The following is a 96,170-nucleotide window of genomic DNA, read 5'->3' as shown; positions in this document are numbered from 1 at the left end:
GGTTGGTGTGTGTTTTGTTGTCGGCCTGCTGCTCTGCCTCGGGCTGTTCGGCCCGCCCCTGCCGCGCCGCCCGTGGGCGCCGGTGGGGGCGCGGGGCCCGCCCCGCACGCCCGGCAGCGGGGTGAGGTCGTCGTCCAGGAGGCGGGGGTTTCGGTACAGGAACTCCGAGCCGCCCAGCGTCACCGAGAGCAGCCGGCCGCCCAGCCCGGGCGCGGCGGTCACCGTCAGGGCGCCGGCGTCCAGCGTGATCAGCTCTCCGTGCGCGGTCGGTGTGCGGCGTACCCACACCGCGTCGTTCGCGGCGGTCACCGCTCAGCCGTCCAGACCGGGTTCGAGCACGACCTTGCCCCGGGCAGCGCCCGCGGCGAGCCCGAACGCCTCGTCCGCCCCCGCGAGGCCGAAGCGGTCGCTGACGATGCGCTCCGGCCTGACGCCCCAGCGCACCAGGTTGTGTGCCAGCTCCGCCATGACCGGCACCGAGGTGACCCAGGAGGCGTAGAGCGTGACCTGCTTGTGCAGGAGGGCGTCGGAGACCTCGGTCTCCAGCGTCCCGCCCTCGCCGACCAGTGAGATCCGTCCCCATTCGGCGATGTGCCCGATGGCGGTGGACCTGCCGGGGCGGGTGCCCGAGCAGTCGATCGCGGTCGAGGCCCCCCGCCCGCCGGTGAGCGCCGCCACGGTGTCGGCCGCCTCTTCCGGGGTGACCGTCGCGTCGAAGACGTCCAGACCGTCGGCCCATGCGCGGCGCTCGGGCGAGACCTCCACCCCGATGACCCGCCGCGCGCCACGCCCCCGGCCGGTCATCGCCGCGGCCAGGCCCACCGGGCCGAGGCCGACGACGAGCAGGTCGTCGTCGCCGTTCACGCCGATGCGCCGGATGCCCTCGTAGGCCGTGCCGAAGCCGCAGGCGATGAGTGCCCCGTCGACGAAGCTCAGCTCGTCGGGCAGCGGCACCAGGGTGTGCTCGTCGGCGAGCAGGTAGTCGGCCGCTCCGCCGTCCCGCTGCCAGCCGTAGGCCGCGCGGGAGGGATCGGCGCAGCTGATCTGGTAGCCGCGTGCGCAGTTGTCGCAGAGTCCGCACCCGGCGATGTGGTAGACCACCACCCGGTCGCCCGCCCGGTACCGCCGTACGCCGGGGCCCGTCGACACGATGGTGCCGCTGGGTTCGTGACCGGCGACGACGCCCCGGTAGGCGGGACCGTCCACCCCGCGGTGGCTCTTGTGCTCACGGTAGATGTAGCCGATGTCGCTGCCGCAGATACCGGCCGCGCCCATCCGCAGCAGTACCTGTCCCGGGCCGGGCACGGGCACGGGCAGCTCCCGCACCTCGGCGGTGCTGTTTCCCGGCAGGTACACGCCGCGCATCGTGGCGGGCAGCGGGGCGGTGGTGTCGCTCATGGGGTGTCCTTCGCGTGGGTCGAGCGGGTCATGGCGGACGGGTCACGTGGTGCGCGTCGTGAGGCTCTTGCGGGAGATGACGACGTTGATGAGGACGGCACCGACGATGATCAGGCCGCGCACGACGTCCTGGAGGAAGGAGTTGACTCCCAGCAGGACCAGCCCGTTGGCGATCACCGAGATGAACACGACGCCCAGCATCGTCCCGACCAGGCTTCCCCGGCCCCCGGCGAGAGCGGTGCCGCCGATGACGACGGCGGCGATCACGTCGAATTCCAGGCCCGCTGCCGCGCCTCCGTTGCCCGACCCGAGCCGGGCCGCCATCAGGATGCCGGTGAGAGCGGCGAGCACTCCCGTCGTGGCGAAGAGCACCACCCGCACCCGGCTGATCCGGATGCCCGCCAGCTGGGCGGCGGCTGCGTTGCCGCCCACCGCGTAGACCGACCGCCCGTAGGCCGTCCGGCGGGCGACGTACCAGAACGCCAGGAACAGCAGCACCAGAACGATCGCCGGGGTCGGGACGCCCAGGATCTTGCCGCCGAGCGCCTCCATGAATCCGCCACCGGGGGTGGCGACGGGGAGCGCGTTGGTGGTGTAGAGGGCCAAGCCGCCCAGCGCGCTCCAGAGTCCGAGCGTCGCGATGAAGGACGGCACCCCGAACCGGGCGCGCAGCCAGCCGGCCGCCGACCCCCAGAGCGCACCGGCGATCAGGGTGAGCAGCAGTGCGATCGGCAGCCCGAAGTCCCATTCGGAGGCGGCCTTGGCGAAGAGCACCGAGGCGAAGGCCACGGCCGGGCCGATACTGATGTCGATCTCCCCGGCGATGATCACCAGGGTGACGCCGAGGGCGGGTATGCCGACGGTCGCGGCGTCCCGCAGAATGCCGAGCTGGTTGTCGGCGCTGAGGAATCCGCCTGCGATGACGCCGAGCACGATGTACAGCACCACGACGGCGGCCAGCAGGCCGAGTTCGTTGAGGTGGCGCAGCCTGCGGAAGCGGACGGCGCCTGCCGGTGATGACGGGGGGCCGGACGGCTTGTCTGCCACGAGGGTCGAGGACATGGTTGTCTGCCTCACACTTCCACGGCCATGGTGGCGGCCATGATGTCGTCGAGAGTGATGTCGGGTGCGAGGAACTCGCGGGTGAACCGGCCGTTCTGCAGCGTCAGGACCCGGTCGCAGACGAGCGGCAGTTCCTCCAGCTCGCCGGAGACGAAGACCACGGCGGCGCCTTCGCCGGCCAGGGACCGGATCAGCCGGTAGATCTGCTGCTTGGCCTCGACGTCCACACCTCGGGTGGGTTCGTCCAGGAGCAGCACCCGGCTGCGGGCGTGCAGCCAGCGGCCGATGACGGCCTTCTGCTGGTTGCCGCCGCTGAGGTTGACGATGGGGGTGTCCAGGCCCGGGGTCTTGACCGCGAGCCTGGACACCAGCTCGTCACCGGCCTCAGCGGCCCGGCGGGGAGAGAGACCGGTCCGGCCGCTGATCCCGGCGAACCAGGACATCGTCATGTTCTCGCCGACGCCCAGCAGCGGGACGATGCCCTCGCGCTTGCGGTCCTCGGGGGTCATGCCCACTCCGAGCCGCTTCATCTCCGCCGCGGAGGGACGCGCGACCGGCCGCCCCTCGAAGGCGACCGTGCGCTCGGCCCCGGGCTCGAACCCGGCGACCGAGCGCAGCAGTTCGCTGCGTCCGGATCCCAGCAGCCCGCCGATGCCGAGCACTTCACCGGCGTACAGATCGAAGCCGATGTCCTCCAGCTTCGGCGCCAGCGTCAGGCCCCGCACGGACAGCAGCGGGGCGCCGGAGCGGTCCACCGTGCGCGGCTGGAACGGTTCCTGCTCACGGGCGGCCTGGCCGAGCATGAGCGCGACGATCTGTGTGGTGGTCGCCTCCTGGACGTCCACGGTGTCCACCACACTGCCGTCCCGGACGACGGTCACGCTCCGCGCCACCTGCCGGATCTCGTCCAGCCGGTGGCTCACGTAGATCACCGCGACACCGGATGCGGAGATACGCCCGACCGCTTCCAGGACGGTGCGTGCCTCACCGGCGGCCAGCGCGCTGGTCGGCTCGTCGAGGATCAGCAGCCGAGGTCGGCGGCGTACCGCGCGGGCGATCTCGACGAGCTGCTGTTCGGCCAGCGAGAGGGAGCCGACCGTGACCTCGGGACTGACCCGTACGTCCAGTTCAGCCAGCACCTCGGCGGCCTCGCGGCGCATACGGGGGAAGTCCACCCCGGACAGGCCGCTGCGGGGCCACTCGCCGAGGAACAGGTTCTCGGCGACCGTCATCTCCGGGACCAGGCTCAGTTCCTGGTGGACGGTGGCCGCACCCAGCTCGGCCGCCCGGCGCACCCCGCCGTGTCCCAGGGTCTCACCGCCGATGCGTACCTCACCGCTGTCGGGGATCTCGACACCGGACAGCATCCGGATGAGCGTGGACTTGCCCGCCCCGTTACGTCCGAGGAGGGCACGGACCTCACCGGGTTCGATCCGGAAGTCGACGTCGGACAGCGCGCGGACACCCGGGTACTGCTTGTTCAGGCCGCTCGCCTCGGCGGCCGGCACGGGTGCGGGCCGGCCGGGCGGCGGTGAGGGGGTCGTCATACTCGCTCCATAGGAACCGGAGGGACGGGGAAGGGCCCGGAAGGGTCCGGAAGGGGTCCTGACGGCGTCGGCCGCGGACCCGGCGGCCGTCACGGCAGGCCGTCCGGATGGGTGGTCAGCCACTCGCGGGCGTCCTCGGGGGTGGAGTAGAGCCTCACCGGGGCCGGCACGATGGGGCTGTCCAGCTCCTCGCCGTCGATGACCCGCGCGGTGGTACGCGCGGCCAGCTCGCCGACCTCGATCCCGGAGATGTCCACATCGGCCTTGAGTACCCGGTGATCGGCCAGCTCCCGGGCCAGGTCGGCCGTCATGTCGCTGCCGAAGACCACCGTCCGGCCGACGGAGCCGCGCTGGTGCACAGCGCGCACAGCGCCCATCGTGCTGCCGCCCGACTCTCCGTAGAAGGCATCGACCCGAGGCTGCGCACTCAGGATGCGGTCGGCGACCTCGACAGCCTGATCGATCGTGGTGCCCTGCTGGTTGGCGACGATCCGCGCCTCGGGCAGCTCGGCGAACAGCGCCTTCTCGAAGCCCAGCCGACGCTGGATGCACACCTCGACAGTCTCGCAGTTGAGTACGGCGATGTGGGGATCATCGATACCTTCGGACTTGAAGTACTTCGCGGCCTCCGCCCCGGCCAGCCCCCCGAACTTCAGGGGATCACCCAGCACCCAGGCGCTCACGTACTTCCGCGTCGCCTCCTCGGTCAGGCAGGTGTTGTAGCAGACGACCTTGACACCGCTCTCGTGCGCCAGACGCACGGTGGGGATGGACGCCGTGGTGGAAACGGGCGAGAGCACCAGGGCCTCCACCCCCGCGGCGCTCACGGTGTCGACGAAGGTGCTCTCCCTGGAGGCGTCACCCTGGGCGTTCAGCTCCAGCAGCTGCACCTCGTCCCCGAGGCTGCCGACCGAGTCCTGCATGCCTTTACGGACACCGGCGTAGAAGCCCTGCGCGTCCATGTAGACCAGCCCGACCCGGCCCCCGTCCCCGGCCCGCGGTATGCACCCGGTCAGCGCGACCATCGTCAGCGCAAGACCGAGGCACACGACGACCGCGGCGCGACGCCGCTCCCTGCCGTTCCTCATGACATCACTCCGAATCACGTGCAAAAGCTACGTAGGACCACATTCGGCGCGGATCGGCGCCACGGCGTGCTCCGAGTATGAAAGAGACACCCGAGCAAGGTCAAGATTAATTGCTAATTAATGAATTGATCGTGATCGGTGCTGCAGTGCTCTCCGGGCAGCGACGCCCCCGGAGAGCCCTACGGGCACCGCGAAGTAACGTGCCGGCGGGACGAGACGGCCACCCCGGAGACCAGGAGGCCGACGAACACCGGCCGGGACCCACACACACGCCACCCCGGCCCAGCAGCCAGAGCAGCGCAGTAGCCGAGCAGCCAGAACGGCGGAGCGGCCCAACAGTGCGCGGGTGCAGCGGTCAGAGCAGCGGAGCGGAAGGCCGAACCGTCCTCCGGAAACCGGCATCACCCGCCGCAGACCCGCCGCAGACCCGCCGCAGAGGCACGATCGCCCGCACCCACCCCGTGCACCGGCACCTCACCCACAGCCATCAGGACCACCCCGATGAACGCGGCTACCACCCCAGCCCCGCAGGGGCGCTTGGCAAGACGGCGAAGTCGAGCATGTCGCGGTCGCTCGAGAGGGCGGCACGTGGGATTCACCGCACGTATGGAGAACACCTTGTGGGACCGGCTGTCCGCGGCCCGAGAGGGCAGGAGCCCGCGACGGCACCGAGCCTGCCCGGCATTCTCGTCAGGCGTGGTGCGCCGCCGTGCAGGCAGTGCATCACCTACGCCGACACCAACAGCCCCGGCCCCGATCCCGGCCCGGCCGTCATCGCCTGTCACGACCAACGCGTCGACTCCGTACGCTCAGCCTCGCTGAGTACCAGTTCCGACTTGCGGCGGCCCGGCCGCGGCTCGTCCGCCAGTCCCACCATCCGCCGCTCAGCGAACCGTGAGCGTACTCGCGTACCGTCTCCGCGGATCCCCTGAAGTTCGCCGGCACACGCGTGTTCGATGCGCCTTCCGCGCAGGCCGCAACGATCCGGGCCCGCTCCGCCACCCGAGCCGGGACGCCCCGCACAAGGCCGCCTCACCTCATGCGTGATGAACTGTGGCCCGGCTTCGAGACGTTGATCTCGTCTCGAACAAGAGAATGGGAGGGACCGTGAACCTTGGTGGGGGGACGTGGCAGCGGCTGACCGCCGTGGTGCTCGTCATGGCGGTGGCGGCCGGGTGTACGGGGCAGGGCGAAGGCGCGGGCGGCGGAAACGACGAAGACCTGCTGCGGAACCACGACTGGACACAGATGCCGGGCACCACCAGGCACAACGACATCCTGCGGGTCAGCGCACCGGATCGGCACATCGTGGAGCAGGACTCCTCCGGCGGCCAGCCCAACCCCCCGCTGAACCTGGCCGGCCCGCACCTCAGATCCGAGGGCGACTTCACCGTCACCGCGCGCATGTCCGGTGTGGGTGACGATGACGGCGGCTCCTGGCTGCGGCTGTACGGACGGGTACCGGTCATCTACGACGAGTGGCGGCAGGAGCGGCCCTCACTGCGCGTCGGCGTGACCGCCGACGGACAGGTGAAGATACAGATATGGGACGGCGAAGGCGATGAGCCGGCCACCTCCGAGGACTTCGACTGCGGCTGCTCCGGGACGGTGACGCTCGCCGTGTCGAGCATCGGTGACACATTCCGCGTACAAGCCGACGGGCGTCGGCTGGGAACCGTGCAGGACCCGGGGGTGTTCGCCGAGGGCACTGTCTGGTTCGGTCTGGAGGCGGACACGGGCGAGGACGAGCGCCGCGAGAGATGGCGTCTGACACAGCTGACCGCGCGGGCAGAGAGCGGTGACTCGCTCCGCGTGATCAAGGCGCCGCAGCTACGCCAGGAACAGTCCGACGACTCGCTGCGTGCCCGGGCCGCAGACGTGGGGCGGCCGTTCGACGTCGGCGCCGCCCTGGCCGAGAACCCGCTGCTCACCGACGCACGCTACCGGGCGCTCGCGGGAAGCCAGTTCTCCATGCTCACTCCGGAGAACGCGTTCAAGCCACAGTTCCTCCACCCACGCCGGGGCGTCTACGACTTCCGCGACGCGGACCTGCTCGTACGCTTCGCCCGCGCAAACGACATGAAAGTGCACGCGCACACCCTCGTCTGGCACGAGGCCCTGCCCAACTGGATGCGGGAGAACGACGACCCCGAGGAAGTACGCCGGACCATGCTCCGGCACATCGCCATGGTCGCCGGGTACTTCAAGGGAAAAGTCGCGGAATGGGATGTGGTCAACGAGCCCATGTCCGACGACGAGAAGAGCTACACCAACGGAGATCTCGGTCTGCGCTCCGAGCAGAGCCCATGGTTCGAGGCCATGGGCGAGGAGTACATCGACGAGGCGTTCAGAGCCGCCCACCGGGCCGATCCGAAGGCACGGCTGTTCCTCAACGAGTACGGGGCCGAGGAGGAAGGCGAGCGGTGGGACGCCCTTTACGATCTGGTCAAACGGCTCAAGGAACGCGGCGTACCGATCGACGGCGTGGGCTTCCAGAACCACGAATACGCACCCGGCGACCGCACCGACCCGGAGACCTTCCGCAGCCATGTACGGGATCTGGCGGAGCTCGGGATTCAGGCACGGGTGTCGGAGATGGACGTCCCCATAAACCAGGACGAGGAGGACGGGCGGCAGACCCAGGCCGATGAGATGGCGGGCAAGCTGCGGATCTGCCTGGAAGAGCCGAACTGCACATCGTTCTCCACATGGGGATTCACCGACCGGTACGGCTCCACCGCCGACACCAAAACCTATCCTCCACGCACAGCCGATTCCCTGCCGTGGGACGCAGCCCTGCGACCGAAACCGGCATACGAGCGCCTGCACGAAACCTTTGACGAGGCGTGAGAAAACAAGATGCGATCCCCCCGGCCTGGTGCCGATGGAAGCGAAAACCAAGAACGTTTCACACCGCCAGAAACGCTTGACAAGACGACGAAGTCGAGCAGGCCACCATCACTCGAAAAGGGCAGCACATGGGACTCAACGCAGATACGGCAAACGCCTTGCGGGGGCCGACTGTCCGCAGAGGTCCACGGGGAGGAGGACAGCCCCGTCCCGGCCGGGCCAAACGTGCGGGACATCACCCTGAAGCCTGAACATGCCGACCCACCCGACACCACATCTGCATGATTACGCCGATGCAGCGGGCCAGCAATTCAGCAAATGACGAACACAGGCCGACAAACTCGTAACAGTGCCACACCATGGTCACGCATAGCGCCAGTCCAGGAACGACTCGCGAGCGAACCCACGGCCCACGAGATCAATCGCAGCGAGGCCCCAGGGGAGTCCCCATCGCCGCCACCAGGGTGTCGGCGCCTACACGGCCGGGGTGTACCGACCCCTTCACTCAGCACCCGACAGCTAGTTCTAGCCCTCGACCACCGCCTGGCAGCGCTCCGTACAACCACCAGCGATTCCACGGCAAGACGGACTCCCGCCCGGCACGGACCCCACGACACGGCAGCCGCCGGCCACCTCCGCGCCCGGCGACGGCAGCGAGGAGGACGCGCCCCGGACATCAGCCACGGCCGAACCGGCGTCACCGCAACTCCGTCTGCTGGTGGTATCCCTCGGCTGACCCTCACGTCCCTGCCGTGGGCTGGTGGCGGCACCGGCCCCGCACAGTCATGCGGCATCCGTTTCACGAACAGCGGTCGCAGCGTAGTCGGTCGGGGTCCGGCCGTAGTACTTGCGGAAGGCGCGGGCGAAGTGGCCGCTGTCGGCGAACTGCCAGCGGGCGGCTATCTCCGAGACGGTCATGCGCCGGTGCGATGCGACGAGCTCGCGGCACGCCTCCTCGAGGCGGCGGCGCCGGATGTAAGTGCTCAACGGTCGGCCTTCCCTGGCGAAGGCCCGTTGAAGGGTACGCAGGGAGACGTTCAACTCCCGGGCGAGAACCGAAGGGGACAGAGCGGAGTCGGTGAGCCGGCGGTCGGCCAGGTCCCGCGCGGCTTGAGCCAGGGCCGGCGACAACAGGGGCTCCACGTCGTCCAGTCCGCCCCCGGCAACGGCCCGGGCCAACTCAGCCAGGGTGCCGCGGGCGGCGTCGACCCCGGCTGGCCCGAGACGGTCCAGCATCCGGCCCACCATGGCGGCGTGCGCTGTCAGCAGCCGCACCTCGGCGGTGCCGGCCGGGCCGGAGGCCGGCCCGCCCCTCCCGGGCCGCACCTCTGCGGCAGGCAGGACGAGTACCTGCACGACGGTGTGCGGCTCCGCGGAGAAGCGGGACAGCCTTCCCGTCTGCCAGGAGACGGCCGGCCGGTGCCGTGTGCTCGGCTCCTCCCGGTTCCTCGAACCGCCAGCTCCCCCGGTGGACGATCCACAGGCGTACGTGATCGTCGGCCCCGACCCCTCGGCCCCCCGTCCGCAGGGCAGCCGCGGTCTCGAAACGGTTGAACATCATGTCCCGCACCCAAAACCCACGGGACCGCGCCGAGAAGCCGGACACAGTCGTCCGGCGGAAGGGCGCCAGCGCGAAAGTCTCGCCCATCCGGCTCCGCCACTCGTGTGCGAAGTCGCTGAAGGCGTTCGCGCCGCGCACGTCTGCCGAGAAAGTGCCGCTCATCGTTGTCGCGAATCTCCTGTTCGGGCTGACGCGCCGGTCCGAGACGCCGGGACCACACGCTTCCTATCGTTGTTCCGGCATGCATCGAAAGTCCGACATCCGCAGGCCGGAATGTCGATCCAAGGGTAACGAGGTGGCGAATTTGAGCACGGTCGCGATCGTGGGCGCAGGCCCGCAGCTGGGACGCGCGATCGGTCGGCGGTTCGCCGCCGAGGGGTTCGACGTGGCGCTGATCGCCCGCAACCGTACGACGCTCCAGGCGGTGGCCGACGAACTGTCCGACACGGGCGCCCGGGTCAAAGTGTTCCCCGTCGACGTCACCGATCGCCCCGCTCTGCACGCCGCGCTGACCGCCACCGAGGAGCAGCTGGGGCCGATCGACGTACTCGAGTACTCGCCCGCACCCTCCCCGGCAGACCTGCGCCGCGCGCCGCTCGTCGAGGCCACGAAGGTCACCGTCGACTCGGTTCTGGCCCAGCTGGATCTCTACCTGCTCGGCGGTGTCGCGGCGGTGCAGCACGTCCTGCCCGGCATGCTGGAGCGCGGCACGGGGACCGTCCTGGTCAGCAGTGGCGCGGGGTCGGGCCCGGTGATCGCCCCGCACGTGGCAAACGTCCAGATCGCCACCGGTGGAATGCGCAACTGGATCCTCAACCTGCATGCGGCACTTTCTGGTACCGGCGTCTACGCCGCGCACGTGGCGATCGCCGCCTTCATCGGCCAGGGAGGCCACGACTCCCAGCCTCAGACGATGGCCGACGCCTACTGGCGCCTGCACACCGAACGAACCGAAGCCGAACTGGTCATCCAGGACCTGCCGGACGACTACCTGGAACGGGGCCTGGCGGACAAGTTCGTCGAGTCCTGAGCCACTGACGGCTTCACGGGTCTGTACCAGGCGCATGGGTTCGGAACCCGCCGCCACGGCCACCGGCCTGCCGCTCAGCCAAATCGCGGTTCACCGCCCCACAGCCCGGGAGACCGAAAGCCCCGCCACCCGCAGCGCCGCCCGAGCGACAGCCCGGGTTCCGCCCTCACCGGGGCGACCAGGGACAGCACGCCCAGCACATGACCACGACGGCCCAGGAACAGAGCGGCAACGGTTGGACATGCTACTGAGCCCGAAACGCAAGGAGTTGGGCACCGCCATAACGCAGACACCCTCCGTCCGGACCGCAGCCGCGGAAGCGCGAGAGCCGGGTGCCGGGTGCCGCCGGCCTTCTACTCGGGCACAGCCTGGCCCTACTCCTGATGTGGGTGTTCGTCGAGCCAGGCCTGCTGGAGGTCGGTGACGTACCGCCGTCGCAGTCCCCGCACAGGGTCGGGCGGGGTTCTTGGACGGTGCCCCAGCCGGTTCGCTCCACCGCCTGCCACCGCTCGTCGGTGAACGCCGCTCCGCACTCTGCACACAGGGGACGACGGGTGTAGCGCAGGAAGTGCCGCTTCTGCGCCCGCCCAGCGGGGAAGCGGCTCCCGGTGCTCGCGCCTGCCGGTGGTCTGGACGCCGGCGGTGGCGGTGACGGTCGTGTGCTTGCAGGCGTCGCACAGGTGCGGGTGGGAGTCCTTCAAGGTGCCCCACTCCCTCGCCTGCCCCTGTGCCGCCTCCCAGCGTTCGTCGGTGAACGTTGCCCCGCAGCCGGTGCAGACGGGACGGCGGGCTTCGCGCTCGGCTGCCTTCTTCGCCGCCTGCTCCTGAGCCGCCCGCCGCACCTTCGCCTGGTACTCCTCCTGCCGGAACATGGCGTGTTGTACGGCGCCTGTTCGGCGCCGCCGCGGAGGCGTCCCGGTCTGCCGGGTGGACGGCGTACGACAGCGGACAGATCGCCGCCACCGAACGCCACTACGTCACCGCCATGCGGGCCGCCGCGAGCGCCGGCGACCCGGTCGTCAGCGCCAACACGCTCGCGTTCTGGGCCATCCAGCAGTACTCCACCAGCAACCCGCGCGGCGCGATCGACCTCATCGACGCAGTCCTGGCACAGGCTCCTCGGATCGGCTCCGCCCGCAGAAACGCGGACGCCGCCGCGGCGTACCCGCCGTCGCCGAATTCCTCGACTACACCGCCGAGTAGACCCTGCACGGGCGGTGGACCTTCAGAGAACGAAGACGCTCTGCGCTGTTTCCGTGTAGTACGTCTGGCCCGGGTAGACCAGCCACTCGACCTGGCCGGTGCAGTTCGGACCGGAGTGGACCTCGGCGATGGCGTCGGTGTGGTTGGTCACCGAGGACGGATACCGCTCGATGGCGTAGCAGCCGCTCGGGTCTTTGTGCGCTTCACCGTTGACGGTGAGGACGCCTTCCGCCGCGTACGCCGATCCCGGCACCGCACCCACCAAGGTCACGGCGGCCGCCAGCGCTCCAAGGGTCACGGCCATGCGTCGTCGCATCATGCTGAGCTCCTCCGGTCAAGCGGACCGCTCATGACGCGGCCCACCGAAGTCACTCAATGTATTCGGTGACGTGCTTCACGTATCCGGCGCACAGAGGCGATCCCTCCATCACTGGAATGCGCCGCCTGGCCTCAGTTGTGACCGTCGCCAGGTTTATGCCGTTGCAGCAGCTCTCTGGATCAGCGGTCTCCTGCAAGCTGTTGATCACGACAGAGGGTGGCCTTCACGGCATGAAGGGAACTACCGAAGGTTCATTCCTACCCCGACAGCATGCCTGAGCGAGCGGCGTAGCTGACCGGCGGCACTCAGCGGTGATCTGCCCGTGCTATCAGGGCCTCTCACCGTCGAGTGCCGTTCCAGTGGCCGGGACCCCACCCAGCGGCTCCCCCGGCAAAGAGCGTCTGCTGCACCTACAGCACCGACCCCGCCATCAACTTACGACGGAAGCTCACCACCGGTAAGACCGGGAAGAGCGCGCTGATCCACCGGGAATTGCGGGACAGCCCTTCGACAACGGCAAAGCCTGCACGGACACCTTCGTTGCGTTCGAAGAGACCGCCGCGAAGAGCAGCCGACTTCCAGGGACGCGTCCAGCCGGTGCATCTCGCCGACGGCGATTGCTCTGCGAGTGGGGATCGCGCCCTGGCTGATGCTCAGGACGCTGGGGGTGGGTCGACCGGCATGGCGTCCTTGAAGCCAGTGAACGTGATCGTCGCTTCGATGTCAGGGTCGGACGCGAAGTGAATCGTCTGGCGTACGCGTACGACTCGGCCCTCACTGTCGACCCACGCATCCGCGTCGATTGTGCTGGCGGATCGCAGGTTGCTCCCGACAGCCTTGTCTACCGACTCGACATCTTTCGGGGTGAGGCGGGCCGACACGCGCAGAGGTTCGCTGTCCTGGTGCACGGAGGCGCTGCGCGCGAGCATGAGCCGCACGTACTGCGGGAGCCGGTCCGTGGGTATACCCCCCTTTGCCGCCGATGCAGGGAACTCCTGCCATGGCCCTTGAGTTCCGGTGGCGCGCCGGTACACCCTCTCTCGGGTGATCACGACGTCTTCGGTGTACTGCTCGGTTGTGTCTGTGGCGTGCCCAGTGAATGGCGCGTTGAGGTTGACCCGACCCTCCATGAGCTGGAGGCGTCTGGGCCCCGACTGCGTGAGGGCTCTCAGCTCGGCCGAGTACGGGGCGTCGCCAGCTGCGGCCAGCCGATCGCGGACTACCTGCGGACCGCTTTTCGATGGGGTGGGCTGGATCGAGGAGCATGCGGGGAGCATCAGTCCCAAGAGCACCAGAGTCAGGGGCGCTGCCCGGCAGTGAAACACAGGTGAATCCTCTGAGTGTCGAGCCCGGGCAGGAAGCCCCCCGGGCCGCAGGTGGATGATGAACTGATTCTGTCTGGCCGCGGCGTTCAGGCGAAGCCCAGGGGGAGATGACGTGACCAAGAGAGCGTCAGACCGTTACAGGATTCCCTTCTCCGCCGTACCACTTGCCCAGTTCGCCCGGCCGACTCACGCCGCCAACAAGCAGCGCCCGGCCCGGTCAAGGTCCTGTGGGCGCGCATCAGGCGGATGCCTAACGATCTCGCGCACGATAAGCATCACCGCAGGTCAGCGGCTTACGTCGTCGCGACGCCCGAGCCGTTGACCTGCACAGACGTGGAGGCGGCCTCTATCGTGCACGAGGCCGTAAGGGCTCCCAAAGAATCAACATGTTGGTTTGATCGTTTGTGGGGCTGCTGTTGGCGAGGAACGCGGTGACGTCAGCGGATGTCCGGAACCTGGCTGTCGAGGGCGGGATGGTGCAGCCGTGCTCGGCCAGGAGGGGCTGGACTTGGTGAACGGCCCTGGTGACGGTGCTGGTGTTGGCTCCGAAGAGCTGGGCGAGGAGATCGCGGGGGCCGAGTTTGCTGAGGTAGTGCACGGTGGCCACGACTCTGTCGGCGGTGGTCAGCTTGTCCTTGGCCCCAGCGCCCCGGGCACGGATGCGTTCGCTTCCTCGCTGCCGGAGCCGTCCTTGCTCGGTCGACTACCGGCGAGACCCGTGTTGGTGCCTGTGCGAGGAGGAGCGGTCCTCGCGCGACGATCCGCCCTCTTCGGTTTCTAGGCGGCGACGAGCCTCGGAGGCCACCTCTTCTCGCAGCAAGCTGTAACGGAATTCGTAACTGTGGGTGTGGCCGGAACTCACCTGACGCTCGTAGTAGGCGTCGAAGTCGCCTTCGGCGGCGAACAGATCGGCGCCCGATCCCGCTCCACCCGCGCCGGCCACGATCTGCCGGTGTCTCATTCCGTTCTGCCACTCGATGCGTTCCACCTCCATCGCGAAGAACCGATGGGGCAGCCATCCCACCCGCTGGGCCTCGATGTCCAGCCTGCCGCTGCGCACGTCGCCCTCCAGGGCCGCCACGCGACGCGTTGCTGCGGCGTTGAGGATCTCGAACACGGCAGTTCCGGCGAGATGAGCAATACTCGTACGCCTGGGGTCCAACGTGATGGAACGGCTGGCAGCCCGCCATTCGCCGGGAGTTCCGCCCTGTGTGCGGCCGAACTGCACCGTGATGGAGCCGGCAGCCGAGAGTTCCTGGCTGAAGTGGGGGGCTGCGGCGGCCACGAAGTCAAAGACCTCACGCATCCCCGCGCCGTTGCTCTCGCTCGCGAAACGGACTCCGCTCACCGAGCCGCGGAACGGGGTGTTGACAGGCGGCGGAGTCTCGTGGTCCGAGCCGTAGGCCAGGCCCGAGTCAACGCTGTCGCTTCTGCGCGGCTCCCTTCGGCGGGAAGAACCCCCGGAACCTCCCGGCAGGGATCCGTAGGCCAGGTCGTCGTCGTAACCGCGGTCGTGCCGTCCGCGTTCGGACGCACGCTGCACCGCGACGGCCTCGGCCGTCGCGGCGTTGCCGGCCAGGCGCTGCAGCGACAGGATGTCAGCGAAGTTCGACCGCGTCGCGGACTCCTGCGCACGGGAACGACCGGCGAGAGAGCTACCGGACGCCGTCCATGGGACGTCGCCCGATCTCTCACCACGTCCGGACAGCGCGCGCATATGACACTCCTTGGCATCGCCCCTGATGGCACGGCGGCGTTCGAGATTCACCGAACGACGCGAGACGCCTCCGAGCTTAACCAACACATGCCACTGGAGCCTCAGTTCGACATGCCACCCGGAGGAGAACGTCCTGTCCGCGAAGGGTACTCACTGTCGCACACACGCCGCGACGCCCAGTCAGTCAGCCGTCTCCTGTCCAGGCAACGGCGGCCAGTCGCCCAAGGCATGGCGCAGGGCCGGCCGTCTCCCCCGGCCAAGGCACCGGCCTGTGGCCCTTCACCGGTTCTCCGCCGTCGTCCCGAGCCGAGATCGAGGCCTTCCGGTGGCGGCCCCACGCGACGAAGGGGAGCGAGCGCAGCGAGTACGAAGTTGAACCCGGCGTCCGCTCCCTCACCCCCCGCGAGAAGTAAGGACGATCGCAGAACCCATGAGCGCGACCACGTCGAGCGCCGCCAGGACGGCCGGGCGGGGCGGACCAGAAAAACGGATCCCGCTGGATGCGGCAGGACAAGGCTGCGCCCGGCACCGTGCGCGCGCTGGACGCCGCACCGGCCTCTGCCCTCATTCCGGCTGACGTCCACGAGACAGTGGTGGCCGTCGCCGAGCAGCACACCAGCACGGTGACGCTGAACCGGCACCACGAGGTCGGTGCGTTCGAGGACCCCGAGGACGGCTTCCGGTGCGGCTGCGACATCACGCTCCACACCGCCGAGGATGCGGACCTGTCCGGTCCTTTCCGGGTGAGCTCTTCAGTGTCGGGGGGTGTACCAGGGCACGAGGCGTAGCAGCAGGTCCATGGTGCGGTCGGCGGCTGCTCGGCGGTGGGCGGTGCGGGCGATGCGCTTGCGGTTCACTCGCCGCCCCAGACGCCGCAGCTCGGCGTGGATGCGCGGGACGCCGTAGGTCTTGCGGGAAGCGATATGCAGCACGGTGATCTCGTGCGCGAGCGCGTCGGCGGCCGCCTGGCGGGCCTGGCGGGCCTGGCGGGCGGCCTCGCCCTCGCGCCAGGCGTAGTAGGAGGAGCGGGTCACGAGCAGCACCCGGCACAGCATCGTGACCGGATAGTTCGCCTTCTCCGCGTGGATCAACCGGTACAACGCGGTCACCGGTCGCTCTCCTTCACGAAGAAGGCCGTCGCTTTTTTCAGGATCTCGATCGTCTGCTGCTGCTCGCGGTTCTCCTTGCGCAGCCGGCGCAGTTCGTCGCGCTCAGCGCTGGTCAGCTCGCCCGGGGCACCCTCACCCCGGTCGGCTTTGGCCCGGCGGTACCAGCCGCGCAAGGACTCGGAGCCGATGCCCCCCGGGCGACGGCAGTAACTGTCTTGCCCGAGAAGTCGACGAGCGCGATCGCGTCCCGCTTGAACTCCTCGGTGTACCGCTTCGTGTATTTACTTCCCACCTGGTGCTACTTCCTCTGGAACCTCAAGATCCCAGTCTCCAGGTGTCCACGATCAAGGGAAAGCTTCATCCACCACACACCAACTACGCTGGCACAAGCGGCATAACCGTGTTCAGATCTCGGGGTCAGGGCCCCACAACTCCTACCCCTTCGTGTAGTTGTAACTGGAACGGAAAAGCGCGTAGAAGTTGGGGTACCTACTGGGGTTGCCGTACTTCGGTGCGAACTTGTGGGCGACCCACTCTCCGTCTGGGCCGACATCGGTCGGGTCGAGCAACCAGAAGTCCTCCCTCTGGGCAATCTCGACAGACCGGCGAAACAGCTGGACTTCTTCTTCGTTGCCGGGGATCGAGTCGTAGATCTCGTTACACTTCTTCCGGCCTCGCTGTCCCGCATCCACACGACACGGTCGCACGGGCGGACACCCCCCACCCAGGAGGCGGCCAGGGGCGTCCACCCGTCGCTCGCCAGGAAGAATCCCCGCACGCCTGGCGGGAACCGCACCCCCAGCCGCTCTGCCGCCGCCAGAGCTTCCTCCCGAGCAGGGGCTTCACCCAGCCACGGGGCATATCCCGCTCCGCCGGTCGAAAGCCTCCAGCTCCTCTTCCTCCAGCAGATCGACCAACTCGTCGCCGTCTGAATAAGCGTGCACGTCCAGCTCGCCGTATCGCTCCAGGAAGACACGCCACTCCTGCGGCGTGGTCACGACATCAGCAACTTCACACTCTTCCGGCTTACTTACCTCACGCACACCGATCACGATTACAGGTGGCTATGACAACGCCGATGGCTGCCGACCGCACTACGTACGGGACCGAGCTCGTACTGGTCCGCGCGCCGACACAGACGAGGTGTTTGACGACACTGCCCAGGGGTCCTTCAGCGCGAAACCCACGGAGTCCATCGGTGTGCGTCAGGTCGATGCCTCCGTGGGTTCGGGTGAAACACTTGGATGCTGAGGGATCCCAAGGGTCTCGACGGTGATGACGGCCTGAATGTCGTCGGTCATCACGACCGCCTGCCGGACTGCCGGTTGTGCACCCAAGGTCGGCGTATCGGCCCGGGCTCGGAATGGCGCATGCCGGGTCCAGGTCCGGCCTCCGGACCAACGCCGCCGTCCCCAGCAGGATGGCGCCGTTGTCGGACAGCCGCGGCTCGTAGGCGATCAGCTCGTCCCGGTCGAGCGGCACCGCGAGGTCGGCGGCCTGTCCCGTGGCGAGGCCGTGTGCCAGGTCAGGTCTGATCCGCGGCGCGCAGGGCCCGCGCCAGCCATTCCAGTTCCTTGGTCGCGTCGGGAGACGAGGCCTGCCCGCGCACACGGGCGACGAGCCTGCGGTAGTGATCCGCTCTTGCCTCTATCCCGGCCTCCAGGCTGCGCAGCACGGCGGTCCGGTCGGCGTCTCCGAACAGTTCGGACAGCACCTCGGCCGCTGCCGGCCCCTCGGGGGCGATCCCGCCTTTTCTGACCTCCGCGACGGTCTGCGCGATCTTTCTGGCCCACCAGATGGACGCCCCGGGAGGACGGCCCTGCCCCGGTACGGGCGCGTTGAGCTCCATCCATGTGCGCAACCGGGCGCGGAAGCCGGGGTCCCGCACCAGTTCGGCCAATTCGATCCAGGCGTCGACCTGCTCAGGTGTGGGATCGTCGGGCAATTCGATGCTGTAGGTGCGTATGCGGTCGCGCAGGCGCGGGTCGTCGAGGTCGCCGAACACCTCCTCTTTGAACTCGTCGATGATCTGCTTGCGCTCGGCGGCGGAAAGCCGCGCCAACCGGTTCATCAGTGCTGTCTCCTCAAGGGTCGAGTCCCGTTTCGCCACGGTGGACAGGACGGCCCGGCTCACCTTGAGTGCGCGGATCTGCGCGTCGAGCGCGGCCACATGCACCTCGGCGGCCTCGGCGACCGTGGTGCGGCCGCTCAGGACGCGGCATACGTGGTCGAGCCCGAGGCCCAGCTCCCGCAGGGTACGGACCAGCTCGACACGGGCCACGGACCCGGCGTCGTACAACCGGTAGCCGCCCGCGGAGCGGGCCACAGGCGGCACAGCCCCCTCGTCGGACCAGAAGCGCAGGGTACGCACCGGAAGTCCGGTGCGGCGCGCGAGCCAGCCGATGGTGAGCATGTCGGGGCGTTCATCGTCCATGAGCCACATCCTCAGCCCTCCGGCGGCTGGAGAGTCAAGCGCCTCAGTCCCGGATACGGCCGATCGACGCCCGCGTCTCGGCGTCTACAGCGAGACCGCCTTCGTGGTGCGAGATACCCGAAGCGGCGTGAGCCCGGGACGTCGGAGGCGTGGCGGGCAGTTCAGGCGGTGGAACAGCGGGCACCACTGGTGAGCACGATCGCGGTGATGACCCAAGCCAGCCCTGGCATGGATCGACCCGACGAGGAGAGCACCCGGAAGAGGCCCAGCTCCGTCTAACCTCGCGCTTTCACGAGTTGGGGCGCCGAGGCTTGATCAGATAAGCAGAGAGCACCCCTGAACTGCAGCGATTGGACCTTCCTAGGGTCCTGTTGGCTGCACGGAAAGAGGCGCTCTCTAGGTGAAGCAGCCAATCGGGTTGTACCCACGTGGTCCTTGTGAAGGAGGGGGTTCCGTCACCGGGTCGGTGTTGTTCGCGAGTGGCTGCTCGGAACCGGTGTCTGGCTCAGACGGTTGGAACTGTGCCGCCGTCGATGACATACTCCGCGCCCACAATGGCTGAGGCTCGGTCCGACACGAGGAAGCCGACCAGGTCCGCGATCTCTTCCGTCGTTGCGAACCTTCCGATGGGAACCCCTCCGAGGGAATCCATCAGGCTCTGCTCCGCCTCTTCGCGGGTCAGTCCGTTGCCCTTGGCGAGCTGGTCGATGAAGCCGGCATACGCTCCGGTCTGAATCCCCCCGGGGCTGACGGCGTTTACTCGCACGCCTCGTGGGGCCAGTTCGTTCGCGAGACCCTTGCTGTACGTACGCAGGGCACCCTTCGCTGACGCGTACGGCAACGTCGCGTCGTGCAGCGGCATCTGACGCTGGATCGACGTGACGTGGACAACCACTCCTGATCCCGTCTCCACCATGGCCGGCAGCAGTGCTCGATCCAGGCGGACAGCCCCCAGGAAGTTCAGGTTGAGCTCCGCCAGCCAGTGCTCCTCGGTCGCGGCAGCGAACCCGCCGGCCGGGGTTGACGATCCTCCGACAACGTGCACCAGGATGTCCAGCGCGCCTCCCTCAGAGATCTTCGACACCACAGCCTCTACACCGCCCACCGTGGAGGTGTCCGCCTCGATGAACCGGTCGGGGCGCTCGTAGCCGTCGGGCATCGTGCGTGCCGTGGTCCATACGTCGGCACCCATCTCTCGCAGTCTCTCTACGACGGCCTTGCCCGAGCCCTTCGAACCGCCTGTGACCAGTGCCCGGCGTCCGTTGAGACGATCGCGGTCTGAATTAGACATTTTTCTCTCCACTGAAGATTGAGGTGGTGCGGGTTGAGTCAGGCCGGGTGGTTGGCGATGACGAGTTCGGCGATGAGGTCGTCCCGCAGCGCGAACCGGTAGACGAGCTCGGCGACGCCTCCCGGGAAGGTGCCTTCGAGCCGCACGGTTACCACCCAGTGGGTGTCATCGACGCGGTGAGCGCCGACCTGCTCGGTCGTGTATTTGAACTCGGACCCGGCGTCCCGCAGGAACGCGTGGGTCTCCTCCCGGCCGTGGAAGGTCTCGTCCTGGTCGACGATCACCGCGTCCTCGGTGAGAAACGACGAGGCAGTGTCGGCGTCGTGGACGATGTGGGCGGCCAAGAACTGGCGCACGGTGGTCGGGAGCAGATCGGACGGAAGATCGGTGTGCTGTGTCATGAGCCCACCGTGTGACCTCGCGGCGCGGGAGAGTCAAGCCATGGACTCTCCCCCTGGGGGAGAGTCCAGAATGAGGGGATGCTGACCATTGGCGAGTTCTCGCGGCTGACCCACCTAAGCGTGCGGACCCTGCGCCGGTATCACGAGGCGGCCCTGCTGGAACCCGCCGTGGTGGACGAGACCACCGGTTACCGCTACTACGGCGTCGGCCAAATCCCGACCGCGCAGGTCATTCACCGGCTCCGCGAGCTCGACGTCCCCCTGAACGATGTGCAGCAGATCCTCCGCACCCCCGACCCCGGTGTCCGGGCGGCGCTGGTCGCAGACCACCTGCAACGCCTCGAGGATGCGCTCGACCGCACCCGGGCCGCAGTCGTCTCGCTGCGCCGCCTGCTGCGGCCCGACCCCGCGCCCATCGACGTCGAGCTACGTGCAGAGACTGCCCGGACGGTCGCGGCGGTGGAAGCCGTAGTCGGGCATCGCGACATCGAGACCTGGTACGCAGGCGCGATGGCCGAACTGGAGGCGGCCGTCGGCACCGCCGTGACCGGACCGCCAGGCGGCATGTACGACAACGCCCTCTTCGAGCACCAGCACGGGCACGCGCTCGTCTACCTGCCGTCCGCTGTGCCACCTCGCACCGGACGCGTGCACCCCGTGAGTCTGCCGGCCGCGGAACTTGCGGTCACCACCCATGTCGGCGAGCACGACGGCATCGAGGTCACGTACGGCGAACTCGGGACCTGGGTGGTGGAGAACGCGATGTCGGTGGCCGGGCCGGTGCGGGAGGTCTACGTTGTCGGCCCCCGCGACACCAGCGATCCCGCTGCGTGGCGTACCGAGATCGGCTGGCCGGTCTTCCGTGTCACCTGAGGCGGTCAGTGCGGTGCGGAGTCTTGGAACGACGTGGCGCACACGTTGAGCCTCGCGCTCTCACGAGTTGGAGCACCGAGGCTTGATCAAATAAGCAGAGAGCACTCCTGAACTGCAACCATTGGACTCTTCTAGGGTCCTGTTGGCTGGACGAAATGAGGTACTCCCGGTGGAGAAGCGTATCGGGTCGTACCCGCGTGTCCGCGTCGAGAGCGGCGGTCGGACGGTGGTCTCGCAGGCCGGGGGCGTGCTGCTGGTCGAGACCGTACGCAAGGCCGGCTTGGACACCGCGATATCAGCGGCGCTGATGCCGTGGCGGAAGCCGAGGGCCGTCCACGATCCGGGCAAGGTCCGCCTGGACGTCGCCCTGGCGGTCGCCTTGGGCGGTGACTGCCTCGCGGATGCCAGCATGCTGCGGGCGGAGCCGGCTGTGTTCGGGCCCGTGGCCTCCGACCCGACGGTCTCCCGCCTCATCGACACCCTCGCCGCCTCCGAGGAGAAGGCTCTGGCGGCGGTCCGTGCTGCCCGGGCCGAAGCGCGCGCCCGCGTCTGGACGGTGGCCGGCGAGCGGGCGCCGAATGCGGACGGGGCGGTGACCGTGGACCTCGACGGGGTGCTGGTGATCGCACACTCGGACAAGGAGGACGCCGCACCCACCTGGAAGCGAACCTACGGCCACCACCCGCTGATGGGGTTCGTCGACCACGGGCCGGGCGGTACCGGTGAGCCGGTCGCGGCTCTACTCAGACCGGGTAACGCGGGCTCGAACACCGCGGACGACCACGTCACCGCCACCCAACTGGCCCTGGCTCAGCTGCCGAAGGAGTACCGGCGCGGGCGCCGGACCCTGATCCGCACCGACTCCGCCGGCGGCACCCACACCTTCGTCACCTGGCTCGCCCAGCGGGGACGGTGGCTGTCCTACTCCGTCGGCATGACCGTCACCGAGCAGATCCACAGCCACGTGCTGAAGGTTCCGGCATCCGCCTGGACGCCGGCGGTCGAGACCGGCGGCGGGATCCGCGACGGCGCCTGGGTCGCCGAACTCACCGGCGACGTCCTGACCGGCTGGCCGAAGGGGATGCGGCTGATCGTCCGCAAGGAACGACCGCACCCCGGCGCCCAGTTGCGGATCACCGATGCGGACGGCCTGCGGCTGACGTGCTTTGCCACCAACACCGCCAATCTCCCGATCGCCGAGCTCGAACTGCGTCACCGGCTGCGGGCTCGCGCCGAGGACCGCATCCGAAACGCCCGCGCCACCGGCCTGCGCAACCTGCCTCTGCACCGCACCGCCCAAAACCGCATCTGGCTGGAGATCGTGCAGGTCGCCCTCGACCTGCTGGCCTGGATGCCAATGCTCGCCCTCACCGGCACCGCCCGGCTCTGGGAACCCCGCCGCCTGCGACTCCGCCTGTTCACCGCAGCCGGACAACTCGTCACCACCGGTCGCAGGCGGGTCCTCCGCCTCGCCCGGCACTGGCCCTGGACCGACGTGATCACCGACGCCCTCAACCAGCTCGCACTCCTGCCGAACCCCGACTGACCAGCAACCTTCACACCCCTACGACAGCAGCCCGCCACCGGAGCAGTGGAACCCGGCGTCACCCCGAGACGAGACTCGGGCCCCCCGCCTGTCCACTCGCAATCCACGGCACGAAACGGCCCACCGACTCCGTCGGCGGACCGTCATGAAACTTCGAGGCTAAGGGCCTTGAGTACCTCGGCAACCATTTCGTCCCAGGGTGAGTCCTCCGTTCCAAGGCCTCTCTTCGAGGGCCTCGTCGTTCACGAAGACGGAGGAGTGCCGTGGGGGCCCGCAGAATGGCGAAGGGAATCGGCGAGTTCCTGATGGAATTGGTGGGCGAGGCCGTTGCCGAGGTGATCCTCGGTCTGCTGGCATGCGCCCTGCTTCTCTCTCTGGGTCTGATCGCCTACCTGAGCTGGTCCTTCAGCCCACGCCTGACCGTCGCGGGCGCCGGCGGGCTCAGCCTGTTCCTCGCATACGGCGCTTGGGGTGCCTTCCGTAATCCTTCGAAGGACCGCCGCCGTCGGGGCGTGGCCGCTGTGGCCACAGGCGGCTTCACCCTGGCCGCCGCGACGGCTGTCTTCCTGTTCTTCTACGGCTCGGACTGCGGCTGCTTGTGAAAAGAGTCCGGCGGCCGGCCGCCGCTTCGAAGCAGCCCCGGTCCTGCGGCGCCTTGTGACGGCCCACTCGGGCTACCACCAGCGCACAGGGCCCGCTGTCACCACTTCGCCACCCGCTGTGGACATGATGCGGCATCACTACCTGGGCCCCTGGAGTCCGTTGTGCACCGTAGCCGCGTCGCTGCGCTCGCCGCTGCTGTACCGGCGCCACCTGGTCGGCTGCAGCCCACAGCCGACGGACGGCAAACCGAAGGACAGCCCGCCCACCTCCACGGGGCCGCCGCGTCACCACTGGCTCCCCCGGCGAAGAACGCCTACTCGTCTACGGCACCGTCTCGACCGCCGCGGGACGGGAGTTCGGATCCGGGTACCCCTCGACGTGGCCCCGGTAATGCACTGTTCAATTCCGGTGGCGAATCATCTAGGGTTGTCGCCATGGCGAATCAGACTGCAGTCGGATCGAAGCTTCTGGAATACGTCAGGGAGTCCTCTCTCAGGGAGGACGACATTCTCCGTGATCTGCGACAGCTGACCGCGGAGTTACCCCATGGAGAATCGATGCAGGTCATGCCGGAAGAAGGGCAGTTCCTCGCGTTCCTGATCGCGTCGACGGGCGTCGCCGACGTGCTGGAAATCGGAACCTTCACCGGCTACAGCACCCTGTGCATGGCTCGCGCCCTCCCACCGCACGGGCGGTTGATCACCTGTGACATCACCGAGCGATGGCCGGAGATCGGCGCCGATTACTGGCGGCGCGCGGGCGTTTCCGAGCGTATCGAGCTTCGTATCGGCGCGGCTACCGAGACTCTCGGACAGATGCTCGCCGACGGTTTTTCCGACAGCTTCGGTCTCGTTTTCATAGATGCCGACAAGGCGAATTATCCTCGTTATTACGAACTGGCTTTGCGACTTGTGCGGCCGGGCGGGCTGGTGGTGGTGGACAACACGCTTTTCTTCGGCCGGGTCATCGACCCCCTCGCCGACGACGCGGACACTGCCGGTGTCCGTGCGGTCAATGCCACCATCCGGGACGACCGGCGGGTCGACGTCTGCATGCTCCCGATGGCCGACGGCATCACTCTGGTCCGCCGCAGGTGATCACTGTCGGTGGGCCCGGGGTGGCGCCCGGTCGGCCAGGTCCGGAGCGATCAGCCGCACCGTCGTCGGGGGCTCCCGCCGCTCGGCGGTGAGGTGCAGCAACAGGACATCCTCACCGGAACTTCCCGAGACCTCGTCCCGGCAGTCGCACGACTGCTCGTCCAAGCCCGCGAACCGGTAGGCGATCTCCATCACCCTGTTGCGGTCGGTGGCGCGGAAGTCCGCCAGCAGATGGACACCGGCCAGGGCTGCCTGGTCGACCAGCCAGTTCAGGATGATCGTGCCGGCGCCGAACGCCACCACACGGCACGAGGTGGCGAGCAGCTTGAGGTGCCACGCCCGTTCGTGCTTCTCGAGCAGCACCACGCCCACGGCACCGTGCGGCCCGAAGCGGTCCGTGAGTGTCGTGACCAGAACCTCATGCCTCGGGCAGGCGAGGAGCGCGCGCAGCACCTCGTCCGGGTAATGCACCCCGGTGGCGTTCATCTGGCTGGTGCGCAGGGTCAGTTCCTCGACCCGCGAAAGTTCGTCGTCCGTGGCCCGTTCTATGCGCATCAGCATGTCCAGCGAGCGCAGGAAGTCCTCGGACGAACCGGCGAACCGCTCCCGCTCGTCCGCGCGTCGGAAGCCGGCCTGGTACATCCTCCGGCGCTGTCGCGAGTCGACGGTCACCGACCTCGGGCTGAACTCGGGCAGGGACAGCAGTGTCTCCGCGTCCTGTGCCGCGTAGCAGCGCACCTCGGGGAGGTGGAAGGCGACCTCGGCCCGCTCGGCCGGCTGGTCGTCGATGAACGCGATGGTGCCGGGAGCGAAGTCCAGCCGGTCGGCGATCCGGCGTACAGCGTCCGACTTGGGCCCCCAGCCGATCTCCGGGACGACGAAGTATTCGGCCACGCCGAGGGCCTTCAGCCGTGCCCAGGCGACGTCATGGTCGTTGCGGCTGCACACCGACTGCAGGATGCCCCGCGCGTCCAGACCGATGATCAACTCACGGTTGGCCTCGGACAGGACGACGTTCTCGTCCTCCAGCAGTGTGCCGTGCCAGAGTGTGTTGTCGAGGTCCCAGACCAGGCACTTCACGGTCCCGGGCGGGGCCTCCGGCGCGGTGTCGCTCATGTTCGGCTCCTTGTGATGACGTACTGGTGTTGAGGGCGGCCACGGGTGAGGTCACCGCCGGCTGAGCGCGTGGTCGGCCAGGATCAGCTGGCACATCTCGTCGCTGCCCTCGATGATCTCCATGAGCTTGGCGTCGCGGTACGCCCGCGCGACGAGGTGACCGTCCCGAGCCCCGGCCGACGCGAGCACCTGCACCGCGGTGGCCGCGCCCCTGGCCGCGTTCCCGGCACTGACGTACTTCGCCATCACGACGGCGGTGACCAGGTCGGGGGCGTTCTCGTCCCAGCGGCGGCTGGCGTACTCGCAGGCGCGGGTGGCGACCTGTTCGGCGGTCCACAGGTCGGCCAGGTGCCGGGCGACGAGCTGGTGCCGGCCCAGTGGGCGGCCGAACTGGTGGCGGGAGCGGGCGTGGTCGACGGCCGCGCTCACGCAGGCCCGTAGGATTCCGACACACCCCCACGCGACCGAGATCCGGCCATAGGCCAGGGCCGTCGTCACCAGTATGGACAGTGGCTGCCGTCCGCCACCCAGCAGGCTGCCGAGCGGCAACCGCACGTCGTCGAGCAGGACCTCCGCGTGCCCGGCCGCCCGGCAGCCCAGGGGATCGTCCACCGGCCGCACCTGGACGCCGGGGGCGTCGCGGGGCACCACCACCACGGCACCGTCGTCGCCCATCCGGGCTACGACGAGGAAGACGTCGGCGTACTCTGCGGCGGTCACCCACTTCTTGCGCCCGGTGAGCGACAGGGTGTCGCCGTCGACGGTGACGGTGGTCGCGATGGCCGACAGATCGCTGCCCGCCTGAGGTTCGCTGAAGGCCACGGCCGCCGTGTCGCCCGAGGCCAGCCGCGGCAGCAGATCCGACGCCTGCTCCGGGTCACCGAGCCGTTCGACGGTCCAGGCGGCCATGCCCTGCGAGGTCATGACGCTCCGGAGCGAGCTGCACAGACTGCCGACGTGGGCGGTGAACTCGCCGCTGTCCGCGCTGTTCCACCCAGGTCCGCCGTACCTCGCCGGGATCTGGGTGGTGAGCTGCCCGGCCGCACCGAGTCTCCGCACCACGTCCTCGGGCAGCCGGCCCGCCCGGTCCCAGTCGGACGCCCGGTCGCCGACCAGTTCGGTGACCGCCGAGGCCGCTGCGGCGACGGCGTCACGCACCGGAACTGCCGGGGGCCGGCTGCCGGAGCCGCTCGACCAGTGTGCCCATCCGCTGCACGGTGCGGAAGTTGTCCATTCGCAGGTCGGCGCCACGGATGGCGATGCCGTACGTCCTCTCCAGATGCACCACCAGTTCCATGGCGAAAATGGAGGACAGCCCACCGTTACCGAAGACGTCCGCGTCGGTCGCCCACTCCCTCCCCGTGTGCTTCGCCAGGAATCGCAGCAGGTCCGTCCGGACCGTGCCGGCGTCGCCGACGGGTTCCGGCACCGGGTGGTCGGGTGACGTGGTCATGTCTGTTCTCCCTCGTACTCGTAGAAGCCGCGCCCGCTCTTGCGGCCGAGGTGGCCGGCCCGCACCATCTCCAGCAGCAAGTCGCTGGGGCGGCAGCCTTCGTCTCCGGTCCGGCTGTGCAGCACCCACAGCGAGTCGACCAGGTTGTCCAGCCCGATGAGGTCGGCGGTGCGCAGCGGACCTGTCGGATGACCCAGACATCCCTGCATGAGCCGGTCGACCGACTCGACGTCGGCGGTACCCGCCGCCACCACCCGGACCGCGTCGTTGATCATGGGGTGCAGGATCCGGCTGGTGACGAAACCCGGCGCGTCCGCGACGACGATCGGCTCCCGGCGCAGCGCGGCGAGCAGCGCCCTCAGCGCGTCCAGGGTCGCCTCGCCGGTCCACGTACCCCGGATGACCTCGACCGTCCGGATCAGGTAGGGCGGATTCATGAAGTGGGTGCCGATGAGATCCTCCGGCCGGGCCGCCGCCCGGGCCAGCTCGTCGATGGGGATCGCCGATGTGTTCGAGATGATCGGGACGCCCGGCGCGACCAGGGTGGACAAGTCCGCGAGAACCTTCGCCTTCGCGTCGGCGTCCTCGGTGACCGCCTCGATCACCGCGGTGGGTGCCGCGTCGCCGGCCGTCACCAGATCGGCGAGCGACAGGCCGGTGACGAGGGCGCCGGGGGTCACCCCGTCCGGCAGCGCGCCCATCAGCTGCGCCATCCGCACCTGGTGGCCGATCCTCGCCGGTGCCTCGTCCAGCCGGCGCCGGTCCAGGTCGATCAGCGACACCGCGATCCCGTGTCCGACGGCCAGCGCGGCGATGCCCGACCCCATCACCCCCGCTCCGAGCACAGCCAGTCGCAGCCCGGCGCCGGGCGTACCGCTCTCCGCTGCCATGGTGTCCTTCTTTCGGTCCCGGCCCGGCCGGGAGGCTTCCGGGCTACGTCGAATCACGGTGATCGCCGAGGCGGCGGCCAAGGAAGGACCCCCGCGCCGCCGCCGCGGTCATTCCTCCGAGCGGCCCGCTTCGGCCCGGGAAGGCCACGGTGGTGCGTGACCGCCCGTGGGTTCCGTGTAGAACTGCTGCGCCCACTGCCGGTACCGGCCGATGGGACCGTCGCCCTTGGCGAGCTTCGGGTGTTCGACGTGCTCCTGGTGGTGCCACATCAGCAGGTCCGCGCCGGTGTCGACGCTCGCTACCCGCTGGAGGACAGCGCTGAGCAGCCGGGCGGCGGGCAGCGCCGCCGCGCGCCCGATCCGCTCGGGCACGCCGGGGATGCCGGCCAGCTCCAGCTTCGTACCGAACCGGAGATGTATGCGTCCCGCGCCGGTCGCGGTCGCGTGGAGCATCACGTACAGGTTGCCCGCGTCCTTGGGAAGGACCGTCCTCGCCGCGATGGTGCCCAGTCCGATCACGGTGAGCGTGTACGACTGGCGGGACCCGCGCATCATGGTGCCGCGGGCGGTGGCGGTGACGGTGCTGATCGGTTTCCCGGCCACCGGTGCGCCCCCGATCTCCAGGTCCTTGAGGCCGTGCAGCGCGGGCAGATGACCCCAGTCGAACGCGTTCTCGATGACGTCCTGCGGGTGGCCGGCGATGTCGAAGGTGTCGTGGCTGTACGGCTGCCGCTCATCCATGGGCAGGGCCGGGACGTCCCACTCCGGGGGCAGACCGAGGGCGTGCCACCACACGTAGACCGAGCCGTTGACCTCGCAGACCGGGTACTGCGACAGCGACGCCTTCGGCGGTGGCTTGTCGTACCCGGTACGTACGCAGGCGCCGGTCGGGTCGAACGCGAAGCGGTGGAAGGGGCAGACGATGTCCTCGCCCTCGACCGATCCGCCGACCCCGAGATGCGCCCCCAGGTGCGGGCACCGCGGCCGGACGGCCCGCAGCAGACCCCGGGTCGTCCGGTAGAGGACGACCTCCGCGCCCGCGAGCGGACGCGTCGTGACGGACCCGCGTCTGAGCTCGTCGCTGAAGGCCAGACAGAACCACCCGTTCGGGTAAGGACGGGAGGCAGCGTGCAGGGTGTCGGCCGGGGCCGCGCCGGGCCGGCCGACCTCGCGGGAGCTGAGAAGCTGCTTCACCAGCGGCTTCAGGTGAGGCTTCATGGCGTCACTCCTGGTGCTGCACCGGGCAGGCGGAGGCTCCCGCCCTGGGGGTGGACGGCTGGGCAGGCGCGGACCGCGGCGAGGCGGCGTGCAGCTCGGTGCTGCCGGCGCTGCCCGTCCGCCGCTCGCTGAGCCGAAGGGTCAGCCCTCGCGAACTCAGGCTGGTCTCCACCTTGGGCTTGAACGGCTGCTCGCCGGCCGGGGTCAGCTCCCAGCGGGAGACGATGGCGGTCAGGGCCAGGACGGCCTCGGTGAGGGCGAACTGGTCCCCGATGCACTTGCGGGGGCCCGCGCCGAAAGGGATGTAGGAGGCCCGGTCGGGCTGGACGCCCAGCCAGCGGTCCGGGTCGAACCGATCGGGATCGGTGAAGAGGTCGGACCGGCGGTGCAGAAGATACGCACTGAGCACCAGGGTGCTCCCGCTCTTGAGCCGTACTCCGCCGAGTTCGGCGTCCTTCCTGAGGGTGCGGGTCATCATCCAGGCGGGCGGGTACAGCCGCAGCGTCTCTGTCACGACCCGGGAGGCCAGGTCGAGCGACGGCAGGTGCGCGGCATCCAGCTTCCCGCCGGCCAGGACGCTGTCGGTCTCGGCCTGGAGGCGGCGCTGGATCTCCGGGTTCGTGGCGAGCAGGTGCAGCGCCCAGGCCAGGGTGATGGCCGTGGTCTCCATACCGCCGAGGAAGAACGTGAGTGCCTCGTCAGCCAGTTCGGCGTCGCTCAGCTGCTTCTGGCCGTCGTCGCTCTCCTCGTCGACCGCCCCGACCAGCGTCGACAGCAGATCGGCACGGTCCGTCGGATCGGCACGCCGCTCGGCGATGATCTCCGCGATGGTGTCCGACAGCCGGTGCCGTGCCTGGTCGTACCGCCGTTTCTGCCGAGTCGGCAGCTGGCGCAGCAGGGCCGGCGTCATCATCCGGCGGAAGAACGCGCTCACGATGGTGGCGGTGTCGGCCAGGGCACGCCGCATGGTCTCCTCGGGCAGCGCGCCGCTGAACATCGTCTCCATGGTGGCTCGCGTCGTCAGCGTCATCATTTCCTGGGTGACGTCCAGGACATCGCCGTCGTGCCAGGAACCGGCCTTGAGCTCCGCCGCCCGGGCGAACACCGCGCCGTACCCGGGGAGCCGGGTGGGGTGGAAAGAGGGCTGGCACAGCCGTCGCTGCCGTCGGTGCAGGGTGTACGAGCAGGTGGAGAGGCCGTCGCCGATGACCTCGCGGATCCGGTCGTAGATCGGGCCGCCCTTGTCGTAGACGCGGTCGTTCAGGAACACCTGCCGGGTAAGGGCCGGGTCACAGACCATGACGGCGGTACTCGGTCCCAGCCGGACGCGGACCATCTCGCGGTACCCGGACAGGGACATGATGAACGCCAGCGGATCGCGAAGTAGAGGCAGCGCGTGGCCCAGCAGCGGCAGGGCCCGGGGAGCGAGCGGAACCGACGCCGCGGTCGCGGTATTCGTGTCTGTCATGGACGACCTCATTCCTTGGGTGAACCACCGGCTGATGCCGCGCCGACGGCATCCCGGGTGATTTCGATCAGGGCGGTGGTCCAGCGGAAGCCGACCCCGAAACTCACGACGAGGACACGGTCCCCGGCCCGCAGGGTGCCGGAGCGGAACGTCCGGTCGAGGGCGAGCAGGACGTCGGACGGGCCGGCGTGGCCGAGGTGCCGGCCGTAGGTCCAGGTGGTGTCGTCGGCACGCAGGCCGAGCGGGGAGCCGCTCAGCAGCAGGTCGAGGACGACCGACCCGATCGCGATGGGCACCACGTGCGAGATGTCCGCCGGTTTCACGGCGGCCTCGTCGAGAACGGTCCCGATGCAGCGGTGGGTGGCACGTTGCAGCACCTCGATGTGGGGCATGAACCCGGTCTCCTCGACCGGGAACCGCCGGGCGGCACCGGTGTACCCCTCTCTGGCCCGGGTCTGCGCCTCCAGTTGTGGTTCGGTGACATGGGCGGTCGCCACCAGACGGGCGAAGCCCGTACCGCGTGTGAGGACGGCGGCGGCACCGGCGTCACCGGCGACGTAACCCAACTCCCTTGAGTATCCCCATCGTTCGTCCGGGAACCGGGCACCGGTCGTGACCAGCGCGGCTTGCGCGGCCGGTCGGGCGGTGAGGTGTTCGGCAGCGGTGACGAGTGCGGCGGCCCCACCGTCACTGGCCGCGCCCACCTCGATCCCGGTGGTGTCCTTCCCGCCCAGCACCCGCGTCAGATAGGCCACGGGCGTGTAGTGGTCTCCGTCCTGGAAGCCGGCGTGCACGAGCAGACTCAGGTCGGCACTGGGGACGTCCGCGTGGCGCAGCGCCCTGAGGCCCGCCCGGGCCGCCATCTGTGTCGCCGTGTTGTCCGTCGAGACGGCGGCCGAGGTGAATCCGTTGAGCGCCAGGGTCGAGGGCTGCCGGGTGCCCGGCCCGCCCTGCGGCTCCTGCTCTGCGGGCCTGATGGGGGGTACCCACGCTCCGGTCCCGGCGATCGTGATGTCCTGCCACAACACTGCTGTCTCCTCGGCTGTCACGAAAGGGGCGACTGCGGAACGCGCGCGCGGGGCCGGATCACCTCTCCGCTGTGGTCCAGGGGGTGTGCGGTGACCCCGGCGATCCGGGCCAGCACCCGGCCGTCACCGGTCGCCGCGGTCAGGTCCCCGGTGGCGTAGTCGCAGTGCAGCCGGATGGCCGGATGTTCCGCGCTGAGCCGGCAGTCGTTGCCGGGCCCGCCGAGATCGACTTCGTCGAGGCCGGCCATCGGGCCCACCGACGGCGGGCTGTCACCGTGCGGCGGCAGCAACAACAGGTGCACCATCGCGTCCAGCAGGATCGTCGGCACGGTCATCCCGGCCAGGGCCGGAGCCCAGGCGTCGTGGTCCAGACCGAACCTGGCGCTGTTCCCGTCCGGGCCCCGGGCGTAGTCGCTGGTGCCGGCGAACGGGCCGGTGAGCGAGATCGGCGGATCGGAGGTGTAGACCGGCATCGCGAAATCGGGTTCGGGCTCGTGGGACGAGCAGTCGGGAGGGCCGGCGAGCGCGGGGTAGCGATCCGCCAGCAGGACCTTCGTCTCGCACAGCAGGTCGTTGAAGCGCAGCACCTTGCTGTTCTTGCCGAGCCGGTGGGCCGTCATCCTGACGGACACCTCGGCGCGGTCGCGTTCGCGGCTGGTGACCCGGGCCTCCACCGCGACGGTGCGCAGCGGTCCGCCGAGCCTGACCGTGATCGACGTCCGGCAGGAGAGGCCTCGGAACCCGGTGACGACGAGACCGGGACACAGGGCCGCGGCCGCGCCGGCCGCCGCCTCCAGGGTGAACGTACCGGGCAGTGTGTACTCGCCGTTGACCCGGTGGTGGCGCATCCACCGGCCGTCCTGCTCGGCCAGCGTGAGCGGATCCCAGGTCTTGGTGAAGACGGCCCAGTGCTCGCCGCGGTACTGGACGCCGTCGAGCAGTGGCGTCGTCAGTTCGGGATCCGGCGGGGCGGCCGGTGGCGCGTCCGGGGCGGGGACACGCGGATCGGCGGCCGCCCCGTGGGTGCTGATCCCGCGCAGGGCCAGCAGGCGGCGTTCTTCCTCCCGGATGAAGAACGACACCCCGCCGGCCGGTGGCCGGGTCACGGCGGACAGGAACTGTGCCTGTCCCTGTGCGGTGCTGATGTAGGCGTCCATCTGGTTGCGCTTGAGGGTCTCGCGCATGCTGACGCTGCTGGCGACGCCGACCTCCCGCCACCCGCTCCACAGGACCGCGACCTCCCGGTGGCCGTCCGGGCCCTGCCTCTGGGCCTGGGCGCTGGCGTACGCGAGGTACTCGTTGACGGCGCAGTAGTCGATGTCACCGGGCGCGGGGGCGAGGGTGGCGAGGGTGCTGAAGTTGCACCAGATCCGGGGCGGACGGCCGGCCAGGGCCCGTTTGAGATTGCGGTAGCCGGTCGCCTTGGTGGTCCGGACCGCCCGGAAGTCGGTCAGGGTCTTGGCGTGCAGCGCACGCGACCGCAGGTCGAGGACGGTGTTGACGAGCAGGTCGATCTTTCCGTGCCGGGCGAGGACCTCGGTGAGGACGGCGGTGGTGCGCTCGGCGTCCAGGATGTCGCACGCCCGGTGGTGCACACGGTCCTGGCCGCACAGCTCCGCCAGCCGTTCCACCGTACGGTGCACTTCCAGGCGCGCCTCGGCCTTGTCGTACGAGGCTCGCAGCTCGCGTACCGACGCGTCGGGGCGCCTGCGGCGTTCGGCGGCCATGAACTCGGCCTGCGGGGGCAGCGCGTCGCCGGTCTCCGGCAGCGGGGTACGGCCTATGACGTACACGTGCGGCCGTTCGCTGGTGCGGGCGAGGGCGTGGAGAAGCTCAGGCGTGATGCCCCGGGCGCCACCGAAGGCGACCACGACCGCGCCGGGCGGCAGCGTGGCCTCTCCTGCGGGGAGCGGTGGCGCGTGGTCGTCCGCGACGGCCAGGGTCAGCCAGTTGCCCGCGCGGTGGACGAGGGTGTGCGTCGGTACCTGGGCCGTGCCCGCCCGCGCGAGCTGGTCCAGGGCGGTGGCGGCGTCCGGTGCGTCGCTGAGCAGGGTTACCCCGCCGCACTGCGGGACCTCGGCCCGGACGGATCGGATGAGGCCGGTGAACAAGCCGCTCAGCGGGGGTGGCAGTTCGTGCGGCACGTCCCCGAGCAGGACCGCGCTGAGCGAGCCCCCGGTACGCAGCGCGGGCAGTGCCGCCTGGAGGGTGGTGAACGTGAGGTCCTGGAGATCTTCCAGCCGGGTGGCCTCGGCCTCGTCGCCCGGATCGTCGTGGACGGGCAGCCGGGACATCACCCGGATGTGACGGGGGACGAACGGCAGGCGGGCCAGGGCGCCGGAGGCCTCCTCAGCCGGTACGTGGTCGGCGGCCCCGACGCCCGCTCGCGGCGACCAGACGGCGGTGTCGGGGCCGGTGACCGCAGCCGCGAGATCCGGGGCGTCGGTGAGGACGACGGTGCCCGGCGGGATCGGCGCCGTGCCCGGCTCCCCGGGCGGCGGGGGCGTCGGGACGAGCCGGAGGGTCTGGCGGCGGCCGGTGAACTCCTCCGTTCGTCCGGGCGCGGCGGGTACCGGTCCGGTCCTCGCGGGGTGACTCGTTTCCGTACGTACGGACTCCTCCGGCCCGGTACGTACGGCGGCCTTCGGGGAGTTGCGGGGCCGGTCGTCGGACGGCCGGGTGAACCGGATCGGCGGCGATCCGGCGGCGGCGGGCGTCACCACGGTGTCCGTCGCGGTGACGACCCCCTTGAGGACCGTCAGCAGGGCGTCCAGCGAAAGATAGGTGTGTCCGGCGTCGGCCAGCACGGACAGGTCGTGCGCGGGCGTGGCCGGGTGTCCGGGACCGGCACCGTCGACCGCGGTGGAGAGCGTGCCCAGGACGGGCAGGCGGTGCTCCAGTGCGGTCGAGCGCCGGGTGACCGCCAGCACGGCGGCACCTTCGGCGATGGACCGGCCTTGAGGCACCAGGCCGTCGAGGTAGCGGTCCCAGCCGCTGATCGGTCGCAGGCATACGGCTCCGACAAGGGCCAGATCGCAGGCCCGGTGCCGGAGCTGGCGCAGGGCCAGGTCGACAGCCGTGTGTGTGGAGTCCCGCTGGGAGTAGAGGCTTGCTCCCATGGCCTGGAAGTCGTAGTAGTTGGCAGCCCGGCCCGAAAGGATGCAGGAGACCGCGCCGGTGAAGTCGTCCTCGTTCAGGTCGCCGGGGATCACCCCCTTCGCCTCGGCCATCCCCTTCGCCAGGTACTCCCTCAGCGTCCGCGCCTGAACCGGGTCGGGCAGGATGTCGAACGTGGTGGCGGCCTCTCGGGCGTGCACCCGCAGGGCGGCCTGGGTGTTGTGCGTGGTCGGCAGCGTCGATCCCACCATCACCGCGGTGGTGGGCCGCAGGCTGGTGCCCGGCTCCCCGAGCTGGTCCAGCAGCGGGCCGAGGGCCTCGAGCATCATCAGGTGGGCGGCGTCCATGTGGCGCATCGTCAGCGGCGGGATGCGCACGTCCCGTGGGGACGGCAGGGGGTACGGCGTACCGAAGCCGGATTCCGGGAGCGGGCCGTCACCGGCCAGCCAGGCGGGCACCCGGGCGGCGTCGAGACCGGGCAGGTGGGTGTTCCAGCCCACGACGACCAGGTCCTCGGCGCCGGCGGCCGCGTCGTCTCCACGCCTGTGCGCGGGGGCGGCCCGCGGCACGCGGTCGGACAGGACGACGTGCGCGTCCGCCCCGCCGAGGCCGAACGACGACACCCCGACCACGCGCGGCCGTGCCTCCTCCGCCGGCCAGGGCGCGTCCTTGACCGGGACGGTCAGGTGGGTGCCGTCACCCAGCAGCGGATGCGGGTCGGTGACCACGGGCTGACCGGGAACCGCTCCGTGTTCCAGGGCGACCAGCGCGTGCGCTACGGACACCAGGCCCGCCAGCACGCCGGTGTGCCCGAAGACCTGCTTGTTCGACGTCAGGAGGCAGGCCCGCTCACGCGTCCCCAGACGGGAGAGCAGCGAGCGCAGTTCGATCTCGTCGCCCACCGGCGTGCCGGTGCCGTGCGCCACGACCCAGTCCACGTCGTCGGCCTCGACGCCCGCGTCCGCCCAGGCCCGGGCGATCGCCAGCTCCTGCCCGCGCGTGGCCGGAGCGTGAATGCCCTTGCCCCGGCCGTCGGCGGCGAGACCGGTGCCCCGGATGACACCGAGGACGGGGTCGCCGTCGGCCACGGCCCGCGCGTACGTCTTGAGGGTGAGCACGACGGCACCCTCACCGATCAGGGTGCCGTCGGCCGCCTGGTCGAAGGGGCGCACCCTGCCGCTCATCGAGATGCCCTGGGCGCGGCAGAAGAGCGTGAACCCGATCGGCTCGATCACCGAGGTCCCGCCGGCCAGCGCCACGTCGCAGGATCCTTCGCGCAGCGCCTTGACCGCGGCGTCCACGGCGAACAGCCCACTCGCACAGGCCGCGTCGAGGGTCAGATGTTGGGAGTCGGCGGGGATCAGCCCGCGCAGCGCGTTGCGGGAGACGGACGCGGGCAGGTACGCCTTCGGATCCCCGCCGTCGCCGCCGTAGTGCGCGCTGAGCGCGTGGTCGGCCAGCTCTGCCAGCCACTCACCGTCCGCATCGGCCGGGAGGGCGTCGCGCACCATCCGCCGGTACTCGTCCCCCAGGACGACGCCCTGGGGGCCGAGCCCGGTCTGGTCGTGGATACCGGTGGTCGCGGCGAGCCACCGGTCCGTCGCGCGTCGGTTCACGCCGGCCAGCGCCTGGACGGCGCAGTGGCGCAGCCAGCGGGTGGTCCGCGGCCAGCCGGGGTGGTCGGCGTTCCCGTCCGGTTCGGCGGTCGAGGCGGGGTCCGGGACGAAGTCGTGGAGGTACCCGGCCTCGCGGACGTAGAAGGCGTCGGTCTCCTCACGGGTGGGGGCCCAGAAGTGCTTCAGGTCGAAGGCGGACGGTTCGCTGGAGAGCAGCACGCCCTCCCGCAGGCGGTCCCAGAACTCTGCCGTGTTGTTCGCGCCGGGCAGGGCCAGGCCGAGACCGACCACCGCGACGGCGCCGGGATCCGTCTCCTGTGCTTCATCCGGCGTTCCGTCCGGCGCGGGGGCAGCCGCCGGTGGTGCAGGCGCCGGCGCGGACGCTGCGGGCGACGGTGGGGGTGTCGGCAGGGCAGCGGCCGGCGCGGCGGACGGCTCCGGTGTACGTACCGGAACGGGGGCCGCCGGCCGCTCGGGGGCGGGCCGGTGAGCCTCCGGCGGCGTCGTCACCGCCGAGGGGGCCGGTTGGCGCCGGGCGGGCCCACTCACCTGGTCCGCGAGCCTGCTGTGCAGCCGCATGCCCTGCATCCCGCCGATGCTGATCCCGCCGTCGGCGACGATGGTCTGCCCGGTGATGAAGGCGGTGTCCTCATGCAGGAGATGGCAGATCAACTTGGCGGCGTCCGGCGTCGAGAGGGTACGGCGCATCAACTCGCTGGTCCCCGCCGGGTCGGTGTGCACCGCCGACGGGTCGTCGAGATTGACGACGATCTCGCTGTCGACGGAGCCCAGCAGCACCGTGTTGACCCGGACGCCCTGGCCGGCCAGTTCGAGCGCCAGATAGCGGACCAGGGATTCCAGCGCCGCCTTGGTGACCCCGCCGGGACCGTAACCCGGAACCGGTTGGTGTGCCCCGACGCTGGACAGGCAGAGGATGCTCGCCCCCTCTCGGCCCTTCATCAGCTCGGCCGCTCGGCGCGAACAGTGGTAGGCGCCCATCACGTTGGTGGACCACGCCCGCTGCCAGTAGGTGTCGTCGATGTCGAACAGAGGCAGGAAGGCCCCGCCCGCGGCGTTGTTGATCAGGATGTCCAGGCCGCCGTGGCGCTCCTGGACCAGATCGAACATCCGGTCGATCTCGCTGGTCTTGGCCACCGAGGCACGGATGAACTCGCAGCTGTGACCAGCCCGCTCCAGCTCGGCCCGCAGCAGCTCCGCCTGCTCGACCGAGTGGAAGTAGTTGACGATCACATGGGCACCGCCCTGTGCCAGGCGGCGGACGATGTCCGCGCCGAGGCTCTTCGCGGCTCCGGTCACCAGTGCGACCCGGCCTCGCAGGCTGTCTGTGGAGGTCATCGCCCAGCAGCTCCCGCCCGCGCCTGTACGACGGTCTCCGCGATCCGGCGCAGGGTGCCGACGGTCAGCAAGGAGGAGTTCCCCCGCAGATCGGGCAGGTCGAACCGGTCGGACACCCGCCCCAGCAGGACGACCTGCTTGAGCGACTCCACACCGAGTTCGGACTCGAGACCGTCGTCCTCACCGAGGAGGTCCGGCGGATAGCCGAGGAAATCCCCGTACAGAGTCTGCAACTCGGCCAGCACCGACTCGTAGTCCAACCCGGCGGACGTGGGCGCGACGGCGGGGGCTGCGGCGGCCAGGGGCGGGGCGACGGCGACGGGTGCGACCGGCAGCGCGGGCGCGGGAGAGGGAGAGGCCACGGGGGCTACATAGGACACGGGGGCTGCCGGTACGGACGCACCGGGCAGCGGAACGGCTGCGGGGAGCACCGGAACCTGCTCGGCCGCCACGGGCACACTCACCTGCGCGGCAGGGCCGTGTCCGTTGCTCGACGGCGCCGGCACGCCGGAGCGGAACGGGCCGCCCGCGGGGGCCTCGGTGACCAGCGCCCGGACGGCTCCGACCGGATCGCTCTCGCTCAGCGGGACGACACACCGCACGCCCGGGACCGATGCCTCGACGAACTTGGTGACGACGGGCCACTCCCCGCACTCCACGAAGGCGTCGGCGCCCGCCGCGTGCAGGTCGCGGATCGTGTGCAGCATCCGGACGCGGGCGGTGAGCGCGCCGGCGACCAGGTCGACCGGGTCGTCGTCGCCGATGTCCCGCCCCAGCCAGGGGGAGCGCACCCGCCAGCGTCCGGCCCCGTACGGAACGCGGGGCGCGGTCGCCCGCAGGTCTCGCGCGGCCTGCGCCATGGCCGGGGAGTGGGTCGGATGTGGGACGCCCAGGGGGAAGCTCGGCCAGCCCAGTGCGTCGGCCACCTGTTCCACCTGTTCGATCAGCGCTTCGGGGCCACTGATGACGCTCTGCCGGGGGGCGTTCTCGCAGGCGAGTACCAGGTGGGGATGGTTGATCAGCCCGGCGAGCGACTCCGCCCTGTGGCCGTCCACCCCGACCGCCAGCATCTTTCCGTCCCAGCTCTGCCGGGTCAGTACCTGGGACCGGACCACGGCCAGGCGCGCGGCGTCCTCCACGGACAGGTGTCCCGCGGCGGCCAGGGCCCACAGCTCACCGATGCTCTGCCCGACGATGGCGACGGGCCGGGCCCCTTCGGCGATCAGCATGTGGTGCGTCGCGATGCTGACCGCGAAGATCTCCAGATACTGCACCTCCGGGCCGCGCCGGTCGCTCGTCCCGTTGTGTTCGATCAGCCGCGCACTGATATTGGGCAGCCCCATTTCCCCGGCCGCTTTGTCGATGCGGGACAGCGTTTCACGTACAGCGTCGTAGCGGTTATGTAAATCACCCAGTATTCCCCCACGTGGGGCGGCCACCGTACCGGGCATGACAAAGACAGTATTCACCACGTGCATCACCCTCATCTCTGTCCCGACCGCAGGCTAATTCGCATGGCCGACCGGGGCCGCGAAACGCACACGACGGTGCGACGAAAAATGTCCCTTGCATGACTGCACTTGGGCGGCGGGTGAGAACAGATGCACCCCTGGCCACCCCTCGTTGATTACGATTCCAGCGAATGTGTGCTTTACGAACCGAATCTCTCCTGCTGAACGGGGTTGCCATTGAAGGTAGCTGCGCGCCTCCCGGGGGGTCAACGATCCAGTTTCGGCCTAAAGCGATTGCGCCCACCATTTTCCAATCATGTAACAGTGGAAGGCGATTGCGCTCTTGCCGTCAGGCGGGACGCCGTGTTAGTAGCGGCCGGTCATTTGACACGTTAGCCGCCGCAGTGCCCCGCTTCGATCCGGCACGATCCAGGTCCTCAAACATCGTTCCGTCGGGAATTCGATCCAATTTTGACGAGCCGACATGGCCGAGATCGGACGCCTGGTCCAGGGCGTCAAGAACCCCGATCGGTTCACCGAAGCGGACACAATGTTTGTTTGGTATTTGTTTGCCGACTCTTCGACGCCCCTTTGACGTCCGATTCGAAAGCGGGGTTCTCGGAACCGGCCGCGGTGGAGCCGTGGTCAGGTTCGGGGCAACAGTTCCTTCGGGGCTCCACGCGTTCCACAGAGAGCGAACAGCCCGGCCGCGTGGTGACCTTCCGAGGCCGGCGGCAGCCGTTGCGGACCCCAGGCGTCGACCGCCCGGATCGGATGCCACCTCCGCGCGCAGACGGCGTCCGACCGGCCGGGCGCCGGAACCAGCTACGCGCCCCGAGTCAGCAGACCGGCGTCGATGACCTCAGCGATATGGGTGGCGCCGCGGCTGTTCTGGTGGATGCGGTCGGTCGTGAGCACAAGACCTCGGCGCCGTGAGATCGTGTCGAGGCTGCGGCGCAGCACTGCGTGCTGGACGAGGACGCCGACGGCCGCTGCGGGTGTCAACTCCCGGTATGGAATTGGTGGAGGGTCCGCTTGGCGCAGGTCCTCGATCTGTCGTTCGTGGAGCGGAAGGTAAGCCACCTCGTTGGTGGCGGCGGCCTCGGCGATCATCCGGCTGTTGCCACATCGGCCCACGGGAGCGGGTCCTGCGCCGTCGCCAGTTCGTGCGCGTGCTCGAAGCGCAGGACTCGGGCGAAGGCCTTCGGTGACAGGCCCACCTCACCGCGAAACCGCTCGGTGAGGTATCGACGGCTCCAGCCGAGTCGCGCGGCGACCGCACCGACCTGGACGCAACCCCGCGCGGCGACGAGGAGGCGCCACGCCTCGGCCACCTCGGGGCGCTCCTGGGGCACACGGTCGCCGCCGACGCCGCGGCCGATGGCTCGGAGGAGCAATTCGTCCAGCGCGGTGAACCGCGCTGTCCATGTCGTCGCCGCTCGGAGACGGTCGATCAGCTCGACGGCAAGCGCTCCGAGAATCTCGTCGAGTGGGACCAGTCGGTGGGCGAGCTCGGCGGCAGGCATGCCGTAGATGGCCCGGGCCCCGAGCGGTGTCAGCGATACCTGCACGCCTTGCTGGCGTCCGTCGTGGTGGATCGGCGACGGAGCGGCGCATCAGACCGCCGGCCACGCTGCAGAACCGGGTGACCGGCGACCCGTCGTCAACGCCCGCCGCCATCTCCAAACGGTCTGACAGACTGATCACCGCGGTGAGCGCACGGCTCGGCGGGCCGCAGTGCACCCCCGGGAGCCCGCGGAGGTCGAAACCGACATACGAGTCGACGTACTGCCGCAAGGCGGGCGCCGGACGTACAGCGATCCCGGTAGCCGTATGGTCCTCCACTTTCGCCAATGTACGAGCCGCCCAGCCCAGAAAGCTCACCGTCCAAGGACTGATGACCGCCGCTTGCGGCTGGTGACATGGTTCATACCGGCGCCCCGGGAGTCCGGTGGGTTCAGTCGAACTGACGCTTCTTCAGCGGGGCCTCGCGGCGAGCGCGCGTACAGCGGCTTCCTTGCCGGTATCACTGGCGACCGGATGGAAGGTGAGGCCGCGCTCTTCGAGAACCTGTGGGAGCAATTCGTGCACGCCGCAGTCCGCTTCAACACGTGTGCAGGCAAGCCAGGGTTCACAGCCCGGGGCTGTCGAGTCCGGCGACGAGCGCATCACAGGCTGCGCCGACGACGTCGCGTGCCCGTACGTCTCCCATGCTCCGGAGGGCGGCATGGTCCTGAAGGGCACTCGCTGCCGCTTCGGTCGACGTCACCCCCACCCCGCATGTGATGCAAATCACCCCTTAGGGAAAACCTGTCGGCCCGGCCTGGCGTCCAGCAGGTGTGAGAGCAGACAGAAATGCGCTGCACCAGGTGGACGAGGAGCGCCTCGTCCACCTGGTGGCCAAGGGCGACCGCGTCGCGTTCGAGGAGCTGTACCGGCGTACGTCGCCGTGGATGGCCGTACGGCTGCGCCGCCGCTGCTCCGACGAGCAGATCGTCGCCGAGGTGATGCAGGAGACGTATCTGGCGGTGTGGCGCGCCGCGGGTGCGTTCGCCGGCAGCGCGGTCGGTGGCACGACCGTCGGATGGCTGTGGACGATCGCGGCACGCCGCCTCGTGGACGCGTTCCGGCGCCGTGCCCATCATGCCGAACCGCCGCCGGCCGCCGTCGCGTGGGTCGCGGCCCCTGCGGCTGAGGAGGAGGCGCTCGCAGCAGGCGTCGGCGGTGACGTCGGCGACGCTCTGCGGCGCCTGGCACCGGAACTCAAAGAGGTACTGCAGGCCACGGTGCTCGACGGGTTGTCGGTCCGGGAGACCGCCGCCCTGCTCGGGCTGCCCGAGGGCACGGTCAAGACCCGTGCCCGCCGGGCCCGGATCGCGATGCGAAAGGCACTGGCATGAGCGGAGAGCACGTGTCGGTACGGCTCATCGGCGACTACGCGCGCGGCGACGCGAACATCGGCACCGACGAGTTGTGGGCGCTGGAAGCACACCTGGAGAACTGCGCGAATTGCCGCACCCGGCTCTCGGACGCCGTGGAAACCGGGGCGCCGGAAATCGCATCGCTCGTCACCACCGCCTGGTGCGGCTTGGAACGGAGCCTGGGCACAGCCACCACGATGCCGACACGGCGGCGGCGCCCCGTGTGGCTGTCGGCCTGGCTGACGCCGGTGATGGCCCCGTGGCTGGCGATGACCGTCGGTGTGGTCCTGATCGCGCTGGCGCTGGACCTGGCCGGTCCCGTGTTCGGCGAGGTGTCGCTGGTGCTGCTGCTGGCCCCGGTGCTGCCGCTGGGCGGGGTCGCGGCGTCCTGGTCGCGGGGGCTCGATCCGGCGTACGAACTGACGGCGGCAACCCCACGGGCGGGGCTGCACCTGGTGCTGCGACGCACCGCGTCCGTGCTGGCCGTGGTCGTCCCCGCGCTGTTGGCCGCGGGCTGGCCGGCGGGGGTGTCGGCCGCGCAGTGGCTGCTGCCCTGTCTGGCCCTGACCTCGGCGGCACTGGCGCTCGGCGGCGTCTTCGGGGTGGCCCGCGCCGCGCTCGGCCTGATGGCCGTATGGGCGGCCGGAGTTCTGGTGCCGTCCCTGCTCACTCGCAGCGAGTCCGCCTTCCTGGACACGGACAGCCTGCCCGTGTGGGGCCTGCTGCTCTCGCTCGGCGCCGGTGTCGTGGTGATCGGCCGGGGCGCCTACACCACTGCTCCCGGGGCTTCCCGATGACCGCTTCGACCATCTGACCATCTGAAAGGGACAACGCATGACACGCGCTGTGAGTACGGCGGAAATCGCGCCGAGGACCTACGCCCATGAGATCCGGGCCGCCGGGCTGAGGATCCGTGTCGGGCGGGCCCGGATGGCCGTCGACGGGCTCGACCTGTCCCTCGGCACGGGCGTACACGGCCTCCTCGGTCCGAACGGGGCCGGCAAGACCACCCTCATCCGGGCGCTGGCAACCGTGCTGCGGCCCGCCGAAGGAACCTTGGAGATGTTCGGCGAGTCCGTGGCCTCCACTGCGGGGCATCGCTCGATACGCCGCCGCATCGGCTACCTGCCGCAGGAGTTCGGCTACTACAAGCGGTTCACGGTGCGTGAATTCGTCGAGTACATGGCCTGGCTGAAGGAGGTCCCCAAGAAGGACATCGCGGCTGCCGTCCAGCGAGCCGTGGAGCGGGTCGGCCTCGCGGACCGGGCCGACGAGCGGATGAAGGCCCTGTCAGGCGGCATGGTGCGCCGGGCGGGCATCGCCCAGGCCATCGTCAACGACCCGGAGGTCCTGCTGCTGGACGAACCGACGGTCGGCCTGGACCCGACGCAGCGCCTGCGCTTTCGCGAGTTGCTGCAGGAGCTGGGCATGGACACCTGCGTGGTCGTCTCCACGCATCTGGTGGAGGACGTCGCGGCGGCCTGCACCGATGTGGTGCTCTTCGCCGATGGCCGGCTGGTCTTCCAGGGAACGCCGGACGCGATGGCCGCTACGGGCGGAGCCGATCACCCGGGGGACAGCCCGCTGGAGCGCGGCTACTCGGCGCTGCTCGCCGAGCCCGGGGCCGGCTCCGCGCAGGAGAGGGGCGCCTGGTGAACTCCCGCGTACTGCGTACCGAACTGAGGCGTTCCGTCGCCCCTTGGGCCGGCATCGCCGTCCTGGTGACCGGCCTGCTCTTCCTCCTCCTGATCCTCGGCCCGGGAGGGAGCACCGCGGACTGGACGGCCCAGTGGACGCCCATGGCCCTGACAGTCCGTGGCCTCCTGTACTACCTGTGGCCCGTCGCGATGGGGCTCGGAGCCCTGCAGGGGCTTCGGGATCACCGCTCCCGGGTGACCGAGCTGATGGCGACGGTGCCTCGGTCCACCTGGCAGCGCGCAGCGGTCCCGGCGGCGGCCTCGGTCATCACGCTGGCGTCGGCCTTGCTCGTCATCGTCGCCACGGGCGGAACCTGGGTGCTGCTGGGCGACACCGCGTACACGCCTCTCGGCTGGCTGCCGATCGTGCTGGTAGCGGCGTTGGCCCTGGTCGCGGCCGCGCTGCTCGGCATGGGCGTGGCACGCGCGCTGCCGTCCGTGCTCACCCCGCCGCTGATGGCGGTGGCCGCCCTCGTGATGACCATCCTGCTCCAGCAGCACGCTGATGAGGCACTGCCGGCGGGGAACACGCCGAACCTGCTGGCACAGCTGTCGCCCGGGGTGGCGCTGCCCCGCGAGGAACTGCTCACACTCGCCCCCTCCGTGCACCTCGGCCAGACGCTGTGGCTGCTCGGCATGCTCGCCACCGGCTTCGCCCTGCTGGCCGTCGCCTCGGGGCGCGCCCGGCTGCTCGCCCTCGCCCCGATCCTGGCGGGCGCGGCGCTCGCCCTGGTGATCCTGCCCGCCGAGCCGCGCGACACGTACGTGATCGACAAGGCCGCTGCGGAACTGGTGTGCGACGGCCCGGTATGCGTGACGGCGATGCACCGCGACCGGCTGGCCGTTCTCGCTCCCCACGGCAAGGAAGCGCTGCGCGTGTTGCGGGAGGTGCTGGGCGAGGACGCGCCGGAAACGGTACGGGAGGAGACGGCTCTGCGTGGGCCCGAAGGGAAGCGCGAACTCTCCGCCGAGGCGGTGCTCCTCGACTTCGACGACCCGGTGATCGTACGGGCGAAGGACGAGCAACTGACCCGGGCTCTGGTCGGCCAGGGCCTGGCACCGCACTGCACCGAGCGCAGCAGCTGGATGAACAGCATCGGACTGGATGAGATCACCCAGAGCCTCGGGGCGGGCTGGGCCATGGGTGACTTCCGGCTGATCGACTGGGCCGGTCACTTCGACTGGCCGGAGCACCGGGAGTCAGGGAAGGCGGCATGGGACCGGCTGACCGCACTGTCGCCGGCGGAGCAGCGCACCTGGATCAGCGACACGCGCGCTACCGCCCTCGACTGCGACCTGCGGGACACGCGTGGAGTGCTGACAGGTGAGGCATTCTGATGCGGTGGTTGGTGCTGTACGCGCGGTCCCGGCAGGTTCCCGTGTCGGCAGCGGCGGTGTTGGCCGCCGCCCTGATGGTGTGGTTCCTGGCCCGGGGGGCGAGCACCGACCCGCGGCTGCCGGTGCTCGCCCTCACCGGGGCTGTGACGGCGGGCTCGATCGGCCTGGGCGGGCAGGACGCCGCACTGGATTGTGCGGCGGCGATCCGCTGGCTGCCCCGCCGCGCGGCGCACGTGCTGTTCATCGGCGCGGGCGCGGCCTTCACAGTGCTGGTTGCGCGGGGACTGGGAGCGGACGTGGGAACCGCCGCTTTCGTCGTGCGGGACAGTGCTGGCCTCACCGGGCTCGCCGCCGCCGGGGCGGTGCTGTGCGGCGCGCAGCACGCGTGGACGCTGCCGGTCGGCTGGCTGACGCTCGCCTTGTTCCCGTCGACCCTGCCGAAGGGCGCGAACGAGGTGCTGACCTGGATGCTGCAGCCGGACACAGCGATTGCCTCCTGGACCGCCCTGACCCTCGCCGTGGCCGGCACCGTGGCCTACGCCGTCGTCGGACCGAGGCGCTAGCTGTGGGGTCGAGAGCGTCCGGCGGAACACCGAACAGGCTCGCCCGCGTCCGGTCCGACGGGGTCAGGTGCTGTCGCAGCCGTTCCGGCCGTACATCCCGAGCATGCAGTGGCTGGACTACACGTAGAGCTGTCGCAGTCCCGGATCGGCGTGAGCCGCTTCTACGAGTAGGCCGGAACCCTGGAAAATCCGGGGCCTCATCCGCCCGCTCCCGTATCTTCCGCCACTGCAGTTCGGCCACCGTCGCCGGCCCACGGTCGTGCGCCTCGGAGCGTTCGCTGGAGTGCTGCTCGAAGTCGAGCCGGCTCAGCGGCCTCGGCTGCCGTCGGCCTCGTTCCTGAAGTGGCGTACAAAGACGATGACGCCCCACACGATCAAGACGTTGACCAGCGCCCCGGCGCCATGAAACAGCGGGGTGAGAATGCTGAACCCGGTCTCCTCCGTACCGGAGGTGTCACCGAGCAGCAGAGCCAGCGGGTAGAACAAGGCGACCAGGATCAAAATGGCGCCTGGGAAGGAGATCAGCGCCATCGCCGGGTCGAGGACCGAGGGGTGTCCGGCGATCTCGTTGGCCAGGGCGACGGCCAGGTTCAGGCCGAGGTAGCCGACGGCAATGAGGCGGGCCCCGCTCCAGGCCCCTGACTTGCTCCAGGATCTGGTCGTGGTCGGGCTGACCGGGTTGCTCATGGGGCCTCCTTCGCGCGGGCTCTCGGCATGCGGAGGGGGCCTTGGCCCCCGGCGGGGAGCACGGCCCTCGCGTGTTCATTATTGAACACGTTCATTGTTTCGTGCGGCGGGCGGTCCCAGAACTTTGCGGGACTACCTTGCGCGGGTTGGCGCCGAGCTCGTCCCCGTACTTCTTCGCCGCCTTCTTGTTGCAGGTCCGGTTACGGACGGCCGCCAGGTCGCCGAGCTTGCCGGGTGGACCTGCAGCCAGACCGACGGCAACACCGGAGTCGGAACCGCAGGGCCTCGGGAGCCGGGTCGCTCGGCCTGCCCCTCGCGTTCGCGCTCCGGCTCGTCCTGTCCGTCCTGGCGCTCAGCTACGCACATGCAGCCCGAAACCCGTGCGGCCCGCGGGTTCCAGTCCCTCCTTCAGGTGCAGAGAGGGGATCTCGTAGTCGCCGAGATTCTGCTGTCGAAATGCGATCGGCTCGGTCGACTCCAAGGTGAGCAGTCGCTGCTCCCAGGCCTTGGCGACGTCCGGGTAGTCCTCGTCGGTGATCCGATCGCTTCCGTAGAGCACGAACGGCGGCAGCACCTCGATGCCCGGGTAGTAGAGGATTCCGTGGTGGATCGGGAACAGCAGATCGTCGATGGGGCCGTTGATGCCGCGAGCTGCGTAATGGGGCTCCGGGCCGCCGGCGGTCACCGACAACAGAGCCTTCCTGCCCGTGAGGGTGCCTTCGCCGAAGCGCTCGCCGTACGCGGTGTCGCTGTGCTCGCCGACGCCGTACGCGAAGTGGAAGGTGAACACCCGGTCCACCCAGCCCTTGAGGATCGCGGGCATCGAATACCACCACAGCGGGAACTGGAAGACGATCGTGTCGGCCCACAGCAACTTTTCCTGCTCGGCGAGGACATCCGGGGTGAGCGTCCCGGTGTCGAAGGCCCGGCCCGATTCCCGGGCGACCTTCAGCGGGCTCGATGCGTCGGGGCCGAAGTCCGCGGCGTCCACGACCGCCTTCCAGTTCATCGCGTACAGATCGCTCACCCGTACCTCGTGCCCGGCACCCTCCAATGTGGACACCGCGAGGTCCTTCAGAGAGCCGTTGAGCGACTTCGGCTCCGGGTGGGCATAGACGATCAGCGTCTTCATGGGAACTCCTTCGGATCGGATGCCTTCGATCCTGGACGCCACGGCGCCCGGCGTTCAGGGGCTCCCGTTCCGTCGGACGGGACTTCCTGGTAACGACAGGACCACCTTCACGGGCACCATGAGGGCGATACTGGGGGCATGGACGACCTTGGGGGCTTCCTTCGGACCCGGCGTTCCCGGGTCGACCCGGCGACCGTCGGCATCCCCACCGACAGCCGCCGCCGGGTCGAGGGACTGCGCCGCGAAGAGGTCGCGCACCTGTCCGGCGTCAGCGTCGACTACTACGTACGCCTTGAACAGGGTCGGGCGACCCAGCCCTCCGAGCAGGTCCTCGACGCCCTCGCCCGGGTCCTCGGCCTCGACGAGACCGAACGCGGGCATCTCCACCGGCTCGCGCGGCAGCGTCGCCACCGCGCGAAGGCACCAGGCGGGCGGGTCCGGCCCGAGGTGCTGCGCGTCCTCGACCTGGTCGCCGACGGACCTGCGCTGATCATGAACCACCGCTCGGACGTGCTCGCCGGTAACCGCCTCGCCGAACTCCTCTACGGGCGGCCGATGCCAGGTCTGAACGCCGCACGTCACATATTCCTCGAGGAGGCCGAGCGCGGCCTGTACGCGGACTGGGAGACCTGCACCCTCGACGTGGTCGGGCACCTGCGTCTGGCCGCCGGCAAATACCCTGAGGATCCCCGCCTGGCCTCACTCATCGGCGAGCTGGCGATGCGCAGCGAGCGCTTCCGCCGCCTCTGGGCCCGCGCGGATGTGCGCGCCCGCACATATGGACGCAAGGCGTTCCGGCACCCGCTGGTGGGACTGCTGGAACTGCACCAGGAGAACTTCGCGCTGCCGAACGAATCAGGCACAGAGCTGCTGGTGCTGTCCGCGGCCCCGGGGAGCCCCGCCGAGGACGGGCTGCGCCTACTCGCGGGCCTGGGCGCGGCCGACGGTGACGCCCGTCCCACGGCGAACACTCATCACGTTCGCGAGTAGCTTCACCAAACGCTCATCCGGCTCAGCCCGGTGCGAAGGTGCTCGACGTAATTGAGGGGCGGTACGGGCGCCGGATGCGGAACACTTCGCCGGGTGATCGTGATGCAGCCCGTCCTGGAGACAAACGCACCTGACGGCTTCGACCTCTGGCCTGTCGCCCAGGTCCAGCCGTTCGCCTTTCTGCCACTCAGCGGTGAACTCTCACCCGCGGAAGTCGGGACGGCCATGATGCGCATCGCCGACTGCAATGACATCGACCCCCACGGCGATCGGCCGCCTCGTCCGGACGGCGCCCTCGACTCGTTCCTTCACGGCCTGCTGACGTTCGAAAACCTCTTCGCGGCCGGTGGCCTGCGGGTCACAGACCATTCCGCAGGCGTCACCTTCCTGCCCGGCTGCTGCGACGGGCTGGAGGACTGGCGCGATTGGCACCGGTTAGTCGACGACGGCAGCCCACTCGGTTTCGGCCACGACCCCGTGTCACCGGTTGCGGAACGCCTCGGCGACACCGTACTACTCACCGTCAACTCCGAGCAGAGCGACAGTCCGGTGATCGAGCTGTCCGTCACCGAACTCCGCCACCTGCTCGTCGGCGCCGAGCGTGACCTGACCGAATTTCTTGCACTGGCGGGCGACTGGGCCTCCAGACACCTGCCTGACCATAGTGCTCCCGTCACGGCTGCCCTTGCCCGTGTTCTCTGCCTTCCCTCGCCAGCCACACCGCAGGGAGCGTAGGACACCGGACTCGCGTCGCCACCGAGGTGGGGTGCCGGATTGTCATCATGTTCGACACGAGGAGCGTGCATCTGCCTGGACACCGGCACGTACACCGCCAGATGACTTTGGGATGTCGGGGCAACTGCTGTCCTGGCACCACTATGCTCCTCTCATTAGGGCGTACGTTCGAGCGGCGCGGCCTGACTGATCTTTTCGAAACGGGACGCGCGGGGCCGTGCGAGCGTGGGCAGGCGTTCGCTCCGCAAGGAAAAGGACAGGCATGCTGCAGCCCGTTGCAGTACAACGACCTGTATGAGCTGGGTGGCGAACGTGATGATGTCGGTCGACGTGGCCGACAGCGCGAGTGTAGAGATGTTGAGCGAATGGCTGCGGAAGGATGCCCCTCGCCGCGCTCAACCGCAGGCTCACGGGGTCGGCTTCTTGAAGCTGCTCACCACCCCTGGGACGAACGAATGGGGTGGCTGGAAGCACCCTGAATGCGAAGTGTGGGCGGGTGCCTTGAACCATGCCGACCTCGACGCCCTCAAGCAGCGAGTGTTCGAGACGGCGTGGCGCGAACCGAACCTGGTGCAGCTCCTGGTGATGGACCAGCAGGAAGGGTTCTTCCGTATGTGGATGATCCGAGACAACGAACTGCGGCAGTTTGCGCCACTCCAGCCGGACGAGGAGGACGAGGGCTTCTACCGGGGCTGATGAGCTGGGCCGGTGACTGTGCGCACATCACGAGTCCTTCGCGCTCGTGACGAGGGACAGCGTGCGCCGCTCACGATCGAGGCCCGTCACGACGACCGTGACGGTGTCACCGACATGGACGGCGGCCTCGCGACTTCGTTCCGATGTGCCGCCCAGCTCTCCCTGATGCACCAATCCTTCCACTCCGCAGGCGAACCTCAGAATCACACCGAACGCGAGCAGCTCGGTCACGCGACCGGTGAGCAGGCTGCCCACCTCGACTCCCTCGGCGAACGTCTGGAATGGGTCGGGCTGCGTCAAGCGCAGGGAAAGCCGCGCTTCCGAGTTCCAGGTGTCGGATTGAAGGAACACGCAGGACACCCGTTCCCCGATCCGCACCACGTCCGATGCCGCCTTGAAGCGGCGCCAGGACAGGTCGGGCAGGGCGATCAGCCCGACGCCGGGCAGCGTCGGATGCTCAGGTCCCTCGTCCAGCACCACGAGCACACCGAACGGTTCGATCGCGGCTACGGCCCCGGGCAGGACGTCACCCGGTTGCAGTGACTCCAGGAACGCCCGGAGCTTCGGTTTCTCGTAGGGTTCCGCCATCATGCGCAGTCTCGTCGCGAGGACACCCCTGCGCCCCGGTCCGGTCGGCGATTTCCTCGGAGCGGGACCCCATGACCGTGTACCGCCGCCTTTCGGTTCACACAGCCCTTTCAGTCGCCGATGAAGAGCAGGTAGCCGGATCGGCGGATCGTGTGATGTCCCGCTTCGATGACGCGCTGTACCACAGGCTTCCTCTCCTCCTCCGACAGTGCTTCGAGCTCGACGACGAACCGTTCCAGCTGGAGGGTGTTGAATATGGTCAGGCCGTACGGCGAGATGCCATGTCGGAGACTGTTCTCCGGCGCCCGCGCGCACATCTCTAGGAATCGGTCCCCGGCGTCGTCACCGAATTCCTCGACGACGTCTCGGGCACGGTTCAGTCTGCGGATCCCCAGACCCATGTCAGCTTCTCCCCCATGTCGAACGATCGATGGGAACGGCGACCGGGCCGTCGACGTCTCCTCTCCGCCTCCTCCAGCAGAAGCCGCATCCGGTGCGGCCTGGCCGGCCCGCTCCGCGATCGTCCAGCAGTTCTCCACGGCAGGTCCACCAGCAGCACCCGGACGTAGCATCGCACCCGCCGACGGGGTTCGACTCTTCGTCGTGCGCTTCACTTCGCGTTCAACTGACGTTCCAGTGGAGGTAGTTGAGGGTACATCGGCATCACCGAGAATGCTGGCCCGGGCCCACGGGGAGAGCGCAGGTGTCACGGATGGAGACGCAGGTGCCCGCGAACAGACCCGCTGTCGAAGAGCCGCGGTTATCCGTCACCAGACCCCCGCGCCGACGCCTGCGCAGAGTGCTGGTGTCGGCGCTGCCCGTCCCGGTCGTCGGGCTGGTCCTGCTCGTGGCTTCCGGGAACCTGCTGTTACCGCTGCGGCAGGTGGTCACCATCGAGGCCAAGATGGCCTCCAAGAGAGACTTCTTCCAGGACCCGGTGGTCGAACGGCTGCTGATGAAGCACGGCTTCCGGATGCGCATCACCAACATGGGATCGCGTGAGATCGCCAAGCAGGACTACGGGGGATACGACATCGTCTTCCCCTCCGGCCAGCCGGCCGCCGACCTGATCAGCCGGGAGCGTGCCCGGGCGAACCGCCCGGTGTTGCTGTACCGTCCGTTCGTCAGCCCCATCGTGCTGGCCACCTACCGGGGCTATGCGGAGGTGCTCACGGCGGCAGGCGTCGCGAAACGCCTGCCGGGCTCGGGTGACCGGCCGATGTACTACACCCTCGACATGCGGCAGTTCCTCGATCTCGCACGCGGCAAGAGGAAGAGTGTCCAGCGCGATCCCGAGGACGGCTACCGCTGGGACGAGATCGACCGCGGCGACCACGTCCGCAACGGCAACAAGATCCTCGCCCAGACCTCGGACATCTGCGAGTCCAACTCCGCCGGCACCTACCTGGGGCTCGTGGCCTTCGTCGAGCACGGCAACGACGCGCCGGACAGCGAGGCCGAGGCGGAGCAACTCGCTCGGAAGATCAAGCCGCTCCTCGTCGAACAGGGCCTGCCGTCCTCCGAGCGAGCCGAAACGTATCTGTCCCCGGACGGGCAGAGCATCGCGCCCGTCTCGGTGATCTACGAGCACCAGTTCCTCGCTCACCAGATCGGGCATGAGACCGAGAAGGGCGCGACCGACGACAAGCGCGTCCTGCTCTACCCCTCCACGCGCTTCGTCACAGAACCCCAGCTCGTCACGCTGACCGACGAAGGCGCCCGGCTCGGCGAACTGGTCAGCGAGGATCGCGAACTCCAGCACCGTGCCATGGAGCTGGGCTTCCGTGCCCGTAACGCCACCAGCGGCGCGACCAGCGACGAGCTCACCCGATTCCTCACCGAGCGGCAGATTCCAGCACCTACGACGTCCTCCGACGACACCCGGGCGGTCCTGCCCAGCCTGCCCCTGTTGGAGAAGATGATCGAGATCGTCGGAGACTGCCCGGACCGGACGGACAGCCGGTGAGGCGCGGTGCGGGTTCGCTCGCGCTCTGCCTGGCCCTTGTGACCGCCTTGCTGAGCGCCTGCTCGGGCGACGACGGCGACGAGACGGTCCGGCTGCGCGTGCTCGCCACTCCCGATCTCGCCGTGATGGCCCCGTTGCTGAGCGATCTGAAGGACGAGACCGGCGTCGACCTGAGCCTGGACCACCGGGCCGACGCCGAGACGAAGCCCCCGGACCGCGACAGGTACGACCTCGCGTGGCTGTCCTCCGACCACTATCTGCGTCTCACCGACAAGAACGCGACCCGGGGGATGCAACGCACCCCAACGATGACGTCCCCCGTCGTCATCGGCCTGCGTCCGGGCGTGGCACGGAAACTCCGCGCCCAGGTGCCCGGCGGTCGGGTCACCTGGGCGGATGTCGCGGACGCCGCCGCCGTCGGCGCCGTCCGCTTCGGCATGGCCGACCCGCGGCACGCCGGCAGCGGGCTCGCCGCCCTCGTCGGCGTCGCCACCGCCGCGGCCGGCACCGGAGCCGCACTGCGCCCCGAGGACGTCTCGTGCGATCGGTTGCGCGGCTTCCGCTCCGGCCAGACCCTCACGGCAGACACCGGCCCTTCCCTCCTCGACTCGTACGCCGACCACCAGGACGAGGCCAACGCCCTCATCACCTACGAGTCCGATCTGCTCGCCCTCAACGCCACCGGCCGCCTCGACGACCGTCTGGAGGTCGTCCGTCCGGAGGACGGAACAGTCCTGGCGGACTTCCCGCTGCTTCTGCTCAACCCGGCACACCGCACCGCGTACGACAAGGTCACGCGGTGGCTTCGACGCGACTCGGTGCAGCGGCAGATCATGCGGCTCACTCATCGCCGCCCGGTGAACACGACGGTCACCCGGGACGCGCGGCTGCGCGAACCCGTCGGCAACGCGCTCTTCTACCCCGACCGGCCCGCCGTCGTCAGAGCGCTGTTGGCGGATTACGGCGACCCGGACCGCCCCACCACGAACCAGGTGGTCTTCCTGCTCGACTTCTCCGGCTCGATGCGCGGCGCCCGGATGGCCGCCCTGCGCGAGGCCTTCGCCGGACTCAGTGGCGCGGACCCCTCCGCATCCGGCAAGTTCGCCCGTTTCCACCGGGGCGAGCGGCTGACCGTCGTCAGGTTCGGCGGCAGAGTGCTGGAGGAGAAGACCGTGACCGTCACCGGCCCGGAGGACCTGAAGGCCCTCGTCGGCACCGTCGCCGGCGGTGGCTACGGCGACGCCACCGCCGTGTGGTCCGCCCTCGACCGCGGCTACCGCACCGCCACCCGTGAACTGGCCGCCGACCCCGACCGCACCGTCTCGGTCGTGCTGATGACGGACGGCGAGAACAACGCGGGCCTGTCCTATGCCGAGTTCGTACGCCGTCACAGGGCGCTGCCCGACGCAGTGCGCGCCTCCGTCCGCACCTATCCCGTCCACTTCGGCGAGGCCGACGCAGGCGAACTGCGGCGCGCGGCGGCGCGGACGGGCGGGCGGATGGTGGATGCCACCGGCTCGTCCCTTTCCGAGGCCCTCAAGGAGATTCGTGGCTGTCACTGACCCCCTGTGGTGGAGCCTTTGGTGGCCGTGGATGACGGTCTGGCTGGTGACGGCCGTCGGCACGGCGATGCTCTCGGTGGTCCTGGTGCGCCATGCCCGGGAGCGGCGCAGGCACATGCGGCGCTGGCAGTCGGCGTACAGCATCTGTCTGTACCTGGACGAGCAGGCGGTGATGGACCTGTACGAGCTCGGCAACTACCGGTCCGCGCTGGAAGAGGCCGTCGAGCTGCGGACGAAGGTCGACACGAGTGTCGGGTTCTGGAGCCGGGTGCTGACGTGGCTGTTCCGCTTCCGGCTGAAGCGGGACGTCAGCCAGGAGACGTTCCGCAAGTTCGTGCGTAAGGACAAACCGATCAACGTGATCGGCGTGGTCATGGAGGCCTTCGACCGGGCCGACGCCATCGTCCACGCCGACCTGACCACACTGACCGTAGTCCCGAACCGGAACCTCGCCGACAACCTGGCCGACGGCCGTGCGGTGACCCTGAGCCGCATCGGCGAGTTCGTCTCGGTCAAAGGTGTGTTCACCGGCGTGCCGGACGTCACGGAAGGATTCGTCCTGCGTGCCGAGTACGGTGCCGAGCGGCCCCCGGTGTACATGCGCGTCATGGCCCCCGGGAACGCGCGCCGCTCGATACCGGCCGGCACTTTCACGGCCCGCTGCCTCGGCAAGATGACGGGCTGGCGCGAGGACACGCGCGAGGTGACGCTGGAGGCGATCGCGATCTTCTGGTGACCGCCGCCGCTCACCGGACCTGCGGTCGCCGCCCGCCAGAGGGCGCTCATACCTCTTCTGCCGCAGCATCAGCGTGCTCCCCCGTCGACAGATGATCGACCGGGGGCGAGACACGGGGTGGTGCCGCGCTGCGGTCGGGCGGAGGCCGAGGAGTGTCGCTTCCGATGGCCCGTTCGCCCAGGTTTAACTATGTTGATACCGGTTACTGGTGCGGCGATGTCTGAAGAACAGAAGACACGGCTGATGTAGATGTCCCAGCGGGCTGCGTCCGCTCCGGACGCAGATGAGCCGCCCCGTGTCCGTAGCTCCGACCGACGTTCCGCACGCACACCCCACGACGAAGGGGAAACGAAAGTGACCGACACCTCACACAAGCCGACCACCATGGACTCCGGCGCCCCCGTGGAAAGCGATGAGCATTCGCTCACCGTCGGCCCGGCGGGTCCGATTCTGCTGCAGGACTCCTACCTGATCGAGCAGATGGCCCAGTTCAACAGGGAGCGCATCCCCGAGCGTCAGCCGCATGCCAAGGGCAGCGGCGCATTCGGGCATTTCGAGGTGACGGGAGACGTCAGCGCCTACACCAAGGCCGCACTCTTCCAACCGCGTACGACGACCGACCTGGTCATCCGGTTCTCCACCGTCGCCGGCGAGCGGGGAAGCCCGGACACCTGGCGCGACCCGCGCGGCTTCGCGGTGAAGTTCTACACCAGCGAAGGCAACTACGACATGGTGGGCAACAACACCCCCGTGTTCTTCGTGAAGGACCCGATGAAGTTCCAGCACTTCATCCGGTCCCAGAAGCGCCGAGCGGACAACAACCTCCGCGACCACGACATGCAGTGGGACTTCTGGACCCTCTCCCCGGAGTCCGCGCATCAGGTCACGTGGCTGATGGGTGACCGGGGCATCCCGCGCACCTGGCGTCACATGAACGGCTACACGTCCCACACGTACATGTGGATCAACGCGCAGGGCGAGCGTCACTGGGTGAAGTACCACTTCAAGACGGACCAGGGCGTCGAGACGTTCACCCAGCACGAGGCCGACCAGATGGCATCGGCCGACACCGATTACCACACGCGCGACCTCTTCGAGCACATCAGGGACGGCGACTTCCCCAGCTGGACACTGTACGTCCAGGTCATGCCGTACGCGGACGCGGTGGACTACCGGTTCAATCCGTTCGACCTGACCAAGGTGTGGCCGCACGGCGACTACCCGCTGATCGAGGTGGGGCGGATGACTCTGGACCGCAATCCCACCGACAACCACGCGGAGATCGAGCAGGCCGCCTTCCAGCCGAACAACCTGGTCCCCGGCATCGGGCCGAGCCCCGACCGCATGCTGCTGGCGCGCCTGTTCTCGTACGCGGACGCCCACCGCTACCGCATCGGAGCGAACTACCAGCAGCTGCCGGTCAACGCGCCGGTCGTGCCGGTGCACACGTACTCCAAGGACGGGGCGATGGCGTACCGGAAGACCACCGATCCCGTCTACGCCCCGAACTCGAAGGGCGGCCCCGCCGCCGACACCGACCGTTACGGCAGTCCGCCGAGCTGGCACACGGACGGGGACATCACCCGGGCGGCGTACGTCTCCCATGCGGAGGACGACGACTGGAGCCAGCCAGGCACCTTGGTGCGCGAGGTCCTCGACGACGCGGCACGGGACCGGCTGGTGGACAACGTCGTCGGTCATCTGCTCAACGGCGTGACCGAGCCGGTGCTGCGACGGGCCTTCGAGTACTGGTCGAACATCGACCGGACGATCGGTGAGCGCATCGAGCGGGGAGTCCGTGCCAAGGCCGACGAGAAGGACCCCAAGGCCTCGGAACAGGGCAATCCCGCGCGCCGGTCCATGCAGGACAAGGCCTGATCACCCGTCGCCGTCCGCGTCGTGCCCCGGCCGGGGCACGACGCGAGAACGCCCCGAGCGCAGAGCTGTGCCTCATGACACCTGTCGCCACCCAGCGACTTCGAGGGGGCGGGATCGCTCCTTCAGGAACCCGTTGCGGGCGGGGGTAGGATATTCGGGGCCACACGCGTGTCCCGGAACTTTGCCCTGGCTGTCCATACGAGTGCATCAGATGCCCGGCTTGTTTGCCCGGTCCGGTGGCCAGACGGACGAGTGAGGCAATGCCGGATCGGAGTGTCATCTATATGGGCCTGAACCCCGAACCCGACCACAGGTCCCGGGATGCGGCCCGTGAGGGTTCCGAGTTCGTCGAACTCCTGGAAGTCCTCTGGGAACACGGACGTGAAGCCGTGCCGACCGGCCCGGTGTCCCCTTCCCAGCTCCGCGTGCTGTACACGCTGGACCGGGAGGAGGGCATCAATCTGCGCATGCTCGCCGAGGCCCTGGGGTCGGCCTCTCCCTCGGTCAGCAGGCTGTGTGACCGGCTGCAGGCCACGGGATTCGTGGAGCGCGCCCCCAGCCCCGTGAGCCGTCGGGAGCTGGAGCTCCGGCTGACCAGCCACGGCAAGGCGTACCTCGTGGACCTGCGCACTCGCAGGGAGGAGGTGCTCATGTCCACGATCGACGCCATGCCGACCAAGGCACGGCGTGCGCTCCTCGAAGGGCTCAGGGCATTCCGCGGTGCGGCGGCGGCCTCCGGACAGGACGGCAGCGGCCCGAGATCCCTGCGGTCGACCGGATGAGGACCGGTCGTCCGCCCGGCCCCGGTCACGCGGGCGCGTCACCGGCGGAGGAGCGACGGCCGAACCAGTCGAGGCAGACCACCAGGGCGTCGTCGTCCAGAGGGGTGGCACCCCGGTGGCCCCTCAGGTCGCGGAGCACCGCCGCCGGCACCTGCCCGGACGGCAGGAATCGGTGTGCGGACAGCGACCGCGCGAGGGCGCGCTGCCCGTAGCGCTCGCCGGCCGCCGACGCGCTGTCGTAGACGCCGTCACTGCCGATCAGCAGCCGGTCGCCAGGTTCGACGCGCAGGCGCTCCGCGACGTACTCCGTCTCTTCGAACATGCCCAGGGGGAGCTGCGCGTCGAAGTCGAGGAACTCGACGTCGCCGCCCCTCAGCCGCCACATCCGAGGGGATCCCGCGTCCACGGCCTCCACCTCCCCCGTGGCCAGATCGAAGCGCAGCAGCAGGACCGACGCGTGCAGTGCCCCTCGGTGCTGGGCGTACACGGCCTGGTCGGCGAGGCCTGCCTGACCCGCGAGATCGAGGCCGGCGCGCCGGGCGTTGCGCAGCGCGTTGACGACGAGATTGGTCAACAGGGCCGCCTCCATCCCTTTGCCCATGCCGTTGGTGACGGTGAGTGTGAGGTGATGGGCCGACACCGACCAGTCGAAGTTGTCGCCGAAGATCGCGTACGCCGGCTCCAGATGGGCACCCAGGGAGAACTCCGGGCGGGCGACCGAGCGTCCCGGCAGCAGCTGCCATTGCATCTCGGCGGCCAGGGTCAGCCGTGTGGTGCGGCGGGCGAGCAGGTAGAGGTCGGTATCGCGTTCGGCGACGAGGATCTCGTGGCCGAGCGCCTCACAGATCTGCTGCATCTCCGCCAGGTCCGCCCGGGAGCACCGGCCCTCGGGGGCGGTGACGGTGAGAACACCCAGCCGGTCGCCCCGGACGGTCACCGGCAGGTGCGCGGTCACCGGGCCCGGAGTGGCCCGCGGCTCCACATAGGGCTCCTGGGCGCCGAAGGCCCGCCCCTGCGGGCTGCCATGGACGTGCACCGGCTCGGCGGGCGATGCCTCGGACACCACCTGGAGCGTGGTCATGCCGTAGTCGGCAAGCCTCAGCTCCACGCTCCGCACGTCGCACCGCTCCCGCAGAGCCGCCGTCACGACGTCGAGGAGCAGATGAGGTGCGGCCTTGCGCAACTCCCGCTCGACCGCAGCGAATCTGTCCACGTGATCCTGTTTCTCCATCGTGCCGCGCCGCGACCCGGGCGTCTCCGGGCCCCGGCCCTCAGCGTACGGGCCTGGTCCCGGACCGGCGTGGCATGCACGAAGGGTCGCACCGGTGTCCGGGGCTGCTCATCTTACGATGTCCCGAGACAACTGTTTCCACACAGCAAGAAAAAGCGCCGCGCGGCGCATGGGCCTTCCGAGGCGGGGCAGGGGCTCGTCAGGAAGCGCGCTCAGAACCAGGAGGGTGGGAACGAGAAGTGATTGCTGAACAGACTACCGAGGCCGTACGGACCGACCGACTGCCCGCGCCGGATGCCTTGCCGGAGCGCGTCGGTGAGCTGCCCTGGATCGAGGACGCGGGCAAGGTGCCGCCGAAGGACGCCCGCGCCCTGTCGAAGCTGTTCTTCGAGCGGTTGCGGGTTCTCGAGGAGGGCACGCACGAGTACCAGTACGCGCGGAACACCCTCATCGAGATGAACATCTCCCTGGTCCGTTTCGCCGCACGCCGCTTCCGTAACCGGGGCAGCGGCGACATGGAGGACATCACCCAGGTCGGCACCATCGGCCTCATCAAGGCCATCGACCGGTTCGAGCTCTCCCGGGAGGTCGAGTTCGCCACCTTCGCGGTCCCCTACATCGTCGGTGAGATCAAGCGTTTCTTCCGTGACACCACCTGGGCCGTCCACGTGCCCCGGCGGTTGCAGGAACTCCGTGTGGAGCTGGCGAAGGCCAAGGACGAACTCGCCACCCACCTCGATCGTGATCCGACGGTGAGAGAGCTGGCTGCCCACCTGGACCTCACCGAGGACGAGGTCACCGAGGGCATCATCGCCTCGAACGGCTACACCGCCGGCTCACTGGACCTGCCGGCCGACACCGGCGAGACGATGAGCACGGCGTCCCGTACGTTCGCCGATGTCCTGGGCGAGCCCGACTCCGCCATGGAAACGGTGGAGAACCTGCACACCCTGGCCCCGCTCCTGGAGGACCTCGACGACCGCGAGCGCCGCATCATCGAGATGCGTTTCGGCCAGGAGATGACGCAATCCCAGATCGGCGCCGAGCTCGACGTGTCCCAGATGCACGTGTCCCGTCTGCTCACGCGCACCCTCGGCAAGCTCCGGGCCGGCATGTTGGCCTGATCGGCGCCGAGCCCTCCTTCCCGCACCGCGATGCCGGGGCCGACGCGAGAACGTCAGGCCGCTGTGGTGAGCCGTCCCCGACGACCCTTTCCATTCGTCCTGATATGCGGCCATCGGCGAGCCGCCCTAGCCTGACAGAACTGCCCGGGCATCGGGCGGGCGGCGGGCGGAGGGCGAGCTTCCATGGCACAACGGCGTACGGGATCCGGAATGCTGGGAGAGTTGTCGGCCGAGTTCGCAGGCACGATGGTCCTCATCCTCTTCGGCTGCGGCGTGGTGGCCCAGGTGGCGGCCGGCGGGGCTCTCACCGATCCGCCCGGCGGCCTCGGGGACCACGACAGCATCGCCTGGGCGTGGGGCCTCGGTGTCACCCTGGGCGTCTACCTCGCGGCTCGGCTGAGCGGTGCTCACCTCAATCCCGCGGTGACCCTCGCACTCGCCGCGTACAAGGGGTTCCCGTGGCGCAAGGTGGCGCCCTACGCACTGGCCCAGACGGCCGGCGCGTTCGTGGCAGCGCTGCTCGTCCGCTGGAACTACAGCGAGGCGCTGGCGAAGGCCGACCCCGGGCACACCGTCAAGACACAGACGGTGTTCTCCACCCTTCCCGCCAACGGAAACGCCGCCCTGCCGGTCAGCGAGTGGGGGGCGTTCCGCGACCAGGTCATCGGCACAGCCGTCCTGCTCCTGTTGATCATGGCTCTCACCGACATGCTGAACACGCCGCCGGGAGCGAACCTGGCCCCGTTCGTCATCGGCCTGGTCGTGGTCGCGATCGGAATGGCGTGGGGCACCAACGCGGGATACGCGATCAACCCGGCCCGCGACTTCGGCCCCCGTCTGGCGAGCTTCCTCACCGGGTACGGGGGAGCGTGGAGGGACCAGTACGGAAATCTCTACTTCTGGGTCCCGATCGTCGGCCCGCTCATCGGCGGCGTGCTCGGCGCGGGCGTGTACAAGGCGTTCATCGGACGCTTCCTGCCTTCGGCGGAGCCCGAGCCGCCGGGGCGCGTCCCTGTACCCGGGACCGGAGGGCCTGGCGGCGATCAGGATCACCGGCCCGCGTGACGTCCCGTAGGCCGGCGCACCCGCACCGGCCGTTTCCGCGTGCCGAACCCTTCGGGTCCGTACGGTGCGTCGGCTAGGGTCGCCGCCATGCTGCGACTCGGAATCACTGTCATCGGTGTCACTGACCTCCCCCGCGCCACCGCCTTCTGGAGCGCGGCCCTGGACCTGGTTCCCTCCGAGGAACGGCACAGCGCGACGTGGCGGACGCTCGACCATGCCGACGGTTCCGGGCAGGCACTCGGCCTGTTGCACAGCAACTCCCCCGCCGAGCACCGCCCTCGTGTCCACCTGGATCTCTTCACGGACTCGGCCGAGGAACAACAGGCGGAGGTCCGACGACTGATCGGCCTCGGTGCGCAGACCGTGGACTGGACTCTCTACCCGCCGGAACCCGATTTCGTCGTCCTCGCCGACCCGGACGGCAACATCTTCTGCGTGGTGGACCTGAGTCACGCGCCCAGCGACGGCGACCGGCCCACGACCTGACGGACCTCGCAGGCTGCACGGTGCCTGACGAGGACCTGCGTTCGTCGCCGCTTTTCCCGTCGTGCGATGCTGAACAGAGCGCAAGTCATGGCGGGCAGCGAGGGAAAGCGCAGGGTGAGGGCAGTGCGGCGGCGGGGCGGGGCCATCATGTGGGATCGGTTCGCGGCGTCCGATCCAGGACTGCTGAGGCTCACGGCGGGGCTGCGGACCGTCTCGGCGGTCGCGCTCGCCCTGGCGGTCCTGGCCCCGTTCGGCACCGATGTCACCCATATGGTCGCCGGTGCGATGACAGCGATGACCGCCACCTTCGCGATCAAGGACACACTCGTACGCGACCAGGCGGTCACCCTGGCCCTGGGACTGCCGGTCGCGCTCGTCGCGACGTCGTTGGCCGCGCTGTTGGCCTCCCAGGTCATCCTGGGTGACCTGTTCTTCGTAGCCCTCATCTTCGGCGCCGTCTACTGCCGGCGCTTCGGTGACCGTGGAACCGCTCTGGGCCTCATCGGCTTCCAGATCTACTTCCTCTCACTGTTCGTCGGAGTCTCGACGGGTGCCCTGCCGGAGCTCTGCCTGGCTCTGGCCGTCGGCTTCGGCTGCAGTGCGGTGGTGCGGTTCGCCGTCGTCCCGGAGACGCCCCCGCGTGTCCTGGCCCGGCTGCGCGACGCCTTCAGGACACGGGTCGCCCAGCTCGTCTCCATCCAGATCGAACTGCTCGACGCCGAACCCGCGCAGTTGGAGAAGGTGCTGGACGACCTGCGGCGGCGCACCGCGCGACTGCACGAGACCGCTCTGATGATCCAGGGACGTCTGGAGGAAGGCACTCAGGACGCGGACAAGGCGGCGCTGCTGCAACGCCGGGTCGCGGACGCCGAGATCGCCACGGAACGGCTGGGCATGCTGTTGCTGAACGCCCGCAGTGCCGAGCGTGCGGACACACTCACCCTGCACCTTCCGCACGCGCCCGTGCCGCTCACCGGGGACTGGAGGCCTGCCGAGGACGACGCGACCATGGCCCTGCGCCGGGATCTGAAGGCTCTGCACCTCCTGGTCGTCAGGCCGGCGTCGAACGACCAGGGCACGGCGGTGGCACACATCCGCAACAGGTTGCTCGGTTACCGGGACGAGGAGCGGCTCCCGCCCGCACCGGCCGGTATCCAGGACGCGTTCCGCGGCATCGGCGAGGCGGCCCGGTCCGTGCTGGGGCTGCGGCTCGCTCTGGACGGGCCCCAGGACGAGTCCGACGACTCGCCGGCGACGACCCGCTCCCGCGAGGAGTTCGACGCGGAGGACATCGCGCTCGCCTCCGCCGAGGAGCCCGAGGAGGAGGAGCGCACCGGCTTGCAACGCCCCACCACGCGGGCTGCTTTCCAGGTGTCGGTCGGCTCGGTCCTGGCGATCATCGGCGGCGAGCTGCTGTCGACCCAGCGGTGGTACTGGGCCGTTCTCACGTGCTGGGTGGTCTTCCTCAACACCGCCTCGACCGGCGAGATCCTGGTCAAGGGCTACCGGCGGCTCCTGGGCACCCTGCTGGGCGCGGTGGCCGGTGTCGCCCTGGCGGGAATGGTCGGTGACCACACCTGGGTCGCGTTCGCGCTGGTCCTCGTCTTCATCTTCGCGATGTTCTTCACCGCTCCGCTGTCGTACGCGGTCATGTCCTTCTTCGTCACCGCCATGCTGGGCATGCTGTACACCCTGCTGAACTCGTACAGCTTCGACGTGCTGGTGCTGCGCATCGAGGAGACCGCGATCGGCGCCGCGTGCGGCGTCATCGCCGCCGTGCTGGTGTTGCCGGTGCACACCGACCGCCGTACCGACGAACTGCTGGGTACGGTCCTGGACCGGCTGGGTGATGTCGCGTCGGCAGCGGTGGAGCAGCTCAGCGGCGGGCCCGCGTCCGATCTCCTCGGCAAGGCCCGCGGCTTGGACACGGCACTGGACGAACTGCGGGACTCCACGAAACCGTTGACCTACCCGATCACCCCTCTGCGGGGCCGGCGGCAGACCGTCCGGTACCTGGTGGCACTGCTGGAGACGTGCGCGTACCACGCCCGCGCACTCGCCGCGACCGCCGAACTCGTGCCGCACAGCAGGACCGTCGCGGCTGATCCGCGGCTCCACCGGGCCGGGCAGCGGATCGCCCACAACATCGGCGTACTCGCCGCGCACGTGGAGGACGAGCGTGCCGGGGGCGAGGTCCGGTCGGGGGCGAGCATCGCCTCGACGCTGCGGGACGACGGTGCCGGCGCGCATCCCTCCGGCTCGGTGACCTTCCGGGTACTGCGTCATCTGCAGCGCCTCGACGAGGGCGTGGTCGGGCTCGCCCGTCCCTTGGACGTGCCGGTGACCGAGCGTGCCGCGGGGAAGGCCGTACGCGGCTGAGGGTTCCGTCGCCGCCCGGCCGGCGTTCCCCGCGCCGCACCTTGCAAACGCTGCTCCGAGTGGCACATACCACCTCGGGGAGTGGATTGCGTGCCAGACCGATCAGGGAAGCCATAAGGCGCCCAAGACCGGCTGAAAGGGAGCATTCCTTGTGACGCCCGTAGCGCCTCCTCCCTCCCCAGAGCGGCAGGTTCGGTTCCGCTCCTGGGGCACGCGATACAGCTCATGCGCGACAACCTCGGCTTCATCGCCTCACTGCGCAACCGCTACGGCCCGCTGGTCGAGATCACGCTCCAGCCCGGCACACGGACACTGATCGTCCAGGATCCCGACCTCATCCGCAGCATGCTGACCGACCTCGCCCCCGGTCTCGACAAGGGGCGCTTCTTCGAGAAGATGGGCCAGTTGCTGGGTGATTCCGTCGTCACGGCAGCGGGACAGGAACACGTCCGCAAACGACGCCAGCTGCAACCGGCTTTCGGCCGCTCGGAGATCGCCCGCTACGTCGACATCATGCGTGGCGAGACGATCACCGCCGTGGACTCGTGGGTCCCTGACCGGGAACTCGACGTCCGCGAGGCCATGGTAAAGCTCTCCCTCGACATGCTCGCCAAAACGGTTTTCGGAGGGAGCCTGGACGAGGCGACGTTCCGCCGACTGCGCGCGGACCTGTCGGTGGTCATGAACGGCGTCGGCGCGCGGGTCATGCTGCCCGACTGGGTGGAGAAGCTGCCCCTTCCCTTCAACCGCCGGTTCACCGCTGCCCGGGACGCCGTGCGTGCCACGATCGATCAGGCCGTGACCGAGCTCCAGGAGTCGGGACGGGACAGCGGCGACATGCTGTCCCTGCTGCTGCGCGCCACGGACGAGGAGACCGGCCGTCCACTGACCGGACATCAGATCAGTTCGGAGATCCTCACGCTTGCCGTGGCAGGCACCGAGACCATCGCCTCGGTGCTGTCCTGGGCGCTCTACGAGATCGCCCGCGACGGCGAGATCCGGGAGCAGGTCCTGGACGAACTCGACAGCGTCCTCGGAGAAAGCCCTCTCTCGTCCGAGGACCTTTCCCGGCTTCCCTTTCTCGACCGTGTCATCCGGGAAACGCTCCGGTTGCACCACACCGGGTGGCTCGTCACCCGTCGCACCGTCACCGAGACCCGCCTCGGGGAGTGGACGGTGCCGGCCGGTACGGAACTGGCCTACTGTCAGCACGCCCTGCACCGTGATCCCGCCTTCTTCCCCGACCCCCTCACCTTCGATCCTGACCGGTGGCTGGACGACACACAGGCCGCAGCGTTCGCGCCCGCGTATCTCCCGTTCGGGGCGGGCAAGCACAAGTGCATCGGCGACCGGTTCGCGCTGACCGAGCTGGTCACCGCCGTCGCGACCATCGTCCGCCGCGTCCGGTTCGATGTCCCGCAGGACATGGCGGTCCGGCCCGTGGCCCGGGCGACCGTGCGGCCCGGCACCCTGCTGATGACCGTGCGACAGCGCGGCGGCTCCGCGGAACGGAGGCAGGGCTGACGGCCCGTCTCCGCGACCGGCCCGGCTGCCAGGGTCCCAGGCGTGGAGGCCGTTCTCGATATGACCGCTCGGCGGAGCAGCGACGGACGCCCTGTGCGTACACTCGGCTCGGCACGGACAGGGGGCTGAATACGTGACGGTAGAAGCAGCGCAGAGGTGGGGGTCGATCCTCGACTCCGTGGTGGTGTACGAACAGGGCGCGGTCTGCCGCCGCCTGGCCCGGGGCAGCGTTCCGCCAGGCGGTAGGATCCGCGTCACGGGACTGCCCCGCTCGTTGGATCCGGGATCGCTGCGGGCCCACGTTCCGGACACCCCGGGGGTGCGCGTCAGCGAGGCCCGGCTGGAGTTCGAGGCCGAGCCTCGCCCCGTCTCCCCGCCCGGCGCTCCGCACACCGAGGTCGAGCGGCTGCGCGACGCGTACTCCGCGGCGCGGGAGCGCCGGGACCACCAGCTGGGTCTGATCGCGGAGGTCGGGGCACTGCGCCCGGTCCCGCCGGCCCGCAGGCGTGAGGAGACCCATCGCCGCACCTCGGTCGACGCGTGGCTGGAGCTCACCGGCTTCGTGGACGAGCGGCTGACCGGGCTGCACACCGGTCTCGTCGAGCTGGAGGACGCGCTGCGCCGTGCCGAGCACGAGCTCAGCGTGGCCATGGACGAGCTCGCCCGCGCCTCCACCGATGCCCCGTCAGGTCACGTGGACACCACGCTCTCGGTTCTCCTGACCGTCGATGCCTCCGGCGCCGAAGACCCGGCCGCCGAGGCGGAGCTCGTGCTGGAGTACGGGGTGCCGGGAGCCGTCTGGGTGCCGGCCTACCGCCTCAGCTACCGTCAGGGCGGGAGCAGCGGACGGCTCGTGCTGCGTGCCTCGGTGGCCCAGCGCACCGGGGGAGGACTGGACCGGCGTCTCCGTGGGCCTGGCCACTGCGGATCTGCGACGCGGATCCGGCCTGCCGAAACTCCGTTCGATGCGGATAGGACGCAGCGGCCCCGCCTCCGCGCCCTCCGGCTGGCGCGAGCCCCCGGCGGGTCTCGACGACCTGTTCGCCGGGTACGACGCGGCGGCCCGTCAGGGTGCCGCGAACGCCGGGCCGCGGCCCACAGTGACCGGGCACGGTTCGCCGCCACCGCAACCGCCCGCACCACCGGCCTACGGCGCTCCTCCCTCGTTCCCGGTACCGAGCGCTGCGGGCGGCGGCTCCCCCGAACCGCTCGTCGGCGGGCGGCCGCCCGCTCCCGGACAGCCGGCCCGGGCGCGTTCCGGCGCCCACGCACGTACTTCCAAGTCCTCGGCGGGCCCGGCCGCCGCGGCACCGGCCGCCCCGGGTGGAGCACCATCGCCGGCGTCCACGGAACCCGCGCCGGCCGCCGGCCCCCCGCAGCCGAGCGGGGACGAGCTCGACTACGCCGGGCTCGTCCTGTGCGGTCCCGAGGAGCAGGGAGACCGCAGGGGCAGGCTCTTCCCCCACTCCTCGTTCGATCCGGTCGCGGCCGAGAACCGCCGCCGCGCGGAAGCGGTGACGGCGCTGCCGCTGCCCGGGCACGCCGTGCGGCCGCGCGAGTCGGCGGGTTCCTTCGACCATCGCTTCGACACCGCCGCCCGCGCCGACATTCCGTCGGACGGTACCTGGCACACCGTCACCGTCGGTGAGATCGCTGTCGGCATGCACACCGAGTACCTCTGTGTGCCGTCCGTCGAACAGACCGTGTACGCAACCCTGGTGCTCTCCAACGCCACGGAGCAGGCACTCCTCGCAGGCCCCGTGGAGGTCACCGTCGACGACGACTTCCTCCTGACCGCCGCGCTTCCCACTCTCGCCCCCGGCGGCGTCCGCCGGGTCGGGCTCGGACCGGCCGAGGGCATCCAGGTCACCCGCCGTACGAATCTGCATGAGTCCACCTCGGGACTGCGCAACAACACCACCGTGCTCGACCACAGCGTCCACGTGGAGCTGGCCAACCGGCTCGCCGCCCCGGTCACCGTCGAGGTCCGCGAGCGGGTGCCGGTCACCTCCGAACCGGATGTCCGAATCGAGGAACATGCCGCCTGGAAGGCGCCCGAGGACAGCCGGGGGCCTGATCGTCACTCCCCCGGCACCCGCGTCTGGCGGGTGGAACTGCCCGCGGGCGGCACCGTCGCGCTCGACGGCGGCTACGAGATCCGCATACCTGCCGGTAAGGCCCTGGCCGGCGGCAACCGCAGGAGTTGACGCACCCATGACCGCGCATCCGAAGCCGATTCCCCTTCCCGTCACCGCCGTCACCTGTCTGGAGGACCGCGCCCACGTCGAGCGTGCCGTCGTGCTCGACCTGGAGGCGGGGGTCCAGCGGCTGCGTCTCGGGCCGGTCAGTGCGCTGGCCGTCGACCGGACCCTCCATGCCGAGCTGTCGGCCGGGCACACGGCGACCGTGCTCGACGTCCGGATCACCCGGAGTTGGATGCCGCGCGGGCCGGTGCGGCCTGCGGAGGACGACTCCGCTCTGCGCCGGCGGGTGCACGCCCTCGAGGGTGAGCGGCTCGTCCTGGAACAGCGGCGCGACCGGCTGCACGCGCGCCGGGATCTGCTGGGGCGGCTCGCGGCCGATCTCCTGCGGGAGATCGGCGAGGGTTCCGGGGCGGGAGAGAGCGACCCACCCCGTTGGACCCGTGAACTGGACCGGGTCGACGACGAACGCGCGGCGTGCCGCGAGCAACTGCGAGCGTCGGAAGCCCGGCTGGCCTCTCTTGCCGACGAACTCGGGCAGACCGAGCGAGCCGTGCACGACGCCGAGGAGGAGTCACCCGAACTCGTCGGTCTCATCGAACTGACAGTGGAGTCGTCGGTCGCCGGTCCGGCCGAGCTCCGGCTGGGTCACCTCACCGCGTGCGCGTTGTGGCGTCCCGCCTACCGGGCGGTGTCCGACGGCGGCACCCTGACGCTGGAGACGGATGCCGTGGTCTGGCAGCGCACCGGTGAGGACTGGTCGGACGTACAGCTGACCTTGTCCACGGCCCGGTCTGCACACGCCACCGAACCGCCGTCGCTCGGCGTGGACCGGCTGACGCTCACGGACCGCTCCGCCGAGGAGCGGCGCACGGTCGGTGTCGAGCTGCGCGAGGAGGAGATCGGCACTCTCGGACCCGCGCCGGTACTCGGTCTGCCGGGGGTGGACGACGGGGGCCAGGCACAGGTGCTGCGGTCCCCGGCGCTGGTCACCGTGGCTGGTGACGGCCGCGCGCACCGAGTGCCGTTGTCCGTCTTCACCACGGCCGCCCGCAGCGAATACGCGTGCGCTCCCGAGCTCTCCTCCCTGGTCACCAAGGTGGTGCGGTTCGACAACCTGGCCGGCCACGCGTTGCTCGCCGGACCCGTCGACCTGGTCCGCGACAGCGGGTTCGTCGGACGCGGCACCGTGGACTTCACCGCCCCCGGCGCTCCTGCCGAGCTCGCTTTCGGCAGCTGCGACGACTACCGGGTGGTCCGGCACGCCGAGGAGTCACGGGACACCACCGGAATCGCCCAGCGGACCGTCATCACCCGCACCGTCCAGCTGCACCTGTCGCGGTTCTCGGCCCCCGGGGAGCACGGGGACCGCGTGGTCACCCTTCGGGAGCGGCTGCCCGTATCCGAGGTCTCGGCCGTCGGGATACGCCTGCGCAAGGAGTCCTGCGCCCCTGAACCCGATGTGGTCGACGCCGAGGGAATCGCCCGCTGGGACGTCACTCTCCCGCCGGCCGGCCGTCGCACGGTCACCCTGGTCTACGAGGTGTCGGCGAGCGCGAAGGTCACCGGCCTCTAGAGTTGCGGTCCGCTGACCGGGCGAGCGGCCTCGATCTGCCCCGATACACGGAACGGAGTGCCCGGCAGACGTTCCTGCCGGGCACTCCGCTGCTGAGGACTCAGCTCTGCTGCACAGCTGAAGGCGTCAGCGGACTTCGGTGACCCGACGCTCCTTCAGGGAGGCGCAGTTGGAGTTCTCCACCGACACGTACACGTTGTCGATGTTGCCGCCCCAGCTCACGCAGTAGCCCTTGCCGTAGACGTAGGCCGGGCCCGCGTACGACGTGTAGTTCCCGTCGTCACCGGCCCACTCGTCGGTGGCGGGTACGTAGATGTACGTGGACATGTGCTTGACCGACCCCGGATCGGTGCGGATCGTCGCGACGCAGTTCTGGCCGTTGGCGGAGTTGTAGGTCAGGTAGACCGTACCCAGCGAGCCGACGGACACGGAGTTCACGGTCTTGTACGCCTTGCCGCAGACGCCCTGCGGCGTGACGTTCGGTGCGGCGGAGGCGGTCGTGGCTACGGCGGTCGTGGCACCCATCACCAGGGCGGTCAAGGCACCGACAGCCGCGACGGAATGTACGTTTCTCATATATCCCCCTTGTATCCCTGAGAGCGGTTTGCTCCCACTTGATGTGACCGTCGAATCCCCTCGATGGTTGTGCTGCGTCCGGACCCGCGTCTCTGGCGGGGGCCAAACGGGTGACCCCGGACGTGCGGAGCACGCGGGATGCACGACCGAGACTCAGGACGCCACTCCGCTCACTGTCCGGAACGGTGGGAGAAGACATGCCGAACAACCCGAACGGGCACCGGAGTCATCGTTCACCTTCCCTTCCCCCTTGATTCCGCGCATGCGCATCCCGTGGGTCAGGCGTCCGTTTCGCGGGGGTCCCGGGTCACGCCTCGCCCTCCGAAGCAGCCGATGGGGGACTCCGGTTGTCGACGCGCTCATCACATGTGAGAGATTGTCATTCCTCTTGCCGAAGCTGGAAGAACGATTGAGGGCTCGGGTTGGAAGGGCGACGGAATCGGGCTGCGGCATGGCAACCGCACCTCTCAACAGGTCTGTTTCCAGGGGAGGTTGGCCTCGTCCACGGTCGGGTCCCCGCCCCCCGCGTGAGGGCGCGGACCGGTGATAGCATCCCGGCATCTGTGATCTTGATCCACTTTGATTCAGATGCTGATTTGCGATCGGCGGCCTGCTCTCCACGCAACAGCGGCCTGGCGACGCCGAGTGGCTGTGTCGCGGGTCCTCGCGGAGTCCGTCCGTCGCCGTATACCTGCGCCGGGAAAGGTTTCCATGAATCAAGACGCACTCGTGTGGTGCATGGTTGCAGTGGCGGCGATAGCCGTTGCCGCGGTCGTGGCACTCACCGCCCGTAACAGAGCCCTGGGGGCGAAGAAGCAGCAGTCCGAGGCCGAGCTGAGGCATCAGCTGCACGCGTCCGAGAGTCAACTGCACCTCTCGCGTGCTGAACTGCAGCGCTTCAGGAGCGAGCAGGACGGTGCGCTCCTGGAGGCCAAGGAAGCGGCGGAGGAGAACACCAAGGCAGTCCTCAAGGGCGCGGCCAGCTTCCTGCAGAGTCTCGCGGCGGAGCAGACCACGCTTCTGGACGGCGTCCAGCGGAAGTACGGTGGCCATGCCGTACTCAGCGATCTACTGGAAGTGAACCACGCAAACGCGCAGATGGCGCGCAAGGCCCAAGGCATCGCGGTCATGTGCGGAGCGCCTCTCGGCCGCCGCAACAAGCCCGCCAGCGTCTACGACGTGGTGCGGAGCGCCCAGGGCCAGATCCGCAACTTCCACCGGGTCTCCGTCATGCAGCAGACCGCACTCGCGCTGAAGGCGTCCGCTGTGGCGCCGGTAGCGCTCGCCGTGGCAGAGCTGCTTGACAACGCTGCCAGCTTCTCCCAGCACGACGCACCGATCGAGGTGACCTTCCAGCGCGCTCAGAACAACCTGTGCATCGTCATCGACGACGCCGGGGTCGGCATGAATGACGAGGACCGCCAGCGGGCCACCGAGTTGCTGTCCGGCGATATCGTCCCCCGCCTTTCACAGCTCGGGAACCAGCCCAAGTTCGGCTTTCCCGTCATCGGCCTGATCGCGCGTCAGTACGGCTTCAAGGTGGATGTCACCGGAGTCTCCCGGTACGGCGGCGTCCGAGCCGTCGTCCTGCTGCCCGAGGAGCTGTGGACCATGGAGGAGACGCCGCCTGCCCAGGAGGCGCCCGTCAGCAGCATTCTGCGTACGGAAGGCCGGTCCCAGAGCGGGACCGCGCGTACGACTCACGGCCTGCCGAAGCGCGGAGCGCGCCAGGCTCCCATCGCGAGCGTGCCGGATCCGGCGCCGTCGCGTCCGGCACCGCCGGCTCCCGAGAAGACCGGCCGTTCCTCCGGACGCAGCCTGGGGGCTTTCCAGCGCGGCACTCTGTCAGGCCGCAATCTCGATTCCACGTCGTCCGAAGGGTCCGAAGACGCATGACCGCAGACCTGTCGTGGATGCTTGAGGACATCGTGCAGAACGTGCCCCGGGCACGGCACGCAGTCCTGTTGTCCGCGGACGGCCTTCCTCGTGGGGCCACAGAGGGTATGGCCGAGAAGGAAGTGCGAACCATCTCCGCCGCCATGGCCGGGATGCAATCGCTGAGCCGGGCCACGGCCCACTTCGCAGGGCCGGAGAAGGAGCGGCAGTGGAGCCAGACGATCATCGAGTTCTCCCACGGATGGAGCTTTCTGATCGGGGCGGGACAGGGTGCCTACCTGGCCGCGGCAGCGGCACCCGATGTGGACATGCAGCAGATCTCCTTCCGCATGCACCGCCTCGTCGCCCGGCTGGGAAACAACCTCACCTCGCCCCCCAGGGTCGAGGCCGGGGGTGACGCCGGGACACGGAACACCGGGACGGTCCGGCGCGGGGGCACGGGCGACACAGGTTTCGTGCTCTCCGATCTCGACCGAGTGATCTCCGAGGTGCAGGGCGCCCGTCACGCCGTGCTGCTGGGTGCCGACGGTCTGCCCCGCGGTGCGACCAGCGGGCTGGACCGGGACATGGCGGACACGATATCCGCGGCCATGACGGGTATCCACGCCTACAGCAGGGTCACCTCGCAGTTCGCGGGCGTCGAGGAGGACGCCGCGTGGCGGCAGACGGTCATCGAGTTCCAGCACGGCTGGATCTTCCTGATATCGGCAGGCACGGGCACCTTCCTCGCAGCCGCTGCCGAGCACGACTGCGACATCGAGGAGTTCACCACCCGCCTGCACGAGGTGATTCCGAAGCTGACCCCGCCTGTCGCGAGGGGGGAGGGAGTGGCTCATGTCTGACGACCCCGAGCAGGAACTGGAACTGACGTCCTCGTTAGTCCCTCTGTTCGTCATCACCAACGGACGCGCCCTGCCCCCGGACCACGAGTACGAGCACACCACGCTCGTCATGGCGTCACAGGACGCGTCGGCTGCGGCGCGCACCCTCTCCCCGGAAGCGGACCAGGTCGTTTCCCTGGTCACCGAGGGCTTCCTGTCCGTCGCCGAGGTAGCCGGCCATACGCACCTGCCGCTGGGCATCGTGCGCATTCTGCTGGCGCAGTTGGAGGAGGACAGCCTCATTCTCGTGAGGAGGCCGATACCTCGCGCCGAGCGTGTCGACAGAGAACTGGTCAGCGCCGTACTCGAAGGCCTGAAGAATCGATTCGGAGCGTAACGCGTGTACCTGGATCCAGACGTCTCCCACGCGGTGAAGATCCTCATAGTCGGGCATTTCGGAGTCGGCAAGACCACCTGCATCGGGAGTCTCTCCGAGATCGAACCGCTGCGGACCGAAGAGGAGATCACGGAGGCCAGCGAGGGATTCGACGACCTGTCGGGCACACCTCACAAGAAGACGACCACTGTGGCCATGGACTTCGGCCGCCTCTCCCTCAGCGACTCGCTGGTCCTCTATCTCTTCGGAACGCCCGGCCAGGAGCGTTTCAAGGAGATGTGGGAGGAGTTGTCGCGGGGTGCGCTCGGCGCGCTGGTCCTCGTGGACCCCGAGCGCCTGGACGAGTCCTTCCCCATCCTGGACCTGGTCGAGAGCTTCGGCCTGACGTACGCCATCGGCGTCAACCATTTCGAGGGGACCACGGACTACCCACTCGACGAAGTCCGCGAGGCACTGAACCTGACCGCCGACACTCCCGTCGCCCGATGCGACGTCCGCGACGAAAAGACCTCGGCACAGGCGCTCATCACCCTCGTCGAACACCTCATGTCCCAACTCGGCTAGGAGCGACCCACCATGCAGCAGCCAATCGACCCGCAGGAGATACCTCCCGGGTGCCCCGCTCACGAGAACGTCCGGCTGTACGGCCCCACGTTCGGAGCCGACCCCGACGGCCACTACGAGCACCTGCGTTCGTTCGGCATGAGCGCACCCGTCGACATTGCCCCGGACGTGGAGGTCGAGCTGGTCACCAGCTATGACGCCGCCCTCTATGTCCTGCAGAACCCCACTTCCTTCGTCCGGGACTCTCGCCGCTGGAACGCGCTCAACGAAGGCCGGGTACCGGCCGACAGCCCTGCCCTGCCGATGATGAGCCACCGCCCCAACGCGCTGTTCAGTGACGGTGCGGCACATGCCAGGCTCCGCCAGGCGGTCACCGACAGTCTCGCGACGGTCAACGAGCTCCAGCTCGTGAGGCAGACCCAGCAGTCCGCCGACTACCTGATCAGCCGCTTCAGCTCCGAGCCCCGCGGTCACGCGGAGCTGATGTCGGAGTACGCGCAGCCGTTGCCCCTGCTGGTCTTCAGCGATCTGTTCGGCTGCCCACCGGAGATCGGTGACCGCGTGATCGCCGGGATCAGCGGCATCTTCGAGGGCACCCCGGGTGCCGACGAGGTCCTGGGCCGGGCGCTCACGGAGCTGATCGCCATCAAACGGCGGCGCCCCGCCGCCGACCTGACGACGCGTCTGATGGAGCACCCGGCCCAGCTGAGCGACGAGGAGGTGCTGCACCAGCTCGTGACCCTGCTCTCCGGCGGCACCGCCCCCCTGACCGCCACGATCGGGAGCAGCAGTGCGCTGTACCTGGGTGAGGAGTGGCAGTCCGGGCTTCCGGTCGAGGACGCGGTGTCCCAGAGCCTCTGGAATTTCGCGCCGATCGCCAACTACGCGGCCCATTACCCGGTCCATGACGTCGAACTGGGCGGCAGGACGCTCCGGGCCAACGATCCCGTGCTGATCTCCTTCGCCGCGGCCAACACGGATCCCAAGCTGACCGAGCATCGCCGGCAGCTCAGCGCCAAGGCCCATCTCGCCTTCGGTGCGGGTCCGCACGCGTGTCCCGCCAAGGACCCGGCGTACATGATCGCGGTCACCGCGGTCGAGACCCTGCTGAACCGACTGCCGGACATCGAGATGCGCGTGCCGTTCAAGACACTCGCCTGGGCTCCGAGTCCGTGGAGCCGCTCGCTGGTGACCCTCCCGGTCCGGTTCACTCCTCGGTCCCAGCCTTCGTCCGCCGCAGGCCCCGCCCACGCGGAATCCGGCAGCGCGCCTCAGCAGGCCTCAGCCGTCGGACAGCCGTCCGGTTCGCAGACTTCCCAGGCCCAGAGCTCTGCGGCACCGCACAAGGGCGGTCTGTTCAGCCGCTTCCTGGCATGGACGAGAGGGGAGTGATTTTTGTTACCTCCTGATACCCCTGAGTTATTGGATGCTTCAACGATCTTGTGGGTATGCATGGCGGCTGGTTCTAGAAAGGAGCCGCCATCATGGGAGTCACCGCTACTCCGTCGTCCGACCGCAGGGCGTCCGCATCCCTCTTCTCGCGTCTGAGGACGGCGAAGGGACAGGAAAATCCCTTTCCGATCTACGAGGAGCTGCTCTCGAGGGGCGAGGTGGGCCCTGCTCCGTGGGGTGGGTCCTTCGTCACGGGCTTCGCCATGTGCGATCAGGTGCTACGCAGCCGCGACTGGCTGGAACCGGACAAACGCTGGCGTGAGCGGCAAGGATCAGGCACCCGCTGGAACGCCTCGTCCTCGCGGGAGATGAGCCACACGCTGGCCGCGCTCAATCCCCCCGATCACACACGGGCCCGCCGGGCGGCCGGCACGTTCGACCGGTCCACGGTGGAGCTGATCGGTCGGTCGGTGAGCCGGACGACCGATCAGCTCCTGAACACTCTGGCGGACCGGTTGCGGGACGGCGAGGCGGACTTCTGTGCCCTCGTGGGCGAGGAGTTGCCGGTCGCCACCATCGGTGACTGGCTCGGGCTGCCTCCCGCCGACTGGCCCCGTCTGCGGGAGCTGACCCACGACCAGGTCTTCACCCAGGAACTGCTGCCGTCGGCAAGCCAGCTTGCCGCATCGGACGCGGCCACGGCCGAACTGCGCTCCTACTTCACGAACCTGGTGAAGGACCGGCGCGCGCATCCCGGCGAGGACCCTGTGTCCCGTTGGATAGAATCCTGGGACGCGGTGGAACCCGACCGTGACAAGGCAGACGAAGCAGTCTACTTCCTGGTCCTGTTCGTGCTCCTGGCCGCCCTGGAAACCACGGCGACCCTCCTGACGACCATGACACTCCTGCTCGTCGAGAGTCCGGCACGGTGGGACCTGATCGCTGACCGACCCGATCTGGTCCCTTCCTTCGTGGAGGAGACACTGCGCTACGACCCTCCCACCCATGTCATCAGCAGGGTCGCTGCCGCGGACTGCGTTCTCGGCGACATGAGGATACGCAAGGACGAGATGGTACATCTCCTGGTGGGGGCTGCACATCGGGACCCCGCGAAGCATGAGGAACCAGACATGTTCGACCCCTTGCGCCCTCCGGCCCACCTCGCCTTCAGCGGCGGCATCCACTACTGCCTCGGCGCACCCCTCGCCCGGCTGGAGGCCCAGACCCTTCTCCGTAAACTCGTCCGCCGCCTGCCACGCCTCACCCTTGTGCGCCGCCCCTCGATGGCTGCCCGGGTCGCGTTCAGGCGCCCGCTGAACCTGGATGTCGCTCTCGCATGAACGAAACCACACGTACGATCACCGGCTCCTCGCACAAGGCGATACGTGTCGAGGAGGACGGGCCAGTACTCCATGTCCGTCTCAACCCCTGGGGGCAGGAGGACACCCTGACCGCCGTCGTCCTCGACGACCTTCAGCTCCTGCTGGACGATCTGCACGAACGCCCGGACATCCGCGTGCTGATCCTGTCGTCCATGGGTACGGACTTCTGCGTCGGCGCCGACCGCCACGAGTACCAGGTGGCTCTGGACTCGGATCCGACCGGTTCGGCGTTGCGGCGCATCGCGGACAAGGCCCAGCGGCTGTGCCAGGCGTTGGAGAACACCCACGCGGTGACCATCGCCCGGCTCCACGGCCGGGTGGTCGGTGCCGGGCTGGCGCTCGCCTCCTTCTGCGACCTGCGCGTGGGGGCGGACACCTGCCGTTTCCGCATGCCGGAGATCGGGATCGGACTGCCACCTGCCTGGGGGGGTGCGATGGGCCGCCTCGTCTCCGAAGCCGGTGCCGCACGGATCCGCGAACTCATGCTCACCTGTGACGTGTTCGACGCCGCCGCCGCTCATCGCCTCGGCCTCCTCCACAGGACCGCCCCCCTCGATGAACTGGACGAGGTCGTGAGCGCCTGGACGAGGCCCCTCGTCCGGCGTGCTCCCGAAGCCCTCGTACTGACCAAACGCATGCTGGCCGGCTACGCGCGGGCCGACCGTGCGACTGACGCCTCCCTGCTCGACTCCCACCTGCTGGCAGCCCACATCAGCCGGCAGTGATGACCGCGCCCCGTCCGGCATCCGGCGAGATCCGCGATCAGGTGACGTGTCACGCCCGGTACGCGGCGACGGGTGCGAGGAGACCTGGGTAGGAGGTACGTCCACGGAATACGGTCACGCAACCGCTTCAGCCCGGAGCATGCCGACACACAAGAGCGGCACGCTCCGGGCGACAAGTCCCCGGTCGCGCCACGAGGTCGACCGGGCCGCTGCGCGAGCACTGCCTCACCGCCCCGTCATGCGTGGAATCGGGGCCGGCTGTTCGCTCATCGGGGGCCCGGGCAGTCAGGATCCGCCCGCCGGACGCCACGGGCGCGCCTCGGCATCCTGGCGAACGGACGGGCCCACGTGGATCAGAGCTGGAACTCCCCAGGGGCCAGCCCCAGCGTCGTGCAGGCCTCGCGGAGGATCATGTGCTCGGGCTGGGAGAAAGTGCCGTCGGCACCGGCGATGACGATGCCGGTCTGGATGACGGCTCGGGCCTCGGTCGGCTTCTTCGCCGCCTTGACGATCTCCTGCATGGCGTCGGCCTTGCCCTGCTGGAAGTTGAAGGCCAGTTGGTCCACGTGCTTGTTGAAGCGCTGACGCAGCTGTTCCGCCGGGAAGTTCTGAAGCACCTCGTTGCCGAGGATCATCGATTCCACGTGCTGCCGCTCCGCGGGGTCCACGTGTCCGTCCGCGGCCGCGACCAACGCGCACATCGCCATGCTCGCGTCTCGGTAGGCGCCGCTCTTCAGCTCGGTCTTGAGGGAAGCCAGCTGCGTCTTCAGTGTGCTCACCAGTTGGGCACGCGACCCGCCGCCGGACCCCTGTCCTGCGCTTCGCCCGCCGGCCGCACCGCGCGTTCCCTGGGACTGCTGCAGCGTCCTGGCCTGATCCTTGAGCCGGTCCCACACTGCCATGGAGGTCACCTCGGTCTTCGTCTGAATAGTCGGTCACGAGCACGGGTGCTCAACGAACCAACGGCTCGCCCCGGGTAAAGGTTCCGCAAAGTGAGCGGGTGTCCCAGGAGCGGGACCCTGGCAGCGCCGGGCGGCAACCCCAGGGCGGGCCATGACCGGAACAGACGCTTCCGGCCTTCTGCCGAATCTGCCGGAAACGGCTCAAGGGCGGTATCGGAGCGGGTGATCGGCAGGCACCTCGGTCAGCACGATGCGGTGACCGTCCGGGTCCTGGAGCCACATCTCGATCAGCCCCCACGGCTCCCTGACCGGCGGCCGGAGGATGCGCGCCCCCTGTACGGTCAGCTCCTCGTACGCAGCCGCGCAATCGGCGACCTGCATCCAGAGGCGCAACGTCCCGGTGGGCGGTGTGTCCGAACGCCCCGACACCTCGAGGAATCCCCCGCCGAGGAAGTACACCGTTCCGCGGTCGGGGCCGGTGCCGAACTCCCTGTACACGGCCAGCCCGAGCATCCCTCCGTAGAAGTCGCGGGAGGCCTCCGGGTCGCCTGGCGTCAGCAATACCCTGCTGCTCAGTACATGCACCATGGTCCGACTTTACGGCGGTCCGGGCCGACCGACGACCCGCCCGGGCGCCCGGGCGCCCGTGTGTCCCGCTCCGCCCCGGTCAGGTCAGGTCAGGTCAGGTCAGGCCAGGCCAGGTCAGGTCAGTGAGCGATCGTGTCGATCAGCTCGCGGGCTCCCTGGCGCAGCAGGCTGACAGCGACAGAGGTTCCCAGAGTCGCGGGGTCGAGCGGGCCGGCCCACTCGTGTGCGTTGAGGACGGTCTTGCCGTCAGGGGTGAACACACAGGCCCGCAGAGAGAGGTCTCCGTTGCGGTGGGCAGTGGCGAAGCCGGCGATCGGGGAGTTGCAGTGCCCCTGGAGAACGTGGAGGAACATGCGCTCGGCCGTGATCTCCCGATGCGTACCGGGGTGGTTGAGAGGGCTCACGGCGCCGATGGTCGCCGTGTCGTCCTCGCGGCACTGCAGGGCGAGGACGCCCGCGCCGATCGGCGGGCACATCGCCTCCGGGGAAAGAACGTCACTGATGACCTCGGGGCGGCCGATGCGGTGGAGACCCGCCACGGCCAGAAGAATCGCGTCCGCCTCCCCCGCGGCGAGCTTCGCCAGTCGCCGGTTGGCGTTGCCGCGGAACGGCACACAGCGCACGTGAGGATGTGAGGCCGCGAGTTGCGCGCTCCGGCGAACGGACGAGGTGCCGACGCGCGCGCCGTCGGGGAGCTGGTCGAGCGTCAGCCCGTGCGGGTGGACGAGGGCGTCGCGGATGTCGTCGCGTCGGAGGAAGGCGGCGAAGGTCGTACCTGCGGGGAGCGGGCGGTCGGCGGGGACGTCCTTGACGCAGTGGACGGCCAGGTCCGCCTCCCCGGCGAGCAGGGCGGCGTCGACCTCCTTGGTGAAGGCCCCCTTCCCTTCGACCTTCGACAGATCGCCCATCCACTTGTCGCCCGTGGTCCTGACGGGGACGACCTCGGTGGCCGTGGCGGGGTGGAGGGCCGCCAATTCGGCCCTGACACGCTCCACCTGGGCGAGGGCCATGGGGGAGTCGCGCGAGACGATGCGGATCAGCTCAGGGGCGGACATGGATCCACGATAGCCCTCCGGACTTGAGCGGCACACGTCCGACGCGGACCGGCCGGCCCGTTCAGGAACCCCGATCACGAAGGTTCAGGCTGACGGCTACCGTCGATTTCCGGCCACGTTGTCGTACTACCGCACATGTACGGTGCATAGACACGCCCCTCCGGCGGTGGCATGACAACAAGCCTACGAGCAGGCAGTGTTGTCGCCCCACTACCTAGGCGCACTCGTACCAGCAGGTGCAGGTACCGGCCGTGCACCCCCTCAGCCCTCACCTCGTGTGGCCGATTCGATGCCCTGCGGGCTTGCCTCACTCCCCCGAGGGCTGTCAGCCGCTCCGCGAGATCCTTAGCATGACCAGTCACGGACGCCGATTCACTCTGTTTGAGCCGCGAGGGGCCGGATGCGCAACGGGGACACTTCCATTCCGAAGAACATCGACGTGAACGTGCCGAGCGTCGCGCGGATGTACGACTACTACCTGGGCGGCAAGGACAACTACCCTGCCGATCGCGTGGCCTGTGAACAGCTCCTCGAACGCGTGCCGAGCACCAAGGTCCTGGCGGTGAACAACCGGAGGTTCCTGCGGCGCGTCGTACGCCACCTCGCGTCCGAACACGGCATCCGCCAGTTCATCGACCACGGATCCGGCCTGCCCACCCAGGACAACGTCCATCAGGTCGCCCAGCTCGTGGATCCCGGGGCCCGGGTCATCTACATAGACAACGACCCCATCGTTCTGGCGCACGGCAAGGCCATACTGGAGGAGAACGACAGGACCGCGGTCATCCAGGCGGACATGCGGGACACCGAGGGGATCTTCGGCCATCCGGAGGTGACCCGGCTCATCGACCTCGGGGAGCCGGTGGCCGCCCTGTTCGTATCCGTGCTGCACTGCATTCCGGACGAGGACGATCCGGCCGGCCTGGTGCGCCGGGTGGCCGCCAAACTGGCTCCGGGAAGTTTCCTCGTGGTGTGCCAGCTCGTGAGCGAGGACGCGGCGACCCGGGACTTCGTCACGGACTTCATGGCGAAGAGCACCGGCAATCAGTGGGGGCGCGTACGCCGGCCCGCCGAGGTGCACGGCTTCCTCGAGGACCTCGACGTCCTGGAACCGGGTCTGGTGGAGGTGTCGACGTGGCGGCCGGATTCCGATCTGGCGCCGAAGCAGGAGACCCATGAGTGGATCGAGTACGGCGGTGTCGGCCGCACGTCGTGACGCCGGTGCGGCGGCAGGGCGACGGTGGCGGGGCGGGCACTCAGCTGTAACGCTCGAGTGCCTGTCTCAACACCTCCCTGCTCTCGGCCGGGCTCGGCGACTGAGCGCTGAGGGAGTCGAGGATCCATCGGTACTCGTCCGTGCTCTCCTGCTTGTTCACGGAGGTGGCGTTGGTCAGGTGCTCGATGTACGCGACGTCGGGCAGCCCCTCCATCGCGAAGCGCATGTACGTGATGCCGTTGCCCGGAGACGTGTGAGCGGTCACCTCGAAGGGGGCCACCTGCACGATCACATGAGGCAGTTCCGTCATCTCCAGCAGATGGACGAGCTGATCACGCATCACGCGGGTGCCGCCCGTCGGGCGCATCAGCACCGCCTCGTCCAGCGGGACCCAGAGCTTCGGGGCATCGCGCCGTGCCAGCAACTGCTGCCGTCTGAGCCTCAGTTCGACGCGGCGCCGGGTGACCTCCTCCGACTCCAGGGCGTGACCGGAACGCACCACCGCATAGGCGTAGTCGGCGGTCTGCAGCAGCCCCGGGACGTAATGCCCCTCGTACGTACGGATGGAAGCGGCGGCCTCCTCCAGCCCCACCAGGGGCTCGAACCAGTCCGGCAGTACGTCGGCGTAGTTGCGCCACCATCCGCGCCGCCCCGACCTGCGTACCAGCTCGAGGAACTCGGCGGTCCTGACCGGGTCGGTCACGCCGTAGAGAGCGAGGAGATCAGCGGCGTCGCGCTCCTTGCACGGTGAGTGCCCCGTTTCCATCCGGCTGATCTTCGCCGTCGAGCACCGGATCCGGTCGGCGGCGGCCTCGGGGCTGAGGTCCGCCTCTCCGCGCATCCGCCGCAGCTGCGCGCCCAGAACGAGGCGTAGCGCTGTGGGACTTGTCCCCGCGGCCAGGGCGAGCGTCGGCCTCCGTGACGGCTGAAGCGGTTCGATGCCGGGCATGCGGACTCCTGAGGACGGGCGTCTTGACGCCAGTGTGCCATCAGGAGCCCCCGGAGGGCCCGGCCGATGCGAGAACGCCGTACCTTTTCAGCCCCTCCTGCCGCGCGTTCAGCCGGTCATGGTGTCGAAGTCACCGTCCCTGACGCCCGCGAGGAACGCGCGCACCTCGTCCGCCGTGTACACGAGGGCAGGGCCTTCCGGAAACCTGGAGTTGCGTACGGCCACCGCGCCGCCCGGGAGCAGCGCCATCTCGACGCAGTTCCCGCTGGGGTTGCTGTGATGGCTCTTCCTCCACTCCACACCCGTCAGGGAGTTGGCGGGAACGCCGTTGTCGATGTGCTGCATGCGGTCCATTCCTTTCGTCGCTCCGTCACCTCCTGGCGTGCGGCCAGGAGCCCGCGCCGGGTGAACTGGTGTCCCCACCTGACACCCATGGGTGCAATTCCGGATGCAATTGCACCGAGTGCGCGGTCGGCGAGGATACTAGTGGCCGTCCGGCCCCACGAACCGGCTTTCAGCGGAAGGTGATCAGCGCTCATGCAGGCGGAGCACGCACGACGTGACGGAGCACCAGCTCGCTTGCCGGGTCCGGCCGACGGCGGCGGTGCGGACCCGCACATGGAGCTGGCGCGGGATCTCGGCATCGACGCCCCGGGATTCACCACGCGCCGTGTGAGCGCGGGGCCGGAGAGCCTGCGGCAGGCGCGGGCGTTCGTCCGCGACGCGCTGGATCGCTGGGGTCTGCGCTCCTGTGCGGACGATGTCACCCTCGTCGCGGACGAGCTGGTGAGCAACGCGGTCTGTCACGGGTTGCATCCGACCGCGCAGCACCCCGCGCGGTCACCGGCTCGGCTCGGTCTCGCCCGTCAGGACGGAACGTTGGTCTGCGCGGTGAACGACCCGAGCCCCGAAGTGCCCGTGCTGCGCGCTTCGGACGAGTCGCTCGAGCGCGGCCGGGGCCTGCGCATCATCGACGCGCTGAGCAGTTCCTGGGGCTGGTCGTGTCCCACCGGGGCCGGAAAGACCGTCTGGGCCAGAGTGCCTCTCCTCCGGAGCTCAGGGGTCTACAGTCCGGCCAGTGCCGTCCACGCCTCCGCCAGCAGCGCATGCCCGAGCGGGGTCGGGTGCACTCCGTCGCCGGCGATGTACTCGGCGCCGCCCGCGGTGCGCGCCGCCTGGTTGAGCAGGCCGTCCGCGGCCAGCAGTGCCGCGCCGAACTCCTCGGCCAGTCGGCGGACCGTCTGAATCCTCGGGTCGAGATCTTCTCGCCAGGCCCACTGCTCTTCCCTCACCGGCACGAGGAAGGGCTCGACGAGGATCAGCTGGGCGTCCAGCTCGTCCCGGACCTGCGCGAGGATGGCGCGGTAGTCGCTCTCGTACGCACACGCCGAGGTGACCGTGCCCGAGTCGTATCGGCGCCAGGTGTCGTTCACGCCGATCAGGACCGACACCACGTCCGGTTCGAGCTCCAGGGCGTCCGCCCGCCAGCGAGCTCGCAGATGCGATACGCCATCTCCGCTGACACCCCGGTTGACGAACCTGATGCCGCAGTCAGGTCGCGCGGACCGCACACGTTCGGCGACGATCCGCGCGTAGCCATGACCCAGCGGACTGTCCGGTTCCGCCAGCCGTCCCACATCGGTGATGCTGTCGCCCTGGAACAGGACGGTCGCTGAGCGGTGCAGGGTGATGGTCACGCGGTGCTCCGAACGGTGAGGGACCAGGTACGCAGGACAAGACCCTGCCCACAAAGACCCAGCATGATCCGGACCAGGCCTGCAGGGCCCGGCATGATCCGGACCAGGCCCTCAACGGGCGGAGGCCGGTGCGCGCACGGCGCTGAAGTCGAGCGCGCTCTCCACCTCCAGCAGGGTCTCTTCGGCCACCCGCCGCACCTCGGCCGGAACATCGCCCTGCTCCTCCACCAGACCGGCGTAGATCGGCGCGTCGGATGCCTCTGCGAAACTCACGTGAAACTGCCTATCGATCGGTTATGCCCGCCAATCAGCGGAAACGGGAGCCGAGTGTACGCGTTCCCCTCCGGCCGCCGGAGAGCGGACCCGGGGAACGAGCCGCACCGCCCGAAACCTGGAGCTGCGGGTTCGGCTCCCGCCTGTCCCGCCCCGCCGGGCGGCCTACGGAAGCCGGCGGGGCGGGACAGGAGCCGACGGGGGCCGGGTCCCGCTATTCGATGACGAGCTCGACGTCGATGTTGCCGCGCGTGGCCTTGGAGTAGGGGCAGTACGCGTGCGTCGCCTCCACCAGACGCCGGCCGGTCTCCCCCTCGAGCGCCTCGGGCAGCTCGACGCGCATGACGACCGCGAGGCCGAAGCCCGAATCGTCCTTGCCGATCGAGACCTCGGCGGTCACGGAGACGTCCTTGGTGTCGACCTTCATCTCGCGGGCGACGGAGCTCATCGCGCTGGCGAAGCAGGCGGCGTATCCGGCGGCGAACAACTGCTCGGGATTGGTCCCCTCTCCGTTCCCCCCGAGAGCCGGCGGGAGGGCGAGCGGGAGATCGATCCGTCCGTCGGAGCTGACCGCCCGGCCTTCGCGGCCGTTGGCGGTGGCGGCAGCGGTGTACAGCGCGTCCATGGGATGACCTTCTCTCGTTCGACGGTGACCGTGGCCCGGCCACACCCATGACAGTGGCACACAATTCAGTTGCACACAACTAAATGACGGTCGCGGGTTACCCTGGACCCATGACACCACCACCGAGCCCTGTCCCCGACCCGGACGACCTGCCGGACACCGAGCTGCTCAAGCTGGACCACCAGGTCTGCTTCTCGCTGCAGGCGGCCTCGCGCGCGTTCGGCGGTGTCTACCGGGAAGCACTCAGGGACCTCGGCCTCACGTACCCGCAGTACCTCACGATGATGGTCCTGTGGGAACAGGGCCCGCTCCCCATCAAGACGATCGGCCGACGGCTCCACCTGGACTCCGGCACCCTGTCGCCACTGCTGAAGAGGCTGGAGTCGGCCGGTCTCATCAGGCGCGAGCGCAGCGCGGAGGACGAGCGTTCGGTCCTGGTTCACCTCACGGAGGCCGGATCGGCACTGCGTGAGCGTGCTCTTCCCGTCCCCCGCTCGGTCCTCAGGGCTACGGGACTGTCGGTCCAGGAGGTTCTGGCCCTGCAGGAGACCCTGGGACGGCTCACCACCTCCCTCGGCCGGGCCGGCTGACCCGACCGGCGTCACCGGACCGGTGGCCGCCGTACAGCGCTCGCAGGAGTTCCGGTGTCGAAATATGATGCAGGAACCATCGCAACGCGGAGCGGCCCATGAACCGGCGTCGAACTCCCCGGTCCGCCAGCGCCGAGGACGTGCTCAGCACCTTGCAGCATCTGACCGCCCGGGCCCGGCAGGAGGTGGAGCTGCATCAGGCCCACGTCGAACTGGCGCAGGCCCTGCAGCGAAAGATGCTGCCGGCGACGCTGCCCGCCTTTCCGGGACTGCAGACCGCCGCTCGCTACGCCCCCGCGCGCGACGGGCTGGACATCGGCGGCGACTGGTACGACGCCTTCCTGCTGCCGGACGGATCACTGGGCCTGGCCATCGGGGACGTCCAGGGGCATGACGTCGAAGCCGCCTCCTTCATGGGCCAGATCCGGATCGCCATGCGTGCCATCGCCAGTTCGGCCGCAGACCCCGGCGACGTGCTGGGACGCACGAACGACCTGATCCTTTCGATGGATTCCACCCTCTTCGCGACATGCTCGTTCCTCCGGCTGGATCCGCGGACCAGGGAACTCCGTAGCGCCCGCGCGGGTCATGTCGCCTCGGTGTGGGCCACGGCCGACGGCCGCTCGGGCATCACGGCCGACGCCGGCGGCCTCCCGCTGGGCATCGAGGCGCGACAGCATTACCCCGTGACCAGGCGCGACCTCGATGCCGAGGGCGCCTTCGTCCTGCTCACCGACGGAGTCATCGAGGGGCCCTCCTTGTCGATCGACGACGGTCTGGACCGGATCAGGCGTCTGGTGAGAGCCCACGCCCGCGCCGGCGCCGAGGAACTGGCCGACCTGGTGCTCCAGGCCGCGGTCCTCACAGGACACGAGGACGACGCGGCCGTTCTCGTCCTGCGCCACGGCGACGCGCCCCCGGAGCCCGGGTGAGCACGACCCTGCCGCGCGTGTCACGTCGGTCCGCCGTCGTGAGCGGTGTCTTATGAGATGCGTGATCCGCAGCGAGGAAACCAGACGCCGAGCCGTGCTCGTTCTGCAGATGCTGGGCGTCGCCGCTGCCTATTACGCATCCGGACGGCTGGGGCTGCTCAGGCCGGTGGAGGTGGGGACCTCGGTCGTCACGCCACTGTGGCCGCCCTCCGGGATCGCCGTGGCGTCGCTGCTCCACCTGGGTCTGCGGATCTGGCCAGGGATCGCCCTCGGTGCCCTGGTCATGATCATCTCGATGAGCGACGGGCTCACCCCCTGGGGCCTCGTCGTCGCGGCGGGCAGCGCGCTCGCGCCGCTGTGCTCCTTCCTCGCGCTGCGCGCGGTCGGGTTCCGCAAAGAGCTGGACCGGCTGCGGGACGGCGTCGTGCTGGTGTTTCTGGGGGCCATGGGGGGCATGCTGATCAGCGCCACGGTGGGCACCGGGGTTCAGATACTGAGCGGCGCGCTTCCCGCCGCTCAGTTCTGGCAGGTCTGGTCGGCGTGGTGGGCGGGAGACGCCATGGGAGTACTGATGGTCACGCCGCTGGTGCTCGTCCTCCGCAGGGCGCGCATGCCCGGACCGGACGACCGGTGGACGGAGGCGGTGGCACTCGCGGTGGTCGCGCTGGGGACGGCGGTAGTCGCGACGAGGAGCCCGCTGTCCATGCTCTACATCGTCTTCCCGGTGCTCGTCTGGGCCGCACTCCGCTTCCAGCTCGCCGGCAGCGCTCCGTGCGCTTTCCTCATGTCGGTCATGGCCATCGTCGCCGGTACCGACCAGGCCGGGCCGTTCGCCGATCACACGGTGCTGGAGATCATGCTCAACCTGAGCGTCCTCAACGGCTGCGTCGCACTCACCGCGCTCCTGCTGGCGGCCATCGTCACCGAGCACAACAACATCCGCCATGAGACGGAGGTGGCATGCGAGGAGCTGGCCGCTCTCGTGGAGGAACTCACGCCGGGCTCCGAGCCCGGGGGTGCGTCCCACGGGCCCCCGGGCAGGCGGAAACCGTTCTGAGAGGCCGCGCCTCAGCCGGTACGCGGGAAGTGATGCGCCAGAAAGTCGTTGCGGAACGTGCCGCTCGGGTCGAGTCGTTCGGTCAGCCGCTCGAAATCGGCGTACTGGCCGTACAGATCCCGAAGAGTGCCGGGCGGGGTGGTGAAGACCTTGCCCCAGTGCGGCCTGGCCCCGAACGGGGCCAGAGCCTCCTCGATGGCCCTGAGGGCGGGAACCACCGCTGCGGTGTCCGGCACCCAGGTGAAGTGGAAGGCCACGGAGTCCCGCCCCTGGGCCGGGCTGAGCCACAGGTCGTCGGCCGCCACGGTACGGATCTCCCCGATCTGGAGCAGCGGCGCGAACTCCTGCCGGATCCGGTCGAGGGCCTCGTAGGCCGCCACGGCGTCGTGCCGGGAGACGAAGTACTCCGACTGCAGTTCCTCCCCGTTGCTCGGGGTGAATTCGAGGCGGAAGTGGGGCAGCCTCGCATGCCACGGCCCGGGGGCACCCTGCTGCTCCGTGCAGTGCTCCGCCGCCACACCGGGGACCGGGTGCCGCGGTCCCTCGGCGAGTTCCGCGCCGTGCCACCGGTGGGCGGCGCTGCGGGGGCCGTCGGCCCCGACACGCTCCTTGAGCCACACCTGGTCGACCGGCCCCCCGTGCCACCCGGTGAACACGCTCACGCTGTAGGCCGCGGACATCACCTCGTCGAACCGGGCGAGCATCTGCTCCTGCGGGAGCGCCTCGTAGACCCACTGCTGGACCTCGAAGGCGGGGACGAGGTCCAGGGTCAGCCGGGTCACGACGCCCAGCGCGCCCAGTGACACCACCGCACCGTCGAAGCCGGCGTCCCCCCGCTCCAGTGACACGATGTCACCGTCCGCGGTGACGAGCTCCAGCGCCCTGACGGCCCCCGCCAGGGAGCGGTTCCCCACGCCCGAGCCGTGGGTGCCGGTGGCGCAAGCCCCGGCGACGGAGATGTGGGGCAGCGAGCCGAGGTTGTGCAGCGCGAACCCGCTCCGGTGCAGGGTCGTGTTCAGCTCGCCGAATCGCAGCCCGGCACTCACCGTCGCGGTACGGGCCTGCTGATCGATCTCGACGGCGCGGGGCAGGCCCGCGACGGATATCAGGGTGCCGTGGGTGTCGGCGACGGTGTTGAAGGAGTGGCCGGTGCCGAGCGCTCTGACAGCCGTTCCGGCGGACACGAGGTCCTGGAGCTCGGCGACGGTGGTGGGGGTGTGCACCTGCTTCGCACCGAACGTGATGTTGCCGGCCCAGTTCGTCCGGCGAGGGGACGGGGCGCGCGCAGAATGATCGATCATGTCTGAGGAGCTTACGCTTCGCTCGTCCTCGGGCGCGTGGAACGCCCCGCGCCGGGCCACCCGGGACGGCGTCAGTAGGGCAGGGGTCGTCCGGACGGCGTTCGCAGGTCCAGCGGGGGCGGCCCCGTGGGGGGCTGCGGACGACGGACGATCCGGATGCGGCCCACGGCCACCACCTCCTCCTGGTAACGGGGTTCTGCCCACCCTGGCGCCCTTCACACGTCCCGTGCCTGCCCGGGCAGTCCGGCGGCGCTCGCGGATGCGGACCCGGCGATGTGCGGTGACCCTGGAGGAGCGGGGGAAGCCGAGGCGAGGAGGATCCTCATGTCCGCTCTGGACAAGATCAAGAAGATGCTGAAGGGCCACGAGGACCAGGCCGGAAAGGGCATCGACAAGGCCGGAGACATGATCGACGACCGGACACAGGGCAAGTACAGCAAGCACGTCGACACCGGTCAGGACAGGCTCAAGCAGCAGTTCGGCGACCGCGGCCCGGACGACCCTCCCCGCCGCTGAACACGCCCTTGCACACGCCTCTGAAAGCGGACACACGTCGGCCCGCCGTCTGACATCCGTCCGGGAGCGCCGGGTCCCGTCGCGGCTCACGCCGCTGCCGGGTCCGGCGCTCCACGAGCTCCGGCCCGGGAACGAGTATCGAACCCGTGCCCGGATTCCTGTTATCGTCCCCGCCGCACAGCGTCTCCCGAGTGTGGGAAGTGACGGAACAGGATCCCGGAAGAGTGAGCACAGCATGGGCGAGACACGCGAAGCGGCGTTGATCAAGGCCGCGCGGAAGGGCGACCCGGAGGCGCGGGACCAGCTCGTCGCGTCCTATCTGCCGCTGGTCTACAACATCGTCGGCCGGGCCCTGAACGGCCACGCCGATGTGGACGACGTGGTCCAGGAGAGTGTGCTGCGTATGCTCCGTGGCCTGCCCACGCTGCGCAGCCCGATGAGCTTCCGGTCCTGGTTCGTGGCCATCGTCATGAACGAGATCCGCGGGCACTGGCGCGAGCGCACGGGGGAGATGTCCGCGGACCGGATGGACGACGGCTATGACGTCGTCGACCCCGCCGCCGACTTCGTCGAACTGACGATCGTCCGGCTCGGGCTGACGGGGCAGCGCCGAGAGGCTGCCGAGGCCACTCGGTGGCTCGACGACGACGACCGCGAGCTCGTGTCGCTGTGGTGGCTGGAGACCGCGGGCGAACTGTCCCGCGCGGAGGTCGCGAGCGCCCTCGATCTGTCCCCCCAGCACACCGCTGTGCGGGTCCAGCGGATGAAGGAGCGCCTCGATGCTGCCCGGGTGGTGGTGCGTGCCCTGGCGGCGAGCCCGCGTTGCGTCCTGCTCGAGGATCTGACCGTCCGGTGGGACGGGGTGCCGTCCGCACTGTGGCGCAAGCGACTGGTGCGTCACGCACGTGAGTGCACGGTGTGTGTGGGTCACCGGACGGGCCTCGTCCCGGCGGAGGGTCTGCTGGTGGGCCTGGGGCTCGTGCCCGTTGCGGCCGGCGCCGGTGCTCCGGCGACGGAACTCCTGCCGACGGCGTACGCGTCCACGGTCGTCACCGTATCCGGTCCCGGTCCCGGTCGCGCCGAGCGTCGACGCGACGGCGTCAGGCGCCGGCGCCGCGCCACGGTCGTGGCCGGACTCGCGGCGGTCGCGCTGCTGGGGGGCGGCGGCACCGCGGTACACCTTTCCACGGACGACGCGGACGAGGATCTCGCGACCTCCATGGCTCCGCTCACCGGCCCGTCGGCACCGCTGACCACTCCGCCGTACCGGTCCACTTCCCCTTCCTCCGCGTCGCCTTCCCCTTCCTCCGCGTCGGCGTCCCCTTCGTCCTCGTCGCCGTCGGCGACCGCGACGAGGACCGGGAGCGCCAAGGCCACTCCGGAGAAGGCACCGAGGCCCCCCGAGCCGTCCTCCGAGCCGGCTCCCGCGCCGAAGACGTCGTCGGCCCCTTCGGTGGCCGAGGAGGTCATCGCCCTGGTCAACAACGAGCGGGCCGAGGAGGGCTGCGGTGCGGTGAGCGGCAACGGCCTGCTGGCGAAGGCGGCGTCCCGTCATTCCGCGGACATGGCGGCGCGGGACTACTTCTCCCACACCTCGCAGGACGGCACGGACCCCGGCGCGCGCATCACCGCGGCCGGATACCGGTGGAGTACCTACGGAGAGAACATAGCGAAGGGCCAGCCGACCGCCGCGGCGGTGATGGACTCCTGGATGAACAGTTCCGGTCACCGGGCGAACATCCTGAACTGCGCCTTCAAGGAGATCGGGATCGGCAGGGTGGACTCGCCCGGCGGCCCCGTGTGGACCCAGAACTTCGCCACCGCCCTCTGATCACCGCGCTTCGGAGGACCGTCATACGGCGGAAACGAGGGGGTAGCACTCCCCGCACGTGAGGGATCTACGCTGGGCCCGAGCCCAGGCCGATGGTGTCCGCAGGCGACACGCCTTCCACCCGCGGACAGGAGCACGGTGCCCCCACCCTCTCTTCTTGCCACTCGGCTCCCCCCTTGGCTCGCCCATGTGCTGCGCACCCAGCGCGGGCCGGTCCCCTGGAACGCGGTGCTGCGCGGGGCACTGGCCGCCGTGCCGTTGCTGGTGGCGGTACTCGCCGAGCGGCCGACCGCCGGGGTCCCCGCCGCCCTCGGCGCGATGCTGGCCGGGATCAACGACCGGCCCGGCAGCCGTCGTGCCGCGGTCGCCCGGCTCGGCTTTCCTGCCCTGGCCGGATCGGCCGGTCTGCTGTTCGGCACCCTGACCGCGGCGGTGGTGGGCAGTGGGCGGTCCATGATCGTCCTGCCGCTCCTCTTCGGGCTGTTGGGTCTGGTCGCGGGAGCGGTCAGTTCGACGGGGCCCGTCGCGTCCGCGTGTGGCACACAGGTGCTGGTGACGGCCGTGGTCGGGGCCGGCATGCCGCTTCCTGAGCCCGGCCCCGTGCGCGCCCTGCTGTTCCTGGCCGGTGAGGGATGGCTCCTGCTGCTCCGGCTGGTCGTGCCGTCGCCGGGCCTGCTCGGCGGCGGCCCGTACCGGCTCGACGGGGAGCGGGAGGCGGTCGCCGCGGTGTACGACGCCGTGGCGCGGCTCCTGCACTCCGCGGGCGGCCCGCAGGCACTCGCCGGGCGCGTGGCGCTGAGTGCGGCGCTCGACCAGGCGCAGGATGCTCTGGCCGGGCCCCGGCTGCGGCGCTGCGCGAGCTCCGCGGCGGAGCGTCGGCTGCACGCGCGGTACGCCGCGGCGTACCCGCTGGCCGAGGCCGCGACCGCGCTGGCATGGGCCGGGGTCCCGCTCTCCGGCAGGGTCGCGGAGGGCCCCCGCCGGCTGGCGGCGGCGGTGCGGACCGGCGGTCCCTGTGGGCCGCTTCCTGCCCCCGCCCGAAGGGATGCCGGGCTGCGGGCTCTGGACGACGCCTTGCTACGGGCCGCGGCGGTCTTCGACCGCCCGACCGGGGCGCCGCCGGGCATGGACAAGCGGCCCTCGTACGTCGCCGTCCTCCGCGGGGCGTGGAGTGCGGCGGGGCGTGAGTACGGTCTTCGGGTCGCGGCGTGCTGCGCGACGAGCACGGCCGTGGCGCAGTGGCTGCACCATGACCACTGGTACTGGCTGCCCGCGACCACCGTGTTCCTCGTGAAGCCCGATCTCGGGCCGCTGGCCTCCCGGGTGGTGTGCAGGGCGGTGGGGACCGTGGCGGGCGCCGTGGTGTTCGGTGCTGTGACCGTGTCGGTGTCCGGGCCTCACCCGCTGGTCGCGACGGTGGCGCTCTGCGGTGCGCTCCTCCCGGTCGCCACCCGTCACTTCGCGGTGCAGACGGCGGTGGTCACCGTACTGGTGCTGTCCCTCGTCCTGCTGGGCGGTGAACCGTCCGCCTCCTGGGCGCGGGTGGTCGAGTCCCTGCTCGCCTGTGCGACGGTGCTGCTGGTCGGGCACCTCCCCCTGCCGGGCCGGCGGGGCCACACCGTGCGGGCAGCTCTCGACACGGCGGTGGGCGCGGCATACCGCTACCTGGGACACGTTCTGGACACCCCCGAGGACCGCACCGGGAGGGCGGCGCTGCGGCGCGACGCCTACCGGTCACTGGCGGCGGCACGTACGGCTATCGACCTGTCAGCAGCCGAACTTCCTTCGGTGGCACGGCAATCCGCCGGGTCCGAGGGTGTCGCGGGTGCGGTGGAGCGGCTCATCGACACCACGACGGCGTGCGCCGTGCAGTGGGACCACCCGGCCGCCGGACCGCCCCCGTCGCACGCCGGGCTCCTCGCCTCGCAGCTCTCCGAGCTCGACCGGGTGGTGCCGGCCCGTCCCGGCCCGGCGCGGCCGGCCGGGTTCCGAGACGCCGTGCTCTTCTGTTCGGTACGCCACCGAGCGCCGGGGCCTGGACGCGGGCCAGGCGCCCGACGCGGGGGTCAGCGGCCCATCAGTGCCAGGGCGGCGCAGGTGCCGCCCATCGTTCCGGCGGTCAGGACGGACACCGCCACACAGCGCCTTCTGAGCCGGTCGTAGCGTGCGGTGTACTCGCCCCGGAGTTCCACGGCGCGGCCGGCGATCCTGGTGAGTGTCTCCCGGCAGGCCTCGACCCGGTCCGCGACGTAGACGCGCTCGACGTCCTCGCGCTGAGCGGTGGTCAGCCAGGGCAGGGCGTCGGTGAAGAGGCGGGCCCGCCGTCGCGCCTCTTCGACCTCTGCGTTCCAGAGCAGGTAGCCCTCCACCTGGGCCAGGCCCCGGGCGCTCTCCTTGTCCGGCTCCAACGGTCCTCCTCTCCTCGGCCCGTCTCCCCCGGGCTCTACAGCTGCTTGTCCCCAGGGGCGACGGTGACGGACTCGTGAGGACGGTTCGCCTCCTCCTCGAGGGCACGGATCGAGGGATGGTGCAGGTCGAACGCCGGCGATTCGGAGCGAATACGCGGAAGCGTCAGGAAGTTGTGCCGGGGCGGCGGGCAGGACGTCGCCCATTCGAGCGAACGGCCGTAGCCCCAGGGGTCGTCGACCTCGATCTTCTTGCCGTACTTGGCGGTCTTCCAGACGTTGTACATGAACGGGAGCATCGACAGTCCGAGCACGAACGAGGAGATCGACGAGATCATGTTCAGGCCGGTGAAGCCGTCGGCGGCGAGGTAGTCCGGGTAACGGCGCGGCATTCCCTCGGCACCCAGCCAGTGCTGCACCAGGAACGTGCCGTGGAAACCGACGAAAAGCGTCCAGAAGGTCATCTTCCCGAGCCGCTCGTCCAGCATCTTGCCGGTGAACTTCGGCCACCAGAAGTGGAATCCGGCGAACATCGCGAAGACCACGGTGCCGAAGACGACGTAGTGGAAGTGCGCGACGACGAAATAGGAGTCCGAGACGTGGAAGTCCAGCGGTGGGGAGGCAAGGATCACGCCGGTCAGACCACCGAAGAGGAAGGTCACCAGGAAGCCGACCGACCAGAGCATCGGTGTCTCGAAGGACAACGACCCCTTCCACATCGTGCCGATCCAGTTGAAGAACTTCACACCGGTGGGCACCGCGATGAGGAAGGTCATGAAGGAGAAGAACGGCAGGAGCACGCCGCCGGTGACATACATGTGGTGCGCCCACACCGTCACCGAGAGGCCGGCGATGGCGATCGTCGCGGCGATGAGGCCGACATAACCGAAGATCGGCTTGCGGCTGAACACCGGAATGATCTCGGAGACGATCCCGAAGAACGGCAGAGCGATGATGTACACCTCTGGATGGCCGAAGAACCAGAAGAGGTGCTGCCAGAGCAGTGCGCCGCCATTGGACGCGTCGAAGATGTGCGCGCCGAATTTCCGGTCGACCTCCAGCGCGAAGAGCGCGGCGGCGAGGACCGGGAAGGCCAGCAGGACCAGGACACCGGTCAGCAGGACGTTCCAGGTGAAGATCGGCATGCGGAACATCGTCATGCCGGGGGCGCGCATGCAGATGATCGTGGTGATGAAGTTGACCGAACCGAGGATCGTGCCGAAGCCGGAGAAGGCCAGACCCATGATCCACAGGTCCGCGCCGACACCCGGCGAACGTACCGAGTCGGTGAGCGGGGTGTAGGCGAACCATCCGAAGTCGGCCGCACCCTGCGGGGTGAGGAAGCCGGCCACGGCGATGAGCGAGCCGAAGAGGTACAGCCAGTACGCGAACATGTTCAGCCGCGGGAACGCCACGTCGGGGGCGCCGATCTGCAGCGGCATGATCCAGTTCGCGAAGCCGGCGAAGAGCGGTGTCGCGAACATCAGCAGCATGATCGTGCCGTGCATCGTGAACGCCTGGTTGAACTGCTCGTTCGAGATGATCTGGTTGCCCGGACGGGCCAGTTCGGCGCGCATGACGAGCGCCAGGACGCCACCGATGATGAAGAAGGCGAACGAGGTGATCAGGTACATCGTGCCGATCGTCTTGTGGTCGGTGGTCGTGAGCCACCTGATGACCACGTTCCCCGGCTGCCGACGCCGTACAGGCAGTTCGTCCTGATAGGCGGCATCGGCTTCCGCCGATACTGCGGGACCCCTCGTCGTCACTGCGGCACTCCTTCGGTCGACGGCCGGTTGCGGTTCGGCGACCAGGATGGACTCCCCGCGGTAGTGCTGCAGGTCATCTCCGTGCGCACTGCACCAGTGGCTGGCAAAGGACACTCCACTGGCCGATGGTCATGACGTCCGTGTTGACGCGCGAGCCGCGTCCTCAGGAACGCCGCGCGCCCTCAGGTGCGGCCCAGTCGCGCATCGCCTGGCGTGAGGAGAAGTCCGCGACGTTCCTGTCGAGCGGGTCGTCGGTGTACTGGTGGATGCGCCAGGCCGCTTCGATCCGCGGTGCGGCCGGCTTGCCGTAGTCGGCGATCCAGAGTCCGTCACCGGCGTACGAGCTCGTGTCGTGGTTGATCCAGAAGGTGCGGTTGCAGTACAGCAGCACACGGTGATGCGGCCTCAGCTCTTTCACCTCGCGGATGAACCGGTCCTTGTCCGCGTTGCTCGCGCGCGTCCCCTCACCCGTCTGCTCCCAGTCGACAGCGAGGACGTCCCCCTCTCGCTCCGGTGTCTTCTCGAGGAAGTACTCGGCCTGCTCCTTCGCGTGTCCGGGCCAGAGGAAGTGGTAGAAGCCGATGACGCATTCGGCGTCCCTGGCGCGCTTCACCTGGCTCTTCAGCCTCGGATTGACGTAGGAGCGGCCTTCGGTCGCCTTGACGAAGACGAAGTCCAGGCCGTGTGTGTCGTAGTCCGTCTGGTAGGCACTGACGTCGATGCCGTGCAGCACGGGCACCACCTCCAAGTGGGGCACTGCGGTTCCGTTTCTTTCCCTCCGATACGTTCCCGCCAAGCGCTCGCCCATCCGTCGCTCGGGTGCTGAACCGATTCGGCACGCCCGGAATAGCACGGGTCCGGGTGGGGTTGGTGATCCGGCGAGACCCTTTCACTCCAGGCACTCGGCATCGGAAGGTCGGATCCATGAAGATCGGCATCATCGGGGCAGGCAACATCGGCGGCAACCTCGCCCGGCGGCTCACCGCGTTGGGCCACGACGTGTCCATCGCGAACTCCCGCGGGCCGGAGACACTCGAGGCACTGGCCGAGGAAACGGGTGCCACACCGGTCACGTCGGCCGAGGCGGCACGGGGAGCACGGATCGTGGTGGTGACCGTTCCCCTGAAGGCGGTGCCGGACCTGCCCTCGGGCATTCTCGACGGCGCTGCGGACGATGTCGCCGTCATCGACACGGGCAACTACTACCCGCAGCAGCGCGACGGACGCATCTCCGCCATCGAGGACGGGCTCACCGAGAGCCGGTGGACCGAGCAGCAGATCGGGCATCCGGTGATCAAGGCCTTCAACGGCACCTACGCCCAGGACATCCTGGACAAGGGTCTCCCCCACGGCACACCGGGCCGGCAGGCCCTCCCGGTCGCCGGCGACGACGCGGCGGCCAAGCAGGCGGTCCGGGATCTGATCGACGAGTTGGGATTCGACTCCGTCGACGCCGGCGGAATCGACGAGTCATGGCGCCAGCAGCCGGGCACACCCGTGTACGGGAACCGCGGCGACGCCGACACCGTCGCGAAGGCTCTGGCGGAGGCCTCCCCGGAACGCACCGCCGAGTGGCGCGCCTGACCACAGGGGGAGGTCGCAGTGTCCCGGGCCCTGCCCGGGCCCCCCCGGCGGGCCCGCCCCCCCCCGCGCAAGGGGCAGGACACCCCCGCTAAAACAAACAAAA

General features: G+C 69.5%; 86 protein-coding genes and 7 pseudogenes. 43 read left to right on the top strand and 50 right to left on the bottom strand.

Annotated features, from left to right (window positions below):
- The 5 genes and pseudogenes from ABT001_RS24955 to ABT001_RS24935 all read right to left on the bottom strand — a co-directional run.
- Window positions 1-309 (bottom strand): annotated as a pseudogene (locus ABT001_RS24955) (hypothetical protein); the annotation flags it as partial.
- Between the two features lie 3 nt (window positions 310-312).
- Window positions 313-1,398 carry a zinc-dependent alcohol dehydrogenase family protein gene (locus ABT001_RS24950; RefSeq protein ID WP_351281461.1) on the bottom strand — a complete coding sequence of 362 codons (1,086 nt, stop codon included), beginning with the start codon at window positions 1,396-1,398 and terminating at the stop codon, window positions 313-315.
- A gap of 42 nt (window positions 1,399-1,440) precedes the next feature.
- Window positions 1,441-2,460: an ABC transporter permease gene (locus tag ABT001_RS24945; RefSeq protein WP_124280106.1), complete on the bottom strand. Its 1,020-nt coding sequence runs from the start codon at window positions 2,458-2,460 to the stop codon at window positions 1,441-1,443.
- An 11-nt stretch (window positions 2,461-2,471) separates the two neighbouring features.
- Window positions 2,472-4,007 carry a sugar ABC transporter ATP-binding protein gene (locus ABT001_RS24940; protein ID WP_351281459.1) on the bottom strand — a complete coding sequence of 512 codons (1,536 nt, stop codon included), beginning with the start codon at window positions 4,005-4,007 and terminating at the stop codon, window positions 2,472-2,474.
- Window positions 4,008-4,096: 89 nt separating this feature from the next.
- Window positions 4,097-5,095 (bottom strand): substrate-binding domain-containing protein, encoded by a 999-nt coding sequence (locus tag ABT001_RS24935; protein ID WP_351281456.1) that lies wholly within the window; start codon window positions 5,093-5,095, stop codon window positions 4,097-4,099.
- Window positions 5,096-6,202: 1,107 nt separating this feature from the next.
- On the opposite strand from ABT001_RS24935, the gene ABT001_RS24930 reads away from it, so the two are divergent.
- Window positions 6,203-7,945 carry an endo-1,4-beta-xylanase gene (locus ABT001_RS24930; protein ID WP_351281454.1) on the top strand — a complete coding sequence of 581 codons (1,743 nt, stop codon included), beginning with the start codon at window positions 6,203-6,205 and terminating at the stop codon, window positions 7,943-7,945.
- Between the two features lie 783 nt (window positions 7,946-8,728).
- Here the strand turns inward: ABT001_RS24930 and ABT001_RS24925 are convergent.
- Window positions 8,729-9,301: a helix-turn-helix domain-containing protein gene (locus tag ABT001_RS24925; RefSeq protein WP_351281452.1), complete on the bottom strand. Its 573-nt coding sequence runs from the start codon at window positions 9,299-9,301 to the stop codon at window positions 8,729-8,731.
- Between the two features lie 509 nt (window positions 9,302-9,810).
- On the opposite strand from ABT001_RS24925, the gene ABT001_RS24920 reads away from it, so the two are divergent.
- Window positions 9,811-10,536 (top strand): SDR family NAD(P)-dependent oxidoreductase, encoded by a 726-nt coding sequence (locus ABT001_RS24920; protein ID WP_351281479.1) that lies wholly within the window; start codon window positions 9,811-9,813, stop codon window positions 10,534-10,536.
- Between the two features lie 374 nt (window positions 10,537-10,910).
- On the opposite strand, the gene ABT001_RS24915 is transcribed toward ABT001_RS24920, so the two are convergent.
- The 6 genes and pseudogenes from ABT001_RS24915 to ABT001_RS24890 all read right to left on the bottom strand — a co-directional run bounded on the left by ABT001_RS24915 (window position 10,911) and on the right by ABT001_RS24890 (window position 15,100).
- Window positions 10,911-11,408: a hypothetical protein gene (locus tag ABT001_RS24915; protein ID WP_351281450.1), complete on the bottom strand. Its 498-nt coding sequence runs from the start codon at window positions 11,406-11,408 to the stop codon at window positions 10,911-10,913.
- Window positions 11,409-11,508: 100 nt separating this feature from the next.
- Window positions 11,509-11,748, bottom strand: a complete 240-nt coding sequence (locus ABT001_RS24910) for a hypothetical protein (protein WP_351281448.1) — start codon at window positions 11,746-11,748, stop codon at window positions 11,509-11,511.
- 13 nt (window positions 11,749-11,761) lie between these two features.
- A complete protein-coding gene (locus ABT001_RS24905; protein ID WP_351281445.1) occupies window positions 11,762-12,058 on the bottom strand; it encodes a hypothetical protein in 297 nt (98 codons plus the stop codon).
- A 653-nt stretch (window positions 12,059-12,711) separates the two neighbouring features.
- Window positions 12,712-13,335, bottom strand: coding sequence for a hypothetical protein (locus ABT001_RS24900; RefSeq protein WP_351281477.1), 624 nt, complete (start codon window positions 13,333-13,335; stop codon window positions 12,712-12,714).
- 394 nt (window positions 13,336-13,729) lie between these two features.
- Window positions 13,730-14,080 (bottom strand): annotated as a pseudogene (locus ABT001_RS24895) (transposase family protein); the annotation flags it as partial.
- A 6-nt stretch (window positions 14,081-14,086) separates the two neighbouring features.
- Complete coding sequence (locus ABT001_RS24890) at window positions 14,087-15,100, bottom strand: hypothetical protein (RefSeq protein ID WP_351281443.1); 1,014 nt, start codon at window positions 15,098-15,100, stop codon at window positions 14,087-14,089.
- 500 nt (window positions 15,101-15,600) lie between these two features.
- On the opposite strand from ABT001_RS24890, the gene ABT001_RS24885 reads away from it, so the two are divergent.
- Window positions 15,601-15,888: a hypothetical protein gene (locus ABT001_RS24885; protein ID WP_351281441.1), complete on the top strand. Its 288-nt coding sequence runs from the start codon at window positions 15,601-15,603 to the stop codon at window positions 15,886-15,888.
- Here the strand turns inward: ABT001_RS24885 and ABT001_RS24880 are convergent.
- The 8 genes and pseudogenes from ABT001_RS24880 to ABT001_RS24845 form a co-directional block, all read right to left on the bottom strand.
- Window positions 15,853-16,209, bottom strand: a complete 357-nt coding sequence (locus ABT001_RS24880) for an IS3 family transposase (protein WP_351281439.1) — start codon at window positions 16,207-16,209, stop codon at window positions 15,853-15,855. The two genes, ABT001_RS24885 and ABT001_RS24880, sit on opposite strands and share 36 nt — an antisense overlap.
- Window positions 16,206-16,382 (bottom strand): hypothetical protein, encoded by a 177-nt coding sequence (locus ABT001_RS24875; protein WP_351281436.1) that lies wholly within the window; start codon window positions 16,380-16,382, stop codon window positions 16,206-16,208. The genes ABT001_RS24880 and ABT001_RS24875 overlap by 4 nt, the downstream gene beginning before the upstream one ends.
- 261 nt (window positions 16,383-16,643) lie before the next feature.
- Window positions 16,644-16,901 (bottom strand): hypothetical protein, encoded by a 258-nt coding sequence (locus tag ABT001_RS24870; protein ID WP_351281433.1) that lies wholly within the window; start codon window positions 16,899-16,901, stop codon window positions 16,644-16,646.
- 150 nt (window positions 16,902-17,051) lie between these two features.
- A complete protein-coding gene (locus ABT001_RS24865; RefSeq protein WP_351281430.1) occupies window positions 17,052-17,207 on the bottom strand; it encodes a hypothetical protein in 156 nt (51 codons plus the stop codon).
- Between the two features lie 302 nt (window positions 17,208-17,509).
- Window positions 17,510-17,733, bottom strand: a pseudogene (locus ABT001_RS24860) (YciI family protein); the annotation flags it as partial.
- A 1-nt stretch (window position 17,734) separates the two neighbouring features.
- The gene (locus tag ABT001_RS24855; protein WP_351281428.1) at window positions 17,735-18,643 is read right to left on the bottom strand and encodes a helix-turn-helix domain-containing protein; all 909 of its coding nucleotides are present in this window, start codon (window positions 18,641-18,643) and stop codon (window positions 17,735-17,737) included.
- Between the two features lie 505 nt (window positions 18,644-19,148).
- A complete protein-coding gene (locus tag ABT001_RS24850; protein WP_351281426.1) occupies window positions 19,149-19,934 on the bottom strand; it encodes an SDR family oxidoreductase in 786 nt (261 codons plus the stop codon).
- A 38-nt stretch (window positions 19,935-19,972) separates the two neighbouring features.
- A complete protein-coding gene (locus ABT001_RS24845; RefSeq protein WP_351281424.1) occupies window positions 19,973-20,335 on the bottom strand; it encodes a nuclear transport factor 2 family protein in 363 nt (120 codons plus the stop codon).
- A 78-nt stretch (window positions 20,336-20,413) separates the two neighbouring features.
- Between ABT001_RS24845 and ABT001_RS24840 the strand changes: the two genes are divergently transcribed.
- From ABT001_RS24840 to ABT001_RS24825, 4 genes are all read left to right on the top strand, one after another.
- Window positions 20,414-21,208: a MerR family transcriptional regulator gene (locus tag ABT001_RS24840; protein ID WP_351281421.1), complete on the top strand. Its 795-nt coding sequence runs from the start codon at window positions 20,414-20,416 to the stop codon at window positions 21,206-21,208.
- A 169-nt stretch (window positions 21,209-21,377) separates the two neighbouring features.
- Entirely contained in the window at window positions 21,378-22,754 is a 1,377-nt protein-coding gene (locus tag ABT001_RS24835; protein WP_351281420.1) for an IS1380 family transposase, read from the top strand.
- A 263-nt stretch (window positions 22,755-23,017) separates the two neighbouring features.
- The gene (locus ABT001_RS24830; RefSeq protein ID WP_351281417.1) at window positions 23,018-23,356 is read left to right on the top strand and encodes a lysine transporter LysE; all 339 of its coding nucleotides are present in this window, start codon (window positions 23,018-23,020) and stop codon (window positions 23,354-23,356) included.
- 435 nt (window positions 23,357-23,791) lie between these two features.
- Window positions 23,792-24,454 (top strand): O-methyltransferase, encoded by a 663-nt coding sequence (locus ABT001_RS24825; RefSeq protein ID WP_351281415.1) that lies wholly within the window; start codon window positions 23,792-23,794, stop codon window positions 24,452-24,454.
- Here the strand turns inward: ABT001_RS24825 and ABT001_RS24820 are convergent, their stop codons facing one another.
- The 11 genes and pseudogenes from ABT001_RS24820 to ABT001_RS24770 all read right to left on the bottom strand — a co-directional run.
- The gene (locus ABT001_RS24820; protein ID WP_351281412.1) at window positions 24,455-25,570 is read right to left on the bottom strand and encodes an HAD-IIIC family phosphatase; all 1,116 of its coding nucleotides are present in this window, start codon (window positions 25,568-25,570) and stop codon (window positions 24,455-24,457) included. It abuts the gene before it with no gap.
- A gap of 51 nt (window positions 25,571-25,621) precedes the next feature.
- A complete protein-coding gene (locus ABT001_RS24815; RefSeq protein WP_351281410.1) occupies window positions 25,622-26,728 on the bottom strand; it encodes an acyl-CoA dehydrogenase family protein in 1,107 nt (368 codons plus the stop codon).
- On the bottom strand, window positions 26,721-27,023 hold the full coding sequence (locus tag ABT001_RS24810; protein WP_351281407.1) for an acyl carrier protein: 303 nt from the start codon (window positions 27,021-27,023) through the stop codon (window positions 26,721-26,723). The genes ABT001_RS24815 and ABT001_RS24810 overlap by 8 nt, the downstream gene beginning before the upstream one ends.
- Window positions 27,020-27,913: a 3-hydroxyacyl-CoA dehydrogenase family protein gene (locus tag ABT001_RS24805; RefSeq protein WP_351281404.1), complete on the bottom strand. Its 894-nt coding sequence runs from the start codon at window positions 27,911-27,913 to the stop codon at window positions 27,020-27,022. The genes ABT001_RS24810 and ABT001_RS24805 overlap by 4 nt, the downstream gene beginning before the upstream one ends.
- A 108-nt stretch (window positions 27,914-28,021) precedes the next feature.
- Window positions 28,022-29,131 (bottom strand): Rieske 2Fe-2S domain-containing protein, encoded by a 1,110-nt coding sequence (locus ABT001_RS24800; RefSeq protein ID WP_351281402.1) that lies wholly within the window; start codon window positions 29,129-29,131, stop codon window positions 28,022-28,024.
- Window positions 29,132-29,135: 4 nt separating this feature from the next.
- Window positions 29,136-30,599: a cytochrome P450 gene (locus tag ABT001_RS24795; protein WP_351281399.1), complete on the bottom strand. Its 1,464-nt coding sequence runs from the start codon at window positions 30,597-30,599 to the stop codon at window positions 29,136-29,138.
- Between the two features lie 8 nt (window positions 30,600-30,607).
- A complete protein-coding gene (locus tag ABT001_RS24790) occupies window positions 30,608-31,627 on the bottom strand; it encodes a 3-oxoacyl-[acyl-carrier-protein] synthase III C-terminal domain-containing protein (RefSeq protein ID WP_351281396.1) in 1,020 nt (339 codons plus the stop codon).
- A 17-nt stretch (window positions 31,628-31,644) separates the two neighbouring features.
- Window positions 31,645-37,716 carry an SDR family oxidoreductase gene (locus tag ABT001_RS24785; RefSeq protein ID WP_351281394.1) on the bottom strand — a complete coding sequence of 2,024 codons (6,072 nt, stop codon included), beginning with the start codon at window positions 37,714-37,716 and terminating at the stop codon, window positions 31,645-31,647.
- Complete coding sequence (locus ABT001_RS24780) at window positions 37,713-39,167, bottom strand: acyltransferase domain-containing protein (RefSeq protein WP_351281392.1); 1,455 nt, start codon at window positions 39,165-39,167, stop codon at window positions 37,713-37,715. Before ABT001_RS24780 ends, ABT001_RS24785 begins: the two co-directional genes overlap by 4 nt.
- Window positions 39,168-39,992: 825 nt before the next feature.
- Window positions 39,993-40,286: pseudogene (locus tag ABT001_RS24775) on the bottom strand (SGNH/GDSL hydrolase family protein); the annotation flags it as partial.
- Window positions 40,286-41,012, bottom strand: a pseudogene (locus tag ABT001_RS24770) (helix-turn-helix domain-containing protein); the annotation flags it as partial. The pseudogenes ABT001_RS24775 and ABT001_RS24770, both read right to left, overlap by 1 nt.
- 494 nt (window positions 41,013-41,506) lie before the next feature.
- Between ABT001_RS24770 and ABT001_RS24765 the strand changes: the two are divergent.
- From ABT001_RS24765 to ABT001_RS24745, 5 genes are read left to right on the top strand one after another with little or no spacing between them, the layout of a single operon-like run.
- Complete coding sequence (locus tag ABT001_RS24765; RefSeq protein ID WP_351281389.1) at window positions 41,507-42,067, top strand: RNA polymerase sigma factor; 561 nt, start codon at window positions 41,507-41,509, stop codon at window positions 42,065-42,067.
- Window positions 42,064-42,885: a zf-HC2 domain-containing protein gene (locus ABT001_RS24760; protein ID WP_351281387.1), complete on the top strand. Its 822-nt coding sequence runs from the start codon at window positions 42,064-42,066 to the stop codon at window positions 42,883-42,885. Before ABT001_RS24765 ends, ABT001_RS24760 begins: the two co-directional genes overlap by 4 nt.
- Before the next feature lie 37 nt (window positions 42,886-42,922).
- Window positions 42,923-43,744 (top strand): ABC transporter ATP-binding protein, encoded by an 822-nt coding sequence (locus ABT001_RS24755; protein ID WP_351281385.1) that lies wholly within the window; start codon window positions 42,923-42,925, stop codon window positions 43,742-43,744.
- On the top strand, window positions 43,741-45,123 hold the full coding sequence (locus tag ABT001_RS24750) for a hypothetical protein (protein WP_351281383.1): 1,383 nt from the start codon (window positions 43,741-43,743) through the stop codon (window positions 45,121-45,123). The genes ABT001_RS24755 and ABT001_RS24750 overlap by 4 nt, the downstream gene beginning before the upstream one ends.
- Complete coding sequence (locus tag ABT001_RS24745; protein ID WP_351281381.1) at window positions 45,123-45,686, top strand: hypothetical protein; 564 nt, start codon at window positions 45,123-45,125, stop codon at window positions 45,684-45,686. The genes ABT001_RS24750 and ABT001_RS24745 overlap by 1 nt, the downstream gene beginning before the upstream one ends.
- Before the next feature lie 306 nt (window positions 45,687-45,992).
- Here ABT001_RS24745 and ABT001_RS24740 read toward each other — a convergent pair whose 3' ends face one another.
- The gene (locus ABT001_RS24740; protein ID WP_351281378.1) at window positions 45,993-46,373 is read right to left on the bottom strand and encodes a hypothetical protein; all 381 of its coding nucleotides are present in this window, start codon (window positions 46,371-46,373) and stop codon (window positions 45,993-45,995) included.
- Between the two features lie 352 nt (window positions 46,374-46,725).
- A complete protein-coding gene (locus ABT001_RS24735; RefSeq protein WP_351281374.1) occupies window positions 46,726-47,505 on the bottom strand; it encodes an NAD(P)H-dependent oxidoreductase in 780 nt (259 codons plus the stop codon).
- A gap of 138 nt (window positions 47,506-47,643) precedes the next feature.
- Here ABT001_RS24735 and ABT001_RS24730 point away from each other — a divergent pair, with 138 nt between their 5' ends.
- The 3 genes from ABT001_RS24730 (at window position 47,644) to ABT001_RS24720 (ending at window position 49,926) form a co-directional block, all read left to right on the top strand.
- A complete protein-coding gene (locus tag ABT001_RS24730) occupies window positions 47,644-48,495 on the top strand; it encodes a helix-turn-helix transcriptional regulator (protein WP_351281371.1) in 852 nt (283 codons plus the stop codon).
- Between the two features lie 102 nt (window positions 48,496-48,597).
- Window positions 48,598-49,230 (top strand): hypothetical protein, encoded by a 633-nt coding sequence (locus tag ABT001_RS24725; protein WP_351281474.1) that lies wholly within the window; start codon window positions 48,598-48,600, stop codon window positions 49,228-49,230.
- Between the two features lie 294 nt (window positions 49,231-49,524).
- On the top strand, window positions 49,525-49,926 hold the full coding sequence (locus ABT001_RS24720; RefSeq protein WP_351281369.1) for a squamosa promoter-binding protein 15: 402 nt from the start codon (window positions 49,525-49,527) through the stop codon (window positions 49,924-49,926).
- 27 nt (window positions 49,927-49,953) lie between these two features.
- On the opposite strand, the gene ABT001_RS24715 is transcribed toward ABT001_RS24720, so the two are convergent.
- Together ABT001_RS24715 and ABT001_RS24710 are read right to left on the bottom strand one after the other, a co-directional pair.
- Window positions 49,954-50,514: a S1 RNA-binding domain-containing protein gene (locus tag ABT001_RS24715; protein WP_351281366.1), complete on the bottom strand. Its 561-nt coding sequence runs from the start codon at window positions 50,512-50,514 to the stop codon at window positions 49,954-49,956.
- Between the two features lie 110 nt (window positions 50,515-50,624).
- On the bottom strand, window positions 50,625-50,915 hold the full coding sequence (locus ABT001_RS24710; RefSeq protein ID WP_351281363.1) for a hypothetical protein: 291 nt from the start codon (window positions 50,913-50,915) through the stop codon (window positions 50,625-50,627).
- A gap of 404 nt (window positions 50,916-51,319) precedes the next feature.
- Here ABT001_RS24710 and ABT001_RS24705 point away from each other — a divergent pair, with 404 nt between their 5' ends.
- The 5 genes from ABT001_RS24705 to ABT001_RS24685 all read left to right on the top strand — a co-directional run bounded on the left by ABT001_RS24705 (window position 51,320) and on the right by ABT001_RS24685 (window position 57,438).
- Complete coding sequence (locus ABT001_RS24705) at window positions 51,320-52,480, top strand: hypothetical protein (RefSeq protein WP_351281360.1); 1,161 nt, start codon at window positions 51,320-51,322, stop codon at window positions 52,478-52,480.
- Window positions 52,477-54,042 carry a vWA domain-containing protein gene (locus tag ABT001_RS24700; protein ID WP_351281359.1) on the top strand — a complete coding sequence of 522 codons (1,566 nt, stop codon included), beginning with the start codon at window positions 52,477-52,479 and terminating at the stop codon, window positions 54,040-54,042. The genes ABT001_RS24705 and ABT001_RS24700 overlap by 4 nt, the downstream gene beginning before the upstream one ends.
- Window positions 54,029-54,778, top strand: a complete 750-nt coding sequence (locus tag ABT001_RS24695; protein WP_351281357.1) for a hypothetical protein — start codon at window positions 54,029-54,031, stop codon at window positions 54,776-54,778. Before ABT001_RS24700 ends, ABT001_RS24695 begins: the two co-directional genes overlap by 14 nt.
- A gap of 354 nt (window positions 54,779-55,132) precedes the next feature.
- Window positions 55,133-56,656 carry a catalase gene (locus tag ABT001_RS24690; RefSeq protein WP_351281354.1) on the top strand — a complete coding sequence of 508 codons (1,524 nt, stop codon included), beginning with the start codon at window positions 55,133-55,135 and terminating at the stop codon, window positions 56,654-56,656.
- A gap of 284 nt (window positions 56,657-56,940) precedes the next feature.
- Entirely contained in the window at window positions 56,941-57,438 is a 498-nt protein-coding gene (locus tag ABT001_RS24685; protein ID WP_351281351.1) for a MarR family winged helix-turn-helix transcriptional regulator, read from the top strand.
- A 25-nt stretch (window positions 57,439-57,463) separates the two neighbouring features.
- On the opposite strand, the gene ABT001_RS24680 is transcribed toward ABT001_RS24685, so the two are convergent.
- A complete protein-coding gene (locus ABT001_RS24680; protein WP_351281349.1) occupies window positions 57,464-58,651 on the bottom strand; it encodes a PP2C family protein-serine/threonine phosphatase in 1,188 nt (395 codons plus the stop codon).
- A gap of 299 nt (window positions 58,652-58,950) precedes the next feature.
- Between ABT001_RS24680 and ABT001_RS24675 the strand changes: the two genes are divergently transcribed.
- The 7 genes and pseudogenes from ABT001_RS24675 (at window position 58,951) to ABT001_RS24645 (ending at window position 69,024) form a co-directional block, all read left to right on the top strand.
- On the top strand, window positions 58,951-59,793 hold the full coding sequence (locus ABT001_RS24675; RefSeq protein ID WP_351281471.1) for a SigB/SigF/SigG family RNA polymerase sigma factor: 843 nt from the start codon (window positions 58,951-58,953) through the stop codon (window positions 59,791-59,793).
- A 183-nt stretch (window positions 59,794-59,976) separates the two neighbouring features.
- Window positions 59,977-60,858, top strand: a complete 882-nt coding sequence (locus ABT001_RS24670) for an MIP/aquaporin family protein (protein WP_351281346.1) — start codon at window positions 59,977-59,979, stop codon at window positions 60,856-60,858.
- Window positions 60,859-60,945: 87 nt separating this feature from the next.
- Window positions 60,946-61,344, top strand: coding sequence for a VOC family protein (locus ABT001_RS24665; RefSeq protein WP_351281344.1), 399 nt, complete (start codon window positions 60,946-60,948; stop codon window positions 61,342-61,344).
- 147 nt (window positions 61,345-61,491) lie between these two features.
- Window positions 61,492-63,723: an FUSC family protein gene (locus ABT001_RS24660; RefSeq protein ID WP_351281342.1), complete on the top strand. Its 2,232-nt coding sequence runs from the start codon at window positions 61,492-61,494 to the stop codon at window positions 63,721-63,723.
- Between the two features lie 225 nt (window positions 63,724-63,948).
- Window positions 63,949-65,247: a cytochrome P450 gene (locus ABT001_RS24655; protein ID WP_351281340.1), complete on the top strand. Its 1,299-nt coding sequence runs from the start codon at window positions 63,949-63,951 to the stop codon at window positions 65,245-65,247.
- Between the two features lie 133 nt (window positions 65,248-65,380).
- Window positions 65,381-67,454, top strand: a pseudogene (locus ABT001_RS24650) (DUF4139 domain-containing protein).
- A gap of 7 nt (window positions 67,455-67,461) precedes the next feature.
- The gene (locus tag ABT001_RS24645; protein WP_351281337.1) at window positions 67,462-69,024 is read left to right on the top strand and encodes a mucoidy inhibitor MuiA family protein; all 1,563 of its coding nucleotides are present in this window, start codon (window positions 67,462-67,464) and stop codon (window positions 69,022-69,024) included.
- A 126-nt stretch (window positions 69,025-69,150) separates the two neighbouring features.
- On the opposite strand, the gene ABT001_RS24640 is transcribed toward ABT001_RS24645, so the two are convergent.
- Window positions 69,151-69,600, bottom strand: coding sequence for a spore-associated protein (locus tag ABT001_RS24640; protein WP_351281334.1), 450 nt, complete (start codon window positions 69,598-69,600; stop codon window positions 69,151-69,153).
- Between the two features lie 711 nt (window positions 69,601-70,311).
- Between ABT001_RS24640 and ABT001_RS24635 the strand changes: the two genes are divergently transcribed.
- The 7 genes from ABT001_RS24635 to ABT001_RS24605 all read left to right on the top strand — a co-directional run bounded on the left by ABT001_RS24635 (window position 70,312) and on the right by ABT001_RS24605 (window position 76,777).
- Window positions 70,312-71,496, top strand: coding sequence for an ATP-binding protein (locus ABT001_RS24635; RefSeq protein WP_351281331.1), 1,185 nt, complete (start codon window positions 70,312-70,314; stop codon window positions 71,494-71,496).
- A 17-nt stretch (window positions 71,497-71,513) separates the two neighbouring features.
- Window positions 71,514-72,338, top strand: coding sequence for a roadblock/LC7 domain-containing protein (locus ABT001_RS24630; RefSeq protein ID WP_351281469.1), 825 nt, complete (start codon window positions 71,514-71,516; stop codon window positions 72,336-72,338).
- Window positions 72,331-72,714 (top strand): DUF742 domain-containing protein, encoded by a 384-nt coding sequence (locus tag ABT001_RS24625; protein WP_351281329.1) that lies wholly within the window; start codon window positions 72,331-72,333, stop codon window positions 72,712-72,714. Before ABT001_RS24630 ends, ABT001_RS24625 begins: the two co-directional genes overlap by 8 nt.
- Before the next feature lie 3 nt (window positions 72,715-72,717).
- Window positions 72,718-73,278 (top strand): GTP-binding protein, encoded by a 561-nt coding sequence (locus tag ABT001_RS24620; RefSeq protein ID WP_351281326.1) that lies wholly within the window; start codon window positions 72,718-72,720, stop codon window positions 73,276-73,278.
- Between the two features lie 12 nt (window positions 73,279-73,290).
- Window positions 73,291-74,670, top strand: coding sequence for a cytochrome P450 family protein (locus tag ABT001_RS24615; RefSeq protein ID WP_351281324.1), 1,380 nt, complete (start codon window positions 73,291-73,293; stop codon window positions 74,668-74,670).
- 92 nt (window positions 74,671-74,762) lie between these two features.
- Window positions 74,763-76,010: a cytochrome P450 gene (locus ABT001_RS24610; RefSeq protein WP_351281322.1), complete on the top strand. Its 1,248-nt coding sequence runs from the start codon at window positions 74,763-74,765 to the stop codon at window positions 76,008-76,010.
- A complete protein-coding gene (locus ABT001_RS24605) occupies window positions 76,007-76,777 on the top strand; it encodes an enoyl-CoA hydratase/isomerase family protein (protein ID WP_351281320.1) in 771 nt (256 codons plus the stop codon). The genes ABT001_RS24610 and ABT001_RS24605 overlap by 4 nt, the downstream gene beginning before the upstream one ends.
- 353 nt (window positions 76,778-77,130) lie before the next feature.
- Here ABT001_RS24605 and ABT001_RS24600 read toward each other — a convergent pair whose 3' ends face one another.
- The 3 genes from ABT001_RS24600 to hemC all read right to left on the bottom strand — a co-directional run bounded on the left by ABT001_RS24600 (window position 77,131) and on the right by hemC (window position 79,322).
- The gene (locus ABT001_RS24600) at window positions 77,131-77,679 is read right to left on the bottom strand and encodes a tellurite resistance TerB family protein (protein WP_351281317.1); all 549 of its coding nucleotides are present in this window, start codon (window positions 77,677-77,679) and stop codon (window positions 77,131-77,133) included.
- Window positions 77,680-77,880: 201 nt separating this feature from the next.
- On the bottom strand, window positions 77,881-78,267 hold the full coding sequence (locus ABT001_RS24595) for a VOC family protein (RefSeq protein WP_351281314.1): 387 nt from the start codon (window positions 78,265-78,267) through the stop codon (window positions 77,881-77,883).
- 119 nt (window positions 78,268-78,386) lie between these two features.
- Window positions 78,387-79,322, bottom strand: coding sequence for a hydroxymethylbilane synthase (gene hemC / locus ABT001_RS24590; protein WP_351281312.1), 936 nt, complete (start codon window positions 79,320-79,322; stop codon window positions 78,387-78,389).
- 400 nt (window positions 79,323-79,722) lie between these two features.
- Between hemC and ABT001_RS24585 the strand changes: the two genes are divergently transcribed.
- On the top strand, window positions 79,723-80,538 hold the full coding sequence (locus ABT001_RS24585; protein ID WP_351281309.1) for an SAM-dependent methyltransferase: 816 nt from the start codon (window positions 79,723-79,725) through the stop codon (window positions 80,536-80,538).
- A gap of 40 nt (window positions 80,539-80,578) precedes the next feature.
- On the opposite strand, the gene ABT001_RS24580 is transcribed toward ABT001_RS24585, so the two are convergent.
- The 3 genes from ABT001_RS24580 to ABT001_RS24570 all read right to left on the bottom strand — a co-directional run bounded on the left by ABT001_RS24580 (window position 80,579) and on the right by ABT001_RS24570 (window position 82,294).
- Entirely contained in the window at window positions 80,579-81,487 is a 909-nt protein-coding gene (locus tag ABT001_RS24580) for a helix-turn-helix domain-containing protein (protein WP_351281307.1), read from the bottom strand.
- Between the two features lie 108 nt (window positions 81,488-81,595).
- On the bottom strand, window positions 81,596-81,832 hold the full coding sequence (locus ABT001_RS24575) for a DUF397 domain-containing protein (protein ID WP_351281305.1): 237 nt from the start codon (window positions 81,830-81,832) through the stop codon (window positions 81,596-81,598).
- Between the two features lie 183 nt (window positions 81,833-82,015).
- The gene (locus ABT001_RS24570) at window positions 82,016-82,294 is read right to left on the bottom strand and encodes a hypothetical protein (RefSeq protein ID WP_351281482.1); all 279 of its coding nucleotides are present in this window, start codon (window positions 82,292-82,294) and stop codon (window positions 82,016-82,018) included.
- Here ABT001_RS24570 and ABT001_RS24565 point away from each other — a divergent pair.
- Window positions 82,181-82,465 (top strand): annotated as a pseudogene (locus ABT001_RS24565) (ATP-binding protein); the annotation flags it as partial. The gene ABT001_RS24570 and the pseudogene ABT001_RS24565 sit on opposite strands and share 114 nt — an antisense overlap.
- An 86-nt stretch (window positions 82,466-82,551) precedes the next feature.
- Here ABT001_RS24565 and ABT001_RS24560 read toward each other — a convergent pair.
- The 3 genes from ABT001_RS24560 to ABT001_RS24550 form a co-directional block, all read right to left on the bottom strand.
- The gene (locus ABT001_RS24560; RefSeq protein WP_351281303.1) at window positions 82,552-83,184 is read right to left on the bottom strand and encodes an SGNH/GDSL hydrolase family protein; all 633 of its coding nucleotides are present in this window, start codon (window positions 83,182-83,184) and stop codon (window positions 82,552-82,554) included.
- A 111-nt stretch (window positions 83,185-83,295) separates the two neighbouring features.
- Entirely contained in the window at window positions 83,296-83,457 is a 162-nt protein-coding gene (locus ABT001_RS24555) for a hypothetical protein (RefSeq protein ID WP_351281301.1), read from the bottom strand.
- A 214-nt stretch (window positions 83,458-83,671) separates the two neighbouring features.
- Entirely contained in the window at window positions 83,672-84,082 is a 411-nt protein-coding gene (locus tag ABT001_RS24550) for an organic hydroperoxide resistance protein (RefSeq protein ID WP_351281298.1), read from the bottom strand.
- Window positions 84,083-84,192: 110 nt separating this feature from the next.
- Here ABT001_RS24550 and ABT001_RS24545 point away from each other — a divergent pair, with 110 nt between their 5' ends.
- The 3 genes from ABT001_RS24545 to ABT001_RS24535 all read left to right on the top strand — a co-directional run bounded on the left by ABT001_RS24545 (window position 84,193) and on the right by ABT001_RS24535 (window position 86,661).
- Window positions 84,193-84,672, top strand: coding sequence for a MarR family winged helix-turn-helix transcriptional regulator (locus ABT001_RS24545; RefSeq protein ID WP_351281295.1), 480 nt, complete (start codon window positions 84,193-84,195; stop codon window positions 84,670-84,672).
- A gap of 98 nt (window positions 84,673-84,770) precedes the next feature.
- On the top strand, window positions 84,771-85,604 hold the full coding sequence (locus tag ABT001_RS24540) for a PP2C family protein-serine/threonine phosphatase (protein ID WP_351281292.1): 834 nt from the start codon (window positions 84,771-84,773) through the stop codon (window positions 85,602-85,604).
- A 61-nt stretch (window positions 85,605-85,665) separates the two neighbouring features.
- On the top strand, window positions 85,666-86,661 hold the full coding sequence (locus ABT001_RS24535; RefSeq protein WP_351281290.1) for an MASE1 domain-containing protein: 996 nt from the start codon (window positions 85,666-85,668) through the stop codon (window positions 86,659-86,661).
- Window positions 86,662-86,672: 11 nt separating this feature from the next.
- On the opposite strand, the gene ABT001_RS24530 is transcribed toward ABT001_RS24535, so the two are convergent.
- Window positions 86,673-87,962 carry an FAD-binding protein gene (locus ABT001_RS24530; protein WP_351281287.1) on the bottom strand — a complete coding sequence of 430 codons (1,290 nt, stop codon included), beginning with the start codon at window positions 87,960-87,962 and terminating at the stop codon, window positions 86,673-86,675.
- A 324-nt stretch (window positions 87,963-88,286) separates the two neighbouring features.
- On the opposite strand from ABT001_RS24530, the gene ABT001_RS24525 reads away from it, so the two are divergent.
- The 3 genes from ABT001_RS24525 (at window position 88,287) to ABT001_RS24515 (ending at window position 92,472) form a co-directional block, all read left to right on the top strand.
- Window positions 88,287-88,478: an antitoxin gene (locus ABT001_RS24525; protein WP_351281285.1), complete on the top strand. Its 192-nt coding sequence runs from the start codon at window positions 88,287-88,289 to the stop codon at window positions 88,476-88,478.
- A gap of 235 nt (window positions 88,479-88,713) precedes the next feature.
- Window positions 88,714-90,309, top strand: a complete 1,596-nt coding sequence (locus ABT001_RS24520) for a sigma-70 family RNA polymerase sigma factor (RefSeq protein WP_351281282.1) — start codon at window positions 88,714-88,716, stop codon at window positions 90,307-90,309.
- Window positions 90,310-90,498: 189 nt separating this feature from the next.
- A complete protein-coding gene (locus ABT001_RS24515; RefSeq protein ID WP_351281280.1) occupies window positions 90,499-92,472 on the top strand; it encodes an FUSC family protein in 1,974 nt (657 codons plus the stop codon).
- On the opposite strand, the gene ABT001_RS24510 is transcribed toward ABT001_RS24515, so the two are convergent.
- The 3 genes from ABT001_RS24510 to ABT001_RS24500 form a co-directional block, all read right to left on the bottom strand.
- Window positions 92,376-92,717, bottom strand: coding sequence for a hypothetical protein (locus ABT001_RS24510; protein ID WP_351281277.1), 342 nt, complete (start codon window positions 92,715-92,717; stop codon window positions 92,376-92,378). The two genes, ABT001_RS24515 and ABT001_RS24510, sit on opposite strands and share 97 nt — an antisense overlap.
- A gap of 35 nt (window positions 92,718-92,752) precedes the next feature.
- Window positions 92,753-94,483 (bottom strand): aa3-type cytochrome oxidase subunit I, encoded by a 1,731-nt coding sequence (gene ctaD, locus ABT001_RS24505; RefSeq protein ID WP_351281275.1) that lies wholly within the window; start codon window positions 94,481-94,483, stop codon window positions 92,753-92,755.
- A gap of 163 nt (window positions 94,484-94,646) precedes the next feature.
- Window positions 94,647-95,216: a GH25 family lysozyme gene (locus ABT001_RS24500; RefSeq protein ID WP_351281466.1), complete on the bottom strand. Its 570-nt coding sequence runs from the start codon at window positions 95,214-95,216 to the stop codon at window positions 94,647-94,649.
- 140 nt (window positions 95,217-95,356) lie between these two features.
- Between ABT001_RS24500 and ABT001_RS24495 the strand changes: the two genes are divergently transcribed.
- A complete protein-coding gene (locus ABT001_RS24495; protein WP_351281463.1) occupies window positions 95,357-96,067 on the top strand; it encodes an NADPH-dependent F420 reductase in 711 nt (236 codons plus the stop codon).
- Window positions 96,068-96,170: the final 103 nt, after the last annotated feature.

Origin of the sequence: Streptomyces sp. NPDC002793, from assembly GCF_040295485.1 — a bacterium.
GTDB lineage: Bacteria > Actinomycetota > Actinomycetes > Streptomycetales > Streptomycetaceae > Streptomyces.
This window is presented reverse-complemented; position numbering and strand designations above follow the sequence as displayed.

What these genes read in the sequence shown, in the direction of transcription:
- ABT001_RS24950 (WP_351281461.1), bottom strand. Translation starts at nt 1,398, where the DNA reads ATGAGCGACACCACCGCCCCGCTGCCCGCCACGATGCGCGGCGTGTAC.
- ABT001_RS24945 (WP_124280106.1), bottom strand. Translation starts at nt 2,460, where the DNA reads ATGTCCTCGACCCTCGTGGCAGACAAGCCGTCCGGCCCCCCGTCATCA.
- ABT001_RS24940 (WP_351281459.1), bottom strand. Translation starts at nt 4,007, where the DNA reads ATGACGACCCCCTCACCGCCGCCCGGCCGGCCCGCACCCGTGCCGGCC.
- ABT001_RS24935 (WP_351281456.1), bottom strand. Translation starts at nt 5,095, where the DNA reads ATGAGGAACGGCAGGGAGCGGCGTCGCGCCGCGGTCGTCGTGTGCCTC.
- ABT001_RS24915 (WP_351281450.1), bottom strand. Translation starts at nt 11,408, where the DNA reads ATGTTCCGGCAGGAGGAGTACCAGGCGAAGGTGCGGCGGGCGGCTCAG.
- ABT001_RS24905 (WP_351281445.1), bottom strand. Translation starts at nt 12,058, where the DNA reads ATGATGCGACGACGCATGGCCGTGACCCTTGGAGCGCTGGCGGCCGCC.
- ABT001_RS24900 (WP_351281477.1), bottom strand. Translation starts at nt 13,335, where the DNA reads ATGCTCCCCGCATGCTCCTCGATCCAGCCCACCCCATCGAAAAGCGGT.
- ABT001_RS24890 (WP_351281443.1), bottom strand. Translation starts at nt 15,100, where the DNA reads ATGCGCGCGCTGTCCGGACGTGGTGAGAGATCGGGCGACGTCCCATGG.
- ABT001_RS24885 (WP_351281441.1), top strand. Translation starts at nt 15,601, where the DNA reads ATGCGGCAGGACAAGGCTGCGCCCGGCACCGTGCGCGCGCTGGACGCC.
- ABT001_RS24855 (WP_351281428.1), bottom strand. Translation starts at nt 18,643, where the DNA reads ATGGACGATGAACGCCCCGACATGCTCACCATCGGCTGGCTCGCGCGC.
- ABT001_RS24850 (WP_351281426.1), bottom strand. Translation starts at nt 19,934, where the DNA reads ATGTCTAATTCAGACCGCGATCGTCTCAACGGACGCCGGGCACTGGTC.
- ABT001_RS24845 (WP_351281424.1), bottom strand. Translation starts at nt 20,335, where the DNA reads ATGACACAGCACACCGATCTTCCGTCCGATCTGCTCCCGACCACCGTG.
- ABT001_RS24840 (WP_351281421.1), top strand. Translation starts at nt 20,414, where the DNA reads ATGCTGACCATTGGCGAGTTCTCGCGGCTGACCCACCTAAGCGTGCGG.
- ABT001_RS24825 (WP_351281415.1), top strand. Translation starts at nt 23,792, where the DNA reads ATGGCGAATCAGACTGCAGTCGGATCGAAGCTTCTGGAATACGTCAGG.
- ABT001_RS24820 (WP_351281412.1), bottom strand. Translation starts at nt 25,570, where the DNA reads ATGAGCGACACCGCGCCGGAGGCCCCGCCCGGGACCGTGAAGTGCCTG.
- ABT001_RS24810 (WP_351281407.1), bottom strand. Translation starts at nt 27,023, where the DNA reads ATGACCACGTCACCCGACCACCCGGTGCCGGAACCCGTCGGCGACGCC.
- ABT001_RS24805 (WP_351281404.1), bottom strand. Translation starts at nt 27,913, where the DNA reads ATGGCAGCGGAGAGCGGTACGCCCGGCGCCGGGCTGCGACTGGCTGTG.
- ABT001_RS24800 (WP_351281402.1), bottom strand. Translation starts at nt 29,131, where the DNA reads ATGAAGCCTCACCTGAAGCCGCTGGTGAAGCAGCTTCTCAGCTCCCGC.
- ABT001_RS24795 (WP_351281399.1), bottom strand. Translation starts at nt 30,599, where the DNA reads ATGACAGACACGAATACCGCGACCGCGGCGTCGGTTCCGCTCGCTCCC.
- ABT001_RS24785 (WP_351281394.1), bottom strand. Translation starts at nt 37,716, where the DNA reads ATGACCTCCACAGACAGCCTGCGAGGCCGGGTCGCACTGGTGACCGGA.
- ABT001_RS24780 (WP_351281392.1), bottom strand. Translation starts at nt 39,167, where the DNA reads ATGCCCGGTACGGTGGCCGCCCCACGTGGGGGAATACTGGGTGATTTA.
- ABT001_RS24760 (WP_351281387.1), top strand. Translation starts at nt 42,064, where the DNA reads ATGAGCGGAGAGCACGTGTCGGTACGGCTCATCGGCGACTACGCGCGC.
- ABT001_RS24755 (WP_351281385.1), top strand. Translation starts at nt 42,923, where the DNA reads ATGACACGCGCTGTGAGTACGGCGGAAATCGCGCCGAGGACCTACGCC.
- ABT001_RS24745 (WP_351281381.1), top strand. Translation starts at nt 45,123, where the DNA reads ATGCGGTGGTTGGTGCTGTACGCGCGGTCCCGGCAGGTTCCCGTGTCG.
- ABT001_RS24740 (WP_351281378.1), bottom strand. Translation starts at nt 46,373, where the DNA reads ATGAGCAACCCGGTCAGCCCGACCACGACCAGATCCTGGAGCAAGTCA.
- ABT001_RS24735 (WP_351281374.1), bottom strand. Translation starts at nt 47,505, where the DNA reads ATGAAGACGCTGATCGTCTATGCCCACCCGGAGCCGAAGTCGCTCAAC.
- ABT001_RS24730 (WP_351281371.1), top strand. Translation starts at nt 47,644, where the DNA reads ATGGACGACCTTGGGGGCTTCCTTCGGACCCGGCGTTCCCGGGTCGAC.
- ABT001_RS24725 (WP_351281474.1), top strand. Translation starts at nt 48,598, where the DNA reads ATGCAGCCCGTCCTGGAGACAAACGCACCTGACGGCTTCGACCTCTGG.
- ABT001_RS24720 (WP_351281369.1), top strand. Translation starts at nt 49,525, where the DNA reads ATGAGCTGGGTGGCGAACGTGATGATGTCGGTCGACGTGGCCGACAGC.
- ABT001_RS24715 (WP_351281366.1), bottom strand. Translation starts at nt 50,514, where the DNA reads ATGGCGGAACCCTACGAGAAACCGAAGCTCCGGGCGTTCCTGGAGTCA.
- ABT001_RS24710 (WP_351281363.1), bottom strand. Translation starts at nt 50,915, where the DNA reads ATGGGTCTGGGGATCCGCAGACTGAACCGTGCCCGAGACGTCGTCGAG.
- ABT001_RS24685 (WP_351281351.1), top strand. Translation starts at nt 56,941, where the DNA reads ATGGGCCTGAACCCCGAACCCGACCACAGGTCCCGGGATGCGGCCCGT.
- ABT001_RS24670 (WP_351281346.1), top strand. Translation starts at nt 59,977, where the DNA reads ATGGCACAACGGCGTACGGGATCCGGAATGCTGGGAGAGTTGTCGGCC.
- ABT001_RS24665 (WP_351281344.1), top strand. Translation starts at nt 60,946, where the DNA reads ATGCTGCGACTCGGAATCACTGTCATCGGTGTCACTGACCTCCCCCGC.
- ABT001_RS24660 (WP_351281342.1), top strand. Translation starts at nt 61,492, where the DNA reads ATGTGGGATCGGTTCGCGGCGTCCGATCCAGGACTGCTGAGGCTCACG.
- ABT001_RS24655 (WP_351281340.1), top strand. Translation starts at nt 63,949, where the DNA reads ATGCGCGACAACCTCGGCTTCATCGCCTCACTGCGCAACCGCTACGGC.
- ABT001_RS24645 (WP_351281337.1), top strand. Translation starts at nt 67,462, where the DNA reads ATGACCGCGCATCCGAAGCCGATTCCCCTTCCCGTCACCGCCGTCACC.
- ABT001_RS24640 (WP_351281334.1), bottom strand. Translation starts at nt 69,600, where the DNA reads ATGAGAAACGTACATTCCGTCGCGGCTGTCGGTGCCTTGACCGCCCTG.
- ABT001_RS24635 (WP_351281331.1), top strand. Translation starts at nt 70,312, where the DNA reads ATGAATCAAGACGCACTCGTGTGGTGCATGGTTGCAGTGGCGGCGATA.
- ABT001_RS24630 (WP_351281469.1), top strand. Translation starts at nt 71,514, where the DNA reads ATGCTTGAGGACATCGTGCAGAACGTGCCCCGGGCACGGCACGCAGTC.
- ABT001_RS24625 (WP_351281329.1), top strand. Translation starts at nt 72,331, where the DNA reads ATGTCTGACGACCCCGAGCAGGAACTGGAACTGACGTCCTCGTTAGTC.
- ABT001_RS24615 (WP_351281324.1), top strand. Translation starts at nt 73,291, where the DNA reads ATGCAGCAGCCAATCGACCCGCAGGAGATACCTCCCGGGTGCCCCGCT.
- ABT001_RS24610 (WP_351281322.1), top strand. Translation starts at nt 74,763, where the DNA reads ATGGGAGTCACCGCTACTCCGTCGTCCGACCGCAGGGCGTCCGCATCC.
- ABT001_RS24605 (WP_351281320.1), top strand. Translation starts at nt 76,007, where the DNA reads ATGAACGAAACCACACGTACGATCACCGGCTCCTCGCACAAGGCGATA.
- ABT001_RS24600 (WP_351281317.1), bottom strand. Translation starts at nt 77,679, where the DNA reads ATGGCAGTGTGGGACCGGCTCAAGGATCAGGCCAGGACGCTGCAGCAG.
- ABT001_RS24595 (WP_351281314.1), bottom strand. Translation starts at nt 78,267, where the DNA reads ATGGTGCATGTACTGAGCAGCAGGGTATTGCTGACGCCAGGCGACCCG.
- hemC (WP_351281312.1), bottom strand. Translation starts at nt 79,322, where the DNA reads ATGTCCGCCCCTGAGCTGATCCGCATCGTCTCGCGCGACTCCCCCATG.
- ABT001_RS24585 (WP_351281309.1), top strand. Translation starts at nt 79,723, where the DNA reads ATGCGCAACGGGGACACTTCCATTCCGAAGAACATCGACGTGAACGTG.
- ABT001_RS24580 (WP_351281307.1), bottom strand. Translation starts at nt 81,487, where the DNA reads ATGCCCGGCATCGAACCGCTTCAGCCGTCACGGAGGCCGACGCTCGCC.
- ABT001_RS24575 (WP_351281305.1), bottom strand. Translation starts at nt 81,832, where the DNA reads ATGCAGCACATCGACAACGGCGTTCCCGCCAACTCCCTGACGGGTGTG.
- ABT001_RS24550 (WP_351281298.1), bottom strand. Translation starts at nt 84,082, where the DNA reads ATGGACGCGCTGTACACCGCTGCCGCCACCGCCAACGGCCGCGAAGGC.
- ABT001_RS24545 (WP_351281295.1), top strand. Translation starts at nt 84,193, where the DNA reads ATGACACCACCACCGAGCCCTGTCCCCGACCCGGACGACCTGCCGGAC.
- ABT001_RS24540 (WP_351281292.1), top strand. Translation starts at nt 84,771, where the DNA reads ATGAACCGGCGTCGAACTCCCCGGTCCGCCAGCGCCGAGGACGTGCTC.
- ABT001_RS24530 (WP_351281287.1), bottom strand. Translation starts at nt 87,962, where the DNA reads ATGATCGATCATTCTGCGCGCGCCCCGTCCCCTCGCCGGACGAACTGG.
- ABT001_RS24525 (WP_351281285.1), top strand. Translation starts at nt 88,287, where the DNA reads ATGTCCGCTCTGGACAAGATCAAGAAGATGCTGAAGGGCCACGAGGAC.
- ABT001_RS24520 (WP_351281282.1), top strand. Translation starts at nt 88,714, where the DNA reads ATGGGCGAGACACGCGAAGCGGCGTTGATCAAGGCCGCGCGGAAGGGC.